This is a genomic window from Arthrobacter sp. P4_F10, assembly GCF_056401435.1.
Genome location: NZ_JBFUJJ010000002.1, coordinates 344,098 through 439,418 on the forward strand (window position 1 = coordinate 344,098; position 95,321 = coordinate 439,418).

The following is a 95,321-nucleotide window of genomic DNA, read 5'->3' on the forward strand; positions in this document are numbered from 1 at the left end:
GCCGAGGTCGTAAAGGAAGAAATCCCGGTGATCCGCGGTCTCGATCTCGAACGGGCGTTCGTCCAGGACCTCGAGGCCCAGGTTGTGGAAGTACGGCAGGATCTGGCTCAGGCTCTTCGGCTCCAGCATGTAGAGCTTGACGCGGGCGTCCTCTTCCAGCGTGGCGCCGGCGCCGTCGGGCAGGTAAACGTGGACGCCGGGCTGCTCCTTGACGCCTTCACCGGCCCGTTCGGCCGCGGCACCGTACTTTTCGAAGCGGTCGATGTCCTGCAGCGCGTCTTCGATCTCGTAGTCCACCCGGTAGCCGGCAGGGAACGCCTCCGCCCAGACGGCGGCCAGTTCCTTGGCGCCGTTCTCCCGGACGCCGGCGCCCCCGCCGTCGCCGCGAGCGCGCAGAACTTCGGAAATGCCTTCGCCCCAGGAGCGGGCGGCCCGGACCAGGCGCTTCTCCAGCTCGTCGCTGTTGACGTTGCTGACGTCGGCGTCCTTGGGCAGCCGGATCCGGAAGAAGAGGCGGGCCAGAGCGGACTCTGTCATGCGCGCCTCGTAGTCGATGGACACGGCGTTGAAGGTCTCCCGCAGTTCCTGCTCAATGCGCAGGCGGACGTTGGTGGTGTAGCGGTCGCGCGGCAGGTAGACGACGGCGGACATGAACCGGCCGTAGATGTCGGGACGGAGGAAGAGCCGCGTCCTGCGGCGTTCCTGCAGACGCTGGATGCCGGTGGCGATGGCGGCGAGGTCCGGGATTTCGATCTGGAACAGCTCATCGCGCGGGTAGGTCTCGAGGATGCCCAACAGGTCCTTGCCCGAGTGCGAGTCCGGCGGGAAGCCGGCGTCATGGAGGACAGCGGCAACTTTTTCCCGGACCACGGGGATGTCGCGGACGGAGCCGGCGTAGGCGGTCGTGGCGAAGAGGCCGATGAAGCGGCGTTCCCCGTTGACGTTGCCGGCGGCGTCGAAGCTCTTGACGCCGATGTAGTCCAGGTACGCCGAGCGGTGCACGGTAGAGCGGGAGTTTGCTTTCGTGATCACCAGCGCGCGCTTCTCGCGCGCCTTTCTCCTGCCGGCGTCGGTGAGGTGCTGGACCTGGCGGCTGTCCGCGCCGGCGCGGAGCAGGCCGAGGCCGCTTTCCTCGCGCAGTTCCAGCACATCCTCGCCGGATACGTTCACGAGGTCGTATTCGCGGTAGCCGAGGAAAGTGAAGTTCCCGTCATCGAGCCAGCGGAGCAGGTCCTGGGCCTGCCGCAGCTCGGCAATCTGTGCCCGGTTGGCCACCCTGTCCAAATCCGCGGAGATCTCAAGGGCCTTCGTCCGCATCTTCGGCCAGTCTTCGACGGCGGCGCGGACGTCGCCGAGCACCCGGGTGATGCCCTTGACCAGCTCGGCGCGCTTGCCCTCGCCCACGAGGTCGATCTCGACGGCGATCCAGGATTCCATGTGCGAGGCGTTGTCGCCCTCGGCGATCAGGTGGGAGAGGTTCGGCATGGCCGCCGTGTCGCCGCTGGAGATGCCCAGGTGGGAGGGTACGCGTGCCACCTTGACCAGGTCGCCGGTAGCGCGGTTGCGGGTCACCACGAAAAGCGGGTGCAGCACGAGGTGGATGGGTGCGTTCTGGCGGACCAGTTCGGCGTTCACCGAGTCCACGAGGAAGGGCATGTCATCGGTGACGATGTAGAGGACACTGCAATCGGCCTCGTCACGGACGGCGATGTTCGCGATGCCTGGCCTCCGCGTCGCCGCGATCTGGCGGTGGGTATCGGCCCTTGCCGTCAGGACTTCCTGGGGATAGGCCCGGAAATCCTCCTCCGCGAGGTGCTCGTAGTAATCCCCGAGGTAGCTTTCGCTACTACCGATCGAAACGGGCTGATCCTCCACGCTGGACCCAGACGACATCGAAACGCCTCCATAAAAGAAGTTCACAGCCGCTTCTTTGCGGCCCTTATGTTGACCCTAACCCTTTGCCCGGCGCTCTGCTGTGGAAGAAAAGACAAAGGATTTCTTGTTTCGCTGGGCAGGTGCACAAACCAATCCGGCGATCGCACGCCGCAACTCAGATTCGGGGGCGGATTCAAGCAAAAGTGCCCCGGACAGCAGGGCGGCGTCGCTCGCTGCGGGGTCGGACGGCAGGAACGCCGACAACGGCGCCGAGGGGCCGTACCGCTCCCAGGCAGCCCGGAGCTGGCGTTCGGGCGACCGCCCGACGGCGGAGGACCTGACTTTGTTCATGACCACCTGGGGCGCTGCCTGCGGGACGGCCGCCTGGAGCTCGGCCAGACCGCGGACGAGCCTCGGCACGCCAATGGAATCGGCCGCCCCGACGGCAAAGACCGTGTCGGCCAGCTCCAGGCTCCTTAAGGTCGCGGCGTTGCGGCGCGGCGCCCCGCCGTCAAAGCCCAGCTCGTCATCGGATTCCAGGCAGAATCCGGTGTCCACCACGGTGACTTCTGCGATCTCCCGGGCCCGCTCCAGCACCAGCGTGAGCGCCGCGGGGCGCAGTTCCGTCCAGCGGTCCGCCCGCGTGATCCCGGTGAGCACACGAAACGTCCCGGCCTTGGTCGCCACCGTCGTGGCGATCCTGAGCAGGGCGTCGGCGTCGAGCAGTCCCTGGTCTGCCAGCCGGCAGGCCTGGGCCAGCCCGGCAGCCTCATCGAGCAGACCCAGGAGGGCGGCCACGCTGGCACCGTAACTGTCGGCGTCGACCAGCAGCACCGATTGCCCGTCCGCGGCCAGCTCCCCCGCCATGTTGGCGGCCACCAGGGTCCGGCCCGGCGCGCCAGCCGGACCCCAGACCGCGATGATCCGGCCCTTCGCGGCAGTGCCTGCGGCGGTTGGGTGCGCCCCGGAAGACCGCGGCACCTGCCCGGCGGCCGTGACGGCGACGGCGGAAGCATCGTCGGTCCCAGCGAGCCCGGGCCGGAGTCCGGTGCCACTGAGCTGCGCCACCGCTGCGGAAATCCGCGCCGCAAGGGCCGCGGCATCAACAGCGCGGGCTTCCGCCGCCACGCCAATGGTCCGCAGGCGGGCCGTTTCCTCCGGATCATCAGTGAGGGCGATGACGACGACGCCGACGGCGGACAGCCGGTCCACCAGCGAGGCCGTCAGTTCTTCGCTGCCCGCCGCGACGACAGCGGCGCGGGCCAGCCCGCTCTGGCAGGCGGCCAGCAGTTCCGCCAGTTCGGTGCACCGCCGGACAACGGACACGGGTCCGTGCAGACGCTCCAGGCCGCCCACCAGGTCATCGCGGGAGTCCCCCACCGTCACCACGGGAATGCTCATCGCGCGGTACCGCCCGGGTTCCACACGACCGCGATCTTTGCCTTGTTGGCCTGGGCTCCCAGCAGCTTCGGCATCTGGGCGTCCGGGACCAGCACCATGACCACCATCGACCGGGAGGACCCCAGGGCAGTGCTGCCCGAGGTGATCTGGGCAATTTCGGCGCCGGAGAGGAGCAGCGTGGGCTCGCTGAAGCCGTTGCGGGTATCCGGCAGGGCCACCCAGACGTCCACGCGGGAGCCCGCCACGGCCTGCGCGGGAAGATTTTCCTCGACCGTGACCGCGACGGGCTTGCGGTCAAGCCCGTCGAGCCGGCCTGTGCTCTCGCGCGGCAGCAGCTGGTCCTTGCCGATCCGCTGTACGGCCACGAGGCCGGCATCCAGACCTGACTCCGGGGTCAGGTAGTGCCGTTCCACCTCGCCGAGCCGTACTTTGACCCGGTGCAGCTTGTCGACGGTCAGCGTCTCGCCGACGGCGATCGGCTCCCGCGCCGCGTACGCTTCGGTGGTCTGGTCCGCGGCACCGACCAGCGAGACCACACCCACCACGGATGCCAGGACCAGCAGGATTCCGACGAGGAGCCGGGGGTCTTTCCAGGACGGCTTCTTCAAACGGGCCCCTTCGGCTGCCGCGCTTCCACTCATGCGTCCGCTCCCCCTGTCGTCGCCGCCCGTTCCCTCGATGCCGGGCACCCCTATTGTTGCGCCCGGGCGGCCCGCGCGGAAGATCCAGGGCCAAACAGCCGCAAACTGTGGATAACCGCACCAGTAGGCATCAACGGTGGCAAAATGGACTCATGCCCCGATTCCTGACTCTCGCTGACGTTGCCGAGCAGCTCCAGATCAACTCTCCGGCTGCCTACGCGCTCGTTCGCAGCGGCCAGCTCAAGGCAATCCAGGTGGGCGGCCGCGGCCAGTGGCGTGTCGAGGAGAAGATGCTTGAGCAATACATCCAGGAACGCTACGCCGAGGCCAGTCGCATGATCGAAGAGGCCAGGTCGAAGTCTGCCGGAAATTGAACTCGGCGTTCTGACTATCGGCCCGCGGCGCTGACGGATCTGATGCCCGCCAGGGCGCGAAATGGAATGGCCACCACCTGCCGGTCGGTCGCCGGAAGCCGGTCGCCGCCCTCCCGCGTCACGGCCAGATCCAGGAAATCCCGGCCAACTGTGTCAATGACGCCGTGGAGCGCGGCCTCTGCCCGGCCGGGAGAGACAAATATTGCCACCCGCGCCCGGTTCCTGGCGAGTCCCCTGAGTGCGCTGCCCAAACCGAGCCGCCGGCGGACGGCTGACGGTTCGGAGACCGCCATCCGCGAAAGGCCCACATACTGCGCGGCAGCGGCATAGGGAATCAGCACCTGGTGTTGGGGCTCATCAAGGACCAGGGCTTCGCTGCCCGCGTGGCTCAGCACCCCCTCGAACGCCGCCCCTGAGGACACGTGCACGCGGATACTGAGCCCGAGGGATCCGCGGAGCCGGTCCGCGAGCTCCACGCCCGCAGAGTCCACCAGTGCGCGCTCCGCTACTTCTGCCTCAAAATCCAGCCGCTGGCGCGCCGCCAGCTGCGCCTCCATGTCGTCAAACAGGGCGTCCCACCGCATGGCGTCAGCGTAGGCGCGCCTCCCGCACCGGTCAATCCACAGGCACCGTGAATCAACGGGCTCCAATTCATCCACAGGCACCGAACTGCATCTAGACAAACCGGTTCCTACAGGCCCAGACTTCAATCAACAGCCTTAAAAGTCATCAAATGACATCAAACAGCATCAAACAATATTCGGATCGAGTGAGGGAAGCAGCCATGGACCGGACAGCAGCACCGCAGACCCGGACCCAGAGGCTGCCCTTGCCCGCGCCCAGGCAGACGGTTCGGGCCGACGCGGCCATGGCCACTGCCATCCTGCTGCTGGGGATCTTCCTCGCGACTGCCGGCGGCTTCCTCGTCCAGCGCTGGCAGTCAGGCTCGGCACGCCGGCAGTCACTTTCCTTCGAGGACCAGCTGGGGATCTTGGCAAATACCGCCGGACTAATCGTCATCACCTGGTGGGTGATGACGCTCGCCATCGCCGCCGCAGCTGCGCTGCTTGACCGTCTCGGCCGGACCCGTGCAGCGGCCGTCACAGGCCGGTTCAGCCCGGCCTTCATGCGACGGCTTCTTCTCGCCGCCGTCGGCCTGCAGTTGCTGACCGCGCCGCTGGCCACCGCGGCGACTGTCTCCGACGGGCCCGGGCCGGGCCTGCCTGGCCAGGCAGCGGTGTCGGCATCGTGGACGCCGCCACCCGGGTGGGCCGCGGCGCCGGGGCCGCACGATCCGGCCGCCGGTTCCGCGGTAGATCCGCGGTGGAAGCCAGTGAGTCCGGCCGTGGATGCCGGCCCCCTGGCCGCGCGCCAGGTACGCTCGCCGGACACACCCGGCGCCCGCAGGGAGGTCACGGTCCGGTCCGGTGATTCGCTGTGGAGCATCGCCGCGGCCGCGCTGGGGCCGTTAGCTTCCGACGCCGACATCGCAAGAGAGTGGCCCCGGCTTTATGCGGGCAACCGCGACACCATCGGAGCCAACCCGCACTTCCTGCGTCCCGGACAGGTCCTCGTCCTCCCGCCGCCAAACTAGGGACGCGCCGCACTGCGGCCATGGCCGGAACCACAGCCAAGGCCGCAGCCAGGACGAAAACCAGGGCCCGACGGAATTTCAGGAGCAGGAAGTTCAGGATCAGGAAGTTCAGCCAGCACCAGCATCGCCAGCCATCAGCCATCAGCCATCAGCAAAGGAACCGTCATGAATGCAGTCACCGGGATCCGCTCAGCCGCGGCGACCACAGCCCCGCACGCCCCCGCCCTCCGGGTTGTGTCCGGCACGGCGGCGGCGGCCGTGCGCGCCGCCGCGGCCCCGCCGCCCCTGCGCGTTGTTGACGAGGCACGCGAGATTTGCGCGATTTCCCGCAGCACCGTGCAGGCGGCCATCGAAGTGCTGGCCGGAACGCGGCCCGCACAGCAGCTCTCCCGCCGCCTGGACCCGCGCTGCCTGGCGGCCCTGCAGCACCGCGCCGCGCTGACCCGCCGGGTGGCCTCCGGCAGCTCGCCCACGGCCGGCCGGCTGCACCGCAACCCGTCTGTCCGGTCCGTCCGGGCCTGCCGCGTTTCGGATGACGTCTACGAGGCCAGCGCGGTCGTGGTCGAGGAATCACGGGTCCGCGCGGTGGCGCTGCGGCTGGAGCGCGGCACGGCGGCCTGGCGTGTCACCGTGCTGGAGATCGGCTGAACGGCGGGGACGCAGGCAGAAGCCGGCAGAAGCGGCCGAAGGCAGAAGCGGTCAGAAACCGGGCCCGGCCTGCCAGGGAAAGGAGGCACAAAACACGGGAGGACCGGAGCTGTTGCTCCGGTCCTCCCCCATGTTGGCGTCGTGCCTAGCGCCGCTTCTTCTTTGCCGTGCGGCGGCCGATGTCCTGCGCCGCGGCCTTGGCCGGGTTTCCGGAGCGTCCGGTGCCCTTCGCCTCGATCCGGGTCTGGGCGGCACCGTCTTCGCCAGGGGCGGTGTACTGCAGCTGCGCGGGCTTCTCGGGGGCCTCGAGTCCGGCGGCATGGATCTGCGGCTCGTGGTGTTCGGTGTGCTGGCCCTCGGCATCGGCCACCACAACGTCCTCGGCCGGCGTCACTTCGACGTCGAGGTTGAACAGGAAGCCGACGCTCTCCTCGCGGATGGCCTCCATCATGGCCTGGAACATGATGAAGCCCTCGCGCTGGTACTCCACCAGAGGGTCGCGCTGGGCCATGGCGCGCAGCCCGATGCCCTCCTTGAGGTAGTCCATCTCATAGAGGTGTTCCTGCCATTTCCGCCCGATGACGGACAGGACCACCCGGCGCTCCAGTTCGCGCATACTCTCGGAGCCGATCGCCTGCTCCCTGGCCTGGTAAACCAGGCGGGCATCGGAGAGGATCTCTTCCCGGAGGAAGTCGACCGTGACGCGGGACTTGCCGCCGGCCTCGTCAATGACGTCGCGCGGGGTGAAGCTCACGGGGTACAGGGTCTTGAGATTGGACCACAGGAGGTTGAAGTCCCAGTCATCGCCGGTGCCCTCGGCCGTGGCCTCGTCGATGAAGGCGTTGATGGTGTCTTCGAGGAAGTACTGGACCTTCTCGTGGAGGTCATCGCCTTCGAGGATGCGCCGCCGGTCACCGTAGATTGCCTCGCGCTGGCGGTTCAGGACGTCGTCGTACTTCAGGACGTTCTTGCGCTGTTCGGCGTTGCGGCCTTCCACCTGGCCCTGGGCCGAGGCGATGGCGCGCGAGACGAGCTTGGATTCGAGGGCGACGTCGTCCGGCACCGAGCTGTTCATGAGCCGTTCTGCCGCGCCGGAGTTGAACAGGCGCATCAGGTCATCGGTCAGCGAGAGGTAGAACCGGGACTCGCCTGGGTCGCCCTGGCGTCCGGAACGGCCGCGGAGCTGGTTGTCGATGCGGCGGGACTCGTGGCGTTCGGTGCCGAGCACGTAGAGTCCGCCCAGGTTCAGGACTTCCTCGTGCTCGTCCTTGACGGCCTGCTTGGCAGATTCGAACGCCTCGGGCCAGGCGGCCTCGTATTCCTCGGAGTTATCCTCCGGGTCCAGGCCCCGCTTGGCCAGTTCGGCGACGGCGGTGAACTCGGCGTTGCCGCCGAGCATGATGTCGGTACCGCGGCCGGCCATGTTGGTCGCGACCGTGACGGCGCCCTTGCGGCCGGCCTGGGCCACGATGGACGCTTCCCGGGCATGGTTCTTGGCGTTCAGGACCTCGTGCCGGACGCCTTCCTTGGCCAGCAGACGGGAGAGGTATTCGCTCTTCTCGACGCTGGTGGTGCCGACGAGGACCGGCTGGCCCTTTTCGTGGCGTTCGGTGATGTCCTTGACGACGGCGTCGAACTTGACCGTCTCGTTCTTGTAGACGAGGTCGGCCTGGTCGATCCGGGTCATGTCGCGGTTGGTGGGGATGGCAACGACGCCGAGCTTGTAGGTGCTCATGAACTCGGCGGCCTCGGTCTCGGCCGTGCCGGTCATGCCCGCGAGCTTGTCGTACATGCGGAAGTAGTTCTGCAGCGTCACCGTGGCGAGCGTCTGGTTCTCGGCCTTGATCTCGACGCCTTCCTTGGCTTCGATGGCCTGGTGCATGCCCTCGTTGTAGCGGCGGCCGGCGAGGATGCGGCCGGTGTGCTCATCGACGATCAGCACCTCGCCGTCAAGGATGACGTAGTCCTTGTCGCGCTTGAACAGTTCCTTGGCCTTGATGGCGTTGTTCAGGAAGCCGATCAGCGGGGTGTTGGCGGACTCGTAGAGGTTGTGGATGCCGAGGTAGTCCTCGACCTTTTCAATGCCGGCCTCGAGGACACCGACGGTGCGCTTCTTCTCATCGACCTCGTAGTCGGTCTCGGCGTGCAGGCGCGTGACCACCTTGGCGAATTCGCTGTACCAGCGGTTGGTGTCCCCCTGGGCCGGGCCGGAGATGATGAGCGGGGTGCGGGCCTCGTCGATGAGGATCGAGTCCACTTCGTCGACGACGGCGAAGTGGTGGCCGCGCTGGACGAGCTCGGACTTGTCCCACGCCATGTTGTCGCGCAGGTAGTCGAAGCCGAATTCGTTGTTGGTGCCGTAGGTGATGTCCGCGGCGTACTGTTCGCGGCGCACCGCGGGATCCTGGTTGGACAGGATGCAGCCGCTGGTCAGGCCGAGGAAGCGGTAGACACGGCCCATGAGGTCGGACTGGTATTCGGCGAGGTAGTCGTTCACGGTGATGACGTGGACGCCGTTGCCGGCGAGGGCGTTGAGGTAGGCCGGAGCGGTGGCCACCAGGGTCTTGCCTTCACCGGTCTTCATTTCGGCGATGTTGCCCAGGTGCAGGGCGGCGCCGCCCATGAGCTGGACATCGAAGTGGCGCATGCCAAGGGTACGGGATGAAGCTTCGCGGACAGCCGCGAAGGCTTCGGGCAGCAGATCGTCCAGCTTCTCGCCGGCCTGGTGGCGTTCGCGCAGGCGGTCAGTTTCTTCACGGAGCTCGGCATCCGTGAAGGTCTGGAAGGAGCTCTCCAGGGCATTTATGGAATCGGCATAGTTCCGCAGTTGCCGCAGGGTTCTTTTGTCACCTGTGCGGAGAAGTTTTTCGATAAGTGATGCCACGTGAAGTTGCTCCCAGTCTCAAGCTGCCGAATTCTGGCGTGTTTAGTCTACGGGAGAGACGCAGGGCCGGTGGCGCCTGTTCCCTCACAGCGGATAGTGCGAATTACCGGGCAGCGACGGCTTCGGCGAGCGCCGGCGCGAGGTTCCCCGTTGGCGAGACAACTACCCCGTCCAGCCCCAGCCACTCTGCCATGAGCTGCAGTTCCGCGGCGAGTTCGACGGCGGTGTCCGCCGGCGCGCCGGCTTCCGCATGGGCGGTCCTTACCAGGAGCAGGCCGCCGGCCCGGTCCGCTTTGAGGTCCACCCGGGCGACGATCGCGTCGCGGAGCAGGAACGGCAAAACGTAGTAGCCGTACTTCCGCTTCGGCTCGGGCGTGTAGATCTCGATCCGGTAGTGGAACCCGAACAGCTCCTCGAGCCGCCGGCGTTCGAACACCAAGGAGTCGAAGGGGCTCAGGAGCGCCCGGCCGGTGGCTGAGCGCGGAAGCTTCGCCTCCGCGTGGCGGTACAGGGGCCGGTCCCAGCCGGCCACTGCGACCGGTTCCAGCCTGCCGCTGTCCACGAGGTTCCGCACTGCCACGGCGGCTGCCTTCTGCGGGGTCCGGAAATAGTCCGCGAAGCACCGCACGGTCCCAATACCGTGGGCCCGGGCCGCGGCGTCGATCAGCCGGTCCATCGCGGCAGCCGCGTCCGGTTCTGGCGCCGCCGCTTCCACGCCCGGGCCGGGGAGCACCCTGGCGGTGAGGGTGTAGCGCCGTTCGAAGGATTCGGTCCGGGAGGAGGCGGAGACCACGCCCTCTTCGAAGAGATGTTCCAGCACCCTTTTGACGGCGTTCCAGTTCCAGCCCCAGTTCTCCCGCTGCTGATCCTCCACGTGGCCGAGCCGGGCTGTGAGTTCGGCGGCGGTCATCGGTTTCCCGGCGGCCAGGGTTTCCAGCACCTTGGCCGCCACCCCGTTGCGCAGTTCGGGGTCCATGCTGTGCGCGCCCACCCATTTGCGGTTCTGCCACTGCACGAGGTCGTGGAAGTGGTCCGGCCGGATGAAGCAGGCTTCGTGGGCCCAGTACTCCATCATCCGGGGCGGGTGGGTCCCCGCCATCCGCGCCAGGATCGCTCGGTCGTAGTTGCCGAGCCGCGAGAAGAAGGGCAGGAAGTGGCTGCGGGACACCACATTGACGGAGTCGATCTGGACCAGGTGCAGCCGGGTAAAGGTACGGCCCACCGCCCGTGCGCTCACGGGTCCGGCGGGCCGTTCCTTCTCCAATCCCTGGGCTGCCAATGCGATCCGCCGTGCCTGTGCCAGGCTCAGCGATGCTTGCACGTTAGTCCCTTCGTCGGAAAAGTCTGCACCAGCTTATGCGCTGGCGGGCTCATCCTCTGAACGGTAGGCCAGGATTTTCTCTTCCAGACTCGAATGTCCGGGCTCGCACGTCTGGTCAAGGGAGATGACCCCGTAGGTCCAGCCGTCACGGCGATACACGACCGACGGCGCCTTGGTCTCCTTGTCCACGAAAAGGTAGAAGTCGTGACCCACAAGTTCCATGTTGTCGACGGCGTCATCGAGGGTGAGTTGGGCCGCGGCGAACACTTTCCTGCGGATCAGCACGGGCGAATCGCCGGCCGGAATATCGTTTTCGACATCGTACGGCGACTTCTCTGCCGCCGGCGCCTGGGCCTGAAGCTGTTGCGCCGCCTCCACGTAGAGCGGTTCGCTGGGGCTCGCCGGCTCCAGGGCTGCCGTGGCCTCGGTGACGGACTTCGGCGTGTGCCGGCCGTGGTGGACCTTTCTGCGGTCCCTGGCCCTGCGCAGGCGTTCAAGAAGCTTGTTGTAAGCGAGATCGAACGCAGCGAACTTGTCGGCGGCACTCGCTTCTGCGCGGATTACTGGGCCGCGCCCCAGGACTGTCAACTCAACCGTGAGCGATTCGGCGGTCTGGCGGGCTTTGGTCTCTTTGGTGACCTTCGCGTCTACCCTCTGGACCTTGTCTCCCAACGACGCGATCTTTGAGATCTTGTCGTCGGCATATTCGCGGAACCGGTCTGAGACCGTCAAGTTGCGTCCGCTGATCATGAACTCCATGGTGCCCTCCAAATGACTTCGGTGACACGACGGCGGTACTTCCCGGGGCCGATCTGACTGACAGTCGAGCCCCTTTCCGAGCCGCTATCGACAGGTACATCTGTTCTTGGTACCCATCTTCGACGTTAGTTCATAGACACCTGTTATTCATCCTTTTACGGTTTATTTTTTTGCGTCCCGCCGTTCCCCTGCGCCACCGCGGGGCTGGCGGCGCCGACGTCGGCGGTGGCCGGCGGGCGTGTCGCGGCCACCACGACGGCGCCGCTGACAATGGCCCCTGCGGCCCGAAGCGCACGGGCCGCCTCCGCCAAGGTGGCACCGGTGGTCAGCACGTCATCGACGATGATGCAGGAACGTCCCACGACTCGGGCAGGCCATGGGCCGGACCTGGTCCGCATGGATCCGCGTACGCGCCGGGCGCGGGCACCCCGGCCCAGTCCTTTCTGTCCGCCGGACAGGTAGCCGTCCGCTTTCCGGCCGGCCCGCAACCAGTCCAACAGTGGCAAGGCGGGGGGCATCCGGCTCCGCGCGGGCGGCATGGTTTTCCGAAGCGCGTCCGCGACGGTGAATCCTGGGATTGCATGGCCGCGGACCAGCCGACGGAGCAGGAGGTGGACGGGACTGAATCCCCGCTTGCGGAATGCGGCGGTGCTCGTGGGCACGGGGACGAGGACGAGTCCCTGCGCCGGCCCGGCCGCGGCATGGAGCGCCCGCGCCAGGCCCCGGGCCAGCTCGGCGCCCAGCCGGGCCTGCCCGTGGCTTTTGAAGGACAGCAGGCACTGCGCCAGCTCGGCCCGGTACGCCCCGGCCGCCACCACGGGCAGCAGCACGGACCCGTCCATATCCATCAGGGCCGGAGCCTGGGCCTCTGCCCGGAAAGGCCTCAGCGTCAGCAGGCGGAGCTTCCGGGAGCACGCGCCGCAGAGTGCCAAGTCCTCCGCCCCGCAGCAGGCGCAGTCCACTGGAAGGGCCAGGGCGAGCACCTCCGCCGCTGCCTCGGCCGTCAGGTCGCACAGCCTCGCCAGCGGCCGCGCGTAGCTGCCGCGGTGTCGCGCCGCTGTCGGTGCGGGCGGGGCAAGGTCCGGGTCCGCGGCCGGCCGCCCCTGGCCGGCGCCCTGGCCCGTGTGGCTGTTCATCCTTCGATCCTGGACCGTGGGCGCCCCCGGTTATAGCCCCGCGGCCCGCTATGTGGACAACACGCCGTCCGGCGCCCTCACCGGCCCTGGCTGGTAGCCGCCCACCAATAGCGGCCCACGGATAGCGGCCCAGCGCCGCGGCCCGAAGGCGCTGGCTCGGAAGGCGCCGCCGCCCGAAGGCGCTGGGTCAGAAGGCGCTGGCTCAGAAGGCGCTGGGTCAGCCGGGGAAGGACGGGTCGATAGGGCCCTTGAGCTGCGGTGACCAGCCGTTGCCCAGCCGCTGGAAGATCCCCTCGGCGGACTGGCCGTAGAGCTCGGATGTCCCGTTGCCTGCGCTGAGGGCCGTCAGTCCGGGCCACGGTGCCAGCTGCTGCGGCTGCGCCGAGGTCAGGGACAACAGTTCCGGCGAGACGGCATCGCTGCCGGAAGCCTTCATGACCGCGACCGTGGTGTCATCCACCCAGACCCCTTGATCCGGATCCCGGGGAGTCAGGAGAGTCAGGGGCGTGGTCAGATCCCTCGGGGTGCCGTCCGCGTTCCGGATGATCCCGGTGATCTGGACCTTGCTCTTGCCGTTCTGCTCCGAAATGACCAGTGCACGCGTACCGTCCCGGGAAATCCGAAACTCCTTGACGGTCCGGCCGGCGAGCCATCCCGGCGACAGGGTCACGGTGGGCACGCTGGCGTTCTCCGCCACACCGACCGGCCGGTAGGCCACTACCTCGGTGGCGCCGGCAGCACCCGGCCCGGCGGTCCAGACCCAGTCGTAGCGGCCGAACGAAGGCCGGGACAGCGTAGCCCGCGTGGACAGTGCCCTGGCGGGCTGGCCCGGAACGATCGAGTACATCGTGGTGCGGGCGGCGTTGAGGAACGCGGCGGCCTGGGACTCGGTCGACTCCGCCGGGGCCCGTGGTGACAGTGCCGCGACGGACTGGATGTCCGGCAGCGGTGAGAGCCTGTTGTTCTCGTACCGGACCAGGTCATTGTTGCTGACGGCGATCTGGTAAGCGGGGACGCTTTCGTCCCGGACCGGAGGCAGGACCGTGCCGTTGTCCTCGACGCGCACCAGGTCCTGATTGGCACGGAGCTCAACATTGACGACATCCGGCTGGCTGCGGAACGTCAGGGCCAGCTGTGTCTGCATCCGCAGCCGGTCCTCGTTGGAGGCCTCCACCAGGTCCTTGGCGGTGAGATCCACCTGCGCGGCACCGGAGACGACGGGCACAGACTCGCGGGCCAGCTTGATGCCCGAGGGGAACGCGCTGACGACGGCGCCCTTGAGGTAGGGGGCGGGGCCGCCCAGGAGGGCGCTCGTCATCGCCTTGACGGTCTTCTTCCGGATGAACCACCGGACATCGGGTACGGCGTACGTGAATGTGGGGTCGTAGAAGTAGATCGGGTAGGCGCCGTAGATGACCTTGAAGGTCTCTTCCGGAATGGCCGTGCCGTCCGGGAGATCGGAGATTCGCCACTCGCCGTCCACCTGGGTCAGGGTGACGGGGATGTTTTCGGTAGTGCCCTCGGGAAGCTGCGTGGCCACGCCGTCGGCGTCCACCGAATAGGCGACGTCGAGCTGGTAGTTGAAGACGTTTTCGACGCCGGTGGCCACCACAGCGGCCTTCCGGAAGACGAGCGCCCGCTGGTCCGGCTTCCACGCCACCGATGAAGCCTGCGTGAGGTACTGCCGGGCCACGGCGTAGTCGTCCTCGTAGCCGCTGCCGGCGAGGTAGAAGTCCTCGATCACTGCTTCGGGTCCGGCGCCGGGACGGGGCGCGGCCGGGAAGAAGACCGGGGCGTTGGGGTTTCCCGCACTCTCGTCCGTGCTCTTGCCCACCGGCCCCGAGCGCGGAATCTGGGCGCACGAGGTCAACAGGAGCAGGAGGAGAGCCAGCAGCGCAGCCCCCACGCGGGTGAACTTGCCCGAAACCCCGTTCATGCCCTGCCCTCCATGCCGGTTTCCCGGGGGCCGGCCGAGCCGCCGTCCGGGGTTGCCCCGCCGACGGCGCCGCCGCCGTCGCCAGAAAAGTCGCCACTAAATCCCCTGAACCCGTCAGCCATGGTCCCGCGGGCCGCGGCCCCTGGTGTCCCGGCCCCTGGTGTCGCGGCCGGGGTCTCCGCGGACCGTTGCGGGTCCAGCAAGACCATGGTCCGCTGGCGGCCCGTCTCCGGGAGCCCGACGTTGACGGGTTCGAGGTGGAGCGGGGACCTGGTGATCGGCTCATGCCGGCGCAGCGGAAGGGTCAGGCGGAAGTTCGACCCGTGGCCCTTGCTCCCCCAGGCCTGCAGCCAGCCGTCGTGGAGCTTGGTGTCCTCGGCGGCGATGGACAGCCCCAGCCCGCTGCCGCCGGTGGTGCGGGCACGGGCGGGATCGGCGCGCCAGAAGCGGTCGAAGACGCGGGCCGCCTCAGCCGGTGTCATGCCGATTCCGTGATCCCGTACGGCCACGGCCACTGCTGTGTCGCTTGCGGCCACCGAGATGTTCACCGGGCGGCCCTCGCCGTGTTCGAGGGCGTTCAGGATCAGGTTGCGGAGGATTCGGTCGATCCTGCGGTCGTCCATGTCGACAATGACGCTCCCGGCCGGGGCGTTGAGGGTAACGGCGGAGCCGTATTCGGCGGCGACGGGTGCCACTCCCTCAATGACGTGCGCGACGAGCTGCACAATGTCCGTGGGTTCGGCGTCGAGGGTGGCTGCGCCGGCGTCGAAGCGGGAGATTTCCAGCAGGTCCGCCAGGAGCGACTGGAAGCGTTCCACCTGATTGTAGAGCAGCTCCGCGGACCGCTTGTTGATGGGGTCGAAGTCCTCGCGGGCGTCATAGAGGACTTCCGCGGCCATGCGCACGGTGGTGAGCGGCGTGCGGAGCTCGTGGGAGACATCGGAGACGAACCGCTGCTGCATTTGCGAGAGCGTGGCCAGCTGCGTGATTTGTTCCTGAAGGCTTGCGGCCATGTGGTTGAACGAGGCACCAAGCCGGGCGACCTCGTCCTCGCCCTTGACCACCATGCGCTCCTGCAGCTGTCCGGCCGCGAGCTTCTCGGAGACGACGGCAGCATGGCTGACCGGGCTGACCACGTTGCGGGTGACATACCAGGCGACGCCGCCGATCATGAGCACCAGCACGGCACCGCCGGCCAGCAGGACGTTCTGGATCTCGTCCAGCGTCTTCTGCGCCGTGTTGAGGTCATAGATGAGGTAGAGCTCGTAGACGGTGCCGTTGAAGGTCACCTTGTTGCCGACGGCGATGCCGGGCCGGTCTTCGGTCCCCACGGGGAACTGCGTGGACGCCCAGTACTGGTCCTTGCCCGAGTTCTGCACGGCCTTGCGCAGGTCCGGGGGGATGACGCCGATGGTGAGTTGGTCCGAGGCCCGGGATTCAACCCAACGGTTGCGCGGCTTGGTCTGCTCCGGCATTGCCTCGAAGACGTAGCGCCTCTGGATCACGGATCCGCGGCCTTCGACCGCGTTCAGGGTGTCATAGACCAGGGTGATGACGCTGGACTGGTCCGTGACCTGGGCGCCGTCGAACGTGTCCTGGACCTGCTTGACGTTGTAGCGCGTCTCGGATTCGGCCTGGGCGAGCCGTTCCTGGAACAGGTTGTTGGCGATCTGGTTGGACAGGTACGCGCCCACTACCGCGAATGAACCAATGGCCAGCATCAGCGTGGTCAGGACGGTGCGGAACTGCAGCGAACGCCGCCACTTCCGCTGCACGGCCCGGAGCAGGTACCTGATACCGGGCAAGAGACGCTGCATCGCGGTACGGACCAACCGCGCGACCCTGACGCCAACGATCCTCGCGCGTTTTGCCCACAACCGGGTCCGGAAGGCGAGTCCGCGCCGAAGTCCCGGCCCGCTGCCGGCAGGCGGCGTTCCGTGCCCGGGTGGGGTGGACGGCCCTGCGGTTGACGACGCGGATGACTTTGCGGATGATGCCGCGGATGGCTCTGCCGTCGTCGTGTCCGGCGCTGTGTCCGTGTCTATGGCCTGCCGGACACCGCGGTCCGCAGGCTCAGGAACCTGCTTTATAGCCGACACCACGGACCGTCAATACAACTTCGGGAGCTTCGGGGTCACGTTCGATCTTCGACCTCAGCCGCTGGACATGGACGTTGACCAGCCGGGTGTCTGCGGCGTGCCGGTAGCCCCAGACCTGCTCCAGGAGCAGCTCACGGGTGAACACCTGCCACGGCTTGCGGGCCAGGGCGACGAGGAGGTCGAACTCCAGCGGGGTCAAGGAAATCCGGTCATTGCCGCGGCTGACCAGGTGGCCGGCGACGTCGATCGTAACGTCGGCGATCCGCAGGGTTTCCGGAGCCTTCTGGTCACCCGGACGGAGCCGGGCCCGGACCCGGGCGACAAGCTCGGCGGGTTTGAACGGCTTGGGCACGTAATCATCGGCCCCGGACTCGAGGCCGCGGACCACATCCGAGGTATCCGCCTTGGCGGTCAGCATCACGATCGGGACGTCAGACTCGGCACGGACCTGCCGGCAAACCTCAATGCCGTCCATTCCCGGAAGCATGAGGTCGAGCAGGACGAGGTCCGGCTTGGAGGCGCGGAACACGTCCAGCGCCTGTCCGCCGTCCGCGCAGAAGACGGGTTCAAAGCCGTCATTGCGCAGCACAATACCGATCATCTCGGCGAGCGCCTCGTCATCATCCACTACCAGAATGCGTGCCTTCATAGTTATATATTCCCCCATTGAATTGGCTTTGTCGTATCGGGCGGCCCACCGGCATGGCGCAGGCGGGCCTGCCACCGACGCCGGACCCCGCCGATGCACGGGACGCTGTGACAATCGCCGCGTTGTCCTGCATGCTGTGGACAGGCCAAGTGAACCGGCCCGGACCGCAGGAGGAACCCGTGAACACCCCCATCTACGAGCGCGCCCTGGGCAGCGACTTTGCCCGACTACAGCCTGAGCTCCAAGACTACTTCGCCCTGGCACCGGGGTCGGGCCACTACGGCGTCGGCGAAGGGGTGTTCGACGTCGTCGGCTGCCGTCAGGCCTGGCTGCGTCCCCTGCTCCGGCTCACCACCGGCGAGCAGGCCTTCTTTCCCGAGTACGGCGAGGGCATTCGCTTCCGGATCGAGAACCACGCCCACCTGGACCCGTTCGGCAGGTCAAGCCTGACGGCCCGGCGGGAAATCTTCTTCCCCGGTACCACCCGGCTGTTTCAGGACACCACCAGTTTTGATGACTCCGGGTTTGATGACGGCGGGCACACGCCGGGGCTGGTCGACTATGTAGGGCGTTTCCGGCGGCTCGTCACGGACCTCAATCTCAGCGTCACGCCGGAGGGCCGGCTCCGGGGCGTGTCCGAGGCGTCCCGGCTGTTCCTGGGCCCGCTGCGGATTCCGCTGCCGGCCGCCGTCGATGCCAAGGCCTATGCCGAGCAGTGGTGGGAGCCCCAGGACGGCGGGCGGCACCGGATCCAGGTCAAGGTGATCCAGCCCCAGCTCGGCCTGGTACTGGTGTACGCCGGCCATTTCGACTACCGGCTCGAGCCCTACCCCGGTGGAGTTGCGACGCCGGGCTACCTGCCAGCGCACGCCCGTCCGGACGGCTGGGAGAGCAGGATCTGACGGGAGCATCCGGCGGCCCCGGCAGGCCCTGCGGCGCCGGCAGTCCCKTCGGCTGCGCTAGCCGAGGGCCAGCTGGTTGAGGCCGTCCGCCACCTGGGTCAGCCGGGTCAGGACCGCCGTCGCCGCGGCCGGTGAGTGCCCCGCCAGGCCCTCCGACGGCGTGACGCGCAGCGCCCCCAGCGTGGACGCGGGAAGACCCAGCTGCCGCCACGGGCGCCACACGTTTTCCACGACGTCGCCAACCCTGGGCAACCTCGCGGTGGGATCAGACACGTCCAGCGCGCCGGCCCAGAGCCGTTTGCCGGCCTCCACCGCGCCCGCGAGTTGTTCCCACTGGCGCGAGGTCAGGGCCCGGAGCGGCACGGCGATTCCGTCGGCGCCCGCCGCCAGGATCCGCTCGAAGGGCGCCTCGACTTCGGAGACGGCCACGACGGTTTCGACGGCGCCCGCGGCCCGGAGCGCGTCGACGACCAATTGCCAGGACTCGGTGACTTCCCGGCCCGGCACCGAGCGCAAGGTCCGGTAACCGCTGGAGGTGGGAATCGTGCCGGCCAGCACGGAGGCAATCTCCGGTTCGTCGATTTGCACCACGATCCGGGCACCGGGGGCAGCCTCTGCCACCCGTTTGAGATAGCCTTCCACACCCGCTGCCAGCGAAGCCGCAATCTCGCGGCGGGCGCCATAGTCGATCAGGGCCCGTTCCCCGTTGTGCAGGTGCAGGCCGGCGGCAAGGCTGAGCGGCCCGCGCAGCTGGATCTTGATATCCTCCGACGGCACTTCCTCGACCCCGATCACGTCCGCCAGGATGTTTATGTCGGTGGACAGGGCGGATTTCGCCCGCTGCAGGTCCTTGCCGGGACGGTCCACGAACCTCCAGCCATGCGGCTGGACGTCGACGGCCAGCTCCACGAGCAGGGACGCGGTCCGGCCTAAGGCATCTGAGCCGACGCCGCGGTCGGGAAGTTCGGCAAGGAACGGCAGATGCGGGCTGCCCAGTTCTCCGCGGATGATGCGGGCGGCCTCGGCCGGGTCCTCGCCGGGCCACGGGCCCAGGCCCGTCGCGGTCACTTGGCCCGGTGCGGGCGAGTCTGTTCCGGCCATGGCTAGGCGTCTGCGGCGCGGGCCGCGTCCGCGGAGCCGGAGGCCTGGGCGGCCTGATGGTCTTCGGCGATGGCCTCATGGTGGCGGATGACCTCACCGATGATGAAGTTCAGGAATTTCTCCGCGAACGCCGGGTCCAGGTGGGCCTCGGCCGCGAGATGCCGCAGCCGGGCGATCTGCGCCGTTTCGCGGCCCGGGTCCCCTGCGGGAAGCTTGTGCGCGGCCTTGAGGAAGCCGACCTTCTGGGTGGCCTTGAAGCGTTCGGCGAGGAGGAAGACGAGGGTAGCATCGATGTTGTCGATGCTTGAGCGGATCGACAACAGCTCCGCCATTACCGCGGGATCCACGGAACCGGCCAGGGAGCTTGCCGCCGGGTCGTAGGAATCGGTTTCAGGAAGATTGAGGTTCTGCTCGGTCATTGGTCCAGTCTAGGGGCACGGCGGCCAATGCCTCCCGCTGTTAAGCGCCGTTGCAGTCGGCCGCCGGAGACACCAAAATGGGCATGCCCACCGTTCGTTGAAAGGTGGGCATGCCCATTTGGCAGTGGCCCTGCACGAGCCAGGCCCGGCGCTGCATCGGCCCAGACTCGGTCGTGGCAGTTAGCTGTGGAGCACGGCCTTGAACGCCTCGCGGCGCCTGGCCTGTTCGTCGGGATCCGGAACAGGCAGCGAGGCGATGAGTTTCTTCGTGTAGTCGTGCTGCGGGTTGCCCATCACCTGGTTGCCGAGGCCCTGCTCCACCATCTTTCCCTTGTAGAGCACGCCGACCCAGTGGGAGAGCATGTCCACCACGGCGAGGTCGTGGCTGATGAACAGGCACGCGAAGCCGAACTCCTGCTGGATCTCCTTGAACAGCTCCAGCACCACGGCCTGCACGGACACGTCCAGGGCCGACGTCGGCTCATCGGCGATGAGCAGCTTCGGGTTCAGGATGAGCGCCCGCGCCAGCGAGGCGCGCTGGCGCTGCCCGCCGGAGAGTTCGTGCGGGAACCGGTCAGCGTACGACGCCGGCAGCTGCACGGACTCGAGCAGCTCGCCGACCCGCTTGCGCGCCTCAGCCGCGGTCGGTTTGGAGTGGATGATCAGCGGTTCCGCCACGCAGTCGCCGATGGTCAGCTGCGGGTTGAACGAGGCCGCCGGGTCCTGGAACACGAAGCCGATCTCCTTGCGGAGCGGCTTGAAGGTGCGCTCCTTGAAGTTCAGCATTTCGTAACCCAGCACGTTCAGGCTGCCCCCCGTGGTCCGATTGAGACCCGCGATCGCCCGGCCGATGGTGGTTTTGCCGGAACCCGACTCCCCCACGAGACCGAAAACTTCGCCTTCAGACACGGTGAAGCTGACGCCGTCGACGGCCTTGAAGGCCGGACTGCCCAGCCGCCCAGGGTACTCGATGGTCAGGTTCTTGGCCTCAACTAGCACTTTGCCGCCCTGGTGGGCGCGTTCCACCATGCCCTCCGACGCGGAGTTGCGGCCCAGGTGCGGCACAGCGGCGAGGAGCTTCTTGGTGTAGTCCTCCTTGGGCTGGGCGAAGAGCACCCGTGAGGATGCCTCCTCCACGACGTCGCCCTGGTACATGACCACGACGCGGTCGGCGAGGTCGGCGACAACGCCCATATTGTGCGTGATCAGCACGATGGACGTTCCGTAGTTGTCGCGCAGGTCCCGCAGCAGTTCAAGGATCTCGGCCTGCACGGTGACGTCCAGGGCAGTCGTCGGCTCGTCCGCCACGATGAGGCCAGGGTTCAGGGCCAGCGCTGCGGCAATCACAACGCGCTGTTTCTGGCCGCCCGAGAACTGGTGCGGGTAGTAGTTGACCCGCGTTTCCGGGTCCGGGATGCCCACTTTGCGGAGGGCTTCAATTGCCCGCGCCTTGGCTTCCTTGGCCGAGACCTTGCTGCGGCCGCCGGTGCCGGCGTGTGCGCGGATTCCTTCGGCGATCTGCCAGCCCACGGTGAAGACCGGGTTAAGGGCGGTGGATGGTTCCTGAAACACCATGGCCACATCGCGGCCCCGGATCTCCCGCAGTTTCGCCTCGCTGACGCTGATGACGTTGTTGCCGTTGATCAGAACCGCGCCCTGGCTGATGGCCGTCTCCGGCAAGAGCCCCAGGATGGTCTTGGCCGTCACAGTCTTGCCGGATCCCGATTCGCCAACGATGGCCACGACCTCGCCGGGGTTGACCTGGAGGCTGACGTCTTTGACGGCGTACACATCCCCGGCATCAGTGGCGAACGTGACCTTGAGGCGGTCGATGTCCAGGACCGGGCCTGCGCCCTGGCCGGGCTTGTCGATGTTGATGGTCATAGAACTCTCGATTCTGCTTCGAGTGCAGCCTGGGCACCGGCGGTGGAGTCAGGTCCGCCCTTGCCTGCCACAGCCTTCTTGCGGCCCCGCAGGCGGGGATCGTTGAGGTCGTTGATGCTCTCACCGACGAGGGTCAGCCCAAGCACGGTCAGGACGATCGCCGTACCGGGGTAAACACCGGTCCACCAGATGCCCGAGGAGGCGTCTGCTATGGCCTTGTTCAGGTCGTAACCCCACTCGGCGGCGGACGTCGGTTCGATGCCGAACCCCAGGAAGCCGAGGCCCGCCAGGGTCAGGATGGCCTCGGACGCATTCAACGTGAAAATCAATGGCAGCGTGCGCGTTGCGTTCTTGAAGATGTGCCGACCCATGATGCGAATGCTTGAGGCACCCACCACCTTGGCTGACTCGACGTACGGCTCCGCCTTTAGCCGTATGGTCTCGGCCCGGATGACGCGGAAGTACTGCGGGACGAACACCACCGAGATGGAGATGGAGCAGGCAACAATGCCTCCCCAGAAACTGGACTGGCCGTGGCTGATGACGATTGACATCACGATGGCCAGCAGCAGGGACGGGAAAGCGTAGATCGCATCGGCGATCACCACGAACACCCGGTCGAGCCAGCCGCCGAAGTACCCGCTGACAAGGCCGAGGGCTACGCCGAGGAAAATCGACATGGCCACGGCGACGATGATGACCACCGCGGCGGTCTGGGCACCCCAGAGCACTCGGGAATAGACGTCATAGCCACCCACCGTGGTGCCCCAGATGTGCGCCGGGCTGGGGGGCTGCTGTGTCGGGAAGGGACCCGCGGCGTCGCTGAGCTGGGCAAACCCGTAGGGCGCGATCCACGGCGCAAACACGGCGACGAGCAGGAAGACGACGGACAGGACCAGGCCGGTGACGAGCATGCCGCGCTGAAGCCCGACGCTCGAGCGGAAATGCGAGATCACCGGCAGCCGGTAGAAGAGGGGCTGCTTGCGCCCGCTTACTTTGGTTGCATTCATGGCTAGTACCTCACTCGCGGGTCGATCAGGGCTGCGACGACGTCCACGATGAAGTTCGTGACGGCAACGATGACCGCCAGCATTACAACGATTCCCTGGACGGCGACGAAGTCGCGGGCGTTCAGGTATTGCACCAGCTGGTAGCCGAGGCCCTTCCACTCGAAGGTGGACTCCGTGAGGACGGCGCCGCCTAGCAGGAGGGCAATCTGGAGCCCCATGACCGTGATGATCGGGATGAGGGCCGGTTTGTAGGCATGCTTGGTCACGAGGCGGTAATTACTAACGCCACGGGACCTGCCGGCCTCGACGTAGTCCTTGCCGAGTGTGCCGATGACGTTGGTGCGGACCAGCCGCAGGAAGACCCCTGCCGTCAGCAGCCCCAGGGTGAGTGCGGGGAGGACTGAATGGGCCGCGACGTCGCCGAACGCGGCCATGTTGCCGCTGCGCAAGGCATCCAGCCAATAGATCCCGGTCGGTGCGGCCAGGCTTCCCATGGCCAGTTCGGTCCTGGTGGAGGCCCGTCCTGCGACGGGCAGCCAGCCGAGCCAGACGGAGAAGGCCAGCTTCATCAGCAGGCCAGCGAAGAATACCGGGGTGGCATAGCAGAGGATGGCGAAGAACCGCAGGACGGCGTCGGGCGCCTTATCGCGCTTGTAGGCGGAGATGAGCCCGAGCGGGATGCCGACCAAGAGCGCCACGATGAGGGCATTGATGGCCAGTTCCAGGGTTGCCGTGCCAAAGGTGATGATCATTTCGACAACGGGCCGGCGGTCGGTGATGGTGGTGCCGAAATTGCCGGTCGCCACCTGGCCAACGTATTCGAGGTACTGCACGAGGATCGGGCGGTCGTAGCCGGCCTCGTGGATGCGCTGCGCGAGCGCCTCCGGGGGAAGCCTGCCGCCCTGGGCTGCGGTGATGGGGTCGCCGATGACCCGCATCAGGAAGAAGACCAAAGTCACCAAAATGAAAATGGTCGGAATGATCAGGAAGAACCGGACCAGGATGTAGGTCCCCAAGCCCCCACCCGAGGATTTTTTCTTGGACGGAAGAAGTCCGTCGGCGTCGTTTAGCGGCGCCTCAGTCAATGTTGTCATTGGTACCTAAGATTGTGCTGTCGCGGCCTTGGGCGGGCCGGCGTGAACTGCGGGGTGCGGCAATGACCAGCAAAGGCGGGGCGCCTTGAGGGCGCCCCGCCTCGCAGGCTGGTCAGGACAGCAAGGATGCAGCCTTACTTGGAAATAGTTCCCAAACGGAACTTGAAGGAGGCATCGAGGGTGGAATCGACACCCTTGACACCGCTGCCGGAAATGGCAACCTGCGCGCCCTGGAGCAACGGAAGCGTGGAGATGTCCTTGGCGAGGGCATTCTGCGCATCCTTGATCGTGGACTCGCGTTCAGTCTTATCAACGGTGGTGAGCTGCTTGCTGATCAGGTCGTTGACGGTCGGGTTGTTGTAGTGGTTCTTCAGGAAGCCGCCCTCCGGGAAGAACGGGGTCAGGTAGTTGTCGGCGTCGCTGAAGTCCGGGAACCAGCCAAACTGGAACAGCGGGTATTCATCGGCGCGGCTGGCCTTGCTGTAGGTGACCCATTCCGTGGACTGCAGGTTGACCTTGAACAAACCGGACTTCTCCAGCTGGTCCTTGATCATGGCGTACTCGTCGCCGGAGGACTTGCCGTAATGGTCCGGGTTGTACTGCAGGTTCATCGAGACGGGGGTCGTCACACCGGCGTCGGCCAGGACCTTCTTGGCCTTGTCCAGACTCGGCTTGCCGGCGTCGCCGTATGCGTCCTTGAACGATTCGTTGGCACCGAGGAAACCGCTGGGAACGTTGGAGTACAGCGGCAGGTACGTGCCCTTGTAGACCTGGTCCGCGATGGACTGGCGGTCAACGAGGTTCGCGATGGCCTGGCGGACGGCGAGCGCCTTGGCCGGATCTGCATCCGGAGCCTTGGCGCCGAACGGCATGGTGTCGTAGTTGAACGTGATGTAGCGGATTTCGCCGCCGGGGCCAACGTTGACCTTGACCTTGGAGTCCTTCTTCAGGTCATCGACGTCGGTGGCGCTCAGACTGCGGTTCGCGACGTCGATGTTCCCCTGCTGGATGTCCAGCTTCATGTTGGTGGGGTCGGCGTAGTACTTGATCGTGGCGGCATCGTTGGCCGGCTTGCCGAGGACTCCCTGGTAGTCAGGGAATGCCTTAAAGCTGACCAGCTCGTTCTTCTTGTACGTGTCGATCACGTACTGGCCGTAGAACGCCTTGGCCTTGACGATCGAGTCGTCGTCAAGCAGTTTGTCGGCCGGGAAGACTTCATCGTCTACGATCGGCGCGGCGGGGCTGCTGAGGATCTGAGCGAAGGTCTGGTCGTTCGCCTGCTTCAGCTTGAAGACCACGGTGTTGGCATCGGGGGCGGTGATGCTTTCGATGTTGGTCAGCAGGCTTGCGGGACCGGCAGGATCGTTGATCTTGGTCTGCCGGTCGAAGGAGAACTTGACGTCCTTGGAGTCGAGCGTGTGGCCGTTGGCCCACTTGAGGCCCGGCTTGAGCTTGACCGTGTACTCGGTCGGCGAGGTGAAGGACGCGGACTCGGCCAGGTCCGGCACGGGATCTGCGCTGCCGGGCTTCGAGTTGAGGAGGAAGGAGTAGATCTGGTTCATCACCATGAACGAACCGTTGTCATACGCGCCCGCCGGATCCAAGGCAGTGACCTTGTCCGTGGTGCCGTAGGCGATCGGACCGCTAGCTGCGGCTGATGACCCGCCAGCGCCGCCGGTCGGCCCGGTGCAGGCCGTCAGTGCAAAGGCGGAAACCCCGGCCAGCGCGATGACGCTCTGCCAGGCCTTTTTGTTCATTGCCATCTGTGAACTTTCTGTTCGATGCGTTCTAGCGCAGCCCGAAGTGAAACGAGTGACTCGTCGGGCGGCACGCTTTGCTGATCCCTAGATTCAACCAGACAATCATTCGGTGAAACGTTGCATTTTGTGAGTTGAGACACAAAATTTACACGATTCGAAGGTTTCTCTCATTTTCTTCAGGATTCCGCCCGGATCTTCGGCAGGGTCCTGCGCATCCGGACGCCTGGACGGCCGAGGCCACACGACAAAGGGCCCCGCCACGTGGCGGGGCCCTTCGCTGGATTCGGTGTGGCGGGCGCCTAAAGCGCTGCCCGCTGCAGCGAGCGCGCGGCATCGATTGTGGCCTGGCCCAGCACGCGGCTGCCCTGGTAGAGCACCACGGTCTGGCCGGGAGCCACGCCGCGCAGCGGCTCGGTGAGGGTGACCACAAGCTCGTCCCCCGCCATGTGGGCGCGGGCCGGGACGGGGTCGCCGTGGGCACGGACCTGGGCGTAGCAGTCGAACTCCTCGCCAGTGGCCACTTCGGCGATGGGCAGCCCCGCCCAGGAGACCTTGATGCCGCGGATTTCGTCGATGGCGAGCAGCGCCTCCGGGCCCACGACCACCTTGTTTTCCTTGGGCCGGATCTCCAGCACGAACCGTGGCTTGCCGTCCGCGGCCGGGGTGCCCAGCTTCAGGCCCCGGCGCTGGCCCACGGTGAACGCGTTGGCGCCCGGGTGCTCGCCGACCTTCGCCCCGGACTCGTCCACGATGTCGCCCGTGGTCATTTCGATCTTCTCGGCGAGCCAGCCGGCGGTGTCGCCGTCGGGGATGAAACAGATGTCGTGGCTGTCGGGCTTGTTCGCCACCGAGAGGCCGCGGCGCTCCGCCTCCGCGCGCACCTCGGCTTTGGACGGCGTCTCCGCGAGCGGGAACATCGAGTGCTTGAGCTGTTCGTGGGTCAGCACGCCCAGCACATAGCTCTGGTCCTTGGCCCAGTCCGCAGCACGGTGCAGCTCGGGGTTGCCGTCGGCGTCGGTGATGACCTTGGCGTAGTGGCCGGTGCAGACGGCATCGAAGCCCAGGGCGATGGCCTTCTCCAGCAGGGCGGCGAACTTGATGCGCTCGTTGCAGCGCATGCACGGATTGGGAGTGCGGCCGGCGGCGTATTCATCGATGAAATCCTGGACCACATCTTCCTTGAACCGCTCGGAAAAGTCCCAGACGTAGTAGGGGATCCCGAGGATATCGCAGGCACGCCAGGCGTCACGGGAGTCCTCGATCGTGCAGCAGCCGCGGCTGCCGGTTCGCAGGGTGCCCGGCATCCGGGACAGCGCGAGGTGGACGCCGACGACGTCGTGCCCCGCCTCGACGGCGCGGGCGGCGGCAACGGCGGAATCAACGCCGCCGCTCATTGCTGCAAGAACTCGCATACTGGCTTTCTATAGGGTTCAGGGTGTCGCAGGCACCGGGCTGTGGCTCGCTGAAAGTCCGGGGAAATAGCACAATGCCTGCGACGCCATTCTATCGCCACGCCGAATCCTCCCCAAAAAGCCTTGACGGGGCCGCTTCCCGCTTCTAGCGTCAGGACTAGCGGTTTTAGAATCGGAAGCGCGCAGACGCGGGAATCGAGCGGACATGGCTGTTGAAAACATCGTGATCGTGGGCGGCGGACTGGCCGGTGCCACCGCAGCCAAGACATTGCGGGGGGAGGGATTCAGCGGCCCGGTGGTGCTGGTGGCCGCCGAGTCCCACCAGCCGTACCTACGCCCGCCGCTGTCCAAGGAGTACCTGCTGGGCAAGGCCGGCGACGACGCCCTGCCGGTGGTGCCCGAAGACTGGTACGACGCGAACGACGTCGACCTCCGGCTCGGCGTCCAGGTCACGGCTCTGGACCCGGCTGCCCGGGCCGTGGTTCTGGACGGCGGCGGGCAGCTGGAGTACGCCTCCCTGCTGCTCGCCACGGGAGCGCGGCCCAGAAGCATCCCCCTGCAAGGCATCGGGCTCGACGGCGTCAGCACGTTCCGGACGGTGGAGGACAGCCGGCGCCTCCACGCCCGCCTCGCCGACGGCGGCCTGAACGTGGTCATGATCGGGTCCGGCTGGATCGGGATGGAACTGGCCGCCGCCGCCAGCACCTACGGAAATTCCGTCACCCTGCTGGGGCTGGAGGAGGTGCCGCTCGGGGCGGCGATCGGCCCGGACCTGGGTGGCTTCTTCCGCGAGCTGCACGAGGCCCACGGCGTGCGGTTCCGACTTCCGGCGGCCGCTGCCGAGATTCAGGGGCGGTCAGGACGGGTCACCGGGGTGGTCACCGACGCAGGCGAGGTCCTGCCCGCCGACGTCGTGGTCATCGCCGTGGGCGTGGTGCCGGAGCTCAGCCTGGCCGAGGCGGCCGGCATCGGGATCCGCAACGGCATACTCACCGACGCGTCGCTGCGGACCTCGATGCCCGGGATCTTCGCCGCCGGCGACGTCGCCAATGCCCTGCACCCGTTCACCGGAGAGCACCACCGCAGCGAGCACTGGTCCAATGCCCTGGGTGGCGGCAAGGTGGCTGCCAAGGCGATGCTCGGCCTCGACGCCGCACTGGACACCATCCCGTACTTCTACACGGACCAGTACGACGTCAGCATGGAGTACTCGGGCTTCCCCACGCTGGTAGGCGGGCCACCGGTCATCCGCGGCTCGCTTGCGGACAAGGAGTTCATTGCCTTCTGGCAGCGGGGCGGCGAGGTGGTGGCCGGAATGAACGTCAACTGGCCCCGCTCCGCCAAGCCGCAGAAAGCGATCAAGGCGCTGATCAGCGCACGCACCCCCGTGAGCCCGGACCTGCTAGCCGATTCCTCGGCACCGCTGGATCAACTCCTGAATTAGCTCCCCGCGGAAGCCTGACGGGCAGATTCACGGGCCACCGTTCCCGCGGTCTGGATGCTGGACTCATGCCCGGCCATGCCGGCCTGGCGGGCCCGCGCGTAGGCGCCCGGCAGTGCGGCGAGCAGGGCATCGACGTCGGCGTCGGTCGAGGAATGCCCCAGCGTGAAACGCTGCGCACCCCTCGCCGTGTCCTCATCCAGGCCCATGGCCAGCAGCACATGTGAGGGCCTCGGAACACCTGCAGTGCAGGCGGAGCCCGTGGAGGATTCGACGCCGGCGAGGTCCAGCAGGAACAGCAGCGAGTCTCCCTCGCAGCCGGGGAACGTGAAATGCGCGTTGCCTGGCAACCTCCCGGGGCCCGGGGCGCCCCGGAGCACGGCTTCGGGGACGGCCTCATGGACGCCGTCGATCAGCCGGTCCCGAAGGGCCGCGATCCTGGCGGCCTCCTCGGGGAGTTTCGCGGCGGCTGCCTCGGCGGCCGCGGCAAAGGCGGCGATCGACGCAGTGTCCAGGGTCCCTGAGCGGACGTCGCGTTCCTGGCCGCCGCCATGCTGGACCGGTGTCAGCTTCACCGCCCGGCCCAGGATGAGTGCGCCGACGCCAACCGGTCCCCCGATCTTGTGCCCGGAGACGGACATCGCGTCCAGGCCCGTCCCGCGGAAGTCAACGGGTATGGAGCCGAAAGCCTGGACAGCGTCGGAGTGGACGGGCACGCCGGCAGCGTGGGCCAGTTCCACAACGCGGGCGACGGGCTGGATGGTGCCGACCTCGTTGTTGGCCCACATGACGGTCACCAGGGCGATCGACGCCGGATCCCGGGACAGCTCGGCCTCGAGCACCGCCAGGTCCACGAGGCCCTCGGCGTCCACCGGGAGCCAACAGACCTCGGCACCTTCATGCCGTTCGAGCCATTCGACGGTGTCCAGCACCGCGTGATGTTCGACGGCGGAACACAGGATGCGGGTACGCGCAGGGTCCTCGGCGCGCCGCGCCCAGTACAGGCCCTTGACTGCAAGGTTGTCCGCCTCGGTCCCGCCGGAGGTAAAGATGACTTCCGAGGGATGGGCACCGGCGGCCGCCGCCAGCACTTCCCTCGCGTCCTCTACGGAGCGCCGGGCACGGCGGCCCGATCCGTGCAGCGAGGAAGGGTTGCCGGTCCGGGCCAGTTCGCGCGTCAGTGCAGCCAGCGCCTCCGGGGCGAGGGTGGTGGTGGCGGCGTGGTCGAGGTATACAGGCACAGCCCAATTCTACCTGCGGTGGCGCCTGCGCCCCCCTCGGCGGCGCTGGGCGAAGACGCCGGGGAAGGGCGCGGGGCTGGTGTACATTCAAGCGGTGAAATCGCCCCTCTACCTTGTGCTGGCCACCTTGTTCTGGTCCGGCAATTACGTCGTCGGACAGGCCGCCGTCGCCTCCATGACGCCGCTGGAGCTGACCTTCTGGCGCTGGAGCCTGGCCGCCGTGCCGCTGCTGCTCCTGGCCCACTTCGTTGAGAAACCGGACTGGCGCGCGGTGCTGCGCCGCTGGCCCGTGCTCCTGGCGCTGAGCGTCCTGGGCATGAGCGGCTACACGCTGCTGCTCTACAGCGCGCTCGGATACACGTCCGCGATGAACGCCTCCCTCATTACGGCGGCCAACCCGGCCCTGATTGTGGTCATGGCGATCGTCCTGCTCGGCGAGAGGACCACCCGATTGGGCTGGCTCGGCATCTGTCTTGGCCTGCTGGGTGTGCTGCTCGTCCTGACCCAGGGTGAGCTGGCACGCGTGTTCAGCCTCTCCATCAATACCGGCGAACTCCTGATGACCGGTGCGATCATCGTCTGGGGCTTCTACACAATCATTGCCCGCCGGCTGAAGGTGCCGGCCATCTCCGCCACGGCCGTACAGGTGGCGATTGCGACCGTGACGCTGGCGCCGTTTGCCCTGGCCATGAACGTCCAGTTCCCCGACACCGCGGGCGAAGGCTGGTCACTGGCGTACATCGCCCTGTTCCCCTCCCTTGGTTCCTACCTCCTCTGGAACCTGGCGCTGAGGACCACGCCGCCGGGGACCGCGGGCAACTACCTCAACCTGATGGTTGTCTTCACGGCGATCATCACCGTGCTGCTGGGGACGCCGCTCACTCCTGTGCAGATCGTCGGCGGCCTAACGGTGATCGGAGGCGTCCTGCTGACCGGGATCAAGGGCCGGCCCAGGCTCGGAGCGCCGGCCGCCTCAACGGCGGGGGCGCGGGGCCGGTAGCCGCGATGCCGGGCGGTCCGGGTCCCACAGGCGGTCCGGCCATGCCGGCAGTACGGCCACGCCAGGCAGCCCTGTCATGCAGGCAGGATGCGGGCACAGCACTGCCCGGGCTGCGCGCTCCCCTGCTCCCTGAGATCTTCGATGGCGAGCGCCTCGATCCGCCCCGGGTCGATCCCCAGGGCCGCGGATGCCCCGCCCAGGTAGGCCCCGTTCATGGCACAGACCACATCTGCATGCCCGGCGGCGAGGCGATGGAACGGGCAATTCATCAGCACCAGTCCCCCGCCGCCGTCGTCCGCCGGGCAGTAGCCCTGCCCCGTCAGGAAGTCAGCGAACGGGCCGGCACCTTCGGGCCCGCCGGCGGTTTCCGCATCCCCCGCCACGATGGCCCCTGCCGGCTCGCGCCCGGGTGCACGGGCTGCCGACTCAGCCGCTGACTGCCCCTTAGCGCGTGCGGCCCGGAGCAGGGCATCCTGCGGCGATCCGCCGTCGCTGGTTGCAGCTTCGATCGCGGAAACCAGCAACTCGCCGGCGAGATCATAGTGGCGGTCGGGGACGGAGGCCTCCACCTCATCCACGGCGGCCCGGTACAGCTTGGCGGGCCGGCCCGAACCGGGGCCTTCCCGCCCTCCGAGCTTGCGGAACTCCACGGCCAGCAGCCCGTCTTTCACCAGCCGGTCCAGATGGAACGAGGCTGTGCTCCGTGCCAGGCCCACCGCCTTGGCGGCGTCGTCCCGGCCGACGGCGTCTGCCGCTGAGGCGACGTAGTCAAACAGCATCCTGCGGCTCTCGTCGCCCAGGGACGCGACCGCCGCAAGCCTGCGGTTCCACGGAAGTTTGGTCATGGAACAAGAATATCTCTAAAAACAAGAATCATTGCTTAATCCTCCTGCAGCGTTCTAAAATCGAATTATCCATTTTTAGAAGGAGCATGCCATGAAAGTTTCCCCAGCCCTCGCCACTGACGCACAGCAGCTCGCGGCGGACCCGCACCGCCAGGCATTTCTCTTGTTGCGGACCGTCTTTACGGTTGCGCCCATCCTGTTCGGTCTGGACAAGTTCACGAATCTGCTGACCGACTGGACCATGTACCTGGCCCCCGTGGTAACCTCGGTAGTCCCGCTGCCGGCCCAGACCATCATGTACATCGTTGGCGTGGTGGAAATCATCGCCGGCGTAATGGTGGCGCTGCGCCCGCGCTTCGGATCGGCACTCGTGGCCGCCTGGCTGCTGGGCATCATCATCAACCTGATCGTCCTCGGCGGCTTCTATGACGTCGCACTGCGTGATTTCGGACTACTCGTGGGCGCCCTGGCACTGAACAGGCTGTCCCCGCGCAAGGCCGCGCAAGGCCGCGCCGGCCACGACGCCTAGCGCCTAGCGCCTAGGCCAAGCCGCTACGCCGGGCCACTACGCGAGAACACAGACGGCCCGCGGAACGACCTCGATGGTCATCGGGAGCGCCCCGATCCGCTCGCCGTCGGCGTAGGCCACGATGTTGCTGGCCGCCAGTTCCACGGTGCGGACCCGGCGAAGCTGCACGGCGGGGTGGCCCACGTGCTTGCCGGCGAACACTTTCGGGAACACGGCCAGCAACCCGGTCCGGGACAACCGGCTGACAATGAACAGGTCCAGGCGGCCGTCATCAAGGACGGCCTCCGGGACGATCCTCATCCCGCCGCCGATCGACTGGCCGTTGGCGACGGAAATCAGCATGGCGTCCTGCTGCCACCGCACGCCGTCGGCCGTCACCGTGTAATTGATGGCCCGGAACGAGGCCAGTTCGCGAAGCATGGCGAGCTGGTAGCGGATCTTGCCGCGCGGCCAACGCCAGTGGTTGGCCCGCTCATTGACGGCGGCATCGAACCCGGCCGAGACCACGCCCGCGAACCAGCGGGAGGTTCCTCCAGCGGTGATCCTGCCGGCGTCGATCATCCGGCCGCCGTCGGCCAAAGACTCCAGCACCCGTTCGCAGGCCGCCGGGAGGTTGTGCAGCGGCAGGCCCAGCGCCCGGGCCGTGTCGTTGCCCGTCCCGGTGGGAATGATGCCCAGCGGAACCCGGCCGCCGTCCCCGGCGCCGGCGCCGGCGCCGGCACGTGCAGCGGCACCGGCAAGCGCATTGAACCCAAGGTGGACCATGCCGTCGCCGCCCACCATCACGAGGGTGTCCACGCCCGCCTCCAGTGCGTCCTCAACCGCCTGCGCGAGCCCGGCATAGTTGTCCGCGCACAGCAACAGGACCTCCGCCCCGGCTGCGCGGAAATGCGACGCCGCTTCCTTCCCGGCGTGCCGCGCCCGGCCAAAGGATGCGCGCGGGTTGACGGCGACGGCGATCAGCATGCGCGCAATTATGCCAGCCGCCGGGAACCATCCCGGTACGCGCGCACGTTATTCCCCCAGCCGGTTAAACTGGGCCTGCCGGGCGCCCACGAACGGTCCGGCATTCTCAACGCCGGCACCATCGATGAAAAGGATCTCTGTTTGACGCAGGGCAGCAGCTCGCATTACCAGGTCCTCGGGATCCCCGTGACGGCGACGGAGAAGGACATCAAAGTGGCGTACCGCAAGGCCGCCCGGCTCGCGCACCCGGATCACGGCGGCGATCCCGCAGCGTTCCGGCGTGTCACCCTCGCGTACGAGACACTCATCGACGCAAAGCGCCGCGCGGACTATGACCGCTCCTACGGCAGCGCATATTCCTCAACCGCCGGCGACGAGGGCGCCCACTTCGACGCCCCGGCCGCAGGCAGCAGGGCCTCCGCCAACGTGCGCCGCCCGAACACGCCGCGGAATACGGCTGCCGACCCGCCCGTCTATGTGCCCCCGTTCGAGCAGTTTGGCGACGGGACGGCGGTGCCGCTGATTCCCGCCGGTGTAGCCCGACAGCAGGTCCACGGCATGCCGCGCAAGCGCGGGATCTTCGGGGCCGAGGCCCGGATCCAACGCGAGATGCGGACTGTGCAGCTCATCAGCAGGCAGATCCTGACCACCATCCCGTCGGCGCGCCTTGTCAACGGGCTGCAGTCCCCGGCGGACAACAGCCATATCGACCACGCAGTCCTTGCCGGGTACCGGCTCGCAATCATCGGGTCCATGCTGCTGCCGCCTGGCGCCTACGCGTGGAACGGCAGCACGTTGACACACGGCGGACGCTCCGTCGCCCCGCCCCAACTGGCCCATGTCGTGCGCCGGATGCAGGACATTTTTCCCGAGCTCAACGTCACGGGCTGGATTGTTGTCCACAGCACGGACGGCAACCTGCATCAACCGGTCATCGACCGGCACCGCCGCGCACCCGGCGGCCAGGGCAGCGGGTACGGGGAAGGTTCGGGGCTGGTCGAGGTGGTCAACGCCGCGGGCCTGGCCCGCGGCCTCAAGCAGTTCCTCGGCTCGGGGCCGGCCCCCAACACCGTCAACGTGCCCGTGCTGGCCCGCCTGCTGCGCGGAATGCACTAGGTTCCGCCGCTGGCCCTCCCCCACGGGGCTCCGGGACGGAGGGCCCGCGGCACGGCCGACGCCGGCGGCTCGCTAGGATGGAACGGTGTTCCGCATCCTCTTCCACACCCCCGAAATCCCCGGCAATACCGGAAACGCCATCAGGCTTGCCGCCATCACGGGCGCCGAACTGCACCTGGTGGAGCCCCTGGGCTTTGATTTTTCCGACGCCAAGCTCCGGCGGGCGGGCCTGGACTACCACGACCTCGCCGTCGTGACCGTCCACCCGGACATCGACGCAGCCTGGGCGGCGCTGGAGCCGGAACGGGTATTTGCCTTCACCTCCGACGGCGAGACCACCTACACAGACATCAGATACCGCGCCGGCGACGTCCTGCTGTTTGGTCCTGAATCCGTGGGTTTGCCCGAGGACATCAAGCACAGCCCCCGGGTGACGTCCCGCGTCCGCCTGCCGATGCTGCCCTCCCTCCRGTCGCTCAACCTGGCCAACGCGGCGTCCATCGCCGTCTATGAGGCATGGCGCCAGAACGGGTTCGCTGGGGCCAAGCTGTAGCGAGTCCGCCGCGTACGGCCGGTTGAACCGGCGGCTGCCCCCTAGGGAGCCCGCGGGAAAGAATCCCGCAGATCGCGCCCATCCGGGTTCCGGGCTGCGCCGAATCACTTCTGAAGGCGGGCACACGAAACCGTCGACTCAGCGTTTTGGGAGAAGCGGAAGGGAGCGAGGAGAGGCGGGTGAGAACAGTACATCTGTATAGACACCCCGCCCGGGAGGCAGGGGCCGGCCTCCCGCCGCATGCAGCACGCCTTGGCCCTCTTGCGCCGCTGGGCGCCTTATGCTTGGGAGTGATGGATACTCCGAATGCCCCGAACCCCGAGGCCGCAGCACCTGCGGGTACCTCAGCCGACATCAACGGCCGGCTCGGCAGCCTGCTGGAACTGATTGCCCAGGGCGACCAGGCGGCGTTCGCAGAGTTCTACAGCCTCACTTCCAGGCGCGTCTTCGGCATGGCACGCCGGGTCCTGATCGATACCGAACTCAGCGAGGACACCACGCAGGAAGTCTTCCTGCAGGTTTGGCAGAACGCTGCCAAGTTCAATCCCGCGGCCGGCAGCCCGCTCGCCTGGCTCATGACCATCTCGCACCGCCGTGCCGTTGACAAGGTCCGGTCCTCGCAGTCCGCCACGGACCGCGAAGCCAAATACGGGGCCAGCAGCCAGGAGATCGACCACGATTCCGTCTCAGACGAGGTCGGCAGCCGGCTTGAGGCCGAGACCGTGGTCCGGTGCCTGGAGACGCTGACCGATACGCAGCAGGAGTCCGTGCGGCTGGCATACTACGGCGGCCTCACCTACCGGGAAGTGGCCGAGCGGCTGAACGCCGCGGTTCCTACCATCAAGTCCCGCATCCGCGATGGACTGATCCGACTGAAGACCTGCCTGGGGGTGAGCTGAATTGACCGACATGAACCCACATGAGAACGACAACCGCCTCCCGGGCGGCTTCACTGCCGAGATCGCCACCGACCTGGCTTCCGGCCGTGTCGTGGACCTTGCCGAGGTCTACGCCCTCAACGCCGTGGACGACGCCGAACGCGCCGCGATCGAGCAGTTCCTCGCCTCCGCACCGGCCGCAGACCGCGATGCCTTCAATGACCGCGTCCGGCAGGCCAGGGAGACCCTGGCCACCAGCTTCACGGCCGAGGAAGAGCCTCCGCCCGGGCTGCTGGACCGGATCATGGCCTCCCTGCCGGCGCCGGCGGCCCAGCCGTCCCCCGCGGCAACGCCCCTGCCCGGCACGGGTCCGCAAACGACACCTGTGATGCCACATCCGGTACGCGAGAGCTCGGGAATAGCCGCCGCTGACGAGCTCGGCGCGGCCCGCAAGCGCAGGGAAGAACGCCGCCGTCCGCAGGGCATGCGGAACTGGCTTGTCGGCGTCGCCGCTGCAGCCGTGATCGCCCTGGGCGGCGTCGGCGTGGGCGCGTATGTGGCAAACCAGAATGATCCGCTGAACCAGGTAATGCAGGCCAGCGACGTCCGGCAGGCCACTGTCGACGTCAACGGCGGCGGCACGGCCACCGTGTCGATTTCCCCGTCCAAGGACGCCGCCGTCGTCAAAATGAACGGCGTCCCGGCTCCGCCCGCGGGCAAGGTGTACCAGATGTGGCTGATCCCGAAGGACGGCTCGGCCCCGGTGTCGCAGGGGCTCATGGACGCTGAAGCTTTGTCCAAGCCCGCGGTGGTCAAGGGCATCGGCTCCGCCGCCGCCCTGGGCATCACCGTGGAACCCGAAGGCGGATCCGCGACACCAACCCTGCCGACCGTCGCCGCGGCGCCGCTGAACGCTTAGCCACCGCAGGACCCAGCCATGCGCGGTTCACACAGGCCGCCCGGACGCAGAAAGCCGCCCGGGCCTTGGCTCCTTCCGAGGAAGGACTCAAGGCTCGGGCGGCTTCTGCGTTGGCGCGCTAACGGCTTGTCCGGCTGACTTCGTGACCCGGCTAAATGACCAGCGAGAGCAGCATGACCAGGCCGAAGCTCACCACGGAGATCAACGTTTCCATGACCGACCAGGTCTTGAACGTCTGGCCCACCGTGAGTCCGAACAGCTCCTTGACGAGCCAGAACCCGGCGTCGTTCACGTGCGAGAAGAACAGCGAGCCGGCGCCGATCGCGAGGGCCAGCAGGGCGGCGTGCGTCGGCGTCAGCGAACTGGCGAGCGGCGCCACGATGCCGGCGGCCGTCACGGTCGCGACGGTGGCGGAGCCTGTCGCCAGGCGCAGGGCAACGGCCACGATGAAGCCGAGCAGCAGGACGGACATGTTGGTCCCCTCGGCCCAGGCCTTCACGGAGTCACCCACGCCAGCGCCAATCAGCGTCTGCTTGAAGCCGCCGCCCGCGCCGACGATCAGGATGATCCCCGCGATCGGGCCCAGGCTGGCAGCAATCTTGCTCGTAATCTTGGCGCCGTTCAGGCCCACGGCGTAGCCAAAGGTCACCATGGCCAGCAGGACGGCCAGGGTCATCGCCACCAGCGGCTGCCCGACGAAGTCGAAGAACATCCGGATGGCCGGGGCGGTCTTGGGATCGGGCCAGATGATGTCCACGACAGCCCTGAGCAGCATGAGCACCACCGGGAAGAGGATGGTCGACAGCGTCACGATAAAGCTCGGCGGGCGCTTGACGCCCTCCGTGTCCGCGCCGTGCACGGTGTCGACGCCGCCGGCGACGGCGGGGGCGCCCACGGGCACCCACCGGGCTGCCAGGCGGGAGAAGAGCGGGCCGCAGATGATCACCGTGGGGATGGCGACAAGGATGCCGAGGGCCAGGGTGGTGCCCAGTTCCGCCTTGACGGCGCTGATCGCGATGAGCGGTCCCGGGTGCGGCGGCACCAGGCCGTGCAGCACGGACAGGCCGGCCAGCGCCGGGATCGCGATGCGCATCAGCGGCATCTTCGAGCGCTGCGTGACCAGGACGATCACCGGCAGCAGCAGGACGAGCCCGATCTCGAAGAACATCGGCAGGCCGATGATCACGGCGACGAGCGTGATGGACCAGACCAGCTTGTTTCCGGTGGCCTTGGCCAGAAGAGTGTCGACCACCCGGTTGGCGCCGCCGGAGTCGGCGAGCAGCTTGCCCAGCATCGCGCCGAGCGCAACCAGCAGGCCCACTTCCTTCAGGACGCCGCCCACACCGTCTTCGAAGTTGATGATCACCTTGGCCGGTTCCACGCCTGCGGCAAGGCCGACGAATCCGGACCCCAGAATCAGGGCCAGGAAGGGGTGGAACTTGAATTTGGCGATCAGCACCACGAGCAGGGCGATGCCCAGGCCCGCGATGATGAGTAATTGGGTGTTGATGCCGGACCCGGCCTCAACGGCAGCCGGAAGCTGCGTTGCTATCAGTGATTTCACAAAAAATTCCTTGGTGGCGGCGGAACGCGGGAAGGCTCAGGGCCTGGCGTCGGCAGCGTCGAGATTAAGTCGGGTGATGATTTCCTGCGCTTCTTCCGCCGGCGTTGCGGAGACGGACAGGGAAATGAAGTTTTCGTCCGCTGTGGGCGCTTCGAGCGCGTCGAACTGGGACTCCAGCAGGGCCGGGGGCATGAAGTGCCCGTGACGGGAGGCCAGCCGGTCGGAGATCTTGTCCCGTGATCCCTCGAGGAACACGAAGACCACCCCTTCGCCGCGCAGAATGTCCCGGTAGCGCTTCTTCAGCGCCGAACAGGTTACGACGCCGGGATTCCCGGCTTCGGTGCGGGACCGGATCCAGTCGGCAATGCTTTCGAGCCAGGGCCACCGGTCCTCGTCGGTCAGCGGCTGTCCTGCGTGCATCTTTGCCACGTTTGATTCGGGGTGGAGGTCGTCGCCCTCGGCAAGGTCCCAGCCCAGCCTGCCGGCCAGGAGTCCCGCGACAGTTGATTTGCCGGATCCGGAGACGCCCATGATCACAAGAACGGGGTGTTGCGCAGTCTTCGCCATCAAAGTCTGCCTTCCATCAATTAAATATGATTTAAACAGAGGCCAGCTTATGGCAGAGGTTGTGCTGCGGCAACACTAGAAGCCGGCGATGGTCCCCTGGCCGTTGACTGTTACGACATGGAAGGCCTCGGCACTGCGTCCGGCGGGAAGTCCGGCGCGGGCCCCGGTGCCGAGCATGAGGCCGCGGACCGTGCGCTCCATGGCGTCGACGTCGGGATGCTGGCTGACGTGGATGTGGATGGCGGCAAGCTTGCTGTCCACGTGCCCGGTGACGTCCACGAAGTGGTTCTCGCGCTCTTCCGGCCCGGCGAAGAGCCACAACCAGGGCAATTTGTAGGCCTCCAGACCGGACTCGGCCAGTTCCGGGTACGCGAACGGGTTTTCCAGCGCGGGATACACGGCACGGGTCACGGCCTCCCCCACGGCCAGGTGATCCGGGTGGCTCTTCTGGATCCTGTTCCAGTTCCGTTCCGGATGCATGGACACCACGACGTCGGGCCGGAGCTGCCGGATCAGGCGCACCACCTCGCGCATCACCTCATGCGAGGGTTCGAGGTAGCCGTCACGCTGGTGCAGGTAGTGGATGTCCGTGACGCCGACCAGCGCGGCGGCGCGCTGCTGCTCCGCAACGCGCAGCCGCACGATTTCTTCGCGCTGCGCGGGATCAAAGCCGCCGGCGTCGCCGTCGGTCATGATGCAGTAGCTCACCTGGACTCCTGCGGCGGTCCATGCGGCCACTGTGCCGGCGGCGCCGAAATCGATGTCGTCGGGGTGGGCGGTGAAACAAAGCACCCGCTCGATCCGGGAGGTCTCCGGGTCGAACGGGCTTTGCGCCGGAACGGCGTTGGTGCTCACGCTGTCAGCCTTTGCGCTTCTTGATTTCCGCGGTTGCCTGCGGCAGAACCTGGAAGAGGTCGCCGACAACGCCGAAGTCCGCGATCTCGAAAACCGGCGATTCGGCGTCCTTGTTCACGGCCACGATCACCTTGGCGGTCTGCATGCCGGCCTTCTGCTGGATGGCTCCGGAAATGCCCGCGGAGATGTAGAGCTGCGGCGAGACGGTCTTGCCGGTCTGGCCGACCTGCGCGTCATGCCCGATCCAGCCCGCGTCCGTGGCGGCCCGCGAGGCGCCGATGGCCGCGCCCAGGGCGTCGGCGAGTTCTTCCAGCGGACCAAAGTTGCCGTCCACGCCACGGCCGCCGGCCACGACGATCCGCGCCTCGGTCAGGTCGGGGCGACCGCTGGCGGGCTTTTCGTTGCGTGCGGTGATGCGTGCGGAGGCGGCGGTGGCCGTCTCCGGGACCTCAATCGTGACAGTCTCCGGTGCCGTACCGGAGACGGCAGGCTCGGGAGTGATGCTGTTGGCTTTGACAGTGAGAACGGCCACGGGCGTCGTGGCCTTGGCCGTTGTGGTGTACGAACCAGCCAGCACGGACTTGTGGGCCGTTCCGTCGGGGTCCACGGCCACGACGTCGGTGATGACACCGGCGCCGAGCTTGATGCTGAGCCGGGCGGCGATTTCTTTGCCCTCGGCCGAGTTTTCGGTCAGGACCACGGTGGCACCGGAAGCCTGGACCGCGGCGGCGAGGTAGGAGGCCTTGGGGCCCACAAGATAGTCGTCGAGGTCGGCCGCGGACGGGCGGTAGAGTGCCTGGACGCCGTACTCAGCAAGGGCCGCAGCGGCATCATCGTGCAGTTCGCCATTGAAGGCGACGGCCGGTTCGCCGAGGGAGCGGGCGATCGTGAGCAGTTCCAGGCTCGACTTCTTCAGCGCCCGGCCGGGGTTGTCGATGAAAACGAGTACTTTTGCCATGTTCGGATAATCCCCTTTAGAGCAGCTTCTGGGCGGCCAGGAACTCGACCAGCTGGATGCCGGCGTCGCCTTCGTCGGTGATGATGGTGCCGGCCGTGCGCGGCGGACGGACCTCTGCGGTCTCGACGGCGGTCCAGGAACCGGACTTGCCCACCTGGGCCGCGTCGACGCCGATGTCGGCCAGKCTCAACGTGGTGATGGTTTTCTTCTTCGCCGCCATGATGCCCTTGAAGTTCGGGTAGCGGGGATCATTGATCTGGTCGGTGACCGAAACGACGGCCGGCAGGTCGGCCTCGATGGTGTCCGCGTGGGTGTCGCCGTCGCGCCGGGCGGTGAGCTTGCCGGCGTCGAGCTCCAGGGACGCGGCGAAAGTTACCTGCGGGAGCCCCAGCCGCTCAGCGAGCTGTGCCGGCACCAGCGAGGTCTCGCCGTCCGTGGAGGCCATGCCGGTGAGGATGAGGTCTGCGGGGGCGTCCGCGCCCAGGTGGCGGATCGCGGCGGCCAGCGCCAGCGACGTGGCCGCGGCGTCGGAACCGGCAAGGGCCTCGTCGCTGAGGTGCACGCCTTCAGAGGCGCCGATCTGGAGGGATTTCTTCACCGCGTTGACGGCCCCGGCCGGCCCCATGCTCAGGGCGATGACCTTGTTGCCGGCCGCTTCTCCGCCGCGGGCCTCGCTCAGCTGCAGCGCCGCCTCCAGGGCGTATTCGTCCAGTTCGGACAGGATGCTCTCGGAGCGGTCCACCGTGTTGGCCGCACCGGTGAGGTGGCGGTCGAACTGCGCATCCGGCACGTGCTTGACCAGCACAATGATTTTCAGAGTTTCTTCCACTGTGTCTACAGCAGCCTTCCATGCGGGTGGATAGCCGCCCCTGCGGGGACATGGCCACGGAATGCCCGGCAGCCGGGCTGTTCCTAGCTAACCATATAGCTGCCGGGCAGCGCGGCCACGGTTAACGTCTGTGTCAGCGCCCCGCCGCGTCCGGGGGTCCTCGTCAACAGGAGCCACCCCGTGAGCGGAGGCCGGGCACGAATGCGGCCGGGCACGGAAAAGGCCGGGCCGCACCGTTTGGTGCCGCCCAGCCCTTCCTGCTGCTGCTCTGCTTCTACTGCTCTGCTTTTACTGCTCGGCTGCAGTCCCGAGGGTCACGTCGAGGTCCTTCAGCTGGCCGCCGCGCAGGACCGTCACCTTGACCGTGGCCCCGGCGGGCTGTTCCCGCACTGCGGCGGTCAGCTGGTTGGGATCGCTGATGGTCAGGTTCTGGAACTTCGTCACGACGTCGCCGACCTTGACGCCGGCCTTGTCAGCGGCCGAGCCGGACTCGACGGTCGCGACCTCCGCGCCCACCGAGAATCCGGAGGAGGACGAGCCTGCGGCCTTGGGCTTCACGCTGACGCCGAACTGCGCGTGTGTGGCTTTTCCGCCGCTGATGATCTCCTGGGCCACGCGTTTGGCGTGGTTGATGGGGATGCTGAAGCCCACGCCGATGTTGCCGCTGCTGCTGCCGCTGGCCGAGTCGCCGCCGGCGGAGGCGATCGCGACGTTCACGCCGATGACTTCGCCCTTGGTGTTCACCAGCGCGCCGCCGGAGTTGCCCGGGTTGATGGCCGCGTCCGTCTGGATGACGTTGATCGAGATGGATCCCTGATCCGCGGTGCTCGGGGTCTCGCCGCCGCCCGGAGGCGCGAACTGGAAGCCCTGGTCCCCGCCCTGGGAGTTATCCGCACCGTCCTTCGGCGCAGCCGAGGATGCCACGCTGATGGTCCGGTTCAGGGTCGAGACGATGCCGTCCGTGACTGTGCCGGTGAGTCCCAGCGGCGAACCGATGGCGACGGCGGTGTCGCCGACGTTCAGTTTGCCCGAGTCACCGAGGGTTGCCGGGACCAGCCCCGAGGGGTTGTCGATCTTGATCACGGCGAGATCCGAGAGCGGGTCGGTACCGACGATCTTCGCGGAGAAGACCTTGCCCTCGCTCGTCCGGACCTCCATCGTGGCGTTCGCAGCCTTGCCGTCGAGGGTGACCACGTGGGTGTTGGTCAGCACGTGGCCCTGGGTGTCCAGGATGATCCCGCTGCCGGTACCGCCGTCACTTCCGCTGGTTGCCTTGATGGTCACCACGCTGGGGGACGCCTTGAGTGCGGCGGCGGTGATGGCGTTGACGTCTTCCCTGTTGTTGACGATCACCGGACCGGCCTGGGTTGTGTTGCTCGAGGCCGCCGTGGAGGAACGGTCCAACAGCAGCGCGTTACTGCCGGCCACCACGCCGCCGCCGATCAGGCCGGCCGCCACGATGCTGGCCACAAGGGTCGGGACGCCGAACGCCGCCTTGCGCTTCGGGGCGTGCGCGGGGTCGTTCGCAAAGCCCGGGACGGAAGCATAGGACGGACCCGACGCCGGCTGGCCGCCGGAGTGGGCACCGTACTGGGACTGGCCATACGAGGACTGGCCGTACGGGGCCTGGCCATACGGGGACTGGGCTTGCTGGGACTGGGCTGACTGGGACTGGCCGTAGGGCGGGTGGGCGGGCGGGGTGGGCTGGCCCTGACCCTGGCCGGCCTGGGAGAACCCGCCATACTGGCCGGTTTGCTGGGCCGGGGCGCCGAACTGCTGGGTGTCCGCGGCGGAGCGCTGTGCCTCGGAGGGCTGCTGCTGGTAGACCGGCCGCGGCGCGCCGTCCTCGGCGCGGTCCAGGCGGTGGGTCGGGTTCTCGGGCGTCGGGCTTCCGGACACCGGGCTTCCGGGCGCCGCGCTTCCGGGCGCCGCCTCAGGCGTGCGGCCGGCATGCGACTGATCTGGCGAGCCCTCCTGGGGTCCTCCCGGTTCCTGGTTCTGTTGTGTCGGCTCCGGTGTCGCACCCGGCACTGGGTTCTCAGTCATGAGACTTCCTTTCATCCTCGTCTGCCTATAACTATGGACGCTCAGGCTGACACTAGAGCGGACATTTACTGGGAGGTTCCTGAACGGATGGATTGCTGCCTTCGGGCCCGTGCTTCCCAGTTTAAGCGCGTTTCGCTGGTGGCATATTCCCCTAGGTGGACTGCCATTTGGGTGCACCATAGAATCAAATGGAAATGCCACAGCGACCTGCGGCTTTACATCTGCGTGGGGGCGCTGCTGCATTCTGTGACGGCTGGTTCGACCGAACCGGTCCCAGAAGTGCTGAAGGGTTGCACATGCGGTCTAAGTTGAATCGTTTCCTCGCCGTCCTTGGCGTGGCTGGATTGCTGGCGCTCCCCGCCGCTCCAGCCCTGGCCGAAGATCCGGTGACCATCCCGTCCGGGCAGAACATCGTGGACAGTGCGAACGTGCTCGGCGGCCGCAAGGCCGAAGTTCAGGACGCCATCCAGAAGCTCCTGAAGGACCACAAGTACAACCTGTATGTCATCACGGCAAAGACGTTTGAGAATCCGGCCGACCCCAAGGCGTGGGCCCAGGCTGTCGCGACGAACAAGGGCATGGGCAAGGCCGACGTCATCCTCACCATGTCTGACGACGGGAAGTACTACTTCTCCCCCAACTCGGCCAGCGCGATCTACTCCAAGACGTCGAACATCACCCAGAACGCCATAGTTCCGAACCTGGCCGGCGGGAAGCGCGACTTCGCGCAGGCGGCCATTGACACCGCTGCCGCGGTGGGCGACGCGGCGTCCGGCGGCAGCGGCTCGGTGCCGTCCGACGCCGGGGCGGGCAGTGCCGTACTGGTGGGGGTCGGCGTCGTGGCCGTGGCAGGAGGCGGAGCCTATCTGTACTTCCGCAACCGCCGGAAGAAGGCCAGCCAGGGTGCGGGAGCGTCCAAGGGGTCACAAGGTGCGCAGGCGGATCCGCTGGCGGGTCTCAGCGTGACCGAACTGCGCCGTAAGAGCGATTCGCTGCTGATCGAGGCCGATGACGCCATCAAGTCCAGCGAGCAGGAACTGGGATTCGCCCAGGCCCAGTATGGCGATTCCGCGGTGGGTAATTTCACGAAGGCGCTGCAGGAGGCCAAGGGCCACATGACGGAGTCGTTCAAGCTGCAGCAGCAGCTCGACGACCACATTCCCGACACCGAGGAGCAGCAACGGAGCTGGCTCGGCGAAATCATCCGCCGCGCCGAGGCCGCGCTGGCCTCGCTGCAGGAACAGAAGGCGGACTTCGATTCCCTCCGGGAGCTCGAGAAGAACGCCCCGCAGGCCCTCGCCGCCGTCGGTGCCGGCGCCGCGGAAGCCGAGGCCAAGATTGCCAGCGCCGAAAAATCGCTGACGGATCTGCGCGCCAAGTACGCCGAAAGCGCCCTGGTCCAGGTGGCGGACAACATCAACCAGGCCAAGGAACGCCTCGAATTCGTGCAGAACGCCTCAACCGCGGCGCAGGAAAAGCTCGCCGCGGGCGAGAACAGCCTTGCCGCGGTGGCCGTGCGGGCAGCCGAGGAAAGCCTGCACCAGACGAACGTGCTGATCGGGGCCATCACCAAGGTGGCCGGCAGCCTGGATGAGGCCCGTAGTGGCCTGGAATCCGCCGTCGTCGACACCGCCCAGGACCTGGCGCAGGCCAAGGCGATGCTCCAGTCCGGCGCCCATCCGGAGCTGTCCGGTCCGGTGGCCGCCGTCGAAGCGGCGCTGGCGCAGGTCAAAGCGGAAATCCAGGGCGGAAAAATCGATCCCATCGCCACCCTGGAGCGGGTCGAAACGGCGCACCAGACACTGGACCAGTCCCTGGGCGGAATCCGCGACCAGCAGGAACAGGCCCGCCGCGCCCAGGCCTCGCTACATCAGAGCATCATGTCGGCCCAGGCCCAGATCAGCGCGACGTCGGACTACATCACTGCCCGCCGCGGAGGCGTGGGCACCGATGCCCGCACACGCCTGGCCGAAGCACAGCGGAACCTGGACTATGCGCTCTCGATCTCCCGCACCGACCCGGTCACTGCGCTGCAGTACGCGCAGCAGGCCCACGCACTGGCGGCGCAGGCCGCCCAGCTGGCCCAGTCCGATGTTGACCAATTCGGCGGCTACGCCAACCAGGGCTACGGCCGTGGCGGGATGTTCGGCGGCAGCGGCGGAGGCGGCCTCGGCGGCGCGATCCTCGGTGGAATCCTCATCAACTCGATCCTCCACGGCGGAGGCGGCGGAGGCTGGGGCGGCGGCGGAGGCAGCTGGGGCGGCGACGATTCCGGCGGCGGCTGGGGTGGCGGCGGCGACTTTGGCGGCGGCGGAGACTTCGGCGGCGGCGACTCCGGCAGTTTCTAGGCTGTGGCCGCCCCCGGACGGGAAACACTGACGGGAAGAGTACAGACCACGCGCCGGCCGGACCGGACAGCGAATAGATGCGATACACCATCGATCACTGGAATCAGTGAGACAACGGAGCAGGACGAAAGGTAACACCATGGTTAAGCAGTCCATTTTCGGCCGCATGGCGCAGCTGGCGAAGGCAAACATCAACTCGTTGCTGGACCAGGCCGAGGATCCGCAGAAAATGCTGGACCAGATGGTCCGCGACTACACGAACAACATCGCGGAGGCCGAGTCCGCCGTGGCCCAGACCATCGGCAACCTGCGCATGCTCCAGGACGACTACAACGAGGACGTCCGCAACGCCCAGGACTGGGGCAAAAAGGCCCTCGCCGCCTCACGCAAAGCCGACGAATACCGCGCCAAGGGCGACGTCGGAGACGCGGAGAAGTTCGACAACCTGGCCAAGATTGCACTGCAGCGCCAGATGGGCTCTGAGAACGAGGCCCGGGCCGCAGAGCCGAGCATCGCATCCCAGACCGAGGTGGTGGACAAGCTCAAGCACGGGCTTGACCAGATGAAGGGCAAGCTCAACGAGCTGACCAGCAAGCGCAATGAGCTGGTGGCCCGGTCCAAGACCGTAGCGGCCCAGAGCCAGGTCCACGACGCCCTCAAGAGCATCAACATCATGGACCCCACTTCCGAGGTGGGCCGCTTCGAACAGAAGATCCGCCGCGAGGAAGCCAAGGTCCGCGGCCAGCAGGAACTCGCCGAGTCGAGCCTGGACGCCCAGTTCAACTCGCTGGAAGACCTGGGCGAGCAGACCGAGATCGAAGCCCGGCTGGCAGCGCTGAAGTCCGGCGGCTCCCCCGCCGCCATCGGCACCGGGGACCGGAGCACCGAGTCCGGTTCCACGGTCGACGAGGCCGACTTCGACAAGCTCTGACCGGCCGGCCGTTCCTGACCCAGGGCCGGACTACGGCGGGTGAGCCTGACACCTCAGGGTCGCCCGCCGGAGCCCGGCCCTTTGTTGTGCCCTTTTGCACCGCACCGCCGGCCGTGACGGCGGCCGCGCGTGTACCGTGGATCCATGTCTGCGACCCTTGTCTGGCTCCGTGACGACCTCCGGCTGGATGACAATCCGGCACTGGCGGAAGCCGCCGCCCTGCGCACACCCCTGACCGTCGTCTATATCCTGGACGAGGAGTCGCCCGGCGTCCGGCCCCTGGGCGGAGCAGTGAAGTGGTGGCTCCACCACTCCCTGGCCGGGCTCGCCGCCGCGCTGGAGGCCACCGGCTCGCGGCTGGTGCTCCGCCGCGGCCCGGCCGCCCGGATCATCCAGGACCTCGCGGTGGAGACGTCAGCCGACACCCTGCTGTGGAACCGCCGCTACGGCGGGCCAGAACGCGCCGTCGACGCCGGCCTGAAGAGCTGGGCCACTGACGCGGGCATGAACGCCACGAGCTTCCAGGCAAACCTCATGTTCGAGCCGTGGACCGTGCGGACCGGCAGCGGGGGCCCCTACAAGGTCTTCACGCCCTTCTGGAAGGCCTGCCTGGCCGGCACCGAGCCCCGGCACCCTCTGGAGGCCCCGGACCAGCTGCCGGCCCCGGCACGCACCCGCAGCGGCGGCCTGCCGGCAAGCGAAACACTCGACGTATGGGGCCTGCTCCCCCGTGATCCCGATTGGAGCTCCGGGCTGGCTGCCACCTGGACCCCCGGAGAAGCTGGCGCCTACAGCCGCCTCACGGATTTCGTGGACGGGCCGGCGGCTGAATATGGCACCGGCCGCGACGTCCCCGGCGTCGAAGGTACCAGCCGGCTCTCTCCGCATCTGCGTTTTGGCGAAATCAGCCCCTTCCGGATCTGGCACACACTGCGGGACAGCTTTGCGCCGGGAGCGCCGGCCGACGTCGGGATCTTCCGTTCCGAACTTGGCTGGCGGGAATTCTGTTGGCAGCTGCTCTATGAGAATCCGGACCTGGCGACGCGGAATTACCGGCCGGAGTTCGACCGCTTCGAGTGGCAGCCGGCGGCCGGAGCCGAGCTGGAAGCCTGGCAGCAGGGCCGCACCGGCTACCCGATGGTGGACGCGGGCATGCGCCAGCTCTGGCAGACGGGCTGGATGCACAACCGCGTGCGGATGGCGGCCGCGTCCTTCCTGGTCAAGAACCTGCTGGCCGACTGGCGGCTGGGCGAGGCCTGGTTCTGGGACACGCTGGTGGATGCCGATGCCGCGAGCAACCCGGCCAACTGGCAGTGGGTCGCGGGCTCGGGGGCCGACGCCTCGCCGTATTTCCGGATCTTCAACCCGGTTACGCAGAGCAAGAAGTTCGACGCCGCCGGGCGATATCTGCGCGGGTACATTCCCGAGCTCGCCGCGCTGGACGACAAAGCCGTCCACGAGCCCTGGAAAGCTAACGGCGCCGCCCCCGGCTACCCCGCACCCATCGTGGACCTTGCCGAGTCCCGGGCGCGCGCACTGGCGACCTATCAGCGGCTCCAGGACGGCTGACGGCCGGCTGAGCGCCCGTAAGAGGGCCCGGGCGGCGCCCCAGAGGTAGCCGCCCGCAGAGGAAACAGAAAGGCCCGGATCATCAGATCCGGGCCTTTCTGTGTACTGCTGGTGTTTCCTGGTTGCGGGGACAGGATTTGAACCTGTGACCTCTGGGTTATGAGCCCAGCGAGCTACCGAACTGCTCCACCCCGCGTCGCTTGATCAACTCTACCCTAGTTTCCGGGCCGTCCTGACCACGGCCCCAAACCTGCCCCAGTCCCGGTCCAGGGATGTCCGGCTCGCCTCCGGTCGCCGGTTGTGTCGGGTCCCGTCGCGCGGGTTCCGGGTCGCGGTCGCGGTGCCTAGTCAGTGCTTAAAGCAAAAGGTCCGGAACACTGTTTCCAGTGTTCCGGACCTTTTCTCCAGTTGCGGGGACAGGATTTGAACCTGTGACCTCTGGGTTATGAGCCCAGCGAGCTACCGAACTGCTCCACCCCGCGTCGCAAGATCTACTCTACCTGCCGGTGAACTTGAGGCCAAATCGAGGTGGCGTGATGTGTATCTCGCCGCCCGCCGGAGCTTCCGCCCGGGCCCCGGGGCCCCGCGGCCAAAGCCGCGCAGACCGCGGCCGGCCCGTCTACACCACAGGCCGGGTTCGCCTCTCCGGAGAGGGCAAACCCGGCCTGCCGTTGGTCGCTAGCGCTGCGTTAGCTGCCCGCCGTCGCTGACGGAGTGGCCGACGGTGTGGCCGACGGCGAGGCGGTGCCCGCCGGGGCGGCCGGGGTTTCCAGCTTCGCTTCGGCCTCGAGCGCCTTCTGCAAGGCGGCCGCCAGCTTCTTCTGCTGGTCACCATAGGTCGCGAAGTCGCCCTTTGCGAGGGCGTCCTGGCCGGCCTTGATCGCGGCGTTGGCCTCGTCCAGGGCGGCCTTCAGGTCTGCCTTCGCGTCGGTGGTGCCAGGCGCTGCCGGTGTACCACCAGGGGTGGTGGGCGTGGCCGGCGTTTGACCCTTGTTCGCCGAGTCCCCTGCCGCGGCCCCCGAATTTCCGCCGAACAGCTGGTTCAGTGCCTCGTCCAGCGTGGGCGCGAACCCGATCTTGTCGCCGAACGCCACCAGGACGCGCTGCAGCGTCGGGTAGGAGGTTTCACCGGTAGACCGCAGATACACGGGCTGGACATACGCCATGCCGCCGCCGACCGGCAAGGTCAGCAGGTTGCCGTTGAGCACCGCTGACGCACCCTGACGCAGCAGGTTCAGTGCCTGCGAAACGGTGGGGTCGGAGTTGAACTTGTTCTGTGCCTGGCCGGGGCCCGGGACCTGGGTCTCCGGCGGGATCTGCAGGAGCCTGAGCTGCCCGTAGCTGTCCGCCTTGACGCCCTTCTGGTTGCCGGCATCGGAGTCTGCGGCCAGGAAGCCGTAGAGCACGTTGCGGGCGTTGCCGTTGACTACCTGCGGGATGAACGACGAGGTCAGCTGGAACGCCGGCTTGTCCTGGTCGGGCATCTTCAGCGACATGTAGTACGGCGGCTGCTTGACCTCGTCCTTGACGGTGGGGTCGTTGGGTACGGACCAGGCGTCAATGTTGGTGTAGAAGCTGTCCGGGTTGGTCACGTGGTAGCGGCCAAGAAGTTCGCGCTGCACCTTGAACAGGTCCTCCGGGTACCGCACATGGCTCATGAGCGCACCGGACATCTCGGAATAGGGCTTCACCGACGTGGGGAAGACCTTCTGCCAGGACTTCAGTACCGGGTCCTGGTCATCCCAGGCATACAGCGTCACAGAGCCGTCATAGGCGTCCACGGTGGCCTTGACCGAGTTGCGGATGTAGTTCACCGAACTGTTCGGCAGGGCTACCGTCCGATTCGCGGCGGTCTGCGAGTCGGCCGTCGCCGCGGAGAGCTGCTCCTGCTGGGAGTACGGGAAGTACGGGCTCGTGGTGTACCCGTCCACGATCCACTTCACCCTGCCGTCGACGACGGCGGGATACGGATTGCCGTCCACGGTCAGGTAGGGCGCCACCTTTTCGACGCGGTCCCGCGGGTTGCGGTCGTAGAGGATCTGGGACTCGGCGTTCACGCCGTCGGAAAGCAGCAGGTCCGAGGACTGGAACTTGATCGCGTAGAGGATCTTGTTGAAGAAGCTGCCGACGTTCGGGCCGCCGTTGCCCGTGAAGGTGTACTGCGTTTCGCCGTCGCCTTCCTTGGCCGCCGGCCGGTCCTGCTCGCGGTGCGCGGCACCGGCCGGGGCACCCACGATCGAGTAGTCGGGCGAGTCCTGGCCGAAGTAGACGCGGGGCTGATAGGTCGAGTCGTTGCCGAGCGCGCCGTTGGACGGGATACCCGACTGCAGGAAGTCCGGTTTGCCGTCCACGGTGAACTTGTTGCCCTTGGCCGCGACGACGCCATAGCCGTGCGTGTAGACCACGTGCCGGTTCAGCCAGGACTGCTGGTTCGTCGCCAGCCCGTCCGGGTTGAGTTCACGGACGGCGATGACCGTGTCCTGGATCTTGCCGTCGATCTCGTAGCGGTCCACATTCAGGGCGCTGGGGAACTGGTAATAAGGCCGGTACTGTTCAAGCTGCGAGAACGCATCCGAGATCAGGTTCGGATCGAGCAGACGGATGTTGGCGGTGGTCTGCGCATCGGGAGCCAGCGCACCGGAGGTGGCTGCGGTGGTGGCGTTGTACCGCTTCTCCTGAACCTTGTCCAGGCCGTAGGCGGCGCGGGTCATTGCGATGTTCCGCTTGATGAATTCGTTCTCCAGCGTCTGCTCCGAGGGCCGGACCTGGAACTGCTGGATGACCCACGGGTAGACGCCGCCGGCGAGGATGGCCGTGATGATGAGCATGGCGGTGCCGATCACCGGCAGACGCCACTTGCCGATCACCGCGGCGACGATGAACAGCACGGCGACGATCGCCGCGGCCACGGCCAGGATGGCCTTGGTCGGAATGACGGCGTTCACATCCGTGTACAGCGCACCGGCCCAGCGCCCGCCGTTGTTCTGCACGGTGGAATAGCGGTCCAGCCAAAAGTTGACGCCCATCAGCACCAGGAAGGCAGCGCCCGTGACAGCCAGGTGGATCTGGGCGGCGCGGCTGGTGAAGATTCCGCGTTCCATGATCCGGATGCTGCCGTAAAGGTAGTGCGTGAGGATGCCGGCAAGGCCTGCGACCACCGTGACGCTGATGAGGAACCCCGTGACGAAGCCAAGGAACGGAAGGGTCATGAGGTAGAAGCTGATGTCCAGGCCGAACTGCGGATCGTTCTGGCCGAAGGCCTCCTGGTTGAAGAACAGGAGCACTTTCTGCCACTGGCTGGCGGCGGCGCTGCCGGCGAACAGGCCAAAGAGGATAGGAATGCCCACCATCACGACGCGCCGCACGGGTTCGAGCTGGGCCTGGTAGCGGTTCAGGTTGTCCCGGATTTCCGAGTCGGGAGCGTACACCGGCCGCGCATGGTAGGCAATCCGGATGGCGAAGAAGACGGCGGTAAACATGACGGCGAAACCTGTCATGAAGATCCCGATCCTGGCCAGGTTCTCGGTCATGAACACTTCGAAGAAGCCCAGCTGCTGGTACCAGAGGACATCCGTCCAGACATTGGCAAAGAAAATGAATCCGACCACGATCAGGGCCACGATGATGAGCGTCGGCGTCAGGGCGCCGCGTCGTGTCTGGGGTCTTCCGGGCGGGGCAGGGCTGGCGGGACGGGACAAACTCGGTACCTCATAGCTGGTCGTCTACTGCTGGTTTTTAGTTATTAGTCGCTGCTGTGACTCAGTCGGGCGGCTAAGTGCCGGTATTGCAGGGTTTGATGCATTCTAACGGCCGCCGCTGCCGTTCCGTCAGGGCCCTGCAGCAGGGTCCCCGCGGGACGGCGGCGGCCGTCATTAGTGCCACGAGTGGGGAGGGCGCTTAGTTCCGCGGTCAGTCTAGTTGCTGGAACAGACCGGAAGGCCCGATGTGTCGCCGCCTGACGCGGCCAGTTCAACCGCTTTGCGGGCCTCGGTGAGGTTCTCCACCCGGACCACCTGCAGGCCGTCGGGGATGTGGCCCAGGACGTCGTCGCAGTTGGCTGCCGGGGCCAGGAACAACGTGGCCCCGCCGGACCGCGCCCCCTGCATTTTCTGGGCGATCCCGCCGATGGGTCCCACGGCACCGTCCGGGGTGATGGTTCCGGTTCCCGCGACGTGCTTGCCGCCGGTCAGGTCGCCCGGGGTGACGGTGTCAATGATGCCAAGCGCGAACATCATGCCCGCGCTGGGGCCGCCGACTTTGTCGAGGGAGATGGTGACGTTGAACGGGAAGGTGAACTTGTACTGCAGCAAGACGCCGAGGATGAAGCGGCCCGCGCTGTTTTTGGCCGGAGTGATGGTGACAGGCACCCGGCCGCCGGCGCGTTCCACAATGACCTTGACGGGCTTGCCGTTGCCGGCGGCCAGTTCCGCCTGGACGACGCCGAGGGCCGTGATGGGCTTGTCATTGATGGAGACCAGGACGTCCCCTGCCTGCAGCAGCCCCGTCGAGGCGGAGTCGTCCGGGAGGCCGGCCACCTGCAGTTTCTGCCCGAACGGAATATTCAGTTCCTTCAGTGCCGAGGCGACGGCGTTCTCCTGGGAGGTGGTCATCGCCGTCGCGCTCTCCTGCTGGGACTGCTCCTTGGTGACGCCGGTCGGGAACAGCAGCTCCTGCGGGTAGACGGCCTTGGTCCCGTTGAGCCATGCCGAAAACGCCTCGAGGACGCTGACGGGACCGTTGGGACCGCCGTCGACATAGACCGTGGTGAGGTCCAGGCTGCCTTTGGCGGGAAACGTCTCATGGCCGCTGACGCTGATGACCGGTTTGCCGTTGTCCTGGCCGATTGTGTTGAAGGTGGGTCCGGGAGACTCGATCACGTAGGGCACCGGCAGGCTCACCGCAGTGATGCCCAGGGCAACGGCCAGCAGCCCCGAGACCAGCATGGCTGATGACCGGTTGTTGCGCTTGCGCCGCACGCCCATGCCGGCCAGCCGCGCCCTCCTGCCCCGGACAGGGCCGGCCGCTGGGTCGCTGGCGGGCTGCTCACCTTGGGTGACTGTCATTGAACGACCTCTCCGTGCCGGCACGAGGGCCGGCGGCCCCGGCAGGACAAGCCTGAAAGGACACCGCGACCACGCACCAGGGCCGCAGCCAAACCCGAGGCTGCCGCGTGCAAATATTCCAGCTTCCAAGCCTACGCGCTTGGCACCCCGGACCGCTCTTTGCCTACAGCGAACGTGGCGCGGTTTCGGCAGACAGCCGCTCTTGCCGAGGGGTACCGTGAAGTTGAGAAGCAGCCACACCGACGATCGGCGGGATCATGACCTCCAACCCACTCAATCCGTCCAATGGCGACGAGGAACCCAAGGATCCCTTGGCCGAAATGCTCAAGAACCTGATGGGCGGGGCGGGCATGGGCAATATCGACCCCGCCGAACTCGCCAAGGCCGCCGGCCTCCCGGACGATCCAAACCTCCTTGCCCAGATGTTCTCCCAAGTGCAGGCGATGATGAGCGCCCCCTCGGAGGGGCCCGTGAACTGGCAACTGGCGCATGAGAACGCCCGGCGGGTTGCGGCGAGCGGATCCGATCCCTCGGTCACCGCCCAGCAGTCGCGGGAGGTCGATGAGGCCCTCCGGCTGGCCGAACTCTGGCTCGACCAGGTCACCGGGCTTCCGGCCACGGGGCTGATCGGCCGGGCGTGGTCCCGTGCCGAGTGGGTCGAGGAAACCCTCGGCACGTGGAAGCGGCTGACCGAGCCCGTCGCCAACAGCATTGCCAATGCGCTCTCCGCCGCCATGACCGAGCAGATGCCCGAGGAAATGAAGTCCATGATGGGCGGCGCCTCCTCGATGATCCAGAACATGGGCGGGGCGATCTTCGGCATGCAGCTTGGCCAGGCGATCGGCGCACTCTCGGCCGAGGTGGTCAGCTCGACGGACATCGGTGTGCCCCTGGCAGACCTCGAAATGGCACTCCTGCCGGCCAACGTGGCGAAGTTCGGTGAGGGCCTCAGCCTGCCGGAGAACGACATCCGCCTGTTCCTCGCCGTGCGCGAGGCGGCCCACGCCCGCCTCTTCGTCCAGGTCCCCTGGCTGCGCGGGCATCTGCTCGGCGCGATCGAGGCCTACGCCCGCGGTATCCACATCGACACGTCCAAGATCGAAGAACTCGCACGGGAGATCGATCCCAGCAACCCCGAGGGCATCCAGGAGGCGCTCTCGCAAGGTGTCTTCATGCCGCAGCGCACACCTGCCCAGGAGCAGGCCCTCGAAAAACTGGAGACGGCCCTTGCCCTGGTGGAGGGCTGGGTGGACGAACTTTCTTGGGGAGCGACCGAGAAGCTGCTGCCCTCCGCCGCTGCGTTGCGCGAAACCGTCCGGCGGCGCCGGGCCACAGGCGGTCCCGCGGAGCACGCGTTCTCCTCTTTGGTGGGCCTCGAACTGCGGCCGCGCCGGCTCCGCGAGGCCGCCGCGCTCTGGGCTTTGCTCAAGGACGAGCGTGGCGTGGAGGGCCGCGACGCCGTTTGGCAGCACCCCGACCTGCTGCCCACGGCAGAGGACCTGGAAGATCCACAGGGCTTCAGCGAACGCCGGAAACTCGCCGAGGCCAGCGACAGCGAAGTGGATGACGCCCTGCAGAAGCTGCTCAGCGGAGGCTTTGACGAACCCGCGGGCACCGAGGCCACGGACGCCGGGAGCACCGACACCGGGGGCACCGCTAAGTCCGACGACGGTGCGGAGCCCACCGGGTCCGGCCAGGAACCGGCGGCCGACGACGACCGTCCGGCCAACGACGGGGACCGTCCGGAGGACGGCGGCAAACCGAAGGCCTAGCCGAAAGCTAAGGGGCCCCGGCCGGGATTTCGATTCCGTCCGGGGCTTCGTCGTATCCGCCGGGCGCCAGGCCGCGCGAGGTCGCGAACGAGACCCCGTCCAGGAAGGCCTTGGCGCGCTCCGTCTCCGGGTATGCCGCCAGCAGCCGCCAGAATGCGGCATCGTGGCCGGCCACCAGGAGGTGAGCGAGTTCGTGCAGCAGCACATAGTCGATTACCCATTGCGGCATGGGCTGCAGCTTCGCCGAGAGCCGGATGGTTCCTTCGGACGGTGTCGCCGAACCCCAGCGCGAATTCTGATTGGTGACCCAGCGGACCGAGGAGGGCACCGCCCTGCCGCCAAGGTACTTCGCCGACAGCTCGGCGGCGTGGGCGGCAAGCTCGGCATCACTGCGGGGGCGCCGCCGGCCGGAACCCCGCGCGCCCCGGGCCCCTTGGAGCCGCAGTTTTTCAAGCATGCGGTGAACCCATTCCCGTTCCTGGGCCCTGCTGAAGGAGGCGGGGATGGCGACGACGGCGGTGCCGTCTTCCCAGAACGCGGCGACCGTGCGTCGTCGGCGGGCGGACCGGCGCACCAGCACCGGGGCGCCGTCGGCAGTGGTCAGCGGTATGGCCGCCGGAACCGCGCCGGAACCCCCGGCACCGGACATCACTGAACCGCGCTTTCGGCCAGGACCGTCAGGACGGCCTCACCGTACTTCTCCAGTTTGGACGGGCCCACGCCGGCGAGTTGGGCCAACTGTTCCAGCGATTCGGGGCGAGCCTCGGCGATGGCGGTCAGGGTGGCATCGGTGAACACGACAAAGGCCGGAACGTCCGCCTCGAGGGCCACGTCCTTCCGCCATTGCCTCAGCGCGTCGAATGTCTGTTCCTCGTAACTGGGCGGGCACTGGTTGCAGCGCCCCACCTTCCGCTCGGCGCCGCTGGAGAGCATGCTGCCGCAGACCCGGCACGACGCCGGGACGGCCGCCTTCCGGCGCGGCGCCGGCCCCTTGCCCCTCAGCTGGGAGCTGGCCACCGAGTCGGGGCGCAGGCCATCCAGGAAGCGTGAGGGCTTCCGGTTGGACCGCCCGCCCGGTGTCCGGGCAGTGGACCAGGACAGGAACAGGTGTTCGCGGGCGCGGGTGATGCCCACGTACAGGAGCCGGCGTTCCTCGTCGACCGCTTCCGGAGTGTCCGCGAACGAGATCGGCACGAGTCCCTCGCTCAGCCCGACCAGGAACACGGCGTCCCATTCCAGTCCCTTGGCGGCGTGCAGGGATGCCAGGGTGACGCCCTGGACGGTCGGTGCATGCTGGGCCAGAGACCGTTCCTGGAGCTCGTTGACGAAATCCGGGAGTGAAAATTGCGGGCCCCTGGTGATCACGAGTTCGTCGGCCAGCGCCACGAGGGCGGCCAGCGATTCCCAGCGCTCCCGGGTCGCGCCCCCGCTGTGCGGCGCCGCGTCCGTGTAGCCCAGGGAGGCGACGATGTCGCGGACAAGCTGCCCGAGTGGCTCGGGCGTGGCGGTTTCGGCCACTGCCCGGGTGGCGGCCCGGAGCTGAAGGATGGCGTCCCGGACCTCCTTACGCGCGAAGAACCGCTCGCCTCCGCGCAGCTGGTACCCGATCCCTGCCGAGGCCAGCGCTTGTTCGTAGGCTTCAGACTGTCCGTTGGTGCGGAAGAGTACGGCGACCTGGCTCGCCGGTGTTCCGGCGTCGAGGAGTTCGCGGATCCGCGCGGCGACCGTGGCGGCTTCCGCCTCGTCATCCGAACATTCGGTGAACCGCGGCACCGGGCCTGCCGGCCGCTGCGCCACGAGCTGCAGCGGTGTGGCCCAGGCGGCGTCCGCCACGGGGCCGCCGCTGCGCCGGCCCCCGAGGAGGTCGTTGGCGAGCCTGACAACCTGGGGCGTGGACCGGTAATCCCGGATCAGCTTGACGACGTGGGCCTCGGGATACATGGCTTTGAAGCCAAGCAGGTGCTTCGGGGAGGCGCCGGTGAAAGAGTAAATGGTCTGGCTGGCGTCGCCCACGACGCAGAGCTCGTCGCGGCCGCCGAGCCACAGCTCCAGGAGCCGCTGCTGCAGCGGCGAGACGTCCTGATACTCGTCGACGACGAAGTGCCGGTACTGTTCGCGGACGGTCGCCGCCACTTTCGGGTCCTCCTGCAGGATGCCTACGGTGATCAGCAGCACGTCCTCGAAGTCGATGACGTTGCGGTCGGTTTTGACGTCCTCATAGGACTGGAAGACCCGCGCCACGGCCGTCAGGTCGAAGCCGCCCGGAGTGCCGCGGCCCTGGGCATTTTCCAGATAGTTCGCCGGGGTCAGCATGGACACCTTGGCCCACTCGATTTCGGAGGCGAGATCGCGGATGGAGGCGCGGTCCGTGCTGAGCCGGAGCCGCCTGGCGGCCTCGGCGATCATCTGTGCCTTGTGGTCCAGCAGGTTGGGCAAAGTGCCGCCGACCGCCTGCGGCCAGAAGAACTGCAACTGGCGCAGCGCCGCGGCGTGAAAGGTGCGGGCCTGAACGTTGCCGACTCCGAGGTCACGGAGCCGGCTGCGCATCTCGGCGGCAGCCCGGGCCGTGAAGGTGACGGCCAGGAGCCGTTGCGGGCTGTACACCCCTGAGTGCACGCCGTAGGCGATCCGGTGCGTGATGGCGCGGGTTTTGCCGGTGCCGGCTCCGGCCAGCACGCACATGGGCCCCTGGAGGGTGCTGGCGACCTCGCGCTGCTCGGCGTCGAGTCCGCCGAGGATCCGTTCCTCCAGCGATCGGGAGTCCGGTTCCCTCGCAACTTCGGACAGGGCATCGCCGGGTGTGGTACCGCCGGGTGTGGTGCCGCCGGACGGCTCCCCGCCGGGGATAGTGCTGAAATTCAATTTCTCTGTGGTCACTTTTGCTGCTCAGTCAGTAGTGGGTGTCCTGCGGATGGGGGCAGGCCGGGTCAGGCGCTGTCCGCGGCGTCCTCAATGACGCCGCCGTACCAGTGTTCGATGAGGGACCGGGCGATGGAGAGCCTGCTGGAAATGACGATCTCGCCGCTGAGGACCGCGTCCTGCAGTTCGCTCCGGCTGAACCAGCGCGCCCTGGTGACCTCGACGCCGTCGGGCCGGACTTCGGTGTCCGGTGTGGTGGCCGTGAAACCGAGCATCAGGGAGGCGGGGAACGGCCACGACTGCGATCCGAGGTACTGGGAGGCGGTGACGCGGACCCCGACTTCCTCGCCGATCTCGCGCTGCACCGCCTGTTCAAGCGACTCCCCCGGCTCTACGAAGCCGGCGAGGGTCGAGTAGTTCCGCGCGTCGAGCGGGCCCCCTCCACCCAGCAGCAGCCTCCCGTCGGGACCCACCACGGTCACGATGATGGCCGGATCCGTCCGGGGGAAGTGCTCGGAGTTATCGGCCGGGCAGCGCCGGACCCAGCCGCCGGCTTCCGGCTGCGTGGGGGTGCCGCAGCGGGGGCAATGCGTGTGGGTGGCGTGCCAGTTGGCGATGGCACTGGCCTCGACGAACAGTGCCGTGTCCGTGGCGTTCAAGCGTGCCGCGACTTCGCGGAAACCCGCCCACTGCGCATCGCTGGGGATGCCGGCCACGTGGGCCTCGAACTCCTCGGCCCGGACTTCGAACTGGAGCGGCAGGACGAACAGGACGAGTTCGGTGCCGGCGTCGAGGTCCGAACCTGCCAGGGCGGAACCGAGGTAGATCACGTGTTCCGGAGCGTACGGGGTGTTCGCCAAGTGCCCGGCGAGCTCTGCCGCGTCCAGGAGAACGAGGCTGCTGTCGCTGACGAGGGCCTGCCGGCCGGAGAGAACCATGGCCTGCGCCGAGCCTGAACCCACCAGCTCCGCCAGCATTCCGGGTTTCACGCGTGCCGCGGATCCGCGGTCGACCAGGGCCGGGCGCACGGGAAGGACCGTGTCCATCAGGTGGTTTGCCGGCAGAACCTGCACCGGCGGTGCCGCAGCGTCGGGTGCCGAGGATTCGGAGGGGGTTTGCTCTGATGTAGCTGACTCCGCAAGACTCATGTACCCACCGTACTGACTCGGGCAGACAATTGACATTTGCCGCCCACGCCGCCGCGCGCTCCACGGCGTGTGCGGGACAGGCCGTTTGCGGGGGTTTTCGCCCTCATTTAGTCCCTATCTCAAGACTCGCCGGAGTGCATCGCCGTCTTGGGCGCCGCTCAATCTACCGTGGAAGGGTGAGAAGGAAACCTATCGAACTGGCAGCTGTAGCAACAGCGGCGGTGCCCGGCCTGACCCCGACCGCCGTCAGCTCTGCGCCCGACGATCCGGCGGACTTCGACGCAGCCCTCCTGCTGGACTCCGAGGGCAAGCGTTGGCGTGTCCGCTCCCCCCGGCACGCCGAAGCCAGCGCCCGGCTGGAAACCGAATTCCTGGTTCTGCGGGCCTTTGCTCCCGGCATCCGGGCCGAGCTGCCGTTCCTGATGCCCACTGTGGCGGGAACTGTCCGGCAGGGCCAGCTCAGCACGTTTGTCTACTCGCACCTGGCCGGCGCCACCCGCTCCTTGGACGACCTCAGCAGCGGCTCCCCCGCTGTGGCCCGCGAAATCGGGGCGGCATTGGCCGCGATCCATGACCTCCCGCGGTCAATTGTGAGCAATGCCGATCTGCCCAGCTACACGCCCAACGAATTCCGCCAGCGGCGCCTCAATGAACTGGACCAGGCCGCCACGACCGGAAAAATCCCGCCGCTGCTGCTGCGGCGCTGGGAACACGCCATGGAAGACGTCTCCCTCTGGCGCTTCAATCCCTGTGTCGTTCACGGCGACCTCCACGAGGACAACCTGCTGGTCGACGGTGACCGGGTGACCGCCGTGACGGGCTGGACCGACCTGCGCATCGGCGACCCGGCGGATGACATGGCCTGGCTGGTCGCCTCGAACGAACTGGACTTTGTGAACGCGGTCCTGGATCACTACACCTCCAGCCGGCGCGATGTTCCCGATGCCCACCTGCTGCGGCGGGCTGCGCTGTCCGCCGAATTCGCCCTGGCGCAGTATCTGGTCAAGGGCATGGCCGCCGGCAACCAGGACATGATCGACGAGGCAGAGTCCATGCTCGCCACTCTGGCCGACGACGTCGCCGAACACGGCGGCCAGCCCATCAGCGTGGAACCGCTGCCGCAGCCGGTCGCGGCCCCCGAACCCGGCGCAGAACAAGCCAGTGCAGGTGCCGATGCCGATGCGCCGACGGCGACGCCCGCGGCTTCGGCCGCGCCGGCACTTCCGGCCAATCCGGCCAGCGGTGCGCCGCCCGCCGTCAGCAAGGTCACGCTGCTGCCCATGGAGCCGGTACCCGGTACCGGTCCGGCTGATGATGCTTCTGCTGAAATCAGTGTCAGGCCCGCCGTGCACGTCACCCCGATCCCGCGGGAGGCGGAGGCTGACGCCCCGACGGCCGTCGTACAGCCGGTCGCAGACACGGAAACACCCGAGGGCACAGCCGCGGACGCCGACGCCGGGCCGGTCGCCGGATCCGCGCCCAGCATCCCCGAGGCCCCCCGGAGCCCCGGCTCAGCCGATGCATCGGCTGCCGACGAGGCTGATGACACGCAGGACGATGCCCGGCAGGCAGGGGTCCCGGATTCCGACGCAGGTGAGGCCGGGCAAAGCGACGCTGAGACTGCGGTTCCCGCCGCCGAGGACACGTCGACGCAATCGATCGCCGTCTTGCAGCCGGATTCCGCAGTCCAGCCGGATTCCGCAGTCCAGCCGAAGTCCGCAGTCCAGGCGGAATCCGCAGTGGAGCCCGGCGCTCGTGACAACACGTCGACCGCCGCCATCACGGTGGTCGACACCACGTCCCGCTAGAACCCCCTGCTGGGCGAGTTCCGGCAAGCGCGATCCGGCCGGAAGAATCCGCCTAGGCGCCCCTCGCCGCTGCTGTCCTCCCCAGCGCGGCCGCCACGATTTCCTCAAGCTTTTCCGCTGATCCGAGGTCGTGCGGACGGACCACCTGGTTGTCGGCCACGTAGTAGAAGGCGGCCCGGACGTCCTCCAATGGGATCCCTTTGAGCCGGGCCCAGGCCAGGCGGTAGACGGCGAGCTGGACTGCCTTCACCTTCAGCTGGGCCGCCGAGGGGCGGCGACCGGTCTTCCAGTCCACAAGGTCCCAGCCGCCGTCGGCGTCACGGAACACGGCGTCGATCCTGCCCCGGACCACGACGTCGCCGATCCGTGTCTCGACCGGGACTTCGACATGGGCGGGGGCGCGGTGCGCCCACTCGGACTGGCGGAAAGTTTCCACCATGGAATCCAGGCCGTAGGCCTCGTCGATGTGGTCGTCAGCGCCGGCAGCCTCACCAAAGTCCAGCATCCCGGCGGCGCCGAAGTATTCCTCCACCCAGGCGTGGAAGGCCGTGCCCTTGCGGGCCGACATCCCCGGTTCGCGCGGGACCGGCCTGCGGAGGCGGGCCACGACGGAGCCTGCGTCGTCTTCCAGGTCGACCAGAGTGGACGCCGAGATATGGCCCGGCAGATGCACGTCCTGGACCACTGAACGCCGGGAGCGGCGTTCCAGCAAGGTGGCCGCTTCGCTTGCCCATCCGGCCGCAGGGCCGCGCAGGACTGGCCGCCGTCCGCCGTCTCCACCGGCGTGCGCCGGGGCCGCAGCCGAGTCACTGTCCACGTGGCTGTCCGGGCCGGCGTCCATTGCCTGCAGGACGCGGGCTGCGGCGGATTCCATGGCCGCACGCCGGCCCGGGACAAGCCGCAGCCGTTTCCCTGTCCGGGGGTCATGCGGCCCCTCGAGGGGATCGTAGGGCCAGGCGGCGACTTCGAGTTCAGAGGTCAAGGGGCTATCCGCGGGCAGCGCGTCCTCGCTGACGGACAGCGGGTGGATTTCGGCTGCGCCGTCGGCGGTGAGGCCCTCCAGCCCGGAAAGAAAGGGTGACATCTCGGCCAAACCGGCCCGGGATCCCACCCACGCGGCACTTGAAATCCAGAGCACGTGTTTCGCACGGGTGTACGCCACGTAGGCCAGGCGCCGTTCCTCGGCTTCGCCGTGCGCCTGGACGGCAGATTTGAAGTCCTTCTCCGCGTCGAGCCAGCCTTTCTGGTCCGGCTGGTCGAGGTCCCATTGGGGCAAATCGGCGCGATCGCCGCGCAACGGCCACGGCAATGCCGCACTGCCGCTGCTCCACCGCGAGTCCCGGCTGCTGGGGAACGCTCCGGCGTTGAGCCCGGGAACGAACACGACATCCCATTCCAGCCCCTTGGACGCATGCACGGTCAGGAGCTGGACGGCCTCGTGGTTCACCTCCGGCGCTGCGGCATCGAGGCCGTTTTCCTCGGCCGCCGCGGCTTCAAGCCAGGCGAGGAACGCCAGGACGTCGACCCGGTGGGAGGTGTGCAGGAACCCGGCCGCTGCGTCCTGGAAGGCGTCCAGGTTGCGTCGGGCCTGATGGATGCTGATCCCGGGCCGCGCGGCAACTTCGATGTCCAGGAGCATCGCCCGTTCGACTTCGCCCAGCAAGGTGGTGAGATCGTCGCCCATGTAGCTGCGCAGCTGCCGGAGCTCGTCAGAGAGCCGCTGCAGCCGGCCGCGGGCCTCCGGGCTCAGCCTGCGGCCGTGCGCCGAGGTCCAGCCGTCGCGGGGCAGCCAGTCCAGGGCCTCGACCAGGCTGGCGGAATCCGTGATGTCGCCTTCAATCACTGCGTCATCGATCGTATCCTCGTCGGCACGCCCGGCGTCGTGGCCGTCCAGGCCGCCAGGGCGGCCCCGACGGCGGGCCAGGAAACTGGACCAGTCCCGCAGCGCCATCAGGTCCGCCGGGCCGATCCGCCACCGCGCGCCGGCCAGCAGGCGCATGAGGGAGTCCGAGCGGCCGGGGTCGGCCAGGACTCGGAGCGTGGCCACAAGATCGATGATTTCCGGTGTGTCCAACAGCCCGCCGAGCCCGACGATTTCATAGGGAATGCCCCGGACTTCGAATTCGCGGCGAATGCATTCCATTTGTGCCCGCCGCCGGCAGAGGACGGCCATGGCCGGCGGAACCGGGTCGGCGGGCTGCGCGGCGTCGAAGTCCGTCACGCGGAATTTCAGCACGTCTCCGGCGATCGCCGCGGCCTCGGATTCGTCCGTGGCGAACCGTCCCATCACGACCCTGCCCTCGACGGCGGCCGGGCTGGGCTGCAATGGCGGTACCTCGACGGCATCGGCAGTTTCCCGGGCACCGGCGGTCCCAAGGTTCGCCGCCGCCTTGCTCAGAGGAGCCGAAATGAGGTTGGCCGTGGCCAGGATGTTGCGCCCGTTGCGCCACGCGGTGGTCAAATACGAGGTCGGCGCCACGGCGAAGCGCCGGGCCGGGCCGGCCGGACCGCTTTCCTGGCCCCCGCCGGTTTCCTGGTCCCCGCCGGTTTCCTGGTCTCCGCCGCTGCTGTGGGCGGTGCCGTCGCCGCTGACGAGGACCGGGAATTCACGGACGAAGTGGAAAAGTTGCCCGGCGGAGGCTCCCCGGAATCCGTAGATGGACTGGTTCGGGTCCCCCACCGCGGTGACGGCATGGCCGTCACCGAAGAGCCGGGAGAACAGCACCAACTGGGCGTGCGAGGTGTCCTGGAACTCATCGAGCAGCACTACCTTGTAGCGTTGCCGTTCCGTTTGGGCGGCGACCGGAATCTCGTTGGCCACCCGGGCCGCCAGGGCCACGAGGTCGCCGAAGTCCAGGGCGCCGCGGGCGCGCTTCACCGCGGAGTAGCGGCCCACCATGTCCGCGACGCTGGCGCGGGTGCGCAGCATCGCGCTGAGCTCGCCCGCCGCCTGGGTGGGGTTCTTCTTGGCCTCTGCGACGTACGGCAGCGATTCGTACGCGGCGACCCGTTCCAGCAGCCAGCCACGGACCTCGGCCGGGTCCTGCAGGTGCTCCGCGCATTCTCCTGCCAGCTGGATCACGGCCTTGACGAGCGTCGATTTGGCGGACCGGAAGTGTTCGTAGTCCCCGTCAAAGGCTTCCACGACCTCGCTGGCGAGCTGGAACGACTGGGCGCCGCCGAGCAACACGACGTCGCGTTCGACGCCGAGGCGGAGGCCATAGTCGGACACGATGCCGCTCGCGTACGAGTGGTAGGTGGAGACCTTGGGTTCGAGCGCGTCCGTGCTCAGCAGCCCGGCCGGGAAGACAGTGTTCCCGGTGTCGGCCGCCGCGATGCGCGTCAGGGCGGCCAGCTTGGCCCGGATCCGCGAGGCGAGTTCACCGGCGGCCTTACGCGTGAAGGTGACGCCGAGGACCTCCTCCGGCCGGACCCGGCCGTTGGCAACGAGCCAGACCACCCGGTCCGCCATGGTGGCGGTCTTCCCCGAGCCCGCGCCGGCGATCACGAGCCGCGGCGTGAGGGGCGAGGAAATGATCAGGGACTGTTCGGCAGTGGGGCTGTTCTTCTCCCCCAGCAGTGCCGACAGCTCCTCCGGGCTGAACCGCGGTGCGGGAAGGGGATTCGGTGCCGGATGCAGGCCGGCCGGGCCGGTCGCCGGCGCCTCGGGGGTCATTCAGTAACCTGCTTTCCCCGCACGCACAGCGGGCACACTTCAGGGAGCCGGCAGCCGTGGCCGCCGTGGCCTCCCTTGGACGGATCGTGGCGGGCCTGAAAAACACTGCCGGACATCACACGGGCGGCGTCGCCGACCATCTCCAGCGCCCAGTTGTCCTGCGGGTCCAGTGGGGCCTGGGCTTGGATGCCGGGGCTCTTGGTTGTGGTGCCCAGCTGGGCCAGGACGGCCCCGCCTGGCAGCGGCGGCGGCCCGTCGTCGGGACCTGCAAAGCCCCCGGCCAGCACGGCGGCCTGATAGGCGCCCAGCTGCGGGTGGCGGTCCAGATCCGCCTTGCCGGGCTGGCGCTTGCCGGTCTTGAGGTCGATGATCACCAGCCGGCCCTCGGCGTCGATCTCGAGCCTGTCGACTTGGCCCCGCAGCACGGCGGGCCGCGCCGGTCCGAGGCTCCCGCCGTCGCCGGGTTCGGAGGCGGGTCCGGCGGTGGTCTCCGCCGGAACGTCCGGCAGTTTGACTTCAAAGTCCTGTTCGACGCCGATCAGGCTCCGGCCCTCGCTGCGCATCACGAGGACATACTGGGCGAGCTTGCGGACCATGGACTCGGCACGCTGGAAGTCCAGCTTGCCCTCCCAGTTGTCCTTCATCCCCAGTGTGGGCCAGCGCCGGACGAGTTCCGCGACGTATTCGCTTCCCGAGGCGTCCGGGAGGTCCTGCGCGATGGCGTGGACCAGAGTTCCCAGGCTGCGGGCAAAATCCGTCGCGGCTTCTCCGCCGGCGGCCTGGACAAACCAGTCCAGCGGCGATTTCTGCACGGTTTCGACCTTCGAGGGCGACACGAACACGGTACCGCCCGGCGGAACAACCGGCTCCTCCGAGGACAACTCGGCCAGTCCCCACCAGCTCGCGGGGTGTGCGCCCGGAACCGGCGGCTCAGTTGTGGCCAGGGCTCCCAGCACGGCCGCGGCTTCGGCCGACTCCGCAGCCTTGGGGTCGAGCTGGGCGTACTGGCGCAGTTCCGCCACCAGCGCCCGGAGGGTCAGCGGACGCTCGACCGGCGTAAAGCCCCGGCGGTCCTGCCCCGGCCGCAGCGGCGCCACATAGTCCAGGAACGAGGACGGCTGCTCATCCTCCGAGGACACGGCAGTGCAGATCAGCACCTCGCGGGCGCGGGACACCGCGGTGGAAAAGCTTCGGAGTTCGTCATAGCGGATTTCGCGCAGCCGGCTCTGCGGATCCAGTCGCAGGGCATATTCCACACCGTGTTCGACAGCGTCGGCGAACAAAGTGCTGCCGAGCAGTTCGCCGCGCAGCCGGGTGTTGGGCCACACGCCTTCCTGCAGTCCCGGCACGATCACCACAGGCCACTCCCGGCCGGCGGCGCTGGCAGGGGTCATGAGTTCCACCGCGTCCTCCAGCTGCGCCCGGGCGGCCAGGGTATCCATGGGCAGTTCCTGGCTCAGCAGGTATTCAAGGAATTGCTCGGGGCCGGAGCCGGGCAGCTGGTCGACAAAGCGTTCCGCGGTATGGAAAAGCGCCATCATGGCATCGAGGTCACGGTCGGCCCTGGCACCGGCCGACCCTCCGGCGAGGGCGGCCTCGGTCCAGCGGGAGGCAAGGCCGGTGGAATGCCAGAGCGCCCAAAGCACCGTCTCGGCGTTCCCTCCTGGGGCCTCGGCGGCGTCCTGCCCCGCCCGGATCATCCGGGCGATCCGGCGGGCCGAGTGCCCCTCGATGCCCAGCGTTGCCAGCGCCCCGGGCTCCAGCAGAGCTTCGACCAGGAGGGCGTCGCTGGTGCGTCCGCCGCCGCCCAGGAGTTCCTCCCGGCGCAGCGACTGCCGCAGCCTCCGCAATTCAATCGACGTGGCGCCCCCTATCCGGGACGTCAGCAAGGACACGGCCGACTCGGGCGTGAGCGCGGCGGGGTCCAGGGCCACCGCATAGGCATCCAGCAGTGGACGGACCGCGACCTCGTCCCGGACGGCGGATTCGGCGACGGGAATCCGGACCGGAATCCCCTGGCCGGCCAAGTACCGCTGCAGCTGGCTGAGCTGGCCGCCGTTGCGCACGATCACGGCAATGTCCCCAAGTTCCCGGGCGTCGTTCAGCTGTGCTTCGAGGATCCGCTGCGCCACGTACCGCAGTTCGTGGACCGGGGACGGCAGCAGGTGGGCCTCGACCGCCCCAGGGCGGCCGGCGGCGCGGGGCGCCCCGTCCGGCGTCGGGAGCTCAGATCCCGGCGCCGGGACCGGTTCAGGTTGTTCGAGCCGGCGTGCGGACTGTCCGCCGGACCTGCGGGAGATGCGCCCGGCCACCGACAGCCATGCCTCTGCCACGTCCGGGGCATGCCGATGCGCCGTCCACAGGGGACGCTCCAGGATCACTGCGTCAGGGGCCAGGAGGCGGGGAAGCTCCGCCACGAGATCCGGGCGCGCCCCGCGGAAGCCCTGAACCACAGTGTCCGGCGAGGCAGTGATGATGGCGTCCTTGCCGGCGGCGATGTCCGCCAGCAATTCGAAGACCGCGGGGTTCGCCTCCTGGATGTCGTCCACCAGAATCAGTTGCAGGCGGTCACGCTCGGCGGCGAGGAAATCCGGTGAGTCCTGGAAGATCTGGCGTGCGGCAGTGATGATGCCGGCGGGGTCAAAGGCCTCGGGCATGCGCAGGTCCAGGACGTCGCGGTACTCGGAGTAGAGTGCGGCCGCCGGAATCCAGTCGGGCCGGTTGCACTGCCGGGCCAACGCCACGAGGTCCTCGGCCGTCCGCCCGGATTCGATGATCCGGTCAAAGAGCTGGCGCACTTCCTGGCGGAAACCGCGGGTCTGCAGGGCAGCGTCCAGGTCCTCCGGCCACGGCAGTTCGAGGCCGGGCAGCGCATGGCCCTCCAGCAGCTCCTTGATGATCAGGTCCTGTTCCGGGCCGGAGAGCAGCTTCGGCTGGCGCGGCAGCGGCAGGAGGCCTTCTGCCTTGGCACGCCGGATCAGATCGAAGGCATATGACGCCCAGGTCCGCGCCGGCGTCGTGCTCAGGCTCCGGTCCAAGCGGGCCGTGAAGCGGTCGCGGAGCGTGTCCGCGGCGAGCCTTCCGGGAGCCAGGATGAGCATCCGCTCCGGGTCCAGGCCGTCCCGGAGAGTGCGGCGGACGGCAGCCTCGACGAGGACCGTCGATTTACCGGTGCCGGGTGCTCCTGGCACCAGGACGGGGCCGGAGCCGGACGGAACCTCGACGGCGCCGAGCTGGTCCAGCGACAGCACCGGGACCGCGCTGTGGTGGGTCCGGGGCGGCAGCAGGCGCAGTCCTGCAGACTGAGACTTTGCCTGCTGAAACTGTGCCTGCTCTGACTCTGCCTGTTCAAACTCTGCCTGTTTAATCTCTGCCTGTTCAAACTTCTGGCCGTGGCTGGGGGTACTCACACAGTCATTTCATCATCGGGTACCGACAATTTATGCGACTCCCGCTCGAGCCGCTCCGCGATGGCGTCGATCCGGTCGAAGTCGGCGTCGGTGGGCGCCCACCGGCCGGAGGCCAGGTCAACGCGCCAGCGTCCCTCGCCGGTCCGGAGGAAGTCGTCATAACGACCCAGCAACGGGGTCCCCTCCTGGAGATAGAGGGCCAAGGCCTCGTGCTCGAGGCCGGGAGGCGCGTCCCCGCTGGACTTCAGGACGCGCCACCAGGGCACGCTGCTGCCATGGTGGCTCATGACCGAACCGACCTGGCGCGGGCCGCCGGAGCCGAGGAGTTCCGCAACGTCGCCATAGGCCACCGCAGTACCGGCCGGGATCAACGCCACGAGTTCCAGCACCGCCTCCACATACTCCGTCCGCATCGGTCCAGCCTAGCCGTTCCGGACGCTGGACCCGATCCCGGACGGCACGCGGGCACGGCGGTCAAGAACTGTCGGAGGCAGCAGGTAGCGTTGACGCATGAGCACTTGGAACAGCCTTCCCCGCGCAGCCTTCGACCTCGAAACAACGGGCCGCAACTCCCGCTCGGCACGGATCGTCACGGCGTCGGTCACAGTGGTGGACTCCGTCGGCGGAGTGATCAAGGAACACGAATGGCTAGCCGATCCGGGCGTTGAGATTCCCACCGAGGCCAGCGATATCCACGGCGTCACTACCGAGCAAGCCCGCCGCGAAGGCCGCCCGGCCGCCGAGGTGACGCGCGAACTCGCCGCCGTGCTGCAGGAGCTGTTCGACGCCGACGTTCCCGTCATCGCTTTCAACGCCAGCTACGACTTCACCGTGCTCGCGGCAGAGTCGGCCCGGTACGGCGTCCCGCAGTTGAGCCGCTTCCCGGTCCTGGACCCTTACATCATGAACAAGCAGGTGGACCGCTACCGCAAGGGCAAGCGCACGCTCACCGCCCTGTGTGAGGAATACGGCGTCAGCCTGGACAATGCCCACACCTCCGCTGCCGACGCCCTGGCAACCTTGCGCATGCTCGACGCCATGGCCGGCAAATTCCMCAAGCTCAGGATGCCGGCGAGCCACCTGCACCAGCTCCAGGTCGAATGGGCCTCGGCCCAGGCCGCGGATTTCCAGAGCTACCTGCGCAAAACGAAGCCAGCCGCCGTGATCGAAGGCGACTGGCCCGTCCTGCCGCCCGAGGACGCCAGCCGCGGCGACTTCTAGGATTTCCGGACGCCGGGACAACTGGACGCCGGGGCTCCTTGACGTCCGGAGCAGGGTGCGGGAGCACTTCTTAAAACGAAACGTTCGCCCTTGGAACGGCTTAACTAGACCCCCGCTGCACGTAAATCCAGCAATTGCGACGGAGCTCACACTGCCCGGGGCTTCCAACTGCCGGGTGCTCCTTTGCCGATGATTCCGCAGCCCCGTGCCGCCGCTGCCAGGATCACGGCCGATCACCCGGAATCCTGAAGATACTTCGTGAAACGCTTGCGCCAGCCCTGATTCGTTCGGATTGAATGGGCGTCCACGTCGGATGACACAATTATCTTTCGCGGTGTGCCTGCTCCACCCGGCGCCCAAATCAGCGGCCGGGGGCCCGATGAGCCTCCCGCGACCCTCTGAATTCAGACGAAAGTGATTGCGTGATGAAAAGCAAAGCCTTGAAGTGGCTGACAACCGTTCCCGTGGCCCTCGCCGTGGCGGTCTCCCTTGCAGCGTGCGGCGGCGGGTCGGCGCAGACAACGGCCTCACCCTCCGATGCCCTCCAGGGCAGCGACCAGAAATCCCTGGACAAATACACCACCAAGGACGTCACTCCCCTGGACAAGATTGACAAGTCCAAGCTCGGCCTGATCAGTGAGGGAACCCTGACTGTCGGAACGCTTTCGGACGCCCCGCCGAACATCTACATCGACGAGTCCGGCAAGTTCACCGGCTACGACAACGAGCTCCTGCGTGCCATTGCGGACAAGCTGGGCCTCAAGGTGGAGTTCAAGGCGACCGGCTTCGCGTCGCTGCTCGCCCAGGTCCAGAACAAGCAGTTCGACCTCGGGTCCTCCTCGATTTCCACCACTGACGCCCGCCGCGAGACCGTGGGCTTCACCAACGGCTACGACTTCGGCTACATGGCCGTGGTGGCGAAGAAGGACTCCAACATCAAAGGCTTCAAGGACCTGACTAAGGACACCCGCATCGCCGTAGTCCAGGGCACCGTGCAGGATGACTACGTCACCAACACGCTCCAGATCGAGCCGGTCCGCTTCGAGGACTACAACACCGCCTACGCCAACTTGAAGAACGGCCAGGTCGACGCCTGGGTCGCACCGTCGCAGCAGGCCACCGGCCAGGTCAAGGAAGGCGACGGCACCGTCATCGCCGAGTCGGTTGTGAACACCCAGAACTTCACCGCGTACGCCGTGAACAAGGAAAACCAGCCGCTCATTGAGGCGCTGAACTCCGGCCTCGACGCCGTGATTGCCGACGGCACCTGGTCCAAGCTGACCAAGGAATGGTACCCGGACCGCGAGACCCCGGCCACGTGGTCCCCGGGCTCCAAGGCCGTCACCGTTCCGAAGTCCTAGTCCATGGATGCACTCGATCAACTCGTAAAGACCTTCTTTGACTGGGAGGCGATGGCGGCCGTCCTGCCGAACATGATCATGTTCGGCCTGCGGAACACCCTGATCCTGGCGGTCTCCTCGGGTGTGCTCGGGTGCATCCTGGGCATGGTCCTGGCCGTCATGGGCACATCCCGGAGCACTGCGCTGCGGGTGCTCTCCCGGATCTACACGGATGTGTTCCGCGGCGTTCCCGCCATTGTGGTCATCCTGCTGATCGGCCTCGGGCTCGGACCCATAGTCCGGGCACTGACCGGATCCACAAACCCGTTCCCGCTCGCCATCTTCGCCCTGACCCTCATGGCGGCGGCCTACATCGGCGAGATCTTCCGCTCGGGCATCCAGAGCGTGGAAAAGGGCCAGCTCGAGGCCTCCCGCGCCCTGGGATTCAGCTACAGCTCATCCATGCGCCTCGTGGTGATTCCGCAGGGCATCCGGCGGGTGCTCCCGGCCCTGGTCAACCAGTTCATCACGCTGATCAAGGACTCCTCCCTGATCTATCTGCTGGGCCTCCTCGCAAGCGAGCGTGAGATCTTCCGGATCGGTAACGATGCCGCCGCCAACACGGGGAACCTGTCGCCGTTGGTTGCCGCGGCCTTCATGTACCTCATCCTGACCGTTCCGCTGACCCACTTGGTCAACTACATCGACAAGCGCCTGCGTACCGGCCGTCCGGAGAAACGGCAGCCGGACGACGCCGCGGCCCTGATCGGGAAGGGAGCTCAGGCATGAGCGAATTCGCCTCCGGCTCACTGACCGGCAAGAATCTTCACCTGTCCTTCGGCTCAAACCATGTCCTCCGCGGCATCGACCTGCACGTCGCGACGGGCACCACCGCCTCGGTGATCGGCCCCTCCGGCTCAGGGAAGTCCACGCTGCTGCGGGTCATGAACCGCCTGATCGAACCGGACCAGGGCGACATCCTGCTCGATGGCCGCTCGGTCCTGAAGGACAACCCGGACGAGCTGCGCCAGCGGATCGGCATGGTGTTCCAGCAGTTCAACCTGTTCCCGCACAAGACCGTGGTGGACAACGTCTCGCTGGCGCTGCGGAAGCTGCGCAAGCTGCCGGCCGAGCAGGCCCGGGCCGAGGCGCTCGAGCAGCTCGACCTGGTGGGGCTCAAGCACAAGGCCGACGCGCGTCCTGCCAACCTCTCCGGCGGCCAGCAGCAGCGCGTCGCCATTGCCCGCGCCCTGGCCATGAAGCCGGAGGTGATGTTCTTCGACGAGGCCACTTCCGCCCTCGATCCGGAGCTCGTCAAGGGTGTGCTGGCGCTGATGGCCGACCTCGCCAAGGGCGGCATGACCATGGTGGTGGTGACCCACGAGATGGGCTTCTCCCGCAACGTCTCGGACACCGTGACCTTCATGGACGCCGGCGTCGTTGTCGAGTCCGGTCCGCCGGAACAAATCTTCACCAGCCCGCGGACTGAACGGCTGCAGGGGTTCCTCGCGGACGTTCTGTAGTTCGCCGGCCGCGGCATTAACGACTGATGGCACCCGCCGCGGCGGGTGCCATCAGTCGTTTAAGGGCTCAGGCTACGCCGTGGCGCCGGCTGCCGCCTTCGCCGCGGCCGGCAGGGCATCGAAGATCCGGTTCATCGCAGTGTCGTCGTGCGCGGCGGAGAGGAACCAGGCTTCGAAGACCGACGGCGGCAGGTAGACGCCGGAGTCCAGCATGGAGTGGAAGAACGGGGCATAGCGGAACACTTCCTGGCCCTGGGCGTCCTCGTAGTTGTGGACACCCCGGGCGCCCGTGCCGAACGCCACGGAGAACAGGTTGCCCGCGCGCTGGATGGAGTGGTCCACGCCGGCCGCGTCGAGGGCGGAGGACAGCGCCGCGGAGAGTTCCAGCGAGCGGGCGTCCACGAACGCATAGACCTCGGGGGTCGCGTGCGTGAGGGTCGCGACCCCGGCGGCCATGGCGACCGGGTTCCCGGACAGGGTCCCGGCCTGGTAGACGGGTCCCAGGGGCGCCAGGTAGTCCATGACCTCCGCGCGTCCGGCGAGGGCCGCCGTCGGCATGCCGCCGCCAATCACCTTCCCGAACGTCAGCAGGTCCGGGGTCCACGGCTCGGCGGCGTCGGCGGCCCCGCCGGTGAGGCCCCAGTAGCCGGAGTAGCCGGTGCGGAAGCCGGTCAGGACCTCGTCGAGGATCAGCAGGGCGCCGTGCTCGCGGGTGATCCGGGACAGGCCGGCGTTGAAGCCGTCGCCGGGGGTGACCACGCCCATGTTGGCGGGAGCGGCTTCGGTGATGACGGCGGCAATGCTGTCACCGTGCTTGGCGAAGGCGGCTTCGACGGCGTCGAGGTCGTTGTAAGGCAGCACGAGGGTCTCGGCGGCAGTAGCGGCGGTGACGCCGGCCGAGCCGGGCAGCGCGAGGGTCGCCAGGCCGGAGCCGGCGGCGGCGAGGAGGCCGTCGAGGTGGCCGTGGTAGCAGCCGGCGAACTTGATGATGAGGTTCCGCCCGGTGAAGCCGCGGGCCAGCCGGACGGCCGTCATGGTCGCCTCCGTGCCGGTGGACACCATCCGGACGCGCTCGGCGGCAGGGACGCGCTCCTTGACGATGGCGGCAAGGTTCGCCTCGTCCGGCGTGGAGGCGCCGAAGGACAGTCCGCGGTCGACGGCGGCGTGCACGGCGGCGAGGACGTCCGGGTGGGCGTGCCCCAGCAGCGCCGGGCCCCAGGAGCAGACGAGGTCGACGTAGTCGGCACCGTCGGCGTCGGTCAGGTAGGCACCCTTGGCGGACACCATGAACCGCGGCGTCCCGCCCACGGAACCGAAGGCGCGCACGGGTGAGTTCACGCCGCCCGGCATCAGCTGGCGGGCGCGGTCAAAGAGTTCCTCGTTGCGAGGCATGCTGGAAGTCATGGTTCCTATTCTTTCAGTTCGCGGCCAGCAGCGCGGCCACGCGGGGCGCCACGTCGGTGCCGAAAAGTTCGATGGAGCGCATCATCGCCGTGTGCGGCAGGGTGCCGTTGCTGTACTTGAGGTCAAAGCGGTCCACGCCCAGGTTCTTCTTGAGCAGGGCGATCTTCGCGGCCACGGTTTCGGGCGAGCCGACATAGAGGGCTCCCTCGGGCGTGCACATCGCGTCGAACTCGCCCCGGCTGGCCGGACCCCAGCCGCGTTCGGCCCCGATCCGGTTCCGCTGCTCGAGCCAGTGCGGGAAGAACTCCTCCCGGGCTTCCTCATCCGTCGCGGCAACGTGGCCGGGTGAATGCGTGGCCATCTGCTGCATCGGGTGCCCGTACTTTCCCATGGCCTCACGGTAGAGGTTGGCCAGCGGCGCGAAGGACCGCGGCTGGCCGCCGATGATCGCGAAGATGATCGGGTAGCCGTACTCGGCGCAGCGCAGCACCGATTCGGGGGTGCCGCCCACGCCGATCCAGGTCGGCAGCAGGTGGTGTTCCAGCGGCGGATAGACGCTCAGGCCGTTGATGGCCGGCCGGGTGCGTCCCTCCCAGTGGACCGGTTTCTGTGCCCGGACCTTGTCGAAGAGCTCAAGCTTTTCCTCGAAGAGGACCTCGTAGTCGGCCAGGTCGAGGCCGAAGAGCGGGAAGGATTCGATGAAGGACCCGCGGCCCAGCATGACCTCTGCCCGGCCGCCGGAGATGGCGTCCACGGTGGCGAAGCGCTGGAAGACCCGGATGGGGTCATCGGAGCTGAGCACTGTCACGGCGGAGCCGAGCCGGATGTTCTTGGTGCGGGCGGCCGCCGCGGCCAGGAAGACCTCCGGGGCCGAAACCGCGAAATCGCGGCGGTGGTGCTCCCCCACCGCGAAGGCGTGCAGGCCGATCTCGTCCGCAAGTTCGGCCTGTTCCAGGAGCTGCCGCAGCACCTGCGCGTGCGGAACGGGGTGGCCGTCCGGGAAGACGCCGACGTCACCGAAGGTGTTCAGGCCGAGGAGGATGCGGTTGGACCCCACCGGGGCAGTGGGCGTCGAGATCCGGGGCTCGGGGGCCGTGTTCACCGGGATTCCTTCAGCCAGCCGGCGAGCTCGCTCGCCCAGTAGGTCAGCACCATGTTGGCACCGGCGCGCTTGATGCCCAGGACGGACTCGGTGATGGCGGCACGGCGGTCGATCCAGCCGTTCGCGGCGGCGGCCTCGATCATCGAGTACTCGCCGGAAATTTGGTAGGCGGCCACGGGGACGGGGCTCATGGCGGCGACGTCGGCAAGGATGTCCAGGTAGCTCATGGCAGGCTTCACCATGACCATGTCGGCGCCTTCTGCCAGGTCCAGGTCGACCTCCAGGATCGCCTCCCGACGGTTCGCGGCGTCCATCTGGTAGGTGCGTCGGTCGCCGGTCAGCTGCGAGTCGACGGCTTCGCGGAACGGGCCGTAGAACGCGGAGGCATACTTCGCGGCGTAGGCCACAATGGCGGTGTTGGCGTGCCCGGCGTCCTCGAGGGCCTGTCGGATCACGGCGACCTGGCCGTCCATCATGCCCGAGGGGCCCAGGACGTGGGCGCCGGCCTCGGCCTGCGCGACCGCCATCTGGCCGTAGATTTCCAGGGTCGCATCGTTGTCGACGTAGCCGTTGGCGTCGAGGACGCCGCAGTGGCCGTGGTCGGTGAATTCGTCCAGGCACACGTCACTCATGACCACGAGTTCGTCGCCGACCTCGGCGCGGACGTCCCGGATGGCCTTGTTCAGCACACCGTCGGGGTCCAGGGAGGCCGTGCCGAGCGCGTCCCGGACTGCCGGGACGCCGAACAGCATGATGCCGCCGACGCCCAGCTGCACGGCCTCGGCCGCGGCGCGCCGGAGCGAATCGGTGGTGTGCTGCTGCACGCCGGGCATCGAGGCGATCGGGTTGGGCTCGCTCAGGCCTTCGCGGATGAAGGCCGGCAGGATGAGCTCCGAGGCCGAGAGCCGGTGTTCAGCGGTCAGCCGGCGCATGGCCGGGGTGGTGCGGAGCCGGCGTGGGCGGTGGGTCGGGAAGCTCATGTGGTGTCCTTTGCTGAGGGCTCTGCGACTGACGGATGAGGTGAAGAGTGCTGGTGGTCCAGGGACCGGACGACGGCGGCAACCAGGCCGGACGCCGTAGGCTCCTGGGCGACGGCGGCGACGGTGAGTCCGAGTGAGGCCGCCTCGGCCGCCGTCGAGCGTCCGATGGCGACGAAACGGCAGTTGCCCAGCGGGGCGAGGTCCGCGTGGATGCGGCGGACTGCGCTGGGCGAGGCGGCGACGACGGCGTGCAGCCGGCCGGCACCGATTTCCGCTTTCGCCTCGGCCACCGTGAGCACGGTGGGCGGCGGCGCGTCCTGCCCTGCGGGACCGGTCCCGTGCGGCGAGGTCTGCGGCGACGTCTGCGGTGAGGCCGGTGCAGACGCGGGCAGGGCCCGGCGCGGATCGGCCGGATAGTCGACCGTGTTGTAGGCGGTGACGGCCTGGACAGCCGCACCGCGGGCCTCGAGGCCCTTGCGCAGCCGCGGGTCGGCAATGTCCGCCTGGGGCAGGAGCACGCTGCCTTGGTTCTGGGGCCAGATGTCGAGCAGACCCGTTCCGGACTGCTGGCCTGTGGGGGCAAGGTCGACGCTGATGCCCCGGGATTCCAGGAAGCTGCGGGTCGCCGGGCCGATCGTGGCCACGAGAATGCTGCCGGGCAGCCAGCTGCTGAGGGAGGCGCCGCGTTCGGCCGCCTTCGCCTCAAGAGCCTGGACGGTGGTCACACTGCTGATCACGAGCCACGTGTAGGCCCCGGCGCCGAGGGCGTCGAAGGCGACGTCGAGGGAGTGCTGGTCACCGGCCTGCTCGAAGTCGATCAGCGGCAGGAGCAAGGGCTCGGCACCGACACGGCGGAGGGCAGTGACGAGCTGCCCCGCCCGGTCCGGGCTGCGGGCAACCAGCACACGGGCACCGTCCGGCACCCTCATGCCCGGTGTCCCGCCCGTGTGGTTATGGTCGCTGTGCCGTCCCATGAAGTGGTGGAATCCGCTGTTCAGGAAGCTGCCAGGTCCGCGATGTCGGCGGCGCCGCGGGCCAGCAGGACTTCCGCCAGCTCGATCCCGAGCAGCGTTGCCCCGACCTCGGTGAGGCCGTCGGTGGCCTTCTTGTCGCGGACGGTTGCCGTGCCGTCAACCGCGCAGACCACCGCTTCGAGGTACAGCATGCTGCCCTTGCGGTAGGCATAGGCGCCCACCGGGGCGGCACATCCGGCCTCCAGACGGGCCAGCAAAGCGCGTTCGGCCGTGACGGCGAGCCGGGTGTCCTGATCATCGAGGGCCGCGAGGGCCTGCGCCAGCACGCCCTGGGAGCCCTCCGTGGACCCGGCCCTGCGGGGAGCATCGGCGGTGCGGCATTCGATCGCCAGGGCGCCCTGCCCGGCGGCAGGGAGCATGACGTCCGTCTCGAGGTACTCGCTGACCGCGTCGAGCCGGCCGATCCGGTGCAGTCCGGCGGCGGCGAGCACGACGGCGTCGAGGTCGCCGGATTTGCCGTCAACGACGGCGTCGTTCGTGTTGCCCGCCAGGCCGGGAACGCGCCCCAGCCGGGTGTCCACGTTGCCGCGGATGTCGCGGATGTCCAGGTCCGGACGCACGGCGCGGAGCTGGGCCGCGCGGCGCGGGGAGCCGGTGCCGACGCTCGCCCCGCTGGGCAGGTCGGCAAGCTTGAGCCCGTCGCGGGCGCACAGCACGTCCCGGACGTCGACGCGTTTCGGTGTGGCCGCGAGGCTCAGGCCGAGGGCGGGACCTGTGGGGAGGTCCTTGAGCGAATGCACGGCGACGTCGCATTTGTCCTGCAGCAGGGCGTCGCGCAGCGCGGCGACGAACACGCCGGTGCCGCCCATCTGGGACAGCGAGCCTTTGAGGACATCGCCGTCGGTCCGGATGTGGACGAGCTCGACAGGGAACCCGCCGAGAGCGGCCAGCTGGTCCGCTGTCTGCTGGGTCTGGGTCAGGGCCAGTTTGCTGGCGCGGGTGCCGATCCGGACGGTCATGGGGTCACCCGGCCCGCCGCCGTCGCAGCCGTGCCCGAAGCCGTGGGCGCGGCCCGGTAGGGATCGTGTCCGGTCCCCACCATGGTGTCGGCGCCGGCGATGGTGGGCTTGTCGCCGCGGAAGTTCGCGCAGCAGCCGGGACGGCAGACGTCATACCAGGGGCCGAGCTTGGTCAGGTGCGGCCGCTCCGCGATGTTGTTCGCGGCGGTTCGCTCGCAGATGAGGTCCACGAGCCCGGCGACAAACTTGCGGTGCGTTCCGGGCGTGGGGACGCGGGTCGCGGCCAGGTCCAGCCTGGCGCAGGTCTCCAGCGCCTCGGTGTCCAGGTCCCAGACCACTTCCATGTGGTCGCTGACAAAGCCCACGGGCACAATCACGATGCCCTTGACGCCCTGGCCGGCGAGCTCCTCGATGGCGTCGTTGATGTCCGGTTCGAGCCACGGCACGTGCGGGGCGCCGGAGCGGGACTGGTAGACGAGCGACCACGGTGCGGTCAGGCCCGTCTCGGCCTCCACCCGGCGGATGATCTCGGTGCCGGAGGCCAGGTGCTGGGCCACGTAGGCGGAGGTTTCCTCGAAATCTCGGGGCTCACCCTCGGAGCGGCCGGCGGCCTCGGCGTCGCGGGTCGGGATGGAGTGCGTCGCGAACAGGATGTGCATGGGGGCGTCCGGGGTGCCGGCCGCGGCCAGCTGGGCGCGGACGTCGGCGATGCCGGCGGCGGTGCCCTCGATGAAGGGTTCCACGAAGCCGGGATGGTCGAAGTACTGGCGCACCTTGTCGACCTCGAGCTTGCCGTCGAGTCCGGTTTCGGTCAGCGCCATGCCGATGTCCTCGCGGTACTGGCGGCAGCTGGAGTAGCAGGAGTAGGCGCTCGTGGTGAGCATGAGGACCTTGCGGTGGCCGGCGTCGTAGATCTCCTGCAGGGTCTGCGGGATGTACGGGTCCCAGTTGCGGTTGCCCCAGAACACGGGCAGCCCGATGCCGCGGCCGGCAAGTTCGGCCTCGAGGCCGGCTTTGAGCTGACGGTTCTGTCCGTTGATGGGGCTGATGCCGCCGTTGGCGCGGTAGTGGTGCGAGACCTCTTCGAGCCGTTCGTCGGGGATGCCGCGGCCGCGGGTGACGTTGCGGAGGAACGGGATGACGTCCTCCTGGCCTTCGGGTCCGCCGAAGGAGGCGAGGAGCACGGCGTCGTACTCCTTGGGGGCCATCCGGCCGGCCTCGGTGACAGGGTTCACGGCGGTTACTGAGGCTGCGGATTCCTGGGGATCCAGCGGGCTCATGCCAGGACCTCGGCAATCTCGGCGGCGGTGACGCGGCGGCCGGTGTAGAACGGGATTTCTTCCCGGACATGGTGCCGCGCTTCGGTGGCCCGCAGGTGCCGCATCAGGTCCACGAGGTCCACGAGTTCGGGGGCTTCCAGCCCGAGGATCCATTCCCAGTCGCCCAGGGCGAAGGAGGAAACCGTGTTGGAGATGACCTGGGGGAAGTCGCGGCCCAGCATGCCGTGGTCGCGGAGCATGGCGCCGCGCTCGGCGTCCGGCAGGAGGTACCACTCGTAGGAGCGGACGAAGGGGTAGACGCAGAGCCACTCAGCAGGTTCCACACCGCGGGAGAACGCCGGGGTGTGGTTCTTGGCGAACTCGGCCTCGCGGTGCACGCCCATGGCGGACCAGACGATCTCCGTGCCGGCGAACAGCTTGCTGCGCCGGATGTCCCGGACTGCCCGCTGCAGCGCTTCCGGCCGGGGACCATGCAGCCAGACCATGATGTCTGCGTCGGCCCGCATCGCCGAGACGTCGTAGCTGCCGCGGTGGACGACGCCGGCGTCGGCGAGACTCTTCATCAGCGCGTCGAAGTCTTCGGCTGCGTCCGCGCCGCGCAAGATGTCCGCGGACCGCTTGAAAACGGTCCAGAGGGTGAAGAACTGCTCAGTTGAATCTTCGGGCGCCGGTGCCCCGGCGACTGATTCTCCGGGGACTGACATTCCGGTTTTAGTGACAGATTCGGCAGAAGTGTGGCTCATGCATACCAGTCTGCCTCCTCTCCCCAGCTAAGTCGAAAAAAAGCACTTCTACAACGCGTAGAAGTGCTTTATTTCACACCGGGAGGCTGGCCCGCGGGGACGGGTCCGTCAGCTCCGGTCCGCGGGGACGGGTCTGTCAACTCCGGCGCATCCGGACGACCGCGACGCCGGCGCCGAGCGAGAGCGCCACCAGGCAGATGCCCCAGCCGATCAGCGGGGACGGCCCGGCGGGTTCCACCGCCGAGGTGGCCTGCAGGGAGGTGTTGCCGGAGTGGCCCTTGGCCGGGGCCGTGGACGAACCGGCCGAGCTTGAACTGGTTGCGGAAGGCCGCGGCGCGGCGGGCTTCGACGGCGCCTGCGTGCCGGTACCGCTGCCCGCGGCCGGCACAGCGGTTCCGGGCTGGGCATCGGCGGCCGGGTCGGCGCCCGTGCTCCCCAGGGCTGGCTGGCCGGGAGCCTGCCCGGTGGCCGGCAGAGCCGGAGCAGAACCGCCTGTGGCGGGCGCTCCCGGCACCGGGGCTGTGGACGGCGGGCCGGCCGGCGGCGCAGCTTTCGCGGACGGGGTGCTGGACGGCGGGGTGCTGGTGTTCGGGGCCGTGGGTTCGGGCTCGTCGGGCTCGGGGTCGCTGGGCTCCGGGTCGCTGGGTTCCGGGCTGTTGCCGTGCGACGGCGGCTGCGACGGGGTGGACTCGCCCGAGCCGGCGGACGGCGAAGGGCTTGGCGTCGTCGAGGAGCCCAGCAGCCCGTTCAGCACGTCATCGAGGCCGAGCGACAGCGAGCCCTGCGTCGACGGAACGGTGGACGCCGCCGCGGACAACCCCGTGGCCGCCTGTGAGGCAGGAACCCCTGCGGTGGCAGCCAGCAGGGCCCCGAGTGCGACTGCCGCCGCACCGTGTCGAAGGCCCCGATGGCGCCCGGTCTTCATTGTGGACACCTTGGACCTGAAAATAACCATGGTCATCGACCCTAGCCGGAATCGACCTGCAGGAAAAACTTGCAAAAACCGCGAATTAACGACAGGAAACACACGGGATCGGAGGGGTTCAGGGTGCCCTTGGAGCAGCTGTGATTCGTGTGACTGAGGGTGCTTTTGGGACTCGCCGGACCGGGGTCAGGGCAGCCGATCTGAGACAGGCGTGTTCAGGGCAGGGGCACCCACAGCTGCAGCCTTGAGTGCGGCCGCGTTGAAGGCAACAGCCTTCAGGGCAGCGGCCTTCAGGACAACAGGGTGCGGACCTGCCCCGGGGTGTCGGCCACAATCGCGGCCAGGCCGTTGCCGGACAGCCAGCCGCCCACCACGGCAAGCGTGCCGTCAGCGGCACAGATGCTCCGGACGGCTGCGACGCGCTGCCTGTGGCCCAGCGACGCAAAGGGCAGTGCACCGGCCCAGCGGACCACGTCCCAGTCCGCCACGTCCCCGGCGCTGACGGAAACGCCCAGCAGGGCCGAGGCGTCGGCCAGTGCTGCGCGGAACAGTTCATCATCAGAGTGCGGCGCTGCGGCCGCTCCCCCGCCTCCGGACCCCGGCGCCGCCCCTGGGGCAGCGGCGCGCCCGTAGGAGAGCCGAAGCACATGCCGTCCCGGGCCTGTCCGCTCCGCCAGCCAGGCCCATTTGGCGGTGGCGTGGGTCAGCGCCTTGGCCTGCACGCCCGGGCTCTGCGGAGCCACAAGCACGCCGGTGCCGCGTGGCGCCCGGTCAAGGGCAGGCAGATCCACCACAAGGGTGACGAGGCTGACATCGGGTCCGGCGTCGGGGCGGAGGCCGGCAAGTTCCGGCAGGGTTTCCTCAAGCAGCCCGACGGCGGCGGGACCCTCCACCGCAACCACGAGGACCCCGGCGTCGAAGGTGGCCTGGTCTGTTGCGACGCGCCAGCCGCCGGCCGTGCGCTGCACTGACCGGGCCGGGGTGCCGCTGAGCAGGGTGACGCCGCGCTGGCGCAGATCGGCGAGCAGGGCGGCGACGAGGGTGTGCATTCCGCCGTGCAGCCCGGCGACGGCGGACCCGGCTTTCGCAAGCCCTGCGGACTGGGCCTTCGCAGACCCGGCTGGGGCAGCCGCCGCTCCCCTGCGCTGGGCCGCGACGGCGGCGGCGAGGGAACCGTGCTGACGGATGCCGGCCCGCAGTCCGGGGGCCACCATGTCGACGTCGAGCACCGAGGGATCGGCCGAGTGGACGCCGCCGACAACCGGTGCCACGAGTCGGTCCAGGACCCGGCTGCCCATCCGCCGGCGGACCAGGGCTGCCACGCTCGTGGCCGCGGCACCGGTGCCCAGCGAGGCCGGCAGCACGGCGTCGATGGAGGCGCGGAGGGAACCCAGCAAGCCCAGCGACCGGCGGACTTCCGGGTCCCACGGGCTGGCCGGGATGCCCAGCACTCCGGTCTTGGGCAGTTCCCGCGGGCCTTCGGGCAGCTGGACCCAGGCGCCGCCGGGGTTCGGCGCGACGATCTCGCTGGCCAGCCCGAGCTCCGCGGCGAGATCGGCTACGGCAGCGGTGCGGGTGGCGAACGACTCCGCCCCGCTGTCCAAGGTCAATCCGGCCACGGTATGGCTGCCGACGCAGCCGCCCCAGGCCTCCCCGGCCTCCAGGACGGTGGTGCGGACGCCTGCCCGGACAAACTCCCGGGCCGCAAGCAGGCCGGAGATCCCGCCCCCGATCACGACCGCGGTGCCCACCAAGGCAGTCCCGGTGGCGCCTGCGTCCATGCCCTTACTCCGGAGCGATGGAGTGGATGAGTTCGACCACGCGCGTGAGCACCGCAGGATCCGTCTCCGGCGGCACTCCATGGCCGAGGTTCAAGACGTGCCCGGGTGCGGCGGAGCCCGCCGCGATCACGTCGCGGACATGCGCTTCGAGGACCTCCCACGGTGCCGCGAGCAGGGCTGGGTCAATGTTGCCCTGCAGCGGAACGGTGCCGCCGAGGCGGCGGTTGGCTTCGTCCAGCGGCAGCCGGTAGTCGACGCCCACGACGTCGACGCCGACGTCGCGCATCGCGACGAGCAGCTCCGAGGTGCCGGTGCCGAAGTGGATCAGCGGGGCGCCAAGGTGCCGGACTTGGTCCAGGGCACGGGACGACGCCGGCGCAACAAAGCGCTGGTAGTCGGCCAGTCCCAGCGAACCGGCCCAGGAGTCGAAGAGCTGGCCGGCCGAGGCGCCGGCTTCCAGCTGTGCCCGGAGGAACATTCCGGAGGCGTCCGCGGCCCAGTTGGCCAGGGCAGTCCAGGTCTCGGGGTCGGCGTGCATCATGGTGCGCGGGCCGAGGTGGTCGCGGGACGGCTTGCCTTCCACCATGTACGCGGCGAGGGTGAAGGGCGCGCCGGCGAAGCCGATCAGCGGGGTGCTGCCGAGCTCGGCCACGGTGAGCCGGACGGCTTCGCGGATGGGCTCCAGGGCCGCCCAGGTCAGCTGCGGCAGGGCGGCGACGTCCGCGGCCGTGCGGACCGGTTTGTCCAGGACGGGTCCGACGCCGGGGACGATGTCCACGCCGACGCCGGCCAGCTTGAGCGGGATCACAATGTCCGAGAAGAAGATGGCGGCATCGACGTCGTGGCGTCGGACCGGCTGCAGCGTGATCTCGGACGCCAGTTCCGGGCGCAGGCACGAGTCCAGCATCGCGACGCCCTCGCGGATCTTGAGGTATTCGGGCAGCGAGCGGCCGGCCTGGCGCATGAACCAGACAGGACGGCGGGAGGGCTTGCCGCCGCGGTAGGCGGTGATCAGCGGGGAGCCCGCGGTGCGGCCGTCCATCAGCGGGTGCCCGGCATCGAGGCCGCCGGCGGCGGCATCCACGACGGCGTCATCGGTGGCAGCACTGCCCTCGGACATACTGAATGTGGTGGTGCCGGTTCGTGCCGCAGCGCTTGGAGTCATGCCTTCGATTGTGCCCAAATTTGTGCCCAAAAGATAACGACAGCCTGTCACGACGCCCATCCTGGGCCGCACCGTGGCGGGAATCACAGGCCAGCGTGCCCGAGCCCACGCCGGGCAGTTGTTCTACACGGAGACGAAAAAGCTATGATGGTGATGCTGTGGTTCTTTTTTCATTGGTGGCTACACACGCCGACATCGACCTCGAAACCGTTGCTCAGTTGAGCACCGGCGCTTCAGGGCTCGCCACATCCGCCCTCGCCGGATCGCCGGCCGTGGCGGGTGCCGTTGTCCTTGCCACCTGCAACCGCCTTGAAATCTACGGTGAAGCCCCGCATCCGGATGCCGTCGACGCCGCCCGGGCAGCGCTCATCACCCAGATCAGCGGAGCCAGCGGACTCAACGATCAACTCGTCTCCCGCGCCTTCAGCACCCGCACCGGTGCCGAGGTCAGCCAGCACCTCTTCGCGGTTAGTTCAGGACTGGACTCCGCCGTGGTCGGCGAACGCGAAATTGCCGGCCAGGTACGTCGGGCCTTGATCACGGCCCAACACGAGGGCACTGCCAGCTCCGGCCTGGTCCGGCTGTTCCAGGCCGCATCAAAGACCGCCAAGGACGTCGGCGCCCAGACGGCGCTGGGTTCGCGCGGCCTTTCCATCGTCTCCGTGGCGCTCGATCTCGCGACGGACCTGTCCGAAAACCCCGACTGGTCCACCAAGAAAGCCGTTGTCTTCGGGACCGGCGCCTACGCCGGAGCCACCATGTCGCTGCTGCGCGAACGCGGCTGCACCGATGTCTGCGTCTATTCCTCCTCCGGGCGCGCCGCCGGCTTCGTCGCCACCCGGGGCGGCACGGCCCTGGACGAGGACACTCTTCCGGCCGCAGTTGCCGCGGCCGACGTCATGATCGGCTGCAGCGGCTCCGACAGCCGGGTCGAAGCGGACGACCTCGCCCGGATCCGGGCGAACTCGCCCCAGGCTCTCATCGCGATCGACCTCGCATTGACCCATGACTTCGATCCCGCGGTGGGCGACCTCGACGGCGTCGAACTGCTCACGCTGGAATCCGTCCGGCTGGCCGCACCGCAGGAACAGGCTGAGTCGCTCGAGCAGGCCAGCAGCATCGTGTCCGGGGCGGCCAGCGCGTTCGAGCAGGAGCGCGAGGCGCGGTCCGTTGACTCCGCCATCGTCGCCTTGCGCCGCCACACGATGAACGTCCTGGACGCGGAAATGGAAAAGGTCCGGGCCCGGCACGGCTGCACGGCCGCCGCCGAGGAAGTCGAATTCGCCCTGCGCCGCATGGTGAAACAACTGCTGCACGTGCCCACCGTCCGGGCGCGCGAACTGGCCTCCAACGGACAGCAGGACGCCTACGTTGCCGGTCTTGAGGCGTTGTACGGCATTACGGTGGAGCCCCCCGCCGGCGCAACGGCCGCAGGTACTGCCGGTTCCGCGGCCGCGTGCCCCGTGGACCACACCCCCGCTGTCCATAACCCTGGCGACCTCGGCCCCGCTGCGGGCGACATCCGCGAAACCGCGTAGCCTCCCCGCGCGGGCTCATCCAGGGCTACCCTGCCTTATCCGGGGAAGGCGTTGATCCCGGTCATTTCGGCCGACACCTGCCACAGCCGTGCGGCAGCCTCGCGGTCCACCGCATGGGCATCCACGCCCCTGATCCTCGCTTCGGGCGATCCCGGCACCGTGGCTTCGGCGATGTCGCAGTCCTCGCAGTAGACGCCGCCCATTCCCTCGAGCGCCGGCGCCGTCGCGGCCCAGACCGAGGTGGCGGCGCCCTGCGCCGGTGTTTTGAACCGGGGGTCGAGCTTGCCGTGCTCGTCCATCCAGCCCGCGGCGATCATCTCCTCCCGCGGCAGGTGCCGCTGCAGTTCGGTCATGATCCCGCCCGGATGCACGGCGAAGGCGCGCACGCCAAAGTCCCGGCCCAGGGCGTCGAGCTGGACGGCGAAGAGCGCGTTGGCCGTCTTGGCCTGGCCGTAGGCGCGCCACTTGTCGTAGCCGGCGTCGAAATTGATGTCATCGAATCGGATCCCCGAGAGCTTGTGGCCGGTAGAGGACAGCGAGACCACCCGGGCTCCCCGCGCCGCGGCAAGGGCCGGCCACAGCAGGTTGGTGAGGGCAAAATGGCCCAGGTGGTTCGTGGCGAACTGCGATTCCCAGCCTGGACCCACCCTCCGCTCCGGACTTGCCATGACGGCGGCGTTGTTGATGAGGATGTCCAGACGGACGACTGCGCCAGGCGCAGCGCCGGGCGCAGCACCGGCCAGGAAGCCGGCGGCGAACTCCTTCACGCTGGCCTGGTCCGCAAGGTCCAGTTCAGCAACGCTGACATGGCCGCCTTCGGCTGCCGGCGTCAGCCCGGCCGCAGCGAGGACGTCCCGGGCATGCTCCGGCCGGCGGGCCGGCACCACAACGGCGGCGCCGGCCCAGGCCAGTGCCCGCACGGTCTCCAGGCCCAGTCCCGAGTAGCCGCCCGTGACGATCGCGGTCTTCCCGGCCAGGTCGATGCCGGCAATGACCTCGGCCGCCGTCGAATCCCGGCCAAAGCCGGAGCCAATCTTGCGCTGGGATGTCCCGGTAGTTTCCTCGCTCATGACCAGGCCTTTCGTTGGGCGCCGCTCGGCGGAGTGTTTATCGGCGGCCGCGACGTGGCCGGCCGGATGGCCTCAGTCCAGGCTTCAGTACACAGGCTTCCCGGGTTCCACGTCCCGGACCCAGGCGAGAATGCCGCCTTCGAGGTGGCTGACGCGCTCGTACCCGGCGGCGCGGGCTGCGGACAGGACCGCAGCGGAACGTGTTCCGCCCTTGCAGTGGAAGACGATTTCGGCATCCTGGGGCAGTTCCTGCCACGCTTCCCCGGCAAGGATGCGGCCCTGCGGGATCAGCACCGCCCCGTCAATGCGGACGATCTCGTGTTCCCCTTGTTCCCGCACGTCCACGAGGTGGAAGTCCTTGAGGCCGGCCTTGCGCGAGGCGAGCATGGTGGCGAGCTGGGCCGCCGTCACTGTGTGCTCGGTACCCGCATCCGCCGTTGGGGTGATGCCGCAGAAGGCCTCGTAATCGGTCAGTTCCGTGATCCGCGCCGCCTCGGGGTCCCGGGCCACCTTGATTTCGCGCCAGGTGCCGCCCAGCGCGTCGTAAAGCGCCAGCCGGCCCAGCAGGGACCGGCCGACGCCGGTGATCAGCTTGACGGCCTCGGTCACCATCAGCGCTCCGACGGCGGCGCACAGCATGCCGAACACGCCGCCTTCGCCGCAGGACGGGACCGATCCAGCCGGCGGCGCCTCCGGGTAGAGGTCCCGGTAGGTGGGCCCGAACTGCTCCCAAAAGACGCTGACCTGGCCGTCGAAGCGGAAGATCGATCCCCAAATGTAGGGCTTGCCGAGGATGGCGGCGGCGTCGTTGACGAGGTAGCGGGTGGCAAAGTTATCGGCGCCGTCGAGGATGAGGTCGTAGCCGGCAAAGAGTTCCAGTGCGTTGGATGCGTCGAGACGGACGTTGTGGAGCCGGACATCCACGAGTGGGTTCAGGGCGGCGATGGCATCGCGGGCGGACTCGATTTTGGGCCGGCCCACATCCGCGACGCCGTGGATGATCTGGCGCTGGAGGTTGCTGAGGTCGACGTCGTCGTCATCGACAATCCCGAGGGTGCCGACCCCGGCGGCGGCGAGATAGAGCAGGGCGGGGGAGCCGAGGCCGCCGGCCCCGATGACGAGAACTTTCGCGTTCTTGAGGCGCCGCTGGCCGATCGCGCCGATCTCCGGAATGATCAGGTGGCGCGAGTAGCGTTCCACCTCGTCGGGGCTGAGGTCCCCTGCCGGAGCAACCAGCGGTCCGGGCCGCGGGTCCAGCTGCGGCCGGGGGGTTGCGGGGGCACCGGAAGCGGTGAACTTGGAAGCCATACTTCAATCTATGCCCCAAGATACCGCCAGGTCATATTACCCGCGCGTAAGGTGTAATTGAGTGCAAGGTAGTTCAGTACAAGTGCAGTTGAGTGCGATTGCGCGCAATTGGGGTGAAAAGGGAAAGAAGGCCGACAGTGGTTCATCAGGCACCGGCGGAGCGGGACGAGAACGGCAAGCCGCCGGCCGGACAGACGCGGAGCGGACAGCGTTCGGCCCGCCTCCCCCGTGACGAACGCCGGGCGCAGCTGCTGGCGGCTGCGCAGGAAGTCTTCGTCGCGAACGGCTACCACGGCGCCGCCATGGATGAGATCGCCGAGACCGCCCATGTCAGCAAGCCAGTGCTGTACCAGCACTTCCCTTCCAAGCGCGACCTCTACCTCGCATTGCTGGACAGCCACCTCAGCAAGCTCATCGATCTGCTGCTTGGCGCCCTGAATTCCACCACAGACAATGACGAACGCGTCCAGGCGGTCATGCGCGCCTACTTCCGCTTCATCGCCCACGACGACCAGGCGCACCGGCTCGTCTTCGAATCGGACCTGATTAACGATCCCGACGTCAGTGCACGGCTGGAAACGTTCAACAAGACCTTTGCCGACGCCGTCGCGCGCGTCATCGCCGAGGACACGAAACTGCCCGACCTCGAAGCCCAACTGCTGGGCCGCGGGCTCGCCGGAATGGCCCACGTGAGCGCCCGGTACTGGCTGGAAACGGACGGGAACCTGGACCTCGATGTTGCCAGCGACCTCATCTACCGTTTAGCTTGGCGCGGAATCTCCCGCTTCCCCAAAGAGACCTAGACTACAAATAGAGATTGACCTTAGACATTCTTTGGACGTTGATTGGCTGGGAGGCCTTGCTGTGGAAGTAAAGATTGGTATTCAGAACATTGGCCGCGAACTTGTCCTCGAATCGACCCAGGACGCCGACACCGTCGCCAAGGTAGTCGCCGAGGCGATCGCCAAGGGCGGCGAACTGCGGCTGAAGGACGACAAGGGCCGCCTGGTGATCGTCCCCGCCAATGTCCTGGGCTACGTGGAAATCGGAGCAGAAGAGGCCCGCCGCGTCGGCTTCGGCGCTCTCTAGCCCCGCCGTCCGAGCGGCCGCCGTCGGAGCAGCTTCCCGGCTGAATCCTTCGGTACCGCTTCGCTTTCTTCACTACCGTTTACTCACTGTCGTTTTCTTCACAAGCGTGAGGTGTCCTGAATGCTTTCTCTGATTGTGGTTGCCATGGTGACCGTTGCTGCGGGCTTCGTGGTGTGGGCTAACGACAAGCGGCACACGAAATACGGCGTCAGCGTCCCAGCCGGAGTCGCTGCGACCGTCGGCATGCTGAGCTGGATCATCTTCATTGCCGCCGGGCTCGGGTACCAGCCGGGCCTGACCTGGATCCCGTGGATCCTGCCGATGGTCCTGGGCACTGCGGCCTCGATCGCGGCCGTGGTGTACCTCGGCAAGACCCGGACCCGGCAGGACACCGAGCGGCTCACAACCATCCTGAAGCTCTGACCGGGCATTACCCCGTCAAGGGGGGCTGCCCTACGCCGGCAGGTCCGGCCCGTGGCCGTCTTCGGTGCACAGGCACAGACGGTTTCCCTGCGCATCCGTGACCACCACCCAGTTGGGTGCGTGGTCACGGTTCATTGAGGCCCCGGTAGCCGCGGTCTTCTCCAGTACGGAGCCGGACTCGGCCTTGCTCCGGTGGATGTCCAGGTGGATGCGGTTGGCGTTCGGGGTGGAGGTTTCCTGGAACCAGAGCGAGGGGCCGCGGCCGTAGGGGTCGGTGAGATCCCCGAACCTGCCCTTGCGGTAACCGAGGGCGACCCGCCAGAGCTCCGAAATCCCGGCGGGATTGTCCGAATCGATGGCCACTTCCACCGTCCGGTACAGCCCCGGTTGCGCGGTGGCAGCGACTGCGGCGGCCGCCACGCTGGCCGCCGTCGCCGCTTTGACGTCCCTCGGCGTCACCTCGGTGCCGGCGTCATGGGAACTGTAGCGAAGAAAGACCCGGTTGTAGCGCCAGTCCAGGTCCGGGTGGTGGTTCTGCTCTTCGGCGAGGCGCCCGACGGCGGTGATCAGCTCCAGTGCCGCGGCCGCCGTCGGCGCCTTGTACACGGTCACCAGCCCGCCGAGGCGGTACCGCCAGTCCGGCAAGCCCGCCAGCGCTTCGTCGAGCTGGGGGCGGGTGAGGATGTCGTCCGTGGCTGCCATGACAGTCTCCTTGACTGGTTGACCGACAAGACTGGCGGCCTACCGGGAGCGGCCGGACTCAGAGGAATTCGGCCCGGCCTTCCATCGCCGAGGACGCCAGCGCGTGCTCGCGGCGCGGGATCCTGCCAGCCTTTTTTGCCAGCCTACCGGCGATGACGGCGTGTTTGAAGGCCTCCCCCATGAGCACGGGATTCTGCGCCCGGGTCACGGCCGTGGCCAGCAGCACGGCGTCGCAGCCGATTTCCATCGCCAGGGCCGCGTCCGAGGCCGTGCCGATCCCGGCATCCAGCACCACGGGCACGGACGCGCGCGAGACGATCAGCTCGATGTTGTGCGGGTTCAGGATGCCCAGACCGGTGCCGATCGGGGCGCCCAGCGGCATCACGGCCGTCGCGCCGAGGTTTTCGAGCCGGAGGGCAAGCACGGGGTCGTCGTTGGTGTAGGCGAAGACCTTGAAGCCGCGGGCCACGAGCTGTTCGGTGGCGTCCACGAGTTCGACTGCGTCCGGCAGCAGGGTGTGCTCGTCGGCAATGACTTCGAGCTTGACCCAGTCCGTTTCCAGGGCCTCCCGGGCCAGCTCGGCGGTGAGGACAGCATCCTTGGCGGTGAAACAGCCGGCCGTGTTGGGCAGCACCCGGATCTGCTGGTCCTCGAGCAGCTGGAACAGCGAGCCCGTCTCGGCCGGCGAATAGCGGCGCATCGCCACCGTGGTCAGTTCGGTCCCGGAGGCCACGAGCGCGGCCCCCAGCCCGTCCAGGCTCGGCGCACCGCCGGTACCCATGATGAGGCGGGAGCTGAGCTCCACGCCGTCGACCACGAACGGGTCGGCCACCGCCCCGGTCACCGGTACGGCCGGTGTTCCTGCCAACGTCGTCTCGTTCATGCTGGTCATCCTCCCTGGACTGCCGTGACAAGTTCGACGTCGTCGCCGTCGGCGAGCGCCGTGGCGTGCCACTGGCTGCGCGGCACCACTTCGGCGTTGCGGGCCACGGCGACACCGAGTTTGCCCCCGTCTGCAGCCCGGCCGTCGGGGCCGATGCTGCGGCCCGTGAGCTGGCTGACGAGTGTGCTGACGGAGGCGCCGTCGGCGACGCTCCGCTCCGTTCCGTTCAGTCTGATGTTCATGCTGCTTCCTTGTTGGGGCTGTCTCCGGACGTATCCGGGATGCGGGAAAAACGGTCGGGGCGGAACCCGGCCCAGCGCGGGTCCGGCGTCCCGTCCATGAGTTGCCGGCATACGGCGGCAGCGGCGGGGGTCAGCAGGACGCCGTGCCGGAAGAAACCTGTGGCGATGATCAGTCCCGGGACGTCCCCGCCGCCCGGGCGCGCGACCCGCCCCAGCAACGGGGCGTTGTCCGGGGTGCCGGGCCGGGCCCGGGCCGTGGCTTCCAGCAGCTCCAGCTCGGCGACCGCGGGCACCAGCTGCTGGGCGTCCCGCAGCAGCTGGTAGATGCCGCCGGCAGATACGGCATGCGGATTCGACGGTCCGTCCTCGCGCTGGGTGGCTCCGATCACCACGGTGCCGTCCTGGCGGGGAACGATGTACACCGGAACCCCGCGCACCATGCCCCGCACGGTTGCGGTGAGCAGCGGCTGAAGATGCGGGGGCACGCGAAGGCGCAGGATGTCGCCGTAGACGGGCCGCAGCGGCAGCGCCAGTCCGGCGGGCAGCTCCTCGAGCCCGGCGGCGCCGAGCCCGTTGGCGACGACGGTTTCTGCGGCCCGCACGAAACCGCCACCCGCCAGCCGTACGCCCGCAACCTGTCCGTCCTGCCACAGCAGGCCCGCCGCGCGCCGCCGGATCAAACTCCCGCCCTCCGTGCCGAGCACGCCGGCGAGCCGGGCGATCAGGAGGCGGGGGTCCACCTGGTGATCGGCCGGGATGTCGAAGGCGCACGAGATGCCGGGACTCAGCAGCGGCTCCCGGCTCCGCGCCTCGCGCACTGTCACCGGTTCGACGGTGAGGCCGCAGGCCTGCTGGACTTCCCTCAGGTCCGCGAGCGCGCGCCGGTCCGCCGCGTCGGCCCCGACGGCCAGGGTCGGCGTCGTCAGGTAGCCGGTACCGGCCCGGCATTCCGTGCCCCCGGCACCGGCGTCCATCCCCGCACCGGCGTCGACTTCGGCAGCGAATCCGGGCCACAGCCCGGAGGACTCAAGCATCAGCTCCAGGAGCTGCTCCTCCTGGTAGTGCAGCTCGCTCACGGGGGCCAGCATGCCGGCCGCGGCCCAGCTGGCTCCGCTGCCGGGAGCATCATCGATCAGCACCACGGACCGGCCCGCGCGGCTGGCCTCGAACGCGATGCCGTGGCCGATCACGCCGCCGCCGATCACGGCAACGTCTGCGGTGATGTCTGTGGTGATGCCTTCGGCGCTGATGTCCCCTGCGGTACCGGGCCCGGCGTCACAAACTCTGGAAGCGGCGTCATTTGCGGCTTCGGCTGCGCGGCCGGCTCGTGAGCCCATAAAAAAATTCCTTCCCTACGCCGGTACTAGCCGGATCAGGTCAAGCGGTCGGCTCTGACGCCCTCTCAGCCGTGCAGCGGCGACATGGCTGCTGCGGGCTCCCGCGGTATGCGCCCAGTTTAGAGGAACTAGGCTGGTGCCATGAGCCAGGACCCCCTCCACACCACCGCCCGCCTCTACCTCTGCACCGACGCCCGCAGGGACCGCGGCGACTTCGAGGACTTCGTTGACGCCGCCTTCGCAGGCGGCGTTGACATCATCCAGCTGCGCGACAAATCGCTCGAGGCGGCGGAGGAACTCGAACTCCTGGAGGTCCTTCACGCGGCAGCACAGCGCCACGGACGGCTGTGGGCCGTCAATGACCGGGCTGACATCGCCTCCTTGTCCGGGGCGCCGGTGTTCCATATCGGCCAAAAGGACATTTCGTTCGACGCCGCCCGCGGCTTCCTGGGCAAGGATGCCGTGATCGGCCTGTCCACCCACAGCCCGAAACAGGTGGACGCCGCCATTGCCGCCTCACCAGGCCGTAAAGGACTCGACTATTTCTGTGTGGGACCCGTGTGGGCGACGCCCACCAAGCCGGGACGCGCCGCCGTCGGCCTCGACCTGGTGCGCTACGCCGCCCAGGCAATCGGCCGGGCGGAAGCGGACGGCACCGGCAAAGTCGACGGGGTCGTGCCGTGGTTCGCGATCGGCGGGGTCGACCTCAGCAACGTCGAGCAGGTAGTCCAGGCCGGCGCCCGGCGGATCGTGGTGGTCCGGGCGATCACCGACGCCGCTGATCCGGCCCACGCCGCGGGTGCACTGCTGGCGGCGCTGGACGCTGCGGAATCCTAGGCAGGTTCCCCGGCCCGCAAGCCCGCCGGCGTTCCGGGCCGCGGCCACCCTGGCCGGCAACCAGGCCTGCACCCTCGCCGGCAACGCGGCTCGCGCTCGGTACTGGACCTACCCGGCCAGCCCCAGCCCTGCCATCCTGCGCGCATGGTTCGCTGCGAGTTCGGCCGTCAGGCCGCTGACCAGCTCCCTGGCGTCGGCGTCGTCCAGCCCCGAGAGCCCGGCGAGGAACTCGTGCTCAAGGCTGACCCGCTGGGCGTGGGTCAGGACCTCACCCAGCAGGCGCCTGGCCCACAGCGCCAGGCGCGACGCGAGCCGGGGGTCATCGGCGAGGGCCGCCTTGAGACGCTCCTGCAGCACGGCCGTAGACTCGCCCGTGGAGCGGACCTGCCCGATCAGCTCCCGGGTCCCGGCGTCGACGTACCGGCCGACGGCGCTGTAAAAGTCAGCGGAGACCGTGTCGATCACGTAGGCCTTCATGAGCGCCTCGTACCAGTCCGCCGGGCGCGTGCGCTCGTGGAAGTGGTCCACTGAGGGCTGGAACGGCAGCATGGCAGCCTCCGTGTCCAGGCCCATGTGCTCGAGCCGGGCGCGGACGAGTTCGTAGTGCTGGAACTCGTCCACGGCCATCCTGCCCAGCACTGCACGGTCATGCAGCGTGGGCGAATACCGGGCGCTCGAGGACAGCCGTTCGAAGGCAGAAAGCTCGCCGTACGCCATGACTCCCAGCAGATCCGCCAGGAAGCTGTTGTAGAGGGCAGGATCGTCCGCAGTTGCGCTCATCATCCAAGACTAATAGCGGAAATCGGGCTACCCTGATTTTCGTGTCCCATCATCGCCTGACCCCCAGTGTCCACGAGCAGCAGAACCAGCTTGCCGGGGCTCTCAAGGCGCTGCGCACCACGCTGGAACTTCCCGGTCCGTTCCCCGAGAACGTGTTGCGCGACGCGGAGGCGGCTGTGGCCGAGCACAAGCTGCCGGACCTGGACCTCACACATGTCGAGTTCGTGACCATTGATCCGGCATCGTCCACTGACCTCGACCAGGCCCTGTTCATCGAACGGAGCGACGGCGGCTACAAGGTGTTCTACGCCATCGCCGACGTCCCGTCCTTTGTCGCCCCGGGCGGCGCGCTCGACGCCGAGACCCGGCGCCGCGGCCAGACCTTCTACACTCCGGACGGCCGGATTCCGCTGCACCCGGAAATCATCAGCGAGGCCGCCGGCAGCCTGCTCGCCGGGCAGCTCTGCGCGGCGTTCGTCTGGGAGTTCGAGCTCGACGCCGCGGCAGAGGTGACCTCAGTCCTCGTGCGCCGGGCACAGGTCCGCAGCCGCGCGAAACTCAGCTACAAAGGCGTCCAGGCCGAGCTCGACGCCGGCACCGCGGCGCCAGTGCTGCAGTTGCTGAAAGAGGTAGGCATCAAGCGGGTGGAGCTGGAACGCCTGCGCGGCGGCGCAAGCCTGAACATGCCGGAACAGGAAATCCAGCAGCTGCCCGACGGCGGCTACCGGATCGTGGCGGCCCCGCCGCTGCCGGTGGAGGACTGGAACGCCCAGATTTCGCTCATGACCGGGATGGCCGCCGCCGCGCTCATGCTCCAGGGCAAGGTCGGCATCCTGCGCACCATGCCCGCCCCGGATGAGGCTTCACTGAGGCACTTCCACCGCCAGACCCACGCTCTCGGCAAGCCCTGGGACGGGGAAATGCGCTACGGCGAGTACCTGCGGACGCTGGACCCCACGGACCCCCGGCAGCTGGCCATTGTGCATTCGGCCGGGATGCTTTTCCGCGGTGCCGGGTACACGCACTTCGACGGCACGGTGCCGGGAGCCGCAGTCCAGTCCGCCATCGGCGCCGCCTACGCCCATTCCACGGCGCCGTTGCGGCGGCTGGTCGACCGCTTCGTGCTGGTGATCTGCGAGGCCCTGAGCAACGGCACCGAAGTTCCGGCCTGGGCCCGGGATGCCCTGCCGTCCCTCCCGGCCATCATGGGCACCTCGGACCAGCTTGCCGCGAAACTGGAGCGGCTGTCGCTGGACACCGTGGAGGCGGCGCTGCTCGTCAACCACGTCGGCCAGGAATTCGACGCCGTCGTCATCTCCGGCCCCAAACCGGCGAAGAGCAACACCAATGGCAGCGGGAACGGGAATGGGAACGGCGGCAAAGCCAACGGCAACGGAAACGGCCCGTCCGGGATCGTCCAGATCGCCGAGCCCGCCGTGACCGCGCGATGCCCCGGCGAACTGGAACCGGGCACGCAAGTCCGTGTCCGGGTGGTGTCCTCAGACATCGCCACACGCGAAATCCAGCTGGAGCTCGTGGGCTGACCGTCCCTTATCAGTCCGCAGCCGGCACGCTCCCGGGGCGTGATGACGGGTCCAGTCGAGGATCCGGGCCTTGTACAGCTGATATGAGTTGAGTCTGTCCTTCACAAACACCTCCGGAGATGTCAGGACGGGATGTATCAGATTCCCTTGAGGACCCGGGGCTGATCCGCGGGGTCCTCCCGACGCCTTCGGAGGTGTTTGTCATGTCTGTTCAGGCCGCGGCGGCCGGTGATTCACCCGTTGTTGTTGCTGTCGATGTTGGCAAGAGGGTGGTCGCGTTGTCGGTCACTGATGCGGCCCGGCACCGCTTGTTGGGTCCGC

77 protein-coding genes, 2 tRNA genes, 1 pseudogene and 1 riboswitch (1 of these 81 running past the window's edge) are annotated in these 95,321 nt (G+C 68.0%); of the genes and pseudogenes, 26 read left to right on the forward strand and 54 right to left on the reverse strand.

From position 1 onward, the window contains the following. The 3 genes in view from AC1DR1_RS04490 to AC1DR1_RS04500 are tightly spaced (at most 57 nt apart) and all read right to left on the reverse strand, a layout consistent with a single transcriptional unit that may run on beyond the window. Positions 1-1,893, reverse strand: partial view of an NAD-glutamate dehydrogenase gene (locus AC1DR1_RS04490; protein ID WP_476992230.1) — the 5' portion only. It extends 2,982 nt beyond the left edge of the window; 1,893 of the gene's 4,875 nt are visible here — the first part of the coding sequence; its start codon is at positions 1,891-1,893; its stop codon lies off the left edge, out of view. A 57-nt stretch (positions 1,894-1,950) separates the two neighbouring features. Next, positions 1,951-3,276 carry a CpaE/TadZ family protein gene (locus AC1DR1_RS04495; RefSeq protein WP_229993161.1) on the reverse strand — a complete coding sequence of 442 codons (1,326 nt, stop codon included), beginning with the start codon at positions 3,274-3,276 and terminating at the stop codon, positions 1,951-1,953. Further along, positions 3,273-3,917 carry a CpaB family protein gene (locus tag AC1DR1_RS04500; protein WP_229993162.1) on the reverse strand — a complete coding sequence of 215 codons (645 nt, stop codon included), beginning with the start codon at positions 3,915-3,917 and terminating at the stop codon, positions 3,273-3,275. Before AC1DR1_RS04500 ends, AC1DR1_RS04495 begins: the two co-directional genes overlap by 4 nt. A gap of 152 nt (positions 3,918-4,069) precedes the next feature. On the opposite strand from AC1DR1_RS04500, the gene AC1DR1_RS04505 reads away from it, so the two are divergent. Beyond that, complete coding sequence (locus tag AC1DR1_RS04505) at positions 4,070-4,291, forward strand: helix-turn-helix domain-containing protein (RefSeq protein WP_229993163.1); 222 nt, start codon at positions 4,070-4,072, stop codon at positions 4,289-4,291. 14 nt (positions 4,292-4,305) lie between these two features. Here the strand turns inward: AC1DR1_RS04505 and AC1DR1_RS04510 are convergent, their stop codons facing one another. Next, positions 4,306-4,875: a hypothetical protein gene (locus AC1DR1_RS04510; RefSeq protein ID WP_229993164.1), complete on the reverse strand. Its 570-nt coding sequence runs from the start codon at positions 4,873-4,875 to the stop codon at positions 4,306-4,308. 200 nt (positions 4,876-5,075) lie between these two features. Here AC1DR1_RS04510 and AC1DR1_RS04515 point away from each other — a divergent pair, with 200 nt between their 5' ends. Together AC1DR1_RS04515 and AC1DR1_RS04520 are read left to right on the forward strand one after the other, a co-directional pair. Then, the gene (locus AC1DR1_RS04515) at positions 5,076-5,885 is read left to right on the forward strand and encodes a LysM peptidoglycan-binding domain-containing protein (protein ID WP_229993165.1); all 810 of its coding nucleotides are present in this window, start codon (positions 5,076-5,078) and stop codon (positions 5,883-5,885) included. 165 nt (positions 5,886-6,050) lie between these two features. Then, positions 6,051-6,533, forward strand: coding sequence for an Rv3235 family protein (locus tag AC1DR1_RS04520; RefSeq protein ID WP_229993166.1), 483 nt, complete (start codon positions 6,051-6,053; stop codon positions 6,531-6,533). 145 nt (positions 6,534-6,678) lie between these two features. Here the strand turns inward: AC1DR1_RS04520 and secA are convergent, their stop codons facing one another. From secA to mtrA, 7 genes are all read right to left on the reverse strand, one after another. Beyond that, complete coding sequence (gene secA, locus AC1DR1_RS04525; RefSeq protein ID WP_229993167.1) at positions 6,679-9,417, reverse strand: preprotein translocase subunit SecA; 2,739 nt, start codon at positions 9,415-9,417, stop codon at positions 6,679-6,681. A 103-nt stretch (positions 9,418-9,520) separates the two neighbouring features. Then, positions 9,521-10,738 carry a winged helix-turn-helix domain-containing protein gene (locus tag AC1DR1_RS04530; RefSeq protein ID WP_229993168.1) on the reverse strand — a complete coding sequence of 406 codons (1,218 nt, stop codon included), beginning with the start codon at positions 10,736-10,738 and terminating at the stop codon, positions 9,521-9,523. 33 nt (positions 10,739-10,771) lie between these two features. Next, positions 10,772-11,497, reverse strand: coding sequence for a ribosome hibernation-promoting factor, HPF/YfiA family (gene hpf / locus AC1DR1_RS04535; RefSeq protein ID WP_229993169.1), 726 nt, complete (start codon positions 11,495-11,497; stop codon positions 10,772-10,774). A 155-nt stretch (positions 11,498-11,652) separates the two neighbouring features. Continuing rightward, the gene (locus AC1DR1_RS04540; protein WP_229993170.1) at positions 11,653-12,633 is read right to left on the reverse strand and encodes a ComF family protein; all 981 of its coding nucleotides are present in this window, start codon (positions 12,631-12,633) and stop codon (positions 11,653-11,655) included. Between the two features lie 217 nt (positions 12,634-12,850). Then, a complete protein-coding gene (locus tag AC1DR1_RS04545) occupies positions 12,851-14,569 on the reverse strand; it encodes an LpqB family beta-propeller domain-containing protein (protein WP_229993171.1) in 1,719 nt (572 codons plus the stop codon). Continuing rightward, positions 14,566-16,446, reverse strand: coding sequence for an MtrAB system histidine kinase MtrB (gene mtrB / locus AC1DR1_RS04550; RefSeq protein WP_229993172.1), 1,881 nt, complete (start codon positions 16,444-16,446; stop codon positions 14,566-14,568). Before mtrB ends, AC1DR1_RS04545 begins: the two co-directional genes overlap by 4 nt. A 196-nt stretch (positions 16,447-16,642) precedes the next feature. Next, the gene (gene mtrA / locus AC1DR1_RS04555; RefSeq protein WP_090583650.1) at positions 16,643-17,317 is read right to left on the reverse strand and encodes an MtrAB system response regulator MtrA; all 675 of its coding nucleotides are present in this window, start codon (positions 17,315-17,317) and stop codon (positions 16,643-16,645) included. 179 nt (positions 17,318-17,496) lie between these two features. Here mtrA and AC1DR1_RS04560 point away from each other — a divergent pair, with 179 nt between their 5' ends. Beyond that, a complete protein-coding gene (locus AC1DR1_RS04560; protein WP_229993173.1) occupies positions 17,497-18,219 on the forward strand; it encodes a DUF4166 domain-containing protein in 723 nt (240 codons plus the stop codon). 57 nt (positions 18,220-18,276) lie between these two features. Here the strand turns inward: AC1DR1_RS04560 and AC1DR1_RS04565 are convergent, their stop codons facing one another. The 7 genes from AC1DR1_RS04565 to mnmA all read right to left on the reverse strand — a co-directional run bounded on the left by AC1DR1_RS04565 (position 18,277) and on the right by mnmA (position 26,899). Next, the gene (locus tag AC1DR1_RS04565) at positions 18,277-19,320 is read right to left on the reverse strand and encodes a uroporphyrinogen decarboxylase/cobalamine-independent methonine synthase family protein (RefSeq protein WP_229993174.1); all 1,044 of its coding nucleotides are present in this window, start codon (positions 19,318-19,320) and stop codon (positions 18,277-18,279) included. Positions 19,321-19,322: 2 nt separating this feature from the next. After that, positions 19,323-19,739, reverse strand: a complete 417-nt coding sequence (locus AC1DR1_RS04570) for a chorismate mutase (protein ID WP_229993175.1) — start codon at positions 19,737-19,739, stop codon at positions 19,323-19,325. Positions 19,740-19,919: 180 nt separating this feature from the next. Continuing rightward, on the reverse strand, positions 19,920-21,623 hold the full coding sequence (locus tag AC1DR1_RS04575; protein WP_229993176.1) for an ABC transporter ATP-binding protein: 1,704 nt from the start codon (positions 21,621-21,623) through the stop codon (positions 19,920-19,922). Next, positions 21,620-22,633 carry an ABC transporter permease gene (locus AC1DR1_RS04580; protein ID WP_229993177.1) on the reverse strand — a complete coding sequence of 338 codons (1,014 nt, stop codon included), beginning with the start codon at positions 22,631-22,633 and terminating at the stop codon, positions 21,620-21,622. The genes AC1DR1_RS04575 and AC1DR1_RS04580 overlap by 4 nt, the downstream gene beginning before the upstream one ends. Before the next feature lie 2 nt (positions 22,634-22,635). Beyond that, positions 22,636-23,727: an ABC transporter permease gene (locus tag AC1DR1_RS04585; RefSeq protein WP_229993178.1), complete on the reverse strand. Its 1,092-nt coding sequence runs from the start codon at positions 23,725-23,727 to the stop codon at positions 22,636-22,638. 134 nt (positions 23,728-23,861) lie between these two features. After that, positions 23,862-25,490, reverse strand: a complete 1,629-nt coding sequence (locus AC1DR1_RS04590; RefSeq protein WP_229993179.1) for an ABC transporter substrate-binding protein — start codon at positions 25,488-25,490, stop codon at positions 23,862-23,864. Between the two features lie 296 nt (positions 25,491-25,786). Further along, positions 25,787-26,899, reverse strand: coding sequence for a tRNA 2-thiouridine(34) synthase MnmA (gene mnmA / locus AC1DR1_RS04595; RefSeq protein WP_081801692.1), 1,113 nt, complete (start codon positions 26,897-26,899; stop codon positions 25,787-25,789). A gap of 205 nt (positions 26,900-27,104) precedes the next feature. Here mnmA and AC1DR1_RS04600 point away from each other — a divergent pair, with 205 nt between their 5' ends. Beyond that, on the forward strand, positions 27,105-28,343 hold the full coding sequence (locus tag AC1DR1_RS04600; RefSeq protein WP_229993180.1) for an NAD(P)/FAD-dependent oxidoreductase: 1,239 nt from the start codon (positions 27,105-27,107) through the stop codon (positions 28,341-28,343). Here AC1DR1_RS04600 and AC1DR1_RS04605 read toward each other — a convergent pair. After that, complete coding sequence (locus tag AC1DR1_RS04605) at positions 28,340-29,581, reverse strand: cysteine desulfurase family protein (protein WP_229993181.1); 1,242 nt, start codon at positions 29,579-29,581, stop codon at positions 28,340-28,342. The two genes, AC1DR1_RS04600 and AC1DR1_RS04605, sit on opposite strands and share 4 nt — an antisense overlap. Before the next feature lie 94 nt (positions 29,582-29,675). Between AC1DR1_RS04605 and AC1DR1_RS04610 the strand changes: the two genes are divergently transcribed. Beyond that, positions 29,676-30,581, forward strand: a complete 906-nt coding sequence (locus tag AC1DR1_RS04610; RefSeq protein WP_229993182.1) for a DMT family transporter — start codon at positions 29,676-29,678, stop codon at positions 30,579-30,581. Positions 30,582-30,655: 74 nt separating this feature from the next. Here the strand turns inward: AC1DR1_RS04610 and AC1DR1_RS04615 are convergent, their stop codons facing one another. Continuing rightward, complete coding sequence (locus AC1DR1_RS04615) at positions 30,656-31,426, reverse strand: helix-turn-helix transcriptional regulator (protein ID WP_229993183.1); 771 nt, start codon at positions 31,424-31,426, stop codon at positions 30,656-30,658. Between the two features lie 91 nt (positions 31,427-31,517). Between AC1DR1_RS04615 and AC1DR1_RS04620 the strand changes: the two genes are divergently transcribed. After that, the gene (locus AC1DR1_RS04620; RefSeq protein ID WP_229993184.1) at positions 31,518-31,955 is read left to right on the forward strand and encodes a Sec62 family protein translocation protein; all 438 of its coding nucleotides are present in this window, start codon (positions 31,518-31,520) and stop codon (positions 31,953-31,955) included. 36 nt (positions 31,956-31,991) lie between these two features. Here the strand turns inward: AC1DR1_RS04620 and AC1DR1_RS04625 are convergent, their stop codons facing one another. After that, entirely contained in the window at positions 31,992-32,921 is a 930-nt protein-coding gene (locus AC1DR1_RS04625) for a diacylglycerol/lipid kinase family protein (protein WP_229993185.1), read from the reverse strand. Between the two features lie 141 nt (positions 32,922-33,062). Between AC1DR1_RS04625 and AC1DR1_RS04630 the strand changes: the two genes are divergently transcribed. From AC1DR1_RS04630 to AC1DR1_RS04645, 4 genes are all read left to right on the forward strand, one after another. Continuing rightward, a complete protein-coding gene (locus AC1DR1_RS04630) occupies positions 33,063-34,037 on the forward strand; it encodes a J domain-containing protein (RefSeq protein WP_229993186.1) in 975 nt (324 codons plus the stop codon). A gap of 85 nt (positions 34,038-34,122) precedes the next feature. Next, on the forward strand, positions 34,123-34,590 hold the full coding sequence (locus AC1DR1_RS04635) for a tRNA (cytidine(34)-2'-O)-methyltransferase (RefSeq protein ID WP_476992231.1): 468 nt from the start codon (positions 34,123-34,125) through the stop codon (positions 34,588-34,590). A gap of 293 nt (positions 34,591-34,883) precedes the next feature. Then, positions 34,884-35,489 carry an ECF RNA polymerase sigma factor SigK gene (gene sigK, locus AC1DR1_RS04640; RefSeq protein WP_229993188.1) on the forward strand — a complete coding sequence of 202 codons (606 nt, stop codon included), beginning with the start codon at positions 34,884-34,886 and terminating at the stop codon, positions 35,487-35,489. A 10-nt stretch (positions 35,490-35,499) separates the two neighbouring features. Further along, a complete protein-coding gene (locus AC1DR1_RS04645) occupies positions 35,500-36,387 on the forward strand; it encodes an anti-sigma factor (RefSeq protein ID WP_229993189.1) in 888 nt (295 codons plus the stop codon). A gap of 151 nt (positions 36,388-36,538) precedes the next feature. On the opposite strand, the gene AC1DR1_RS04650 is transcribed toward AC1DR1_RS04645, so the two are convergent. From AC1DR1_RS04650 to AC1DR1_RS04675, 6 genes are all read right to left on the reverse strand, one after another. After that, entirely contained in the window at positions 36,539-37,942 is a 1,404-nt protein-coding gene (locus tag AC1DR1_RS04650; RefSeq protein WP_229993194.1) for a GntT/GntP/DsdX family permease, read from the reverse strand. Positions 37,943-37,987: 45 nt separating this feature from the next. Beyond that, complete coding sequence (locus AC1DR1_RS04655; RefSeq protein ID WP_229993190.1) at positions 37,988-38,518, reverse strand: gluconokinase; 531 nt, start codon at positions 38,516-38,518, stop codon at positions 37,988-37,990. A 75-nt stretch (positions 38,519-38,593) separates the two neighbouring features. Beyond that, the gene (locus AC1DR1_RS04660) at positions 38,594-39,373 is read right to left on the reverse strand and encodes a PIG-L deacetylase family protein (RefSeq protein WP_229993191.1); all 780 of its coding nucleotides are present in this window, start codon (positions 39,371-39,373) and stop codon (positions 38,594-38,596) included. 4 nt (positions 39,374-39,377) lie between these two features. Continuing rightward, positions 39,378-40,331, reverse strand: a complete 954-nt coding sequence (locus AC1DR1_RS04665) for an electron transfer flavoprotein subunit alpha/FixB family protein (RefSeq protein ID WP_229993192.1) — start codon at positions 40,329-40,331, stop codon at positions 39,378-39,380. A gap of 16 nt (positions 40,332-40,347) precedes the next feature. Then, positions 40,348-41,148 (reverse strand): electron transfer flavoprotein subunit beta/FixA family protein, encoded by an 801-nt coding sequence (locus AC1DR1_RS04670; protein ID WP_476992250.1) that lies wholly within the window; start codon positions 41,146-41,148, stop codon positions 40,348-40,350. 300 nt (positions 41,149-41,448) lie between these two features. Continuing rightward, complete coding sequence (locus AC1DR1_RS04675) at positions 41,449-43,206, reverse strand: S1C family serine protease (protein ID WP_476992232.1); 1,758 nt, start codon at positions 43,204-43,206, stop codon at positions 41,449-41,451. A 296-nt stretch (positions 43,207-43,502) separates the two neighbouring features. Between AC1DR1_RS04675 and AC1DR1_RS04680 the strand changes: the two genes are divergently transcribed. From AC1DR1_RS04680 to AC1DR1_RS04690, 3 genes are all read left to right on the forward strand, one after another. Next, a complete protein-coding gene (locus AC1DR1_RS04680) occupies positions 43,503-45,554 on the forward strand; it encodes a TPM domain-containing protein (RefSeq protein WP_364745803.1) in 2,052 nt (683 codons plus the stop codon). A 139-nt stretch (positions 45,555-45,693) separates the two neighbouring features. Next, a complete protein-coding gene (locus tag AC1DR1_RS04685) occupies positions 45,694-46,485 on the forward strand; it encodes a PspA/IM30 family protein (protein ID WP_229995992.1) in 792 nt (263 codons plus the stop codon). A gap of 144 nt (positions 46,486-46,629) precedes the next feature. Then, on the forward strand, positions 46,630-48,054 hold the full coding sequence (locus tag AC1DR1_RS04690) for a cryptochrome/photolyase family protein (protein ID WP_229995991.1): 1,425 nt from the start codon (positions 46,630-46,632) through the stop codon (positions 48,052-48,054). A gap of 119 nt (positions 48,055-48,173) precedes the next feature. Here AC1DR1_RS04690 and AC1DR1_RS04695 read toward each other — a convergent pair. The 4 genes from AC1DR1_RS04695 to AC1DR1_RS04710 all read right to left on the reverse strand — a co-directional run bounded on the left by AC1DR1_RS04695 (position 48,174) and on the right by AC1DR1_RS04710 (position 53,117). After that, positions 48,174-48,250, reverse strand: a tRNA-Met gene (locus AC1DR1_RS04695). A gap of 212 nt (positions 48,251-48,462) precedes the next feature. Continuing rightward, positions 48,463-48,536, reverse strand: a tRNA-Met gene (locus AC1DR1_RS04700). Positions 48,537-48,743: 207 nt separating this feature from the next. Next, entirely contained in the window at positions 48,744-51,752 is a 3,009-nt protein-coding gene (locus tag AC1DR1_RS04705; RefSeq protein WP_229995990.1) for a UPF0182 family membrane protein, read from the reverse strand. Between the two features lie 216 nt (positions 51,753-51,968). Then, entirely contained in the window at positions 51,969-53,117 is a 1,149-nt protein-coding gene (locus tag AC1DR1_RS04710) for a YlbL family protein (protein WP_229995989.1), read from the reverse strand. A gap of 257 nt (positions 53,118-53,374) precedes the next feature. On the opposite strand from AC1DR1_RS04710, the gene AC1DR1_RS04715 reads away from it, so the two are divergent. Then, positions 53,375-54,889: a zinc-dependent metalloprotease gene (locus AC1DR1_RS04715; RefSeq protein WP_364745797.1), complete on the forward strand. Its 1,515-nt coding sequence runs from the start codon at positions 53,375-53,377 to the stop codon at positions 54,887-54,889. Positions 54,890-54,896: 7 nt separating this feature from the next. Here the strand turns inward: AC1DR1_RS04715 and AC1DR1_RS04720 are convergent, their stop codons facing one another. The 3 genes from AC1DR1_RS04720 to nudC form a co-directional block, all read right to left on the reverse strand. After that, complete coding sequence (locus AC1DR1_RS04720; RefSeq protein WP_229994147.1) at positions 54,897-55,538, reverse strand: M48 metallopeptidase family protein; 642 nt, start codon at positions 55,536-55,538, stop codon at positions 54,897-54,899. Then, entirely contained in the window at positions 55,538-57,676 is a 2,139-nt protein-coding gene (locus AC1DR1_RS04725; protein ID WP_229994173.1) for an ATP-dependent DNA helicase UvrD2, read from the reverse strand. Before AC1DR1_RS04725 ends, AC1DR1_RS04720 begins: the two co-directional genes overlap by 1 nt. A 140-nt stretch (positions 57,677-57,816) precedes the next feature. Further along, the gene (gene nudC / locus AC1DR1_RS04730) at positions 57,817-58,896 is read right to left on the reverse strand and encodes an NAD(+) diphosphatase (protein WP_414645493.1); all 1,080 of its coding nucleotides are present in this window, start codon (positions 58,894-58,896) and stop codon (positions 57,817-57,819) included. Between the two features lie 176 nt (positions 58,897-59,072). On the opposite strand from nudC, the pseudogene AC1DR1_RS04735 reads away from it, so the two are divergent. Then, positions 59,073-60,024: pseudogene (locus AC1DR1_RS04735) on the forward strand (macrolide 2'-phosphotransferase); the annotation flags it as partial. Positions 60,025-60,756: 732 nt separating this feature from the next. Here the strand turns inward: AC1DR1_RS04735 and AC1DR1_RS04740 are convergent. The 3 genes from AC1DR1_RS04740 to AC1DR1_RS04750 all read right to left on the reverse strand — a co-directional run bounded on the left by AC1DR1_RS04740 (position 60,757) and on the right by AC1DR1_RS04750 (position 68,203). Then, entirely contained in the window at positions 60,757-64,380 is a 3,624-nt protein-coding gene (locus AC1DR1_RS04740) for an ATP-dependent helicase (protein WP_476992233.1), read from the reverse strand. Further along, a complete protein-coding gene (locus AC1DR1_RS04745; RefSeq protein ID WP_229994175.1) occupies positions 64,377-67,673 on the reverse strand; it encodes an ATP-dependent helicase in 3,297 nt (1,098 codons plus the stop codon). Before AC1DR1_RS04745 ends, AC1DR1_RS04740 begins: the two co-directional genes overlap by 4 nt. 113 nt (positions 67,674-67,786) lie before the next feature. Continuing rightward, positions 67,787-68,203 carry an MGMT family protein gene (locus AC1DR1_RS04750; protein WP_229994149.1) on the reverse strand — a complete coding sequence of 139 codons (417 nt, stop codon included), beginning with the start codon at positions 68,201-68,203 and terminating at the stop codon, positions 67,787-67,789. Positions 68,204-68,300: 97 nt separating this feature from the next. On the opposite strand from AC1DR1_RS04750, the gene AC1DR1_RS04755 reads away from it, so the two are divergent. From AC1DR1_RS04755 to AC1DR1_RS04770, 4 genes are all read left to right on the forward strand, one after another. Further along, complete coding sequence (locus AC1DR1_RS04755) at positions 68,301-69,011, forward strand: exonuclease domain-containing protein (RefSeq protein ID WP_476992234.1); 711 nt, start codon at positions 68,301-68,303, stop codon at positions 69,009-69,011. 425 nt (positions 69,012-69,436) lie between these two features. After that, positions 69,437-70,372: an ABC transporter substrate-binding protein gene (locus AC1DR1_RS04760; RefSeq protein WP_476992235.1), complete on the forward strand. Its 936-nt coding sequence runs from the start codon at positions 69,437-69,439 to the stop codon at positions 70,370-70,372. Between the two features lie 3 nt (positions 70,373-70,375). Beyond that, complete coding sequence (locus AC1DR1_RS04765; RefSeq protein WP_229994151.1) at positions 70,376-71,140, forward strand: amino acid ABC transporter permease; 765 nt, start codon at positions 70,376-70,378, stop codon at positions 71,138-71,140. Then, positions 71,137-71,874 carry an amino acid ABC transporter ATP-binding protein gene (locus tag AC1DR1_RS04770; RefSeq protein WP_364745790.1) on the forward strand — a complete coding sequence of 246 codons (738 nt, stop codon included), beginning with the start codon at positions 71,137-71,139 and terminating at the stop codon, positions 71,872-71,874. The genes AC1DR1_RS04765 and AC1DR1_RS04770 overlap by 4 nt, the downstream gene beginning before the upstream one ends. A 72-nt stretch (positions 71,875-71,946) precedes the next feature. On the opposite strand, the gene hemL is transcribed toward AC1DR1_RS04770, so the two are convergent. The 10 genes from hemL to hemE all read right to left on the reverse strand — a co-directional run bounded on the left by hemL (position 71,947) and on the right by hemE (position 83,202). Beyond that, on the reverse strand, positions 71,947-73,278 hold the full coding sequence (gene hemL / locus AC1DR1_RS04775; protein ID WP_229994153.1) for a glutamate-1-semialdehyde 2,1-aminomutase: 1,332 nt from the start codon (positions 73,276-73,278) through the stop codon (positions 71,947-71,949). Between the two features lie 13 nt (positions 73,279-73,291). Continuing rightward, positions 73,292-74,380, reverse strand: coding sequence for an LLM class flavin-dependent oxidoreductase (locus AC1DR1_RS04780; protein ID WP_364745787.1), 1,089 nt, complete (start codon positions 74,378-74,380; stop codon positions 73,292-73,294). After that, entirely contained in the window at positions 74,377-75,360 is a 984-nt protein-coding gene (gene hemB / locus AC1DR1_RS04785; RefSeq protein ID WP_229994155.1) for a porphobilinogen synthase, read from the reverse strand. The genes AC1DR1_RS04780 and hemB overlap by 4 nt, the downstream gene beginning before the upstream one ends. Further along, the gene (locus AC1DR1_RS04790; protein ID WP_229994156.1) at positions 75,357-76,289 is read right to left on the reverse strand and encodes a uroporphyrinogen-III synthase; all 933 of its coding nucleotides are present in this window, start codon (positions 76,287-76,289) and stop codon (positions 75,357-75,359) included. The genes hemB and AC1DR1_RS04790 overlap by 4 nt, the downstream gene beginning before the upstream one ends. A gap of 65 nt (positions 76,290-76,354) precedes the next feature. Then, positions 76,355-77,353: a hydroxymethylbilane synthase gene (gene hemC, locus AC1DR1_RS04795; protein WP_229994157.1), complete on the reverse strand. Its 999-nt coding sequence runs from the start codon at positions 77,351-77,353 to the stop codon at positions 76,355-76,357. Further along, a complete protein-coding gene (locus tag AC1DR1_RS04800) occupies positions 77,350-78,633 on the reverse strand; it encodes a ferrochelatase (RefSeq protein ID WP_476966417.1) in 1,284 nt (427 codons plus the stop codon). Before AC1DR1_RS04800 ends, hemC begins: the two co-directional genes overlap by 4 nt. Beyond that, on the reverse strand, positions 78,630-79,376 hold the full coding sequence (gene hemQ, locus AC1DR1_RS04805; RefSeq protein WP_229994159.1) for a hydrogen peroxide-dependent heme synthase: 747 nt from the start codon (positions 79,374-79,376) through the stop codon (positions 78,630-78,632). Before hemQ ends, AC1DR1_RS04800 begins: the two co-directional genes overlap by 4 nt. 136 nt (positions 79,377-79,512) lie before the next feature. Further along, positions 79,513-80,301, reverse strand: a complete 789-nt coding sequence (locus AC1DR1_RS04810) for a hypothetical protein (protein WP_476992236.1) — start codon at positions 80,299-80,301, stop codon at positions 79,513-79,515. 290 nt (positions 80,302-80,591) lie between these two features. After that, entirely contained in the window at positions 80,592-82,082 is a 1,491-nt protein-coding gene (gene hemG, locus AC1DR1_RS04815; RefSeq protein WP_229994161.1) for a protoporphyrinogen oxidase, read from the reverse strand. A 4-nt stretch (positions 82,083-82,086) separates the two neighbouring features. Next, a complete protein-coding gene (gene hemE / locus AC1DR1_RS04820; RefSeq protein ID WP_476992251.1) occupies positions 82,087-83,202 on the reverse strand; it encodes a uroporphyrinogen decarboxylase in 1,116 nt (371 codons plus the stop codon). A gap of 203 nt (positions 83,203-83,405) precedes the next feature. Between hemE and AC1DR1_RS04825 the strand changes: the two genes are divergently transcribed. Continuing rightward, entirely contained in the window at positions 83,406-84,785 is a 1,380-nt protein-coding gene (locus tag AC1DR1_RS04825; protein ID WP_476992237.1) for a glutamyl-tRNA reductase, read from the forward strand. Between the two features lie 35 nt (positions 84,786-84,820). Here the strand turns inward: AC1DR1_RS04825 and AC1DR1_RS04830 are convergent, their stop codons facing one another. Together AC1DR1_RS04830 and moeB are read right to left on the reverse strand one after the other, a co-directional pair. Beyond that, a complete protein-coding gene (locus AC1DR1_RS04830) occupies positions 84,821-85,855 on the reverse strand; it encodes an SDR family NAD(P)-dependent oxidoreductase (RefSeq protein WP_476992238.1) in 1,035 nt (344 codons plus the stop codon). An 84-nt stretch (positions 85,856-85,939) separates the two neighbouring features. Next, on the reverse strand, positions 85,940-87,163 hold the full coding sequence (gene moeB / locus AC1DR1_RS04835) for a molybdopterin-synthase adenylyltransferase MoeB (RefSeq protein ID WP_476992239.1): 1,224 nt from the start codon (positions 87,161-87,163) through the stop codon (positions 85,940-85,942). A 137-nt stretch (positions 87,164-87,300) separates the two neighbouring features. Here moeB and AC1DR1_RS04840 point away from each other — a divergent pair, with 137 nt between their 5' ends. The 3 genes from AC1DR1_RS04840 to AC1DR1_RS04850 all read left to right on the forward strand — a co-directional run bounded on the left by AC1DR1_RS04840 (position 87,301) and on the right by AC1DR1_RS04850 (position 88,675). Continuing rightward, positions 87,301-87,966 (forward strand): TetR/AcrR family transcriptional regulator, encoded by a 666-nt coding sequence (locus AC1DR1_RS04840; RefSeq protein WP_414645492.1) that lies wholly within the window; start codon positions 87,301-87,303, stop codon positions 87,964-87,966. A gap of 61 nt (positions 87,967-88,027) precedes the next feature. Next, on the forward strand, positions 88,028-88,252 hold the full coding sequence (locus AC1DR1_RS04845) for a DUF3107 domain-containing protein (RefSeq protein WP_229994165.1): 225 nt from the start codon (positions 88,028-88,030) through the stop codon (positions 88,250-88,252). 120 nt (positions 88,253-88,372) lie between these two features. After that, on the forward strand, positions 88,373-88,675 hold the full coding sequence (locus tag AC1DR1_RS04850; protein WP_229994166.1) for a hypothetical protein: 303 nt from the start codon (positions 88,373-88,375) through the stop codon (positions 88,673-88,675). 30 nt (positions 88,676-88,705) lie between these two features. Here the strand turns inward: AC1DR1_RS04850 and AC1DR1_RS04855 are convergent, their stop codons facing one another. From AC1DR1_RS04855 to thiO, 4 genes are all read right to left on the reverse strand, one after another. Continuing rightward, positions 88,706-89,377: a 4a-hydroxytetrahydrobiopterin dehydratase gene (locus tag AC1DR1_RS04855; protein WP_476992240.1), complete on the reverse strand. Its 672-nt coding sequence runs from the start codon at positions 89,375-89,377 to the stop codon at positions 88,706-88,708. 58 nt (positions 89,378-89,435) lie between these two features. Beyond that, positions 89,436-90,260, reverse strand: coding sequence for a thiazole synthase (locus AC1DR1_RS04860; protein WP_476992241.1), 825 nt, complete (start codon positions 90,258-90,260; stop codon positions 89,436-89,438). A gap of 5 nt (positions 90,261-90,265) precedes the next feature. Further along, positions 90,266-90,502: a sulfur carrier protein ThiS gene (gene thiS, locus AC1DR1_RS04865; RefSeq protein ID WP_229994168.1), complete on the reverse strand. Its 237-nt coding sequence runs from the start codon at positions 90,500-90,502 to the stop codon at positions 90,266-90,268. Then, the gene (thiO, locus tag AC1DR1_RS04870; RefSeq protein ID WP_476992242.1) at positions 90,499-91,839 is read right to left on the reverse strand and encodes a glycine oxidase ThiO; all 1,341 of its coding nucleotides are present in this window, start codon (positions 91,837-91,839) and stop codon (positions 90,499-90,501) included. The genes thiS and thiO overlap by 4 nt, the downstream gene beginning before the upstream one ends. Then, a riboswitch (TPP riboswitch) is annotated at positions 91,834-91,954 on the reverse strand. Its footprint overlaps the gene before it by 6 nt. 26 nt (positions 91,955-91,980) lie before the next feature. Between thiO and thiE the strand changes: the two genes are divergently transcribed. Next, the gene (gene thiE, locus AC1DR1_RS04875; RefSeq protein WP_476992243.1) at positions 91,981-92,676 is read left to right on the forward strand and encodes a thiamine phosphate synthase; all 696 of its coding nucleotides are present in this window, start codon (positions 91,981-91,983) and stop codon (positions 92,674-92,676) included. A gap of 108 nt (positions 92,677-92,784) precedes the next feature. Here the strand turns inward: thiE and AC1DR1_RS04880 are convergent, their stop codons facing one another. After that, positions 92,785-93,459 (reverse strand): ferritin-like fold-containing protein, encoded by a 675-nt coding sequence (locus tag AC1DR1_RS04880; RefSeq protein ID WP_414645491.1) that lies wholly within the window; start codon positions 93,457-93,459, stop codon positions 92,785-92,787. Between the two features lie 38 nt (positions 93,460-93,497). Here AC1DR1_RS04880 and AC1DR1_RS04885 point away from each other — a divergent pair, with 38 nt between their 5' ends. Continuing rightward, on the forward strand, positions 93,498-95,000 hold the full coding sequence (locus AC1DR1_RS04885; RefSeq protein ID WP_364745744.1) for an RNB domain-containing ribonuclease: 1,503 nt from the start codon (positions 93,498-93,500) through the stop codon (positions 94,998-95,000). The last annotated feature ends 321 nt before the right edge of the window (positions 95,001-95,321 follow it).

Excerpts from the sequence above, each read along its gene's own strand:
- AC1DR1_RS04495 (WP_229993161.1), bottom strand. The coding sequence starts at position 3,276 with ATGAGCATTCCCGTGGTGACGGTGGGGGACTCCCGCGATGACCTGGTG.
- AC1DR1_RS04500 (WP_229993162.1), bottom strand. The coding sequence starts at position 3,917 with ATGAGTGGAAGCGCGGCAGCCGAAGGGGCCCGTTTGAAGAAGCCGTCC.
- AC1DR1_RS04505 (WP_229993163.1), top strand. The coding sequence starts at position 4,070 with ATGCCCCGATTCCTGACTCTCGCTGACGTTGCCGAGCAGCTCCAGATC.
- AC1DR1_RS04510 (WP_229993164.1), bottom strand. The coding sequence starts at position 4,875 with ATGCGGTGGGACGCCCTGTTTGACGACATGGAGGCGCAGCTGGCGGCG.
- AC1DR1_RS04515 (WP_229993165.1), top strand. The coding sequence starts at position 5,076 with ATGGACCGGACAGCAGCACCGCAGACCCGGACCCAGAGGCTGCCCTTG.
- AC1DR1_RS04520 (WP_229993166.1), top strand. The coding sequence starts at position 6,051 with ATGAATGCAGTCACCGGGATCCGCTCAGCCGCGGCGACCACAGCCCCG.
- hpf (WP_229993169.1), bottom strand. The coding sequence starts at position 11,497 with ATGGAGTTCATGATCAGCGGACGCAACTTGACGGTCTCAGACCGGTTC.
- AC1DR1_RS04540 (WP_229993170.1), bottom strand. The coding sequence starts at position 12,633 with ATGAACAGCCACACGGGCCAGGGCGCCGGCCAGGGGCGGCCGGCCGCG.
- AC1DR1_RS04545 (WP_229993171.1), bottom strand. The coding sequence starts at position 14,569 with ATGAACGGGGTTTCGGGCAAGTTCACCCGCGTGGGGGCTGCGCTGCTG.
- mtrA (WP_090583650.1), bottom strand. The coding sequence starts at position 17,317 with ATGAAGGCACGCATTCTGGTAGTGGATGATGACGAGGCGCTCGCCGAG.
- AC1DR1_RS04565 (WP_229993174.1), bottom strand. The coding sequence starts at position 19,320 with ATGGCCGGAACAGACTCGCCCGCACCGGGCCAAGTGACCGCGACGGGC.
- AC1DR1_RS04570 (WP_229993175.1), bottom strand. The coding sequence starts at position 19,739 with ATGACCGAGCAGAACCTCAATCTTCCTGAAACCGATTCCTACGACCCG.
- AC1DR1_RS04575 (WP_229993176.1), bottom strand. The coding sequence starts at position 21,623 with ATGACCATCAACATCGACAAGCCCGGCCAGGGCGCAGGCCCGGTCCTG.
- AC1DR1_RS04580 (WP_229993177.1), bottom strand. The coding sequence starts at position 22,633 with ATGAATGCAACCAAAGTAAGCGGGCGCAAGCAGCCCCTCTTCTACCGG.
- AC1DR1_RS04585 (WP_229993178.1), bottom strand. The coding sequence starts at position 23,727 with ATGACAACATTGACTGAGGCGCCGCTAAACGACGCCGACGGACTTCTT.
- AC1DR1_RS04590 (WP_229993179.1), bottom strand. The coding sequence starts at position 25,490 with ATGGCAATGAACAAAAAGGCCTGGCAGAGCGTCATCGCGCTGGCCGGG.
- mnmA (WP_081801692.1), bottom strand. The coding sequence starts at position 26,899 with ATGCGAGTTCTTGCAGCAATGAGCGGCGGCGTTGATTCCGCCGTTGCC.
- AC1DR1_RS04600 (WP_229993180.1), top strand. The coding sequence starts at position 27,105 with ATGGCTGTTGAAAACATCGTGATCGTGGGCGGCGGACTGGCCGGTGCC.
- AC1DR1_RS04615 (WP_229993183.1), bottom strand. The coding sequence starts at position 31,426 with ATGACCAAACTTCCGTGGAACCGCAGGCTTGCGGCGGTCGCGTCCCTG.
- AC1DR1_RS04620 (WP_229993184.1), top strand. The coding sequence starts at position 31,518 with ATGAAAGTTTCCCCAGCCCTCGCCACTGACGCACAGCAGCTCGCGGCG.
- AC1DR1_RS04625 (WP_229993185.1), bottom strand. The coding sequence starts at position 32,921 with ATGCTGATCGCCGTCGCCGTCAACCCGCGCGCATCCTTTGGCCGGGCG.
- sigK (WP_229993188.1), top strand. The coding sequence starts at position 34,884 with ATGGATACTCCGAATGCCCCGAACCCCGAGGCCGCAGCACCTGCGGGT.
- AC1DR1_RS04645 (WP_229993189.1), top strand. The coding sequence starts at position 35,500 with ATGAACCCACATGAGAACGACAACCGCCTCCCGGGCGGCTTCACTGCC.
- AC1DR1_RS04655 (WP_229993190.1), bottom strand. The coding sequence starts at position 38,518 with ATGGCGAAGACTGCGCAACACCCCGTTCTTGTGATCATGGGCGTCTCC.
- AC1DR1_RS04665 (WP_229993192.1), bottom strand. The coding sequence starts at position 40,331 with ATGGCAAAAGTACTCGTTTTCATCGACAACCCCGGCCGGGCGCTGAAG.
- AC1DR1_RS04675 (WP_476992232.1), bottom strand. The coding sequence starts at position 43,206 with ATGACTGAGAACCCAGTGCCGGGTGCGACACCGGAGCCGACACAACAG.
- AC1DR1_RS04680 (WP_364745803.1), top strand. The coding sequence starts at position 43,503 with ATGCGGTCTAAGTTGAATCGTTTCCTCGCCGTCCTTGGCGTGGCTGGA.
- AC1DR1_RS04685 (WP_229995992.1), top strand. The coding sequence starts at position 45,694 with ATGGTTAAGCAGTCCATTTTCGGCCGCATGGCGCAGCTGGCGAAGGCA.
- AC1DR1_RS04690 (WP_229995991.1), top strand. The coding sequence starts at position 46,630 with ATGTCTGCGACCCTTGTCTGGCTCCGTGACGACCTCCGGCTGGATGAC.
- AC1DR1_RS04710 (WP_229995989.1), bottom strand. The coding sequence starts at position 53,117 with ATGACAGTCACCCAAGGTGAGCAGCCCGCCAGCGACCCAGCGGCCGGC.
- AC1DR1_RS04715 (WP_364745797.1), top strand. The coding sequence starts at position 53,375 with ATGACCTCCAACCCACTCAATCCGTCCAATGGCGACGAGGAACCCAAG.
- AC1DR1_RS04720 (WP_229994147.1), bottom strand. The coding sequence starts at position 55,538 with ATGTCCGGTGCCGGGGGTTCCGGCGCGGTTCCGGCGGCCATACCGCTG.
- nudC (WP_414645493.1), bottom strand. The coding sequence starts at position 58,896 with ATGAGTCTTGCGGAGTCAGCTACATCAGAGCAAACCCCCTCCGAATCC.
- AC1DR1_RS04740 (WP_476992233.1), bottom strand. The coding sequence starts at position 64,380 with ATGACCCCCGAGGCGCCGGCGACCGGCCCGGCCGGCCTGCATCCGGCA.
- AC1DR1_RS04750 (WP_229994149.1), bottom strand. The coding sequence starts at position 68,203 with ATGCGGACGGAGTATGTGGAGGCGGTGCTGGAACTCGTGGCGTTGATC.
- AC1DR1_RS04760 (WP_476992235.1), top strand. The coding sequence starts at position 69,437 with ATGAAAAGCAAAGCCTTGAAGTGGCTGACAACCGTTCCCGTGGCCCTC.
- AC1DR1_RS04765 (WP_229994151.1), top strand. The coding sequence starts at position 70,376 with ATGGATGCACTCGATCAACTCGTAAAGACCTTCTTTGACTGGGAGGCG.
- AC1DR1_RS04770 (WP_364745790.1), top strand. The coding sequence starts at position 71,137 with ATGAGCGAATTCGCCTCCGGCTCACTGACCGGCAAGAATCTTCACCTG.
- hemL (WP_229994153.1), bottom strand. The coding sequence starts at position 73,278 with ATGACTTCCAGCATGCCTCGCAACGAGGAACTCTTTGACCGCGCCCGC.
- hemB (WP_229994155.1), bottom strand. The coding sequence starts at position 75,360 with ATGAGCTTCCCGACCCACCGCCCACGCCGGCTCCGCACCACCCCGGCC.
- AC1DR1_RS04790 (WP_229994156.1), bottom strand. The coding sequence starts at position 76,289 with ATGAGGGTGCCGGACGGTGCCCGTGTGCTGGTTGCCCGCAGCCCGGAC.
- hemC (WP_229994157.1), bottom strand. The coding sequence starts at position 77,353 with ATGACCGTCCGGATCGGCACCCGCGCCAGCAAACTGGCCCTGACCCAG.
- AC1DR1_RS04800 (WP_476966417.1), bottom strand. The coding sequence starts at position 78,633 with ATGAGCCCGCTGGATCCCCAGGAATCCGCAGCCTCAGTAACCGCCGTG.
- hemQ (WP_229994159.1), bottom strand. The coding sequence starts at position 79,376 with ATGAGCCACACTTCTGCCGAATCTGTCACTAAAACCGGAATGTCAGTC.
- AC1DR1_RS04810 (WP_476992236.1), bottom strand. The coding sequence starts at position 80,301 with ATGAAGACCGGGCGCCATCGGGGCCTTCGACACGGTGCGGCGGCAGTC.
- hemG (WP_229994161.1), bottom strand. The coding sequence starts at position 82,082 with ATGGACGCAGGCGCCACCGGGACTGCCTTGGTGGGCACCGCGGTCGTG.
- hemE (WP_476992251.1), bottom strand. The coding sequence starts at position 83,202 with ATGTCCGAGGGCAGTGCTGCCACCGATGACGCCGTCGTGGATGCCGCC.
- AC1DR1_RS04830 (WP_476992238.1), bottom strand. The coding sequence starts at position 85,855 with ATGAGCGAGGAAACTACCGGGACATCCCAGCGCAAGATTGGCTCCGGC.
- moeB (WP_476992239.1), bottom strand. The coding sequence starts at position 87,163 with ATGGCTTCCAAGTTCACCGCTTCCGGTGCCCCCGCAACCCCCCGGCCG.
- AC1DR1_RS04850 (WP_229994166.1), top strand. The coding sequence starts at position 88,373 with ATGCTTTCTCTGATTGTGGTTGCCATGGTGACCGTTGCTGCGGGCTTC.
- AC1DR1_RS04855 (WP_476992240.1), bottom strand. The coding sequence starts at position 89,377 with ATGGCAGCCACGGACGACATCCTCACCCGCCCCCAGCTCGACGAAGCG.
- AC1DR1_RS04860 (WP_476992241.1), bottom strand. The coding sequence starts at position 90,260 with ATGAACGAGACGACGTTGGCAGGAACACCGGCCGTACCGGTGACCGGG.
- thiS (WP_229994168.1), bottom strand. The coding sequence starts at position 90,502 with ATGAACATCAGACTGAACGGAACGGAGCGGAGCGTCGCCGACGGCGCC.
- thiO (WP_476992242.1), bottom strand. The coding sequence starts at position 91,839 with ATGGGCTCACGAGCCGGCCGCGCAGCCGAAGCCGCAAATGACGCCGCT.
- thiE (WP_476992243.1), top strand. The coding sequence starts at position 91,981 with ATGAGCCAGGACCCCCTCCACACCACCGCCCGCCTCTACCTCTGCACC.
- AC1DR1_RS04880 (WP_414645491.1), bottom strand. The coding sequence starts at position 93,459 with ATGATGAGCGCAACTGCGGACGATCCTGCCCTCTACAACAGCTTCCTG.